This window comes from Pedobacter sp. GW822-FHT03F06 (assembly GCF_058801365.1).
In genome coordinates this window covers 1-95,380 of record NZ_JBXANE010000018.1, presented here as the reverse complement: position 1 = coordinate 95,380, position 95,380 = coordinate 1, and the positions used below count along the sequence as shown (strand labels likewise).

86 protein-coding genes are annotated in these 95,380 nt (G+C 38.5%); 47 read left to right on the top strand and 39 right to left on the bottom strand.

Features of this window, described 5'->3' with window-relative positions:
- Positions 1 to 259: 259 nt before the first annotated feature.
- On the bottom strand, positions 260 to 2,755 hold the full coding sequence (locus tag AC1RJ8_RS24030) for a YfhO family protein (RefSeq protein WP_492955959.1): 2,496 nt from the start codon (positions 2,753 to 2,755) through the stop codon (positions 260 to 262).
- Between the two features lie 129 nt (positions 2,756 to 2,884).
- Here AC1RJ8_RS24030 and AC1RJ8_RS24025 point away from each other — a divergent pair, with 129 nt between their 5' ends.
- The 3 genes from AC1RJ8_RS24025 (at position 2,885) to AC1RJ8_RS24015 (ending at position 5,212) form a co-directional block, all read left to right on the top strand.
- Entirely contained in the window at positions 2,885 to 3,970 is a 1,086-nt protein-coding gene (locus AC1RJ8_RS24025) for an alginate lyase family protein (protein ID WP_492955958.1), read from the top strand.
- A gap of 62 nt (positions 3,971 to 4,032) precedes the next feature.
- On the top strand, positions 4,033 to 4,539 hold the full coding sequence (locus AC1RJ8_RS24020) for a GbsR/MarR family transcriptional regulator (protein WP_492955957.1): 507 nt from the start codon (positions 4,033 to 4,035) through the stop codon (positions 4,537 to 4,539).
- Positions 4,540 to 4,762: 223 nt separating this feature from the next.
- Complete coding sequence (locus AC1RJ8_RS24015; RefSeq protein WP_492955956.1) at positions 4,763 to 5,212, top strand: SRPBCC family protein; 450 nt, start codon at positions 4,763 to 4,765, stop codon at positions 5,210 to 5,212.
- A gap of 6 nt (positions 5,213 to 5,218) precedes the next feature.
- Here the strand turns inward: AC1RJ8_RS24015 and AC1RJ8_RS24010 are convergent, their stop codons facing one another.
- The 7 genes from AC1RJ8_RS24010 to AC1RJ8_RS23980 all read right to left on the bottom strand — a co-directional run bounded on the left by AC1RJ8_RS24010 (position 5,219) and on the right by AC1RJ8_RS23980 (position 13,218).
- Positions 5,219 to 5,635: a nuclear transport factor 2 family protein gene (locus tag AC1RJ8_RS24010; protein ID WP_492955955.1), complete on the bottom strand. Its 417-nt coding sequence runs from the start codon at positions 5,633 to 5,635 to the stop codon at positions 5,219 to 5,221.
- A 156-nt stretch (positions 5,636 to 5,791) separates the two neighbouring features.
- On the bottom strand, positions 5,792 to 6,040 hold the full coding sequence (locus AC1RJ8_RS24005; protein WP_230151222.1) for a DUF4834 family protein: 249 nt from the start codon (positions 6,038 to 6,040) through the stop codon (positions 5,792 to 5,794).
- A gap of 127 nt (positions 6,041 to 6,167) precedes the next feature.
- Positions 6,168 to 6,365 (bottom strand): YwbE family protein, encoded by a 198-nt coding sequence (locus tag AC1RJ8_RS24000; protein WP_086548157.1) that lies wholly within the window; start codon positions 6,363 to 6,365, stop codon positions 6,168 to 6,170.
- Between the two features lie 50 nt (positions 6,366 to 6,415).
- Positions 6,416 to 7,708 carry a DUF3472 domain-containing protein gene (locus AC1RJ8_RS23995; protein ID WP_492955954.1) on the bottom strand — a complete coding sequence of 431 codons (1,293 nt, stop codon included), beginning with the start codon at positions 7,706 to 7,708 and terminating at the stop codon, positions 6,416 to 6,418.
- Positions 7,709 to 7,784: 76 nt separating this feature from the next.
- Complete coding sequence (gene uvrB / locus AC1RJ8_RS23990) at positions 7,785 to 9,827, bottom strand: excinuclease ABC subunit UvrB (protein ID WP_492955953.1); 2,043 nt, start codon at positions 9,825 to 9,827, stop codon at positions 7,785 to 7,787.
- Between the two features lie 422 nt (positions 9,828 to 10,249).
- On the bottom strand, positions 10,250 to 12,622 hold the full coding sequence (locus tag AC1RJ8_RS23985) for a M1 family metallopeptidase (RefSeq protein ID WP_492955952.1): 2,373 nt from the start codon (positions 12,620 to 12,622) through the stop codon (positions 10,250 to 10,252).
- Between the two features lie 11 nt (positions 12,623 to 12,633).
- On the bottom strand, positions 12,634 to 13,218 hold the full coding sequence (locus tag AC1RJ8_RS23980; protein ID WP_492955951.1) for a HupE/UreJ family protein: 585 nt from the start codon (positions 13,216 to 13,218) through the stop codon (positions 12,634 to 12,636).
- 255 nt (positions 13,219 to 13,473) lie between these two features.
- Here AC1RJ8_RS23980 and AC1RJ8_RS23975 point away from each other — a divergent pair, with 255 nt between their 5' ends.
- From AC1RJ8_RS23975 to AC1RJ8_RS23910, 14 genes are all read left to right on the top strand, one after another.
- Complete coding sequence (locus tag AC1RJ8_RS23975; RefSeq protein ID WP_492955950.1) at positions 13,474 to 14,139, top strand: class I SAM-dependent methyltransferase; 666 nt, start codon at positions 13,474 to 13,476, stop codon at positions 14,137 to 14,139.
- Between the two features lie 49 nt (positions 14,140 to 14,188).
- Entirely contained in the window at positions 14,189 to 14,695 is a 507-nt protein-coding gene (locus AC1RJ8_RS23970; protein WP_492955949.1) for a DUF6702 family protein, read from the top strand.
- 135 nt (positions 14,696 to 14,830) lie between these two features.
- On the top strand, positions 14,831 to 16,099 hold the full coding sequence (locus AC1RJ8_RS23965; protein ID WP_492955948.1) for a DUF7033 domain-containing protein: 1,269 nt from the start codon (positions 14,831 to 14,833) through the stop codon (positions 16,097 to 16,099).
- 90 nt (positions 16,100 to 16,189) lie between these two features.
- Positions 16,190 to 16,834, top strand: a complete 645-nt coding sequence (gene upp, locus AC1RJ8_RS23960) for a uracil phosphoribosyltransferase (protein ID WP_492955947.1) — start codon at positions 16,190 to 16,192, stop codon at positions 16,832 to 16,834.
- A gap of 32 nt (positions 16,835 to 16,866) precedes the next feature.
- The gene (locus AC1RJ8_RS23955; protein ID WP_492955946.1) at positions 16,867 to 17,184 is read left to right on the top strand and encodes a low molecular weight protein tyrosine phosphatase family protein; all 318 of its coding nucleotides are present in this window, start codon (positions 16,867 to 16,869) and stop codon (positions 17,182 to 17,184) included.
- Between the two features lie 40 nt (positions 17,185 to 17,224).
- Positions 17,225 to 17,914: a YjjG family noncanonical pyrimidine nucleotidase gene (locus tag AC1RJ8_RS23950; protein WP_492955945.1), complete on the top strand. Its 690-nt coding sequence runs from the start codon at positions 17,225 to 17,227 to the stop codon at positions 17,912 to 17,914.
- Positions 17,915 to 17,988: 74 nt separating this feature from the next.
- Positions 17,989 to 18,693: a proline and serine-rich protein 1 family protein gene (locus AC1RJ8_RS23945; protein ID WP_492955944.1), complete on the top strand. Its 705-nt coding sequence runs from the start codon at positions 17,989 to 17,991 to the stop codon at positions 18,691 to 18,693.
- A 19-nt stretch (positions 18,694 to 18,712) separates the two neighbouring features.
- Positions 18,713 to 19,225, top strand: a complete 513-nt coding sequence (locus tag AC1RJ8_RS23940; RefSeq protein WP_492955943.1) for a DUF1569 domain-containing protein — start codon at positions 18,713 to 18,715, stop codon at positions 19,223 to 19,225.
- A gap of 46 nt (positions 19,226 to 19,271) precedes the next feature.
- Complete coding sequence (locus tag AC1RJ8_RS23935; RefSeq protein ID WP_492955942.1) at positions 19,272 to 19,886, top strand: hypothetical protein; 615 nt, start codon at positions 19,272 to 19,274, stop codon at positions 19,884 to 19,886.
- A 78-nt stretch (positions 19,887 to 19,964) separates the two neighbouring features.
- Positions 19,965 to 21,284: a flippase gene (locus AC1RJ8_RS23930; RefSeq protein WP_492955941.1), complete on the top strand. Its 1,320-nt coding sequence runs from the start codon at positions 19,965 to 19,967 to the stop codon at positions 21,282 to 21,284.
- Positions 21,281 to 21,928, top strand: coding sequence for an O-methyltransferase (locus tag AC1RJ8_RS23925; protein ID WP_492955940.1), 648 nt, complete (start codon positions 21,281 to 21,283; stop codon positions 21,926 to 21,928). The genes AC1RJ8_RS23930 and AC1RJ8_RS23925 overlap by 4 nt, the downstream gene beginning before the upstream one ends.
- A gap of 13 nt (positions 21,929 to 21,941) precedes the next feature.
- Entirely contained in the window at positions 21,942 to 22,703 is a 762-nt protein-coding gene (locus AC1RJ8_RS23920; protein WP_492955939.1) for a class I SAM-dependent methyltransferase, read from the top strand.
- Between the two features lie 181 nt (positions 22,704 to 22,884).
- The gene (locus AC1RJ8_RS23915) at positions 22,885 to 23,802 is read left to right on the top strand and encodes a glycosyltransferase family protein (protein ID WP_492955938.1); all 918 of its coding nucleotides are present in this window, start codon (positions 22,885 to 22,887) and stop codon (positions 23,800 to 23,802) included.
- A 105-nt stretch (positions 23,803 to 23,907) separates the two neighbouring features.
- Complete coding sequence (locus tag AC1RJ8_RS23910) at positions 23,908 to 24,363, top strand: PA2169 family four-helix-bundle protein (protein WP_492955937.1); 456 nt, start codon at positions 23,908 to 23,910, stop codon at positions 24,361 to 24,363.
- A gap of 203 nt (positions 24,364 to 24,566) precedes the next feature.
- On the opposite strand, the gene cphA is transcribed toward AC1RJ8_RS23910, so the two are convergent.
- Positions 24,567 to 27,182, bottom strand: coding sequence for a cyanophycin synthetase (gene cphA / locus AC1RJ8_RS23905; RefSeq protein WP_492955936.1), 2,616 nt, complete (start codon positions 27,180 to 27,182; stop codon positions 24,567 to 24,569).
- Between the two features lie 294 nt (positions 27,183 to 27,476).
- On the opposite strand from cphA, the gene AC1RJ8_RS23900 reads away from it, so the two are divergent.
- The 4 genes from AC1RJ8_RS23900 (at position 27,477) to AC1RJ8_RS23885 (ending at position 32,431) form a co-directional block, all read left to right on the top strand.
- Complete coding sequence (locus tag AC1RJ8_RS23900; RefSeq protein WP_131029499.1) at positions 27,477 to 28,352, top strand: cyanophycinase; 876 nt, start codon at positions 27,477 to 27,479, stop codon at positions 28,350 to 28,352.
- An 81-nt stretch (positions 28,353 to 28,433) separates the two neighbouring features.
- A complete protein-coding gene (locus AC1RJ8_RS23895) occupies positions 28,434 to 29,276 on the top strand; it encodes an isoaspartyl peptidase/L-asparaginase (RefSeq protein WP_492955935.1) in 843 nt (280 codons plus the stop codon).
- Between the two features lie 29 nt (positions 29,277 to 29,305).
- Positions 29,306 to 29,995: a hypothetical protein gene (locus AC1RJ8_RS23890; protein WP_215165893.1), complete on the top strand. Its 690-nt coding sequence runs from the start codon at positions 29,306 to 29,308 to the stop codon at positions 29,993 to 29,995.
- A 270-nt stretch (positions 29,996 to 30,265) separates the two neighbouring features.
- Positions 30,266 to 32,431 (top strand): carboxy terminal-processing peptidase, encoded by a 2,166-nt coding sequence (locus tag AC1RJ8_RS23885; RefSeq protein ID WP_492955934.1) that lies wholly within the window; start codon positions 30,266 to 30,268, stop codon positions 32,429 to 32,431.
- Positions 32,432 to 32,779: 348 nt separating this feature from the next.
- Here the strand turns inward: AC1RJ8_RS23885 and AC1RJ8_RS23880 are convergent, their stop codons facing one another.
- Positions 32,780 to 33,721 (bottom strand): SPFH domain-containing protein, encoded by a 942-nt coding sequence (locus AC1RJ8_RS23880; RefSeq protein ID WP_057930724.1) that lies wholly within the window; start codon positions 33,719 to 33,721, stop codon positions 32,780 to 32,782.
- A gap of 174 nt (positions 33,722 to 33,895) precedes the next feature.
- Between AC1RJ8_RS23880 and AC1RJ8_RS23875 the strand changes: the two genes are divergently transcribed.
- Together AC1RJ8_RS23875 and AC1RJ8_RS23870 are read left to right on the top strand one after the other, a co-directional pair.
- Entirely contained in the window at positions 33,896 to 35,938 is a 2,043-nt protein-coding gene (locus AC1RJ8_RS23875) for a M13 family metallopeptidase (protein ID WP_492955933.1), read from the top strand.
- Between the two features lie 113 nt (positions 35,939 to 36,051).
- Positions 36,052 to 36,237, top strand: coding sequence for a hypothetical protein (locus AC1RJ8_RS23870; protein WP_029274977.1), 186 nt, complete (start codon positions 36,052 to 36,054; stop codon positions 36,235 to 36,237).
- 99 nt (positions 36,238 to 36,336) lie between these two features.
- Here the strand turns inward: AC1RJ8_RS23870 and AC1RJ8_RS23865 are convergent, their stop codons facing one another.
- The 3 genes from AC1RJ8_RS23865 to AC1RJ8_RS23855 all read right to left on the bottom strand — a co-directional run bounded on the left by AC1RJ8_RS23865 (position 36,337) and on the right by AC1RJ8_RS23855 (position 38,625).
- On the bottom strand, positions 36,337 to 36,519 hold the full coding sequence (locus tag AC1RJ8_RS23865; protein ID WP_131029493.1) for a hypothetical protein: 183 nt from the start codon (positions 36,517 to 36,519) through the stop codon (positions 36,337 to 36,339).
- Positions 36,520 to 36,806: 287 nt separating this feature from the next.
- Positions 36,807 to 37,904, bottom strand: a complete 1,098-nt coding sequence (locus AC1RJ8_RS23860; protein WP_492955932.1) for a CapA family protein — start codon at positions 37,902 to 37,904, stop codon at positions 36,807 to 36,809.
- A 163-nt stretch (positions 37,905 to 38,067) separates the two neighbouring features.
- Positions 38,068 to 38,625, bottom strand: a complete 558-nt coding sequence (locus tag AC1RJ8_RS23855; RefSeq protein WP_029274974.1) for a C40 family peptidase — start codon at positions 38,623 to 38,625, stop codon at positions 38,068 to 38,070.
- 497 nt (positions 38,626 to 39,122) lie between these two features.
- Between AC1RJ8_RS23855 and pdhA the strand changes: the two genes are divergently transcribed.
- From pdhA to AC1RJ8_RS23815, 8 genes are all read left to right on the top strand, one after another.
- Positions 39,123 to 40,118: a pyruvate dehydrogenase (acetyl-transferring) E1 component subunit alpha gene (gene pdhA, locus AC1RJ8_RS23850; protein ID WP_029274973.1), complete on the top strand. Its 996-nt coding sequence runs from the start codon at positions 39,123 to 39,125 to the stop codon at positions 40,116 to 40,118.
- A gap of 30 nt (positions 40,119 to 40,148) precedes the next feature.
- Positions 40,149 to 41,825, top strand: coding sequence for a dihydrolipoyl dehydrogenase family protein (locus tag AC1RJ8_RS23845; protein WP_492955931.1), 1,677 nt, complete (start codon positions 40,149 to 40,151; stop codon positions 41,823 to 41,825).
- 149 nt (positions 41,826 to 41,974) lie between these two features.
- Complete coding sequence (locus AC1RJ8_RS23840; RefSeq protein WP_492955930.1) at positions 41,975 to 43,753, top strand: DUF885 domain-containing protein; 1,779 nt, start codon at positions 41,975 to 41,977, stop codon at positions 43,751 to 43,753.
- A gap of 245 nt (positions 43,754 to 43,998) precedes the next feature.
- On the top strand, positions 43,999 to 44,550 hold the full coding sequence (locus tag AC1RJ8_RS23835) for a cupin domain-containing protein (protein ID WP_492955929.1): 552 nt from the start codon (positions 43,999 to 44,001) through the stop codon (positions 44,548 to 44,550).
- A gap of 68 nt (positions 44,551 to 44,618) precedes the next feature.
- The gene (locus AC1RJ8_RS23830) at positions 44,619 to 45,851 is read left to right on the top strand and encodes a serine hydrolase domain-containing protein (protein WP_131029486.1); all 1,233 of its coding nucleotides are present in this window, start codon (positions 44,619 to 44,621) and stop codon (positions 45,849 to 45,851) included.
- Positions 45,852 to 45,855: 4 nt separating this feature from the next.
- Positions 45,856 to 46,839, top strand: a complete 984-nt coding sequence (locus AC1RJ8_RS23825; protein ID WP_492955928.1) for a hypothetical protein — start codon at positions 45,856 to 45,858, stop codon at positions 46,837 to 46,839.
- A gap of 24 nt (positions 46,840 to 46,863) precedes the next feature.
- On the top strand, positions 46,864 to 47,169 hold the full coding sequence (locus AC1RJ8_RS23820; RefSeq protein ID WP_492955927.1) for a YbaB/EbfC family nucleoid-associated protein: 306 nt from the start codon (positions 46,864 to 46,866) through the stop codon (positions 47,167 to 47,169).
- A 77-nt stretch (positions 47,170 to 47,246) separates the two neighbouring features.
- Complete coding sequence (locus tag AC1RJ8_RS23815; RefSeq protein ID WP_492955926.1) at positions 47,247 to 47,924, top strand: metal-dependent hydrolase; 678 nt, start codon at positions 47,247 to 47,249, stop codon at positions 47,922 to 47,924.
- Between the two features lie 222 nt (positions 47,925 to 48,146).
- Here the strand turns inward: AC1RJ8_RS23815 and AC1RJ8_RS23810 are convergent, their stop codons facing one another.
- The 3 genes from AC1RJ8_RS23810 to AC1RJ8_RS23800 form a co-directional block, all read right to left on the bottom strand.
- On the bottom strand, positions 48,147 to 48,482 hold the full coding sequence (locus tag AC1RJ8_RS23810; protein WP_492955925.1) for a hypothetical protein: 336 nt from the start codon (positions 48,480 to 48,482) through the stop codon (positions 48,147 to 48,149).
- Positions 48,483 to 48,635: 153 nt separating this feature from the next.
- Positions 48,636 to 51,443 carry a DNA polymerase I gene (gene polA, locus AC1RJ8_RS23805; RefSeq protein ID WP_492955924.1) on the bottom strand — a complete coding sequence of 936 codons (2,808 nt, stop codon included), beginning with the start codon at positions 51,441 to 51,443 and terminating at the stop codon, positions 48,636 to 48,638.
- Between the two features lie 94 nt (positions 51,444 to 51,537).
- The gene (locus AC1RJ8_RS23800; RefSeq protein WP_492955960.1) at positions 51,538 to 52,146 is read right to left on the bottom strand and encodes a CPBP family glutamic-type intramembrane protease; all 609 of its coding nucleotides are present in this window, start codon (positions 52,144 to 52,146) and stop codon (positions 51,538 to 51,540) included.
- A gap of 147 nt (positions 52,147 to 52,293) precedes the next feature.
- On the opposite strand from AC1RJ8_RS23800, the gene AC1RJ8_RS23795 reads away from it, so the two are divergent.
- Positions 52,294 to 52,974 carry a hypothetical protein gene (locus tag AC1RJ8_RS23795; RefSeq protein ID WP_492955923.1) on the top strand — a complete coding sequence of 227 codons (681 nt, stop codon included), beginning with the start codon at positions 52,294 to 52,296 and terminating at the stop codon, positions 52,972 to 52,974.
- A gap of 36 nt (positions 52,975 to 53,010) precedes the next feature.
- Here AC1RJ8_RS23795 and AC1RJ8_RS23790 read toward each other — a convergent pair whose 3' ends face one another.
- From AC1RJ8_RS23790 to AC1RJ8_RS23775, 4 genes are all read right to left on the bottom strand, one after another.
- Positions 53,011 to 53,553, bottom strand: coding sequence for a GNAT family N-acetyltransferase (locus AC1RJ8_RS23790; protein ID WP_492955922.1), 543 nt, complete (start codon positions 53,551 to 53,553; stop codon positions 53,011 to 53,013).
- Positions 53,553 to 54,140: a DNA-3-methyladenine glycosylase I gene (locus tag AC1RJ8_RS23785; RefSeq protein WP_492955921.1), complete on the bottom strand. Its 588-nt coding sequence runs from the start codon at positions 54,138 to 54,140 to the stop codon at positions 53,553 to 53,555. Before AC1RJ8_RS23785 ends, AC1RJ8_RS23790 begins: the two co-directional genes overlap by 1 nt.
- A 1-nt stretch (position 54,141) precedes the next feature.
- Entirely contained in the window at positions 54,142 to 54,441 is a 300-nt protein-coding gene (locus AC1RJ8_RS23780) for a four helix bundle protein (protein WP_492955920.1), read from the bottom strand.
- A 128-nt stretch (positions 54,442 to 54,569) separates the two neighbouring features.
- Positions 54,570 to 54,911 (bottom strand): carboxymuconolactone decarboxylase family protein, encoded by a 342-nt coding sequence (locus AC1RJ8_RS23775; protein ID WP_492955919.1) that lies wholly within the window; start codon positions 54,909 to 54,911, stop codon positions 54,570 to 54,572.
- A 51-nt stretch (positions 54,912 to 54,962) separates the two neighbouring features.
- Between AC1RJ8_RS23775 and AC1RJ8_RS23770 the strand changes: the two genes are divergently transcribed.
- A complete protein-coding gene (locus AC1RJ8_RS23770; protein ID WP_492955918.1) occupies positions 54,963 to 55,322 on the top strand; it encodes a hypothetical protein in 360 nt (119 codons plus the stop codon).
- Here the strand turns inward: AC1RJ8_RS23770 and AC1RJ8_RS23765 are convergent.
- A complete protein-coding gene (locus AC1RJ8_RS23765; RefSeq protein ID WP_492955917.1) occupies positions 55,312 to 55,644 on the bottom strand; it encodes an MGMT family protein in 333 nt (110 codons plus the stop codon). The genes AC1RJ8_RS23770 and AC1RJ8_RS23765 overlap by 11 nt on opposite strands.
- Positions 55,644 to 56,294 carry a tRNA (guanosine(46)-N7)-methyltransferase TrmB gene (trmB, locus tag AC1RJ8_RS23760; RefSeq protein ID WP_492955916.1) on the bottom strand — a complete coding sequence of 217 codons (651 nt, stop codon included), beginning with the start codon at positions 56,292 to 56,294 and terminating at the stop codon, positions 55,644 to 55,646. Before trmB ends, AC1RJ8_RS23765 begins: the two co-directional genes overlap by 1 nt.
- 113 nt (positions 56,295 to 56,407) lie before the next feature.
- On the opposite strand from trmB, the gene fcl reads away from it, so the two are divergent.
- Both fcl and AC1RJ8_RS23750 read left to right on the top strand, forming a co-directional pair.
- Positions 56,408 to 57,334 carry a GDP-L-fucose synthase gene (gene fcl, locus AC1RJ8_RS23755; RefSeq protein ID WP_492955915.1) on the top strand — a complete coding sequence of 309 codons (927 nt, stop codon included), beginning with the start codon at positions 56,408 to 56,410 and terminating at the stop codon, positions 57,332 to 57,334.
- Between the two features lie 131 nt (positions 57,335 to 57,465).
- Positions 57,466 to 58,398: a hydrogen peroxide-inducible genes activator gene (locus AC1RJ8_RS23750; RefSeq protein WP_492955914.1), complete on the top strand. Its 933-nt coding sequence runs from the start codon at positions 57,466 to 57,468 to the stop codon at positions 58,396 to 58,398.
- A gap of 272 nt (positions 58,399 to 58,670) precedes the next feature.
- Here the strand turns inward: AC1RJ8_RS23750 and AC1RJ8_RS23745 are convergent, their stop codons facing one another.
- From AC1RJ8_RS23745 to AC1RJ8_RS23725, 5 genes are all read right to left on the bottom strand, one after another.
- Positions 58,671 to 58,910 (bottom strand): hypothetical protein, encoded by a 240-nt coding sequence (locus AC1RJ8_RS23745; RefSeq protein ID WP_492955913.1) that lies wholly within the window; start codon positions 58,908 to 58,910, stop codon positions 58,671 to 58,673.
- 39 nt (positions 58,911 to 58,949) lie between these two features.
- Positions 58,950 to 59,411 (bottom strand): hypothetical protein, encoded by a 462-nt coding sequence (locus tag AC1RJ8_RS23740; RefSeq protein ID WP_492955912.1) that lies wholly within the window; start codon positions 59,409 to 59,411, stop codon positions 58,950 to 58,952.
- Positions 59,412 to 59,508: 97 nt separating this feature from the next.
- On the bottom strand, positions 59,509 to 60,117 hold the full coding sequence (locus AC1RJ8_RS23735) for a superoxide dismutase (RefSeq protein ID WP_108201324.1): 609 nt from the start codon (positions 60,115 to 60,117) through the stop codon (positions 59,509 to 59,511).
- Between the two features lie 244 nt (positions 60,118 to 60,361).
- Positions 60,362 to 60,829 carry a nucleoside deaminase gene (locus tag AC1RJ8_RS23730; protein ID WP_492955911.1) on the bottom strand — a complete coding sequence of 156 codons (468 nt, stop codon included), beginning with the start codon at positions 60,827 to 60,829 and terminating at the stop codon, positions 60,362 to 60,364.
- Between the two features lie 362 nt (positions 60,830 to 61,191).
- Positions 61,192 to 61,527, bottom strand: a complete 336-nt coding sequence (locus tag AC1RJ8_RS23725; RefSeq protein WP_492955910.1) for a tRNA-binding protein — start codon at positions 61,525 to 61,527, stop codon at positions 61,192 to 61,194.
- A gap of 192 nt (positions 61,528 to 61,719) precedes the next feature.
- Here AC1RJ8_RS23725 and AC1RJ8_RS23720 point away from each other — a divergent pair, with 192 nt between their 5' ends.
- The 3 genes from AC1RJ8_RS23720 (at position 61,720) to AC1RJ8_RS23710 (ending at position 66,569) form a co-directional block, all read left to right on the top strand.
- Positions 61,720 to 63,204, top strand: coding sequence for a xylulokinase (locus tag AC1RJ8_RS23720; RefSeq protein WP_492955909.1), 1,485 nt, complete (start codon positions 61,720 to 61,722; stop codon positions 63,202 to 63,204).
- 72 nt (positions 63,205 to 63,276) lie between these two features.
- The gene (gene xylA, locus AC1RJ8_RS23715) at positions 63,277 to 64,608 is read left to right on the top strand and encodes a xylose isomerase (RefSeq protein ID WP_492955908.1); all 1,332 of its coding nucleotides are present in this window, start codon (positions 63,277 to 63,279) and stop codon (positions 64,606 to 64,608) included.
- A gap of 284 nt (positions 64,609 to 64,892) precedes the next feature.
- Positions 64,893 to 66,569: a sodium/sugar symporter gene (locus tag AC1RJ8_RS23710; RefSeq protein ID WP_492955907.1), complete on the top strand. Its 1,677-nt coding sequence runs from the start codon at positions 64,893 to 64,895 to the stop codon at positions 66,567 to 66,569.
- A 601-nt stretch (positions 66,570 to 67,170) separates the two neighbouring features.
- Here the strand turns inward: AC1RJ8_RS23710 and AC1RJ8_RS23705 are convergent.
- The 7 genes from AC1RJ8_RS23705 to AC1RJ8_RS23675 all read right to left on the bottom strand — a co-directional run bounded on the left by AC1RJ8_RS23705 (position 67,171) and on the right by AC1RJ8_RS23675 (position 73,282).
- Entirely contained in the window at positions 67,171 to 67,551 is a 381-nt protein-coding gene (locus AC1RJ8_RS23705) for a hypothetical protein (protein WP_492955906.1), read from the bottom strand.
- Position 67,552: 1 nt separating this feature from the next.
- Complete coding sequence (locus AC1RJ8_RS23700) at positions 67,553 to 68,788, bottom strand: ABC transporter permease (protein WP_492955905.1); 1,236 nt, start codon at positions 68,786 to 68,788, stop codon at positions 67,553 to 67,555.
- 88 nt (positions 68,789 to 68,876) lie between these two features.
- The gene (locus AC1RJ8_RS23695) at positions 68,877 to 69,515 is read right to left on the bottom strand and encodes an MBL fold metallo-hydrolase (protein ID WP_492955904.1); all 639 of its coding nucleotides are present in this window, start codon (positions 69,513 to 69,515) and stop codon (positions 68,877 to 68,879) included.
- 50 nt (positions 69,516 to 69,565) lie between these two features.
- Complete coding sequence (gene gldD, locus AC1RJ8_RS23690) at positions 69,566 to 70,153, bottom strand: gliding motility lipoprotein GldD (RefSeq protein ID WP_492955903.1); 588 nt, start codon at positions 70,151 to 70,153, stop codon at positions 69,566 to 69,568.
- A gap of 55 nt (positions 70,154 to 70,208) precedes the next feature.
- Positions 70,209 to 70,952, bottom strand: a complete 744-nt coding sequence (locus AC1RJ8_RS23685) for a shikimate dehydrogenase family protein (RefSeq protein WP_492955902.1) — start codon at positions 70,950 to 70,952, stop codon at positions 70,209 to 70,211.
- A 98-nt stretch (positions 70,953 to 71,050) separates the two neighbouring features.
- Positions 71,051 to 71,818 carry a phosphosulfolactate synthase gene (locus AC1RJ8_RS23680; RefSeq protein ID WP_029276919.1) on the bottom strand — a complete coding sequence of 256 codons (768 nt, stop codon included), beginning with the start codon at positions 71,816 to 71,818 and terminating at the stop codon, positions 71,051 to 71,053.
- Between the two features lie 60 nt (positions 71,819 to 71,878).
- On the bottom strand, positions 71,879 to 73,282 hold the full coding sequence (locus AC1RJ8_RS23675; RefSeq protein WP_057930756.1) for a tetratricopeptide repeat protein: 1,404 nt from the start codon (positions 73,280 to 73,282) through the stop codon (positions 71,879 to 71,881).
- Positions 73,283 to 73,532: 250 nt separating this feature from the next.
- On the opposite strand from AC1RJ8_RS23675, the gene AC1RJ8_RS23670 reads away from it, so the two are divergent.
- Entirely contained in the window at positions 73,533 to 73,988 is a 456-nt protein-coding gene (locus tag AC1RJ8_RS23670) for a nuclear transport factor 2 family protein (protein ID WP_492955901.1), read from the top strand.
- A gap of 472 nt (positions 73,989 to 74,460) precedes the next feature.
- Here AC1RJ8_RS23670 and AC1RJ8_RS23665 read toward each other — a convergent pair whose 3' ends face one another.
- A complete protein-coding gene (locus AC1RJ8_RS23665; protein WP_492955900.1) occupies positions 74,461 to 76,971 on the bottom strand; it encodes a M1 family aminopeptidase in 2,511 nt (836 codons plus the stop codon).
- Between the two features lie 105 nt (positions 76,972 to 77,076).
- Positions 77,077 to 77,958, bottom strand: a complete 882-nt coding sequence (locus AC1RJ8_RS23660; protein ID WP_492955899.1) for a TraB/GumN family protein — start codon at positions 77,956 to 77,958, stop codon at positions 77,077 to 77,079.
- Between the two features lie 214 nt (positions 77,959 to 78,172).
- On the opposite strand from AC1RJ8_RS23660, the gene amaB reads away from it, so the two are divergent.
- Positions 78,173 to 79,714, top strand: coding sequence for an L-piperidine-6-carboxylate dehydrogenase (gene amaB, locus AC1RJ8_RS23655; protein WP_492955898.1), 1,542 nt, complete (start codon positions 78,173 to 78,175; stop codon positions 79,712 to 79,714).
- Between the two features lie 183 nt (positions 79,715 to 79,897).
- Here the strand turns inward: amaB and AC1RJ8_RS23650 are convergent, their stop codons facing one another.
- Positions 79,898 to 80,539, bottom strand: coding sequence for a GIN domain-containing protein (locus tag AC1RJ8_RS23650; RefSeq protein ID WP_492955897.1), 642 nt, complete (start codon positions 80,537 to 80,539; stop codon positions 79,898 to 79,900).
- A 293-nt stretch (positions 80,540 to 80,832) separates the two neighbouring features.
- On the opposite strand from AC1RJ8_RS23650, the gene AC1RJ8_RS23645 reads away from it, so the two are divergent.
- The 4 genes from AC1RJ8_RS23645 (at position 80,833) to AC1RJ8_RS23630 (ending at position 85,750) form a co-directional block, all read left to right on the top strand.
- On the top strand, positions 80,833 to 83,637 hold the full coding sequence (locus AC1RJ8_RS23645; protein WP_492955896.1) for an outer membrane beta-barrel family protein: 2,805 nt from the start codon (positions 80,833 to 80,835) through the stop codon (positions 83,635 to 83,637).
- A gap of 5 nt (positions 83,638 to 83,642) precedes the next feature.
- Entirely contained in the window at positions 83,643 to 84,425 is a 783-nt protein-coding gene (locus AC1RJ8_RS23640) for a GLPGLI family protein (RefSeq protein WP_492955895.1), read from the top strand.
- A 55-nt stretch (positions 84,426 to 84,480) separates the two neighbouring features.
- Entirely contained in the window at positions 84,481 to 85,050 is a 570-nt protein-coding gene (locus AC1RJ8_RS23635; RefSeq protein ID WP_492955894.1) for a Crp/Fnr family transcriptional regulator, read from the top strand.
- A 265-nt stretch (positions 85,051 to 85,315) separates the two neighbouring features.
- Positions 85,316 to 85,750 (top strand): carboxymuconolactone decarboxylase family protein, encoded by a 435-nt coding sequence (locus AC1RJ8_RS23630; RefSeq protein WP_131029441.1) that lies wholly within the window; start codon positions 85,316 to 85,318, stop codon positions 85,748 to 85,750.
- A 112-nt stretch (positions 85,751 to 85,862) separates the two neighbouring features.
- Here AC1RJ8_RS23630 and AC1RJ8_RS23625 read toward each other — a convergent pair whose 3' ends face one another.
- Positions 85,863 to 87,047, bottom strand: coding sequence for a class I SAM-dependent rRNA methyltransferase (locus AC1RJ8_RS23625; RefSeq protein WP_492955893.1), 1,185 nt, complete (start codon positions 87,045 to 87,047; stop codon positions 85,863 to 85,865).
- Positions 87,048 to 87,194: 147 nt separating this feature from the next.
- Positions 87,195 to 88,205, bottom strand: a complete 1,011-nt coding sequence (locus AC1RJ8_RS23620) for a LacI family DNA-binding transcriptional regulator (RefSeq protein WP_492955892.1) — start codon at positions 88,203 to 88,205, stop codon at positions 87,195 to 87,197.
- Positions 88,206 to 88,469: 264 nt separating this feature from the next.
- On the opposite strand from AC1RJ8_RS23620, the gene AC1RJ8_RS23615 reads away from it, so the two are divergent.
- Genes AC1RJ8_RS23615 through AC1RJ8_RS23605 form a run of 3 tightly spaced genes read left to right on the top strand, consistent with a single transcriptional unit; the run spans position 88,470 to position 95,222 of the window.
- On the top strand, positions 88,470 to 91,700 hold the full coding sequence (locus AC1RJ8_RS23615; RefSeq protein ID WP_492955891.1) for a SusC/RagA family TonB-linked outer membrane protein: 3,231 nt from the start codon (positions 88,470 to 88,472) through the stop codon (positions 91,698 to 91,700).
- A 17-nt stretch (positions 91,701 to 91,717) separates the two neighbouring features.
- Entirely contained in the window at positions 91,718 to 93,562 is a 1,845-nt protein-coding gene (locus tag AC1RJ8_RS23610; protein ID WP_492955890.1) for a RagB/SusD family nutrient uptake outer membrane protein, read from the top strand.
- Positions 93,563 to 93,575: 13 nt separating this feature from the next.
- Positions 93,576 to 95,222 carry a hypothetical protein gene (locus AC1RJ8_RS23605; RefSeq protein ID WP_492955889.1) on the top strand — a complete coding sequence of 549 codons (1,647 nt, stop codon included), beginning with the start codon at positions 93,576 to 93,578 and terminating at the stop codon, positions 95,220 to 95,222.
- The last annotated feature ends 158 nt before the right edge of the window (positions 95,223 to 95,380 follow it).

The window sequence follows — 95,380 nt, the reverse complement described above, 5'->3', positions numbered from 1 at the left end:
GCTTACCAAGCTTTCTTCTTGTAATACTATTTGAAAGAAGAAAAATCAGTTTGATAAACCAAAGGAGATGACGATACTTCTAATCAACTCATATCTTTAAATCCTCTGTCATTGATACTTATTTATACAATAAATTATCCCTCCGGATGACAAACCGAGAAAATATTCCGTGTTTCTGTGTTTCCGTGGCAGAACTACAAGCAACAAAAAACCCCGCAAGATCAAAATCTTGCGGGGTGTAAATCTATTTGAGAAATTATTAAGTTTTAACTGCTTTCTTTTTCTTCTTTTCTTCTGAGTAAAACCCAAAACCTAATCCGGCCAATAGCAAGATCGATCCTGCTAAAGAGATTTTCTCTCCGGTGTAATATGATGTTGGGTGGAAAATAAACTCAAGTTTATGGTTACCTGCTTCTAACTGTGCTGCACGTAAAACGTAATCAGCCCTGAAGTATGGCTTTTCAACACCATCGATATACATTTTCCAGCCTTTATCATAATAGATCTCTGAAAACACTGCAATTACATCTTTAGCGGTTGAGTATTCGTAAGTCAAATGATCAGGGTTATAGTTGGTTAATTTAATAAAACCTTCCTGGCCAGTTCCCAAACGCTTGGTATCGATCGAATTTTTGAAACTTTCATCAACAATGGCTTCCTTTTTAGCATCAAAACTGCTAATTGCCTTCATTTCTTCATCAGCATTTTTAGCAAACTGGACACTTTGTACAAACCATGCATTACCCGCAGCCGTTGCATTACGCTGCATTTTATACGATCCGTTTTGAGGATCCTGAGTAATGATGTACTTCGTATTTAACATATCCAATACATCTTGGTTAATACTTTTTGTTAATTGGTTATCTACCAACTCCTGAAAACGTTTTAACCTTGCGGAGTGGAAACCACCAACGGTTTTATGGAAATAAGAAGTTTCGGCACTTTTAAACGGATCGCCCAACGATAAATCGAAAACTCTAAAGTTTGGATCTTTATCAGCCGCGATAAAATTATCTACATCTCTAGGCTGGTAGTGGTTATCTAAATCGGATTTACTTACAAAATTCTGGTTGTTTAAGTAACGGCGGTCTACCTGCCACAAATCAATTAAAACAAATAATGCCAATAAACCAAAAGCCAATTGCATGTTTAATTTTTTGGTAATGAAAGCCCAGGTAATTCCAAAACCAATAGCGACGAACAATAAAGAGCGCAAAGCGTCAGCACGTGCTAAAGCCACACGGTCGGCAACAATGCCATTTAGAATTTCCATTGCAGCACCGCGGTTATTCTGCAAGGTTTGTGTTAAAGCATCTAAAACCTGTGCCTGGTTGGCCTGCGTAAAACTGAAGAACGCCGTAGGGATGACGGCAATAATTAAAGCAAAACCGCCTGTAATACCTGCTGACCAGGTTAATCGCTGCACTAAATATTTTTGATCGTATTTTCCTTCTTGTGCTTCTTTAATGGCCAGTATAGCCAGCAAGGGTACCAATAAACCTACAACGGCCAATATCGATTCAACAGCCCTGAATTTGTTATACCCGGGAAGGTAATTAAAGAATATATCCGAGATAAACGGCAAGTTACTTCCAAAGGAAAGGAACAGCAATAAGACACTTGATCCTAAGATCCACCATTTCCAGCGGTGTTTTACAATAAACAATCCAAAAACAAATAAGAAACAGATAATGGCGCCAAAATAATACGGACCTGAAGTACCCGGTTTATTGCCCCAATACTGGTTGGTACCCAAATTTTGAGCTACATAACCAATGGCCTGTTTTGGATCAACGCCTTGAAGATTTTTTTCAACTGCTTTATAAGTATTGCTTTCAGGTTTAATAATTTCGTCAATACTGCTTGCACCACCATAAATATTCGGAATCAGAAATGAGAAACTCTCTCCAACACCCTGGCTCCATTGGTAAGCATATTCTTTATCTAAACCATTTGCAGGTTCAGCCTTATCGGTTGTTAAATTAGATTTACCACGGATGGTTTCTTTGCCATACTCGTAGGTTGTCCACAAGGTACCCGCATTTACCAGAACCGATAAGAAAATACCCGCTGCAATATAAGCAACAGCTTTACCAAATGCCGGAAGCTGTTTTGCTTTAAAGGCATGGTAAAGTTCTATACAGCCTAGAATAAATAACGCTATAAATAAATAATAAGTCATTTGGATGTGGTTCGAGCGGATCTCTAGCGCCATAAACAGCGCCAGAAAACTGCCTCCTACCAGATACCTGCCTCTTAGGATGAGAATAATGGCAGCCAAAATAGGAGCGAAGAAACCAATGGCCAGGGCCTTATTGCTATGCCCCGCAGCAATAATGATAAAATTATACGAGGTAAATGCAAAGGCAATTGCACCTGCTGCTGCAAGCCATGGATTTATTTTTAATACACAGAATAATAAATAAGCACCTAAAAGGTATAACAGCACCGTTCCAACAGGATCGGGGAATATACCTTTTATTACATCGATACCATAAGTGGTAATATTTAAAGGATACTGCACCCAAATCTGGTAGGCGGGCATACCACCAAACATCTGGTTGGTCCAAAGTGGTCCTTTACCATCTTTCGCCTTAATATCCATAATTTCTTTCTGCATGGCTTTAGCCTGCAAAACATCGCCCTGTTGTGGCGCTTTACCCTGCAAAACAGGACTGAAGTAGGCAAAAGTGATGACTACAAAAAATGCAATAATGGCCAGGTGTACGCCATTTTTATTAAACCAGTTATTCATTAAGGTTTGTTTAAGTTTAAACGAACGTCAAAAATAAAAAATTGGGCGGTATAAAAAAGGAATAAATTAAATGCATGCTGAATAAAAAATTAGATTTGTAACAAAGAATAAAAATTCAACCTATTTATTATGAGAAAGTTTGTCATTACAATCGCTCTTGCTTTATTATCTTTTTCTTCATTTTCGCAAATTGTAAGTTTAAATAACAATGAAATTAAAAAGCTGAAAAGCCAGATAAAAAATGATGGAGAAACCAAAAAACTATACCTGGGCTTTGAAAAATCGGCATTACTTTATTTAAATGAAAACCCAGATCCAATTGATACCATCAGAACTGAAGGATTATTAAAGGGAAATCCAAAAAAAGAGAAAACCAGATTGGCCCTTGCAGATATGAACAAAATGTTTGCACTGGCCTTACAATACCGGATTACCGACGATCAAAAATATTTAAACAAATGTGTACAATTTCTTGGTGCATGGGCCAAAATCAATAAACCTAATGGCGATCCCATTGATGATACCAATCTGGATAAAGCCATTGAAGCTTACGACCTGATTAAAAAAGATATCCCAGCAGCAGATAAAAAACAGATTGAACAATGGCTTACTGAAACGGCTTTAGCAGAAATTAACAGCAAGCGGATGAAAGCGGGGAGAGCTACCGCCATTAATAACTGGAACGCTCACCGGTTAAAAGAAGTCGGCGAAATTGGTTACACCTTAAATAATAAGGATTTTATTAAGTGGGCCATCGACAATTTAAAAAGCCACATCAACATCAATCTATATGCTGATGGCACCAGTTTGGACTTTAAAGAACGCGATGCCATGCATTACCACATTTACGACCTGGAACCAATGCTAAAGCTGGCCATTATGATCGACAGGGCGAAAGGCACCAATTTTTATACCTACGAGTCGCCTAAGGGATCTTCGATCAAAAAATCTGTAGAATGGCTGATCCCATACATCAATGGAGAAAAACAGCACGAAGAATATGTAAATACAACCGTTAAATTCGATCGCGACCGGGCAAAGAACAATGAGCCTGGATTTGCCCCCGGAACGATGTTTAAACCAGATTTGGCATTACCGGTATTGAAATTATCTGTCTATTTCGATAGAGCGCAGGCTGAACTATTAAAAAAAGTAAATAACAATGCTACCAGCTGGCAGATGCTACTGGATAAACTACAACGGGAAAGTAAATAGCTTCCGAAACAAATAAACTTTCAATAACTATTGAAAGTTTAAAAATAATTTTATATTTGTGTATGGAATTAGCAGCAGCAAAATTAAAATTTATAGAAGCCTGGGGCAAATTAGGCTCCGAATGGGGAATTAACCGCACCATGGCCCAAGTACATGCGCTATTGCTCATTTCTCCTGAAGCACTTACCACCGAAGAAATTATGGAGGCGTTGAGTATTTCCAGGGGAAACGCCAATATGACCCTGCGCGATTTAATTGGATGGGGCTTAATTGAAAAACAGCACAGAGCTGGCGAGCGCAAAGAATACTTTTTTGCCGATAAGGATGTTTGGAATATTTCCCGTCAGGTAGCTAAAGAACGTAAAAAAAGAGAGTTAGAGCCTGTTTTAAAAGTTTTGAATGAACTATCAACGGTAGTGGGCGATGAAAAAGATCCTGAATTTAAAACCTTTAAAAAATCGGTAAGTGATATTAACAAACTTGCAATCAACGTAGATAAAACTTTGGAAACGATGCTTAAAGCTGAAGAAAGTTGGTTCTGGGGCTCGTTATTGAAAGTGTTTAAATAGAGACGTGAGAGGGAGGTATTGAGTAGCAAGATTTGAGTAGTAAGTATCGTGTAGCAAGTATCGAGTAGCAAGACATATTCACCCTAATGCTAACCTCCAAAAAGCCTTGCCCTTAAGTTCGGCTTTACTTCTCATCCAAAATTTTCATTTTTATTAAAGAACAGTAGGGTTAATCGAACAGGTTAAAGCAGAAAGCATAGAAAAAACGCCCAAAGTTAAGTGTATGCCTACAATTATCTTAAAAACATCGATTAATGCGCCGATTGAACGCTGTTTCGATCTGGCCAGAAGTATCGACCTCCATGTACAGTCGATGCAAAGTTCTAGTGAGAAAGCCATTGCTGGGAAGAGAGCTGGATTGATCGACCTACATGAATCGGTTACCTGGCGGGCCAAACATTTTGGCATTCCGTTCGAAATGACAAATAAGATTAGTACAATGGAATATCCAACACGCTTTGTAGATGAAATGGTTAAAGGCCCCTTTAAAAAACTTCACCATCAACACCAGTTTAAAATAATAGGTTCTCACACAGAAATGACTGATGTTTTTGAGTTTCAGGCACCGTTTGGTTTATTAGGCCGGCTTGTAGAAAAAATATTTCTCAAAAATTATATGTCGAAACTAATTGAGAAACGAAACAAGGTAATCAAATTTCAAGCTGAATGTTAATATACGCTATTTGTGCCTCGCACTCTCATTAAATTGCCAAAGTACATTAATAATTTTCCAGGCGCCATTTAATTTAACAAGATGCATATAATCGATCCATTCATCTGCAATTAATTTAACTGAGGCCGTTTTCTCTGAAATATCAAGCATTTTAACTTCCTTTTTAGGAACAATGGGGAATTTATCTTTTTTGCGGTTATAGCTTTCGGCCAAAATAACCATCGATTCTGCAGAGGTTTCACGAACGTAGTCTTTGTTGGTTTCCTTATCCGTCCAAAATGTTCTTTTAACGAGCCTTGGGTGCAAAGCCTGCTCCATTTGTTTAGGGTTTGGAGTATGCTGCGATTCTATATAATCAAGAACTGCACGTTTGATTTCTAAGCTATCCTGTTTTGTTTGGCTAAAGCATTTCGCACTTATCATCCACAAGGAGATAAAAACAATAAAATATTTCATCGTTGTAGGTATATATCTGGTTTCGGGTTGAGGGTTAAAAGTATTAAACTTAGACTATATATTTTGAATTATTACTTTTTGAATTCAAACAAAAAACCCTGAAACAAGTTCAGGGTTTAGTTTTTATTTCACTTCTTCGTAGTCTACGAAGTCGCCGAGTTTATCTGTTTTACTTTGATCAGGCTTTGGAGGCATATAATCTATCGAAATAGCGCCTTCAGGTTTTGACCGTCTTTGTTGTTGCTGTCCTGTAGCCTGACTCTGCATTTTGCTGGCCAGGTTATTAAACAGCATTGGCAGAATTAACCTAATCAACATTCTGATCAGCCAAAGTACCAATATTGTGATGAAAATGAATTTTACTAATGCCATTTTTTAAATTACTGTTGTTACAAATATAGACGTCATAAAATTTATTTTGTTACTTATTGAGCCTTTAATTGCATTTTGATTACAAATATAATACGTAAATAAACCTATAAAGGTTTTAATATCCACGTTAATCTTCAATAATTTCAGCTACTCGGCCTACCTGACCATCTTCGAGCCTCACTTTTATCCCTCTGGAATGAAAGGCGGATGAAGTAAGCAGATCTTTCACCACACCATAAGTGATATTTCCCGACCGTTGATCTTTCTTTAAAATAATTCCAACCTCTAATCCTGGATAAATGTCTTTTCTGTTTTGCCCGTCCATGTGTACTGTAGTATGATTAAAGCCTCAAATTTCCATAATTATTTTGAGTGTTACGGTAATTTACTGAAATCTATTTCAGGTTTTTTACCTGCGCTGCTTCTGGTAAAGATTTTTCTTGGTGTAGTGTAATCGTTAAAAAAACCACCGTTCTTTAAATAAAAGGCGCCCTTATCTACTCCTCCCTGATAATCCATCCGATATCCTTTTGCTCCGGTGTTGTCGATAGTAAAGCGGGCAGATTTTAATTCAGTCCATGTTCCCTTATCATCGCAGATCCATTGGTTATCAAACAAAACTTTCCGCGATAAGTCGCCCTGTACAGGTGAGAAGTTTTCTAAAAAGGAGTGGAAGCGCTTTAAATAGGTTTTAGTCTGTGGTCTGGTAAAACTGGCTATTAATTGCCATTTATTGGTTTCGGGTGCAAAGAAATAAGCAGTATAGGTAGTTAGGCTATCTTTTCCAGGTACGCCATGCAGCAAGAATTTATAGGTATTCCCTGCCTTCCACATATAGTTTAAGTAGCTCTGACCTCCAGCGCCTTCATTCCCAAATTCTCCTGTATGTACGCCTTCTCCTTTTTTCAGCATTTTTATCTTGTGCGATTCCGGGATACTTTTAGGATCGTCGGTATTGAAAGGGCTCCATACCGAAAATAAGATATGTCGCTCGGTTGGGCTATTTACCTGCATACCGAAATAGCCTTCACCAAATCCATTCGCCATAAAATAAGAACCCAGAATATCTTCACCTTTTGGTACGGTTACCTCATTATAATACCACGCTGCATTTACATTTTCAGGTTGTTGATAGTTCAGATGAACTGATGGCCCACGTCGGCCCCAGTGAAAAAAGTTGCCTTCGTTGTTTTTAACGTAAGCGGTTTTGCCTTCAATGGCTGTACCACCAATGGATAAGGTTTGTATTGAAGGAAATTTGCCAGCACTTTTGCTTATTCCTTTAATGGTTAACGCTACATATCCTGTGTCTTTAATGTTCCATTCGCCAATCTTAGCATCAAAAGCTCTGGTTTCATCGAAACTTACCTTTTTAGATTGATTGTTGATGGCGAATTCCAGAACCGATTGTCCATCTACCGTAGGTTTATCACTTAACGATACCGTTATGGTACCCGGTTTAGAAACCCGGAAATAAGCTGTAAAATATTCTTTCGGATTAGACCAGTTTACAATTCCCCTGTTGGATAATGTTCTTTCAGCATCCTGATGTAAAGAACTGTAGGCATTACCTCCCAGTGGAAGAGAAATTGCTGTAGCATTTTGGGCATGACTTTTTAGCCCCATGACACCGAGTACGATCAGTGTTACTAGTTTAAAAGATTTCATTTGATGATTTTTAGATAACTTATTGAAAGCAATTCTAACTCAAATTATCTAAAAATCAATCTTTAAAACCAAATCGTTACTTGCCGAATTTTTCGTTAAACATTTTCTCTAAGGCAAACATTTCGTCACGCAGTTTTGCCGCCTGTAAAAAGTCCATATCTTTTGCTGCCTTCTGCATGTCCTTACGTGTGGTATCAATTGCTCTTTGCAGCTCTGCTTTACCCATATATTGTACAATCGGATCTGCCGCAATACTGATTTCTGCATTTTCGAAATAGGCCCTGGCTTTATTGTCGCTGGCTTTTTGAGAGAAATCGAGTACCGAAGTCTGTTCTAAAATTGCTTCTCTCGATTTACCTACCGTTTTTGGGGTAATGCCATTTTCAAGGTTGTAGGCAATCTGTATATCCCTACGTCTGTTCGTTTCTGATATAGTCTTCTCCATACTATCTGTAATGCCATCAGCATACATAATTACACGGCCCTTATCGTTACGGGCAGCACGGCCGATGGTTTGGATCAGCGATTTCTCCGACCGTAAGAAACCTTCTTTGTCCGCATCTAAAATAGCAACTAAAGTAACCTCTGGCAAATCCAAACCTTCCCGTAAAAGGTTAATTCCAACCAACACATCAAATTCTCCTAAACGTAAACCACGAAGAATCTCTACACGTTCGAGGGTTTTAATTTCAGAATGGATGTACCTGGTCTTGATATTTAAGCGATCAAGATATTTTGTCAATTCTTCAGCCATACGTTTGGTTAATGTAGTAACCAGGATACGTCCTCCGTCTTTTATGGTAATATCTATTTCATCCAAAAGATCATCAACCTGGTTAATGGCAGGTCTGATTTCAATAACAGGATCTAACAAACCAGTAGGTCTAATTACCTGCTCTACCACCACACCTTCTGATTTTTCCAATTCATATTCGGCCGGGGTTGCGCTTACATAAATGGTTTGCGGGGCAAGCGCTTCAAATTCGTTAAAATTCAATGGCCGATTATCCAATGCAGCCGGCAAACGGAAACCATATTCAACTAAAGATAATTTCCGCGATCTATCTCCACCATACATGGCCCTGATCTGTGGAACGGTAACGTGGCTTTCGTCAATTACCATTAAATAATCTTCAGGAAAATAATCTAACAGGCAGAAAGGGCGCATACCAGGTTGCCTTCCATCAAAGAAACGCGAGTAATTTTCGATACCAGAACAATAGCCCAATTCTTTCATCATTTCAATATCGAAATTGGTACGTTCTTCCAGACGTTTTGCTTCCAATAAATGCCGATCTGCAATTAACTGGTTCTTACGGATTTCCAGCTCTTCCTGTATGCCCCAGATCGAAGAATTGAATCTATCTTTAGGGGTAACGAAAAGATTGGCCGGATAAATGGCCATGTCTTCTAATTTCTCGATGGTTTTTCCCGAAACCGGATCAATTGAAGAGAGTTCCTCAATATCATCGCCGAAAAAAGAAATGCGGTAAGCATGATCAAGATAGGCTGGAAAAATATCAACGGTATCGCCTTTAACCCTAAACGTTCCACGCTTAAAGTCTGTTGTAGTTCTCGAATATAAAATCTCAACCAGGCTATGCAAAAATGCATTTCTCGAAATCCGTAAGCCCACACCAAAACGGAAAACCATCCTGGAAAAATCTTCGGGATTACCCATACCATAAATACAGGAAATGGACGATACCACGATAATATCGCGCCTACCGCTCATTAATGAGGAAGTAGTACGCAACCGCAGTTTTTCAATCTCTTCGTTTATGCTCAGATCTTTTTCGATATAGGTATTGCTCGAGGCAATAAAAGCTTCTGGCTGATAATAATCGTAATAAGAAACAAAATAATTCACCGAGTTTTCAGGGAAGAAATTTTTGAACTCACCGTAAAGCTGTGCGGCCAAAGTTTTATTGTGGCTCAAAATCAGGGTAGGTTTTTGTGTCTGCTCAATCACATTGGCTACCGTAAATGTTTTTCCTGATCCCGTAACCCCTAGTAAAGTTTGATAATGTTCGTTGGCATTTACGCCATCTACCAATTGTTTTATCGCATTTGGCTGGTCTCCGGTGGGTTGATATTCTGAGGTGATTTTAAATTTCATGGGTAAATCAAACTTAGTTAAAATTGATCTTTAAATCAATTTTAATGTTCTCTCCTCCGCTTATAAAAACATAAACGGCTGGGAGGAAATATACGGTTTAGGCTGCAAAGTCTAAAACAGGCGAAAGTCAGGAAAGTTGGCGTAATAAGAAATTTATTCCTTTCAGAATTTTATAACCTTCAATACCCAAATAGCCATTTAGACATATTAACCTAGTAAATCAAAAGTTAAACTTTCGATTTACTAGGTTAATTCTTAGTATTACACCTCAATAAAAATCCCCATTGAAAATTCAATGAGGATTTTTATGAAACAAGGTCATTCTCGCATAAGCGGGAATCTAAAGGCTTATTGCATTACGATTATCTCCGATGAGCACTTCGTGGTTCCCAATCAGGTTGGGAATGACGCAACTTATAACGCTATTTACCTGCAGCTGCCTGCATTGGGTTTTTACCAACCGATTGGCCTCTTACTGCTCCACCAGTTTTGGTTTTATATACCTTAAACTTACTTTCTTTTGCTTTACCGCCCCAGGTGTTATTTGAAGTGTCGATATCAGCAGTTTCGCGTAACGGATCTACCAAAATAGAGGCTACCTCTTTATTTTTAACATAAAACTTAGCGGTTTTCAATTCGTTATGTCTCCAGATCTGCGCTGGGATACGGTCTATTTCTTTTGTTCCATCTTTATAGGTAAACTCAACGATGATAGGCATTACTAAACCTCCTTTATTGCTAAAGCTCAGCTCGTAAAGAAATTTGTTGTCATATTGACCCTGTTCTGCTGAAGGTACTGCTTCGAGCGCGACAGTGGCTTCTGTTTTAGTAGCAACAGTGGTATCAACAGTAACCATTCCCCTATCATATTTATAATAGAAATCCTGAGCTGCAGGAGTTTTATCTACATAAAAATTAATTTTCTTATCCTCACGGTTCCTGATTTTAGAAATATCCTCAAAGGCATTAACAGCGGGTTTATCAATTTTAACCATTTTCGATTTGGCTTCCGGTAAATCTTTAGGAAAATCAGCCTTCGCAAATTTCACGCTATCTAAAGATATATCACAGGGATCAGTGCCGTAAAACCAACCTCTCCAAAACCAATCTAAATCTTCCCCGCTGGCATCTTCCATGGTACGGAAAAGATCTGCAGGTTCAGGATGTTTAAAAGCCCACCTTCTCGAATATTCTTTAAACGCGTAATCGAAAAGTTCTCTTCCCATGATGGTTTCGCGAAGGATATTTAAACCGGTAGCGGGTTTCGAATACGCATTCGGACCGAAACGGGCAATATTTTCAGAGTTGGTCATAATTGGCTCCAGCTCATCTTTTGGCAGTTTCATGTAATCAACAATGGTATACGCCGGTCCTTTTTTACTTGGAAATTTGTTGTCCCAAAGCTCTTCGGTTAAATACTCAACAAAAGAATTTAGTCCTTCATCCATCCAGGTCCACTGGCGTTCATCACTATTTACAATCATCGGAAAAAAGTTATGTCCAACCTCGTGAATAATTACACCTAACATCCCATTTTTTGTGCTTTCGCTATATGTTCCATCAGTATCTGTCCGGCCATAGTTAAAACAGATCATTGGGTATTCCATTCCATTTGCGGCTTCGATGCTCTGTGCAACCGGGTAAGGATATGGGATGGTGAAATCTGAATAGGTTTTAATGGTATGTGCTACCGCACGGGTAGAAAACTTACTGTAAAGGTTGTATGCCTCTTTCCCGTAAAAACTCATGCACATTACAGTATTATTATTGGCCTGGATTTTTTGAGGCATAGCATCCCAGATAAACTTACGGGAAGAGGTCCAGGCGAAATCGCGGACATTATTCGCATTAAAAACCCAGGTTTTTTTAGCGGTAGATTTTTTGGTTTCCGCAGCTTTAGCTTCAGCCAAAGTTTGGATTTCTACAGGTGCAGCAGCAGTTTTAGCAGCATTATACCTACTTAACTGCGTTGGGTTTAAAACAGCACTATAGTTGATACACTCTCCTGTTGAACCCACCAGGTGGTCGGCCGGAACAGTCATTTGAACTTTAAAATCGCCGAAGGTTAAGGCAAACTCACCTCTGCCTGTAAACTGATGGTTCTGCCACCCTTGGAAATCGCTATATACACATAGGCGTGGGTACCACTGCGTCATGGTAAACAGGTAGTTCCCATCGGTTGGAAAAAACTCATATCCTCCACGACCACCAACACTCATCCGGTCGGAAATTTTATAGTTCCAATCGATATTGAAGATAAATTTTTGTCCGCTTTTCAGCGCTACAGGCAAATCTACCCTCATCATGGTTTTGTTAACCGTATAGGGTAAGTTTTTACCTGTTGCATCAGTTAATTTGGTAATGTTTATGCCATAACCGTTGTTTCCTGTTGCACTTAACTGATCTAAATTTTTAGTAGTTCCTGCAGCAGGCATTTTAGTCGCATCCTGGTAATTGGCATTTCTATCCGTACTATGCTCGTTTTCATCAAGCTGCAACCAGATATAAGTTAGAGGATCAGGAGAGTTGTTGGTGTAAGTGATCGTTTCAGACCCCGTTAACAACAGATTTTTTTCATCCAACTCACATTTGATGTTATAATCGGCGCGTTGTTGCCAATATTTAACACCGGGCGCTCCGCTGGCTGTACGTTGTTCGTTAGGTGTTGGTAAAATGGTACCCAACTGTTCAAATTTATTCCCGTGGTTACTTCCTGGGTTATTCTGGGTATTTTGGCCCATAGCCAAGCCACCAGAAAAGAATAGCAGGCCGGTTAAAGTAATTAGTTTATTCATGATATGGTTTATTAAAAAGGAATTCGTTCTAAAGCCATTTTTAAAGCCAGGCTAAATACGGCTGCTGATATAAATAAAACCCAGCTCATACGTTTGATGCGGGTGTAATTAAAAATTAAAAAGGTAATTAAAAGAATGATAATCACCATAAAAACCTGTCCGGCTTCTAAGCCTACATTAAAGCCAAATAGGCCCCAGCCAATATGCTGATCTTTAGCCAGCATTATCCGGATGGAGTTTGCAAAGCCCATTCCATGAATAAGACCAAAACCAAGTGCCAAAAAATAATTGATCTTAATTGATTTTAAGGAGAAATTCTTTCTAAACAAATTGCTGATGGCGGTAATTACAATGGTGCAGGGAATTAAGAATTCCACCCATTTACTATCAAACCTGATGATATCCAATACACTTAAAAGTAAGGTGATTGAATGGCCAATGGTAAAAGCCGTAACCAATATGAGCACCTGTTTTAAATTGACATAACTGTAGATAGCAACCAGCGCCAAAATAAATAGCTGATGATCTAAAGCATCGGCACTGATGATATGTGCCCAACCCAATTTAAAATAAAAGATAAAATCTTGTAATGGCATGAATAATAAGCTAACTATTGAGAGTAAAATAGTTTACAATAGCTAAAATTATATTTTTAATTATAAAAACTCCAAATATCCTGTAAACAAAAGCCTAAATACCAAATTTGTTACTATTCTTTAAGTTATTTAGTGCTTTTTGGCAAATTTAATATAACAACTGTGTTTACAGTTGTAAACAGAAATTGTTGTTTCATATACATAGCCAATACAGTAACTTGGTACTTATAACTATTGGTCTTCTAATTAAACACTATGCTTTGGCTTAAATATCATTTACAAAAACCTGAAAAAGGTTTCGATCCGGTACCAAAAGCTTTTGCAGAAAAATATGCGGCAAATGAATACAAAAAAATTGACGGCAAAGTAATAGATTTTATAAAAACCCACTTAGGTGATTTCGAAAACAAAACCTTACTCGATCTGGGTGCCGGGCCCGGGCAATATAGTATCGAATTTGCCAGGAGAGGTGCAAAAGTTACCTGGCACGACATTAGCCAAAATTATTTAACAATAGCAAAAGCTAAAGCTGAGGACGAAAACATAACAGTAAATTTTTCATTGGGCTATTTAGAAGACGCCCATGGCAAGTTCGATATTATTTTTAACCGCATATGTTGGTATTACTGCATTAACGATTACCGGTTTGCAAAATGTATCTACAACTTGATCAAAGAAAACGGGTACGGTTTTATTGTGGTTAACAATGAGAAATTTCTTCAGCAGGAACTTGCAAAAGAATCAGGATTTAGAAAAATGGCCATTAAAATGAGTTTTTGGCTCAATGAAAATTTTAATATTAAGCTTACACATGTTCATCCGTCGCATAAAAAACTAAGTAAAATATTTGCCCGCTTAAATTTCAGGCATTTACATTTAGAACAATGCGGACATAACACCTTAATTACATTTAACAAGTAGGAGATTATCTGTTAACTTTGCCCCCTTTAAGGAAAGATTTAATATGTTGATGTGTAAATTAAAATATAGCTTTTTGCTTTTGTGTGTTGCCTTTTTTTCTGTTGGAGCAGGAATAAAACATCCTTTGCACGTAAGCACAACTGAAGTAAACTTTAATGCCAAGGATAAAACCTTAGAAGTAAGCTGTAAAATCTTTTCTGACGACTTTGAGGCAATTTTAGCCAGATTATACAAACAGAAAATCGATCTGGGCAATCCGAATATGAAGAACGCAATGGATGAACTGGTAAAAAAATATCTACTTTCTCATTTACAGTTAAAAGCCAATGGCAAAACGGCTTCAATGAACTATATCGGATTTGAGATTGATCATGAAGCCACTAATATCTATCTCGAGGTAGAGAAGATTCCATCCGTAAAATCGGTTGAGGTGAGCAACACTATTTTATATGATATGTTTGATGATCAGATGAGCATTGTACATATTGTAAAAGGCCCTAACCGTAAAAGCACCAAAATCCTTTATCCTGAAAAAAAGTTCACAGCAAACTTTTAATTGTATTTTTTGTATTAAATTACAGCTCAATGTTAAATTACTGTTAATTTTAGAAGGCAATATTATTTAGGTTAATATCTGCTGAGAAATATTTCTTGTAATCTTTTTTTAAATACCGTGTTGTTAAAATAAGTTATGCATCTAATCATCTTCTCCAATATATTAACGCCTCGGATAAAATATATCTTTAATTTTATTTTTAAAGATATTCTTAAAACAGAATTAGAATTTACAGGCAATAGCCAATATTTTCTACAGAGTGAGCATGTCAAAATCAGTTATGGCGAAGAGCCATTGGGTGAGGAACTTTTTTTTAAGCGCAGCACTTTACTCTTCTCCAATAAGTTAGAAGAATTTAAGCCAAAAACCATTTCTTTTGGCGAATATCAGGCTCCTTTTCCAGTCGCACAATCAGCCTTGCCATTTGATGTCTTTGCTGCCTCATTTTTTATATTAAGCCGGTATGAAGAATATTTTTATCCCAAAAAAAATGAAGAAGAATTTAGGCCATCGAGAAGCCATCAGCATAAATGGAAGATTTTAGATAAACCGATTATTGATGAATGGGCATTGATCATTAAAAGTTTGATCCAAAAAAAGCATCCACATTTCAAGTTCCACGAAAAGAAATTCCAGCACCAGCCAACCGTTCACTTCAGTATTTTGCCCAACCTACCCGAGGGGTTATTAAATAGGACTAAATTTATTTTCAGTGCCATCTTTAAAAAAGAAAACAATTACCTGAGCTCGAAATTTGACCGGTTAACAGGGGTAGGAATTAATAACGAACAGGTTTTGGATGAGGCAACCCAGTTTTTTTCTTCAAAAAAAAGTAATCCTCTTTATTTTGTCGATTTTCCTGATGTGCCGATAAATTACATCAGGATAAATGGTGTTTCAAAAGCACTTAGCGATCAATCAGTTGGACTATTAAGGCCTTGTGCCAGTGATAAGCAAAAAATGCTCGAGATTAAAGAAGGCCTGGTTAAGCTCAAAAAAATCAGCTCAAACCCCGCACCTGTAAGTAGTCAGCAGTTAGAAGCATTAAAATTCCCCATTTGTTATTTAAATATTCTTAATTCCGGCATTACTTCCGATTATTCTATGGGCTATAGTAACGTACCGGGCTTTAGGGCCGGAACCTGTACGCCATTTAACTGGTACGATCTTCAGCTCGAAAAAGTAACCCCTTTAATCGTTAATTCTTACTGCCTCACCGATTATATTCTTCAGTTTTTAACACCTGAGGCAGCCATTAAAACAGTACACCAATATATAGGTGCAGTGAAGGTGGTAAATGGCACCTTTTATAGCAGTTGGAGCCTAAAAAGTCTGTCTTCAAATGCAAAATACAAAAAACTAAAATCGCTGTTTAAAGAAATGCTCAATTACGCGGGAAATTGATTTTAATTTAATTTATCCGGCTTAAAATTGCTAATTTTAATAATTAAACGTCCCACTGGAATAAACCTGTAAGATACCGGAAACATTATTATGATTTTTGATGTAAGCAAGACAAAATCTATCGCCAATACCTTTATTGCCGAACTTCGGGATGAAAACATCCAGAAAGATTCGATGCGTTTCCGCAAAAACATGGAAAGACTTGGTGAGTTTTTTGCCTACGAAATCAGCAAATCATTGGAATATGTCATTCAAGAAATTGTAACCCCTTTGGGTGTATCGTCCTGTGAGGTTTTAACTCAGCAGCCCGTTTTAGCTACCATACTCCGGGCCGGCCTGCCACTTCAGCAAGGTTTGCTCAACATCTTCGACAAAGCCGAATGCTGTTTCATTTCTGCTTACCGAAAAGTAAAGAAGAGCGGCGATTTTGTAATCCAGATGGACTACATTTCTACCCCGGATTTAGAAGGAAAAGTTTTGATCATGGCCGACCCAATGCTGGCAACCGGACAGAGCATGGTGATGTGCTGTAAAGAACTTATTAACCGCTACAAAATTGCAGAACTTCATATCGTTGCCGCAATAGCCAGTACAGAAGGTGTTGCACATGTACGCGCCAATCTGCCTAAAGCAAAACTTTGGCTTGGAGCAATCGACGAAGAAATGACCAGTAAATCTTATATCGTTCCGGGACTTGGCGATGCAGGCGATCTGGCCTATGGAGAGAAAGTTTAGTTTTTAGTCCAAAGTCTTAAGTCCAGAGCCAAGTGAACATCCTCTTTATATGCAGCAGAAACAAATGGCGCAGTGCCACTGCCGAAAATATCTATAAAAACCATCCCGATCATCAGGTAAGGTCAGCGGGAACAGCGCCATCGGCCAGGATTAAAATCAATGCAAAACTTATTATCTGGGCCGATCTCATATTTGTAATGGAGAAAAAGCATAAACAAAGGATCATTGAAAGTTTTCATGAAGAAACCTGCGATAAGGAAATCATTACACTCGATATCCCGGATGAATATCAGTATATGGATGAAGAACTTATTGAAGAATTAAACGCAAAAGTTGCCGATTATTTATAAATCAAAAATCATTAGGCTACCTTTGTGAAAATAATTATTCATGAAAAAGCACATTTTCTTCGACCTCGACCATACCATTTGGGATTTTGACCGCAATGCCGAAGAAACATTAAATGAACTCTACCAAACTTACAAACTAGAGGGGCTTGGCTTAAAATCATGTGCCGACTTTATTACAACATATACCGAAAATAACCATCAGTTGTGGGCCGACTATCACTTGGGAAAAATTACCAAAGATTTTTTAAGATCAGAACGGTTTAACAAAACATTCATTCAATTAGGAATTCATCCTGATGCGGTACCTCATCAATTTGAGGAGGATTATGTAAATATCTCACCCACCAAAACCAATTTGTTCGATGGGGCAGAAAATGTTTTGAGCTACCTACAACAAAAATATACGCTACATATTATTTCTAACGGCTTTAAGGAAACAACCTTAACCAAAATGAACCGCTCTAATCTTAATCCCTATTTCGAAAATGTAATTATCTCAGAAGATGTGGGTGTAAACAAACCCAATCCCATCATTTTTGAATATGCCTTAGATAAGGCAAAGGCTTTAAAAGAAGAAAGTATCATGATCGGTGATAGTCTTGAAGCTGATATTTATGGTGCTTTAAATTTTGGTATGGAGGCTATATTTTTCAATCCTTTACAGAAAGAAAAACCTGTTGATGTGCAGAAAGAAATTGTGCATCTCGAAGAATTATTGAAACTTTTTTAGTTTTACTTCTTTTTGTTTGGTTTTGGCATTCGTTTGGCATTAGCTTAACACACACAAATGAAACCTTAATTAAAATGAAAAAAACCATCTTTTTAGGATTGGCAATGCTTTTTGCTACCCTAAGTTTCGCTCAAAACAACCGCAGTTCTGCCGAAGTATTTCTGCAAATCGTTAACCCCGGCAAGTATAATGTATATTTAGATGAAGAACTGGTGGGATCAGCCAACGGTAGGTTCCGTTTTTATAATGTATACAATTCTGCACCCATGCTATCTATTATTCAGGGCAATACTGTAATCTTGAAACAGAGAATAAGGGTTATCCCACAACAACGGCTTGTTTTGAGTTTTGAAGATAAAAGGTTAATTACCTTAAAGCAGCTAACAATCTATCGCAACAGGCAGTATGCCCTTAACGATTTTGATGGCTATACAGGAGATTACAATTCGGGCATTGTTCCTCCTCCACCAGCAGTGCCCGAGTTGAATTACAGATTGTTATCTGATGAGGCTTTTCAGGCTTTTTTAACGCAATATAGAAGGGAAAGTTTTGATGATGGCAGAACAAGAATGATTAATGTTGTGAGTAAAAACGCCTCATTGCTAAGTGCCCAGGCCAGGGTGCTTTTAAAATCTTTTGCCTTTGATGATGAACGTTTGAAGGTAGCCCGGAACCTTTACAAAACCGTTGCCGATCCTCAGAATTACTTTACCTTATCTGATATTTTTACTTTTAAATCTAATAAGGACGACTTTTTAAAATACTTGGAGAACCAGTAATTCGGCTTATCTTTATTAAATGACGGCTGCAAAAATAAAGGCATCGATACACAAAATTGTCGATGCCTATAAATCGAAATTATCTCACTATAGTGAGGATATTTTTCAAACCACGCCACCCATTGCCGGATGGAGTTACAGCGAAGTATACTCGCATATTTTTGATTCAAGCCTGCTCTCCCTAATTGCACTTGAACGCGCAGCAAGTGGCAAAGGCGAAAACAAACCCACACTTTTTATTGTAAAACTGATTTTGCTTTTAGGCACCCTGCCGCCGGCAAAAAAGTATAAAGTTCCGAAAAGACTGGCCGAACGTGTAAAAAAAATCAGCAAAACCGAAGCGCTTGATTTTATTTTAGAATTTGAAAAAGGCCTTGATGATAATTATCCCGCAATTGCCCACGCAAAAGCCAATTGTAAAACAAAACACCCACGACTAGGCTACTTGAATGCCAAACAATGGCTAAGATTTATCGAAATTCATTTAAAACACCACCTCAAGCAGTTAGAAAGAATAGAAAAGAGTTTTTAGGCGTAAATTAATTTCGCCATATTTGGATAAACATAAATTCAGCGCCATGAAACATACTTTTTATCTCTTTGCCTTAACGCTACTTTGCGCCTGTAATAGCGAAAAGAAAGAAACTGCTCAAGCTGTTATCCCAACACCTACAGGAATACAGGGACTTCAAAAAAGTAATACTGTTCAACCCGCAGCGCAAAATGCTAAAACTAACCTTATTTTCAATCCGCCCCATGGCGATGCCGGCCATACCTGTGCTTTAGCCGTTGGTGCACCATTACACCAAACAGCTGCAGTTCAACCACAAAAAAGCGCTAGTCCACAACCAGTAACTGTTCCGGCACCTCCTGTAGTAAACACTTCAGGTAAAAAACTAAACCCTAAACATGGAGAACCTGGCCACAGATGCGATATTGCTATCGGCGCGCCTCTAGACAGCAAACCAACTCAAATTGTTACCACACAGCCTGCAGTAAAACAGACTGTAGCTATAAAAACAGGAAAGGGCTTGAACCCACCCCACGGCCAGCCTAACCATAGGTGCGATATTGCCGTTGGTGCGCCTTTAAATAGCAAACCTGCCCAAGCTGTAAATACAGTTCCTCTACCGGCTCCTGAAACTAAAACTTCAGAAACAAAAACACTGGAGACCAAAAGTGAAGGAAAATAATAGTACTGATATTGTGTACTTAATATTTTGAATTTTCGGCACCTAACTTAACGCACATTTTTTTACATCTTTGCGTTAATGAAATTACCCGCCATAAAAGGTTTTGACGAAGAAGCATTTAACAAGTATTTAAAAAATACGGGGTGGGTGATATTTGGCAAGGGGCTCAGCCTTATTGTAAATGTATTAATTACAAGCTACCTCGGCCCTATTTTATTTGGAGATTTAAGTTTTGGGTTATCTTTGGTGGCAATACTTGCTGCAATAGGCGCCTTAGGACTTGATACTTTCATTATCCGTGAAATTATTCAGGAACCCGACAAGCGCGATGAAATCCTCGGCACTTCATTATGGCTCAGAATAGCTACAAACGGCTTGCTTATCCCTATTGCAATTGGTATTTATTTAATCAGCCACAATTTATCATCAAATCCCGGCACTCCCTTAACATTACTGGTTGGCCTACTTGCTTTCGCATCTTTCTTTAAATCATTTAATGTTATAGATGCGTATTTTCAGTCTCAGGTACAATCCAAATATGTTGTACAGGTTCAGAACGTTTGCCTGGTTGCAATTTCAATAATTAAGGTAGTAATTATTGTACTATCGCTTCCTTTGATTTATATTGTATTTGCATATGTTTTAGAAGGATTGATCTTGGCGGTAGGCCTGATAATTGTTTATCAGAAACGTGGCTTTAGTATTTTTAACTGGCGTTTCGACAAACAACGAGCGAAATCCTTATTAAGAAAATCATCTCCTCTTATCCTTTCAGCAGTAATGGTTTCCATTTATATGAAGATAGATGTGGTGATGCTTAAAAGCGTTGGTAGTAAGGCCATTGGGATTTACAGTTCCGCTCAAAATCTCAGCGAGGCCTGGTATTTCATTCCGGTTGCAATTGTTACCTCTGTATTCCCTGCTTTATTAAATGCCCGCAAAACAGATCTGGACCGTTATCAAAAACGGCTTAAAAACCTTTACGATCTGCTAATTTTTATAAGTTTACCTGTTGCCTTATTTATCAGCTTTTTTGCTGCAGATATTATTCACCTTATTTACAGAGGTAAATATGATGGTGCTGGTCCTATGCTATCCATCCACATCTGGTCAGGGATTTTTGTATTTCTAGGCACCGCAAGTTCCCAGTATTTAGTTGCGGAGGGCTTTACCAAAATCTCATTTTATAGAACAGCCGCAGGTGCTATAGTTAATATTCTGCTTAATCTTTGGTTAATTCCCAAATACGGTGGTGTAGGAGCATCAGTTGCTACCCTTATAGCCTGTTTTGTATCAACATTTTATCTTTTATTAATCCCTAAAACCAGGCAACAAGGTATAATGATGTTAAAATCATTATTTTTGGTCACCGCATTTCAAAAAATATTTAAACGTTGAGTACTCTTAAAGCATTAACCACATTAATTGCAAAGCCAGGCAGGCTTAAGGCATTATTATCATACGGACATAAAGGCTATCTGAACAGCATTGGCTGGTTCACGGCTTTTGATAAAAAACAGGCCGTAGACGGGCAAGGAAAAGCATTGCCATGGGTAACCTATTCGTTTATCGATTTTATTAAAGAACGCATAAACAAAACACAGCACATTTTCGAATATGGCTCTGGCAGTTCTACTATTTTTTATGCAGAAAGAGCTGGCTCGGTAACTTCTGTGGAGCACGATAAAGGCTGGTTTGATAAAGTAAAAAATACAAGTCCGGCTAATGCCGAGATGATATTCTGCCATTTAGAAAAAGATGGAGAATACGCTAAAAAAGCAACCTTGCTCGATAAAAAATTCGACATTATTATTGTTGATGGTCGCGACCGTGTAAACTGCTGCAAGTACAGCGTTGATGCATTATCAGAAAGCGGAGTATTAGTTTTGGATGATAGTGAACGTGAAGTTTATAATCCTGCCCGTGTGCTTTTAAAGGCCCAAGGTTTCAAAGAAATCAGCTTCAGCGGGATCTCACCAGGCCTTTTTTACGAAAAAGCAACCTCAGTTTTTTATAAGCAGAATAATTGTTTAGGTATTTAAATCAGTAAGCATTATGTTAAGCGAAGAAGTAAAAACGGCCTACGATAATTTTTATACCAATAGCGATGTAGCGTGGAGAATGCTTGGCGCAAAATATAAAGCGCAAAATATTGTTGAGGTTTGCAAAGGATTAAAGCCTAAAAAAGTGCTTGAGGTTGGCGCCGGGGATGGTAGTATTTTACATTTTTTAAATGAATGGCATTTTGCACCAGAATTGTATGCTTTAGAAATTGCACAGAGTGGTGTCGACATTATAAAAGACCGCAACCTTTCCAGTTTAAAAGAAGCACAAACTTTTGATGGGTATAAAATCCCTTATGAAGATGATGCATTTGATCTGATTATTCTTGCGCACGTTTTAGAGCACGTAGAACATGAAAGGATCCTGATCCGTGAATTGAAAAGGGTAGCAAAATATATTGTAGTAGAAGTACCTAAAGATTATCGCTTTGGTGTAGACCAAAGAATGAAACATTTTCTGGATTATGGACACATTAACATGTATACCCCAACTTCCCTGAGGTTTTTGCTGCAGAGCGAGGGTTTAGAAATCCTGGAAGATAAAGTTTCGATGACTGCACCAGAAACGGTAAAGTTTAATGAATTTATCAATAGAAAAGCACCTAAAACTTTTTCTAAAAACTTAAAAATAGAGCTTGAATACCGGATTAAAAAAACTTTAGGTAACTGGTTTGGGAAGAAAAAGCAAGAGCAATTTGCCAATGCCTATACCGTGTTAACAAGAAAGTCTGACAATAATCTACATATATTTTAGGAGTAGGGCGATCGTCATTTCGAGCGATTGCAACGAAGTCGAGAAATCTTATGGCTTGATTCTTAACATCATTTAAAGATTTCTCCATTCCGCGGTGCTCCAGTCGAAATGACGATGAGCGACAACAATTGGCCAATTTATTGATATGGTTAACCCTATAAAGCTTCAATCGTAAAACAAAATGCAAAACCTTGCCCCGATAGCACTTTTCGTATACAACCGCCCGCAGCATACCGAGCGTACGTTACAATTTCTGCAACAAAATGAACTGGCAGCACAAAGCCATTTGTATATCTTTTCCGATGGTGCCAAAACAGTTCAGGACAAAGAAAAAGTTGCTGCCGTAAGAAAAATCATCAAAAAAGCAGATGGTTTTAAATCGGTTAAAGTAATCGAAAGTAAGGCCAATGCAGGCTTAGCCAATTCGGTAATTGCAGGGGTAACCCAGTTAATTGCAGAATACGATCAGGTAATTGTTTTTGAAGATGATCTGGTCACTTCTCCCCATACTTTAGCTTATTTCAACAACGCTTTAAACCACTACCGCGAAGAGGAAAAAGTAATGCATATTGGAGCTTATATGTATCCCTTAAAATCAGATAACCTTTCACAATCATTTTTCTACAGGGCAGCTACAAGTTGGGGCTGGGCCACATGGGGGAGGGCATGGAAAAACTTTGAGCCAGATATTGACGTCCTGATAAAACAGTTTGATAAAAAGAAAAGAGCCGCATTTTCCATCGACAATAAAATGAATTTCTGGAAACAGATGCTAGAATTTAAGAAAGGAAAAAACAACAGCTGGGCAATTAGATGGTATGCTTCTATCTTTTTAAAAGGAGGCATCACACTTAACCCGTCGCAATCACTTGTTAACAATATTGGCCATGATGGCACCGGCGTACACTCAGGAATAAACGATATCTATAACGTAATTATCAACCCCAAACCCATTGTCGAATTTCCGACCGTAATAGCTGAAGACCCCATTGCGTACAAAGCCATCAAAAGCTTTTTGATTAAACGCAAAGGCAATATGGTAACACGTGTTAGACGCTTTGTAAAAGAAAAGCTGGCACAATACTTTTCAAAGAAATAATTATGCTGATATAGCTCACTGTTGTAGACAATTAAAAAAAATGACAAACCTTTTTTTAATTGCTCATGTTGCTTTTATACATCGAAACTATAAAAATAAAAAAACATGAAAACGACAACAGCAACAGCAGAGGTATTAAACGATCTGGTTCAGATTAATAACGATCGTATTGAAGGTTATGAAAAAGCACGTCAGGAATTGAAGGATGGAGATGCCGATCTGAAAACGCTATTTTTAAATATGATTGCCGAAAGTCAAAAATATAAAATGGCTTTGGCGACCGAAATATCTGCATTGGGTGAAGACATTGAAACCGGAACAACAAACTCAGGAAAAATTTACAGGGCATGGATGGATGTTAAGGCATTATTTACCGGCCATGATCGTAAAACTGTTTTAAATAATTGTGAATTCGGGGAAGATGCCGCACAAAATGCGTATAAAACGGCACTAGAGGAAGAAGATATCCCTTCAAACATCAGAGATTTAATTGCTGACCAAAAAGCATCGTTAAGAGTATCGCATGATGAAATTAAAAGATTACGTGATGCTCAGGCATAAGTGACCGAGACATAAAAACGGAAAAACCTCCTTCGATTCATTATCGGAGGAGGTTTTTTTATTATGTATCGTCATCTCGACTGGAGCAACGCGGAACGGAGAGATCTATCTATTTAGATTTAGCTTCGCTGAGCACTACATGGTTCTCGACTGCGCTGCACTCCGCTCGAAATGACGATTGGTGGCGAAGTAAATTAATGAAATTAAGATTCCAATTCCCGATCTAAATGTTCGGTAACGCGTTGGATTGTATTGTCGATCGTGTTACTTAGGATCGTTAAATAAGAGCCTTTTTTAGCCGTTTCAATCGCGATCTGCAAGCATTCAGTACTCTTATTGTTAATAATGATCTCTTTATCCGGATCCACTTCCTTAATGCCTTTTACCAGCAGATCAACAAGTTCCTCTTGTTGTCTGCCACGGAGATATTTCTCCTGACAAATATAAATTTTATCAAACATCTGAGCAGAAATGCGTGCGGTTTCGATAATATCCTCATCTCTTCTATCTCCTGTTGCCGAAATAATACCTACATGTTCGGTAGCCTCTACCCCTTGCAAGAAACCTTTCACGCCATTAAATCCGTCAGGGTTATGCGCAAAATCGACCAGTACCTTAAATTCTTTGAACCTGAAAATATTCATCCTTCCTGGCGTATGTGCTGCAGAAGGGATAAATGTTTCTAACGATAAACGGATATCTTCAGGTTTATAACCCCATAAATAGGTGGCGAGCGTTGCTGCAAGCACATTTTGGATCATAAAATTCACAGAACCACCGAAAGTTAAAGGAATATGCGTGGCTTTATCTACCCTTAATTTCCAGTCGCCTGTTTTAATGGTAATGTATCCGTTTTCATAAATGGCGGCAATTCCACCTTTTCTGCAATGCTCTTTAATCACCGGATTATTTTCATCCATGCTAAAATAAGCAACATTACAACGTGCATCTTTGCCAATGCGAACGCAATAACCATTGTCGGCATTCAATACTGCCCAACCTTTACGGCGTACCGCTCCGATCACAACGGCTTTTACGCGGGTTAAATCGTCGAGATTGTGGATATCAGAAATACCCAAGTGATCTTCCTGGATATTGGTCACTACGCCAATATCACATGCATTAAATCCCAGCCCTGCTCTTAAAATTCCGCCACGGGCGGTTTCCAGTACCGCAAATTCAACTGTCGGATCTTTTAAAATGAACTCGGCACTTACCGGCCCAGTGGTATCGCCTTTCATTAACATGGTGTTGTGCACATATACACCATCACTGGTGGTAAAACCTACACGTTTACCATTACTTCTGATGATGTGCGCAATTAACCGTGTGGTAGTCGTTTTTCCATTTGTTCCCGTTACAGCAATAATCGGGATCTGTGATAATTTTCCCTGTGGATACAGCATGTCGATAACCGATGCAGCCACGTTTCTAGGCAAACCTTCGCTTGGTGCAAGGTGCATCCTAAATCCTGGTGCTGCATTAACTTCCAAAACCACACCTCCGTTTTCAGTTAAGGGTTGAGTAAGGTCCTGCGCCATGATATCGATACCGCAGATATCCAATCCGATTACCCTCGAAATCCTTTCACAAATAAAAATATTCTGTGGGTGTACAATATCAGTTACATCGATAGATGTTCCACCGGTGCTTAAATTTGCGGTTGATTTTAAATAAACCACTTCTCCCTTTTCAGGAATGGTTTCTAAGGTATATTCTTTTTTGGCGAGCAGATCTAAAGTATCCCGATCAACCGCAATTTCTGTTAGCACATTCTCGTGACCATAACCACGGCGCGGATCTTCATTCTCCTTATCGATCAATTCTTGGATCGTATGAATTCCATTACCCTTAACGTGTGCAGGATCGCGTTGTGCAGCAGCAATAACCTTATGATCGATTACCAGTACCCTAAAATCGAAACCGGTAATAAATTTTTCTATGATAACCTTTCTAGAATAGGTTTTGGCGTATTCGAAAGCTGCCAAAGCATCTTCCATTGTTTTCACATTAATGGTTGCACCTTTGCCATGATTGCCATCAAGTGGTTTAAAAACGAGTGGAAATCCCACTTTTTTAACCGATGCTTCCAGGTCGTCAGGGTTAGAAATGGTGACACCCGATGCCACCGGAATTGCAGCTTCGGTAAGTAGACGTTTTGTCTCTTCCTTGTTGCTGGCAATATCTACAGCGATGCTACTGGTTCTTTCAGTCATAGTAGCCCTAAAACGTACCTGATTTTTACCGTATCCCAATTGCACCAAAGAGCTTTTATTTAATCTGATCCATGGAATACTTCTGCTTACGGCTTCCTCTACAATAGAACCTGTACTTGGTCCTAACGCCTCCAGCTCACGTATTTCCTTCATCCTGCGGATATCGTGCTCTAAATCGTACTCTTCGTTATTAATCAGGGCTTCAGCAATTTTAACCGCAGCTTCAGCAGCGTAAACACCAACTTTTTCTTCCAGATAACTGAATACCACATTATAAATACCTTCAGTTTTAGTTTGGCGAGTTCTGCCAAAGCCAGTTTCCATTCCGGCCAAAGTTTGAATTTCTAAGGCAATATGTTCAATTACATGCCCCATCCATGTTCCTTCTTTTACCCGGGTGAAAAAGCCACCTTCAACACCTTTAGAACAGCGGTGGGTAAACATGCTGGGTAACAATTTTTCTATCCGCTCACTAAAACCCTCAATTACATTGGTTGGTTTCTGCTCCAAATCTTCCAGATCTAAACGCATCTGGATCAATTTTTTTCGGCTTATTGACCATATATTTGGCCCTCTTAATACTTGTATGTTTGATATCTTCATGTAATGTTTTGTTCGTTTCTTATTTAAACAAGCTTTTGGGACAGCCTTTTTAACTCAATTTTTAGAATAAAATTGGTGACGGTAAATTATGCATTTATTTTGAAATTAGACGTTCCATTTAGCTAAATCAATTTTAAGGTGTATTTGTTTTATTTTCAAGCACAATCCTGTTAATTTTAGGTTATAATATTTTAACGTTTGTTAATAAATTGAATATTCTTGACAAAAAAAGTCGTGTTTTTTATCATAAGCCTATATATTTGGGTTTTTTGATACAATTATAATACACAAAGAATGGTTCCGAAAGGTAAACTCATCATCATTGGTGGCGCAATAAACACAGGCAGCTTCGCAGAAACGCAATTTGGACTGCCTGAGAATATGAATTTTTTTGAGCGTGGAATTTTAAAACGGATTACTACAGAATCATTAAGAGATACTCAATCTCGCTTCGAGATCATCACAACAGCATCACTAATGCCCGAAAAAGTTGGCGAAGAATATATCAAGGCTTATGCGCAATTAGATGTGCACAATGTTGGTGTCCTTAACATTACCAACCGTGAAGAAGCCAATTCTGATGAAAATTATGAACGTATCAAAGCAGCAGAGGTAATTATTTTCACCGGAGGCGATCAGCTTCGCCTTTCTTCAATTTTCGGTGGAACAAAAATCCATCAGATCCTGTTAGAAAAGTATAGAAATGAGCCTGTAGTAATTGCGGGTACTTCTGCAGGGGCGGCCGCAAGCTCTAAAAATATGATTTATCAGGGTAGTAGCAAAGATGCTTTACTTAAGGGAGAGGTTAAAATTACCGGTGGATTAGGCTTTATTGATGATGTTATTGTTGATACACATTTTGTTCAACGCGGAAGAATTGGCCGCTTGTTATACGCCGCTGCCAGCAATCCCGGTATTTTAGGCATTGGTCTGGGTGAGGACACCGGGCTTTTCATCTCTGATGGCCATACAATGGAAGCCATTGGCTCAGGCATGGTAATTTTAGTAGATGGCCGCAATATGGCCGATACCAATTTAACCGATGTAGAAATGGGTCAGCCTGTTTCCATTAAAAATATGGTGGTACACGTAATGTGCGATGGCGACGTTTATGATTTAACAGACCATAGCTTAGTGATCCATCATCCAAAGGTTGTTCCGATAGGGTAATTCAGTTAGCAGTGGGCGATTTTCAGTTAGGACTTACCCAATCTTGATACTTGCTACTTAATACGACAATACTCAAAAAAAATGAAATTAATCATACATGGCGGCTTCTTCAGCGAATCGTCTACCAACCAGGAAACGAAAAAGGCTAAACAGGATGCTTTGGCGTCGATTGTTACGCTCGGACACGAATACCTGAGAACGCATACTGCTTTAGAAACCGTGGTTTATACTGTTGCGCTGTTAGAAGATAACGAGCTGTTTAACGCTGGTATTGGTTCACAGATTCAAAGCGATGGAAAAGTGAGGTTGAGCGCAGCCCTAATGGATGGTAAAACAGAAAAATTTAGTGGTGTAATTAATGTAGAAGACGTTAAAAACCCCATACAAATTGCGGAAAGCCTATTAACATATGACGACCGGGTGCTCAGTGGTGATGGTGCCCAGCAATTTGCAAGAACAAATGGATTTGAATATTTTAACCCGGTTACTCCGCAACGCCAATCAGAATACGAAGCTAAACTAAATCAAAAAAACAATAAAGGAACGGTAGGCTGTGTAGCACTCGATGCAGATGGAAATTTGGCAGCAGCAACCTCCACAGGTGGAAAAGGATTCGAAATCCCTTGCCGGGTGAGTGACTCTGCAACTGTTGCGGGCAACTACGCCAATCAATATGCTGGTATTTCTTGTACCGGAGTAGGCGAAGATATTGTAAGCGGTGCCCTAGCCGCAAAAATTGTAACCCGTGTTACCGATGGTTTTTCTTTAAAGGAAGCATCAGATAAATCTTTCGCCGAACTTAAAGCTTTTGATGGCTTTGCGGGCGTTGTAGGCATTTCTGCAGCAGGCGAAGTGTACCATTGCGATTCGCACCCATACATGGTTTGGGCATCTTTTGATGTTAATTTACAGGTATTTAGCTGAAATTTGAATTAAAGTATTATTTTTGTTGCATGACCAAGATTGTATTGGCTTTAATCGGCCTCTTTGCATCATTACAACTACAAGCTCAAAATATAGATAAATCTGAGATCCAAGAACCTAATGGTAGTGCTATAAATATTGCCGTATCTAAATTTGATCTGGAAGACGGCAATTCTTTTTTTGAGGAGGCAGAAGATTTAGAGCGAAAAGGCGATTACAACGAAGCCCTCACCTTATTTGGCAAAGCCGCTTTCGAATATAATGCCGTAAAAAACTTTAACAGGTACGGACAGGCTGTTATCAAGATGAGCAGTATGCATTATCAACTTGGCCGTTTCACTGATGCTGAGCAGATTCTTTTAAATGTGGCTTTAAAAAATTATTCAAAAACTGGAAACAGGGCAGGAGTAATGAACACCTATAACCTTTTGGGCAAAGTTTATCTGGCCAATACCAAATATACCCAATCGATGTGGTTTTATACCCAACAGGGCATATTGGCAAAACAGCTAAAAAGCAACAATTCATACATCGAATCTATTTTAGGTATTGTTCAGGTTAAAATTAAAAAGAAAGATTTTACACTTGCACTTAGAGATCTGAAATCGGCCGAATGGCTTGCCAACTCGATCAAAACTACCCAGTACAAAACGCAAATCAAAGACGCCAGGGAAATGATCGCCAGCAAAACCACCAGTAAAAAGGTAAACCCAAGCTAGTTTAAATACTTATTTTTCTATAAATTTTCTTATATTACTGGGAATACAGCTTTTAAAGGTCTGTAATTGGTCAAATTTTGCGTGTCGATCAAAACAAAAAATAGCGCCCAACGTTCTACATAGGAAATTGTTAAATAAAAAGCTTTTAGTTAGATTTGATAAAGTTTTAACAAGAGACGGTAATAATGCTGTCTCTTTTTTGTTTTTTTGCTAAAATGGTATCATATTGGCTATATAGAATTGGAAATGGATTTTAAATCATTTAAAGAGATGTTAAAGAGAGTATTTTTTGTAATTTTTACTGCGGCAGTACTTGCTTGTCATGCCGCACCTAAAACTCAGCCAATGGTTGAGGGTGTTACCAATGTGAAACCTGATGAGCAGCAACAACTTGTTATAAAAGAGGTTGTAAATTTGATTGAGAGTTATAATTATAAAAAAATTCAGATCAACGATTCTATATCTTCTATCATTTTAGATAAGTACATCAAGTCTTTAGATCAGGGCAAAAATTATTTTCTGGCTTCGGATATTAAGGAATTTGAAAAATACAGATATACTTTGGATGATGATTTCAAAAATGGCGATTTAAGCGGCCCATTTTTCATCTATAACGTTTATGCCAAAAGGTTGAACGAATATTTTACCTATTCTTTAGCACAGATTAAAACCAAATACGATTTTAACCAAACCGACAGTTATGTATATGACAGAGAGAAGCAGCCTTGGGCAACTTCTTCTGCAGCATTAAACGATACCTGGAAAAAACGTGTTAAATACGAACTGATCAATTTAAATTTAGCTGGAACAGCTGAAGCAAAGAACGTAGAGACATTAACTAAACGTTATCAGAACCTACAGTCGCAGACTTCGAAAACCAATAATCAGGATGTATTCCAGATTCTGATGGATGCTTTTACCGAATCTATCGATCCACACACCAATTATTTTAACCCTACCAATGCAGCAGCGTTTAACGAAGATATGTCACGCTCTTTTGAAGGTATTGGTGCCCGTTTACAATTAGAAAACGAGGTAGTTAAAATCTCTGAAATTATTGCCGGCGGACCTGCATTTAAAGGGAAACAACTGAGTGCTGGCGATCGTATTATTGCTGTAGCCCAGGGCGATGGAGAATTTGTTGACGTAGTGGGTTGGAGATTGGATAACACCGTATCGAAAATTAAAGGTCCTAAAGGAACCAAAGTGCGTTTAAAAGTTATCCCTGTTGGAAAAGAAATGTCATCTAAACCGGTTATTATCGAATTGGTTCGCGATAAAATTGTTTTGGAAGAAACATCTGCCAAGAAAAAAGTTAAAACCATTAACAGTAATGGTAAAGATTATAAAATCGGGATTATCACCCTACCAGCGTTCTATGCTGATTTTAAAGCAGCAAATGCAGGTGATAAAAACTACAAAAGCACTACCCGCGATGTTAGAAAATTAATCGACTCGTTAAAAACATACGATAAGGTAAATGCAATTGTAATGGATTTACGTGGAAACGGTGGCGGTTCATTGGTTGAAGCCATTTCATTAACTGGTTTATTTATCGATAGAGGTCCTGTAGTTCAGGTGAAAGATTTACGTGGTAAAATTGAAGTGGATGAGGATGAAAATAGCGGTGTAACCTGGGATGGGCCTTTTGGTGTAATTGTAGACCGTTTAAGCGCATCTGCATCAGAAATTTTCGCCGGTGCAATACAGGATTATGGCCGTGGTATTATTATGGGTAGCCAAACTTATGGTAAAGGTACTGTTCAGTCTTCTATCGATTTAAACAAATTGGTAAACCCAAGTATGTTGCAAAGGGTAGCAGGATTAATTTCTAAAGATAAAACCGTTGGCACATCGCCAAGCGGAGCAAGCGCGGCTGATATTAACTTAGGTCAGATTAACCTAACCATGGCTAAATTTTACCGTGTAGCAGGAAGCAGCACCCAGCATAAAGGTGTAACACCTGATGTTGTTTTCCCTTCAGTTTATCCGATGGATAAAATCGGGGAAGATACTGAATCATCTGCCCTACCATGGGACGTAATTCCAAGCTCGAGCTTTAAAGCAGTTGCAAATCTGACCCCTGTTAAAGCACAGCTGGTTAAAAACAGCGAGCAGCGTATTGCAAACTCATTGGATTTTAAATACCTGAAACAAGATATTGCCGATCTTAAAAAACGTGACAATGAAGTTTCTGTAACCTTAAATGAGGCAAAACTTAAAGCTGAGCGCGATGCACAGGAAGCTAAAACACTTGCCAGACAGAATGAATTAAGGGCATTAAGAGGATTACCTGCCATTAAAAAAGGAGATAAAATTACCAAGCAAGATGCTTTCGATTTTATTGAAGATGAATCGTTAAAAGTGATGGGCGATTTTATGCAACAATCTGGCAACTATGTGATGAACTTAGGGGTGATGCCAAAGAATAACTAAGAAATATACTTTAACTCATAGTCGTCACCCTGAACCGAGCCGTAGCGAGCTCACCGAAGGTAATTTATTTCAGAGTCTATCTAGCAGGAAAGATGCTGACCACGTAGTAGCTACAAGACAACTGAAAATACTACTTCTACTTGTAAAACAAGTTCAGCATGACGATACGTATAATAAAAGGCCGCTTTAGCAAAACTGAAGCGGCCTTTTTTGTTAGAGACTTCCGAAGTCTTTATTTCGCGGTGTCGGATATTCCTATCCGACACTAAACAATATTTATCTTTGATCTATTTACTGTCAGATGGTAACATCTGACAGCACGGCAATATCTGCAGCACGACAAAAGCACTACCCCTTCTTCGCCGTTGGCTCAGTCTGTTTATTCAACTGCATGGCCATCATTTCTTTCATGGTTCTGTTCATGCCCTCGCTGCTTCCATCGAGGAAAATAACGTTTCCATCTCCATTTTCAGCAAAATGTTTAATCGATTCAGTCCACATGGTAAATAAGATTACTGAAATATCCAGGTTGGCCTGCTCCATTTCCTGGGCGGCTTTACTCATACCATGAGCCACCTCTGCACGGAATAAAGCAATACCCTGTCCGCGTAACTGTGCAGCCTCGCGCTCGGCTGTAGCGGCAATTTTAATCGCATTACCATCAGCTTCGGCAGCTTTGGTTTTGGTAATTAATAATGCCTGGCCTTCATTTTCAGCAGCAGCTTTTAAGTTGTTCGAAGCTACTACACGACTCATTGAACGCATAATTTCCTCATCAAAGGTGATATCGTTCAATTGAAGATCCTGAAGATGGTAACCCCAGCCATCTAAAACCTGATCGATCTGTTCCTTAACATGCAGTACAATTTCGTTCCGTTGTGCCAATACATTTGCCTGCTTTTGTGTGGCCACGTATGCCCTGATCGAACCTTCAATCGTTCTGATTAATGCCTGCATTAAGTTGGTTGCATCTACAAACTTAAAAGCTACATTTTTGATCGTTTCTTCATCCTGATTGACAACAGAATACAAGAGCATAGCCTTGAAATATACATTGGCCTGATCTTGTGTTACCGCTTGAAACGACAGCTCTACAGAGCGGTTTTGAATGGAAATACGAGAATAAATCTGCTCTATTAATGGAATTTTAAAATTTAAACCTGGCCTTAACTGGCGGCGGTACTTACCGAAAACGGTTACCACCGCAATGGTTCCCTGTTTAACAGTAACAAATGAGCTCAGCAGGATAATAAATCCTACGACAGCTATAATGTAAATGGTGTATTGCATAATTAGATTTTTTTATGAAGTTATAAAAAATTCATACAAACTACATCAGGCATTTTGTAGCTTTAAGCTTTCTAACTAACTTATATACAATGAAACCATCATGATTTTTCAAACCAAGCAGTGGGATGAAAAAATCTGATCGCTTCATCACTTTTAAAAACAAACGAGAAACAGATGAAAATTAAATTATTTCTTCCGGCAGCCGGCGTATTGCTTTTTGCTGCCTGCCAGAATAAAAGCCATCAAGATGCCGATGTGGCGAATGCACGCACCGATTTTTTTGATAAAGCTGGCATGGATACCACTGTAAAACCTGGTGATAATTTTTTCCTGTATGCCAATGGGAAATGGATGAAAAATACCGAAATCCCGAAAACAGAAACAGGCTGGGGTTCTTTTTATACTTTGTATAACGATAACCTGAAGAACCTGAACAGCATTCTTGAAAACGCTTCAAAAGCGAATGCAGCCAAAGGAAGTACCGAACAGAAAGTTGGCGATTTCTATACCAGTGGAATGGATACCCTTACCATTGAGAAATTGGGCATCGAACCTATAAAGCCCCTCTTAAGTAAAATAGATGGGATTAAAAACGATAAGGATTTAATCAATTTTATTGCCGAAGGCTATAAAGATAGTGAGGGAGATTTATTGGGCTTTGGTGTAGAACCAGATGATAAATTAAGCACTAAAAATGCTTTATCATTTTCGCAGGCCGGTCTTACCCTGCCTGATCGCAGTTATTATTTAGAACAGGATGATAAGGCAAAAAAAATCAGAGCCGAATACATCAAATACATCACAAAAATTTTTAACCTGTCAGGCGATTCTGCGAATGCAGCTAAATATGCCGACAATATTTTAAAACTGGAAACAGCTATTGCACAGTCGCATTCAACTCCAGTTCAACTACGCGATCCACAGAAAAATTATAACAAAATGACCGTGGCTGATTTTCAAAAACAGACCCCGAACATAGAGTGGAAATCTGTTTTAAGTAAAATCGGCGCAAACACGGATACCGTTATTGTTAGGCAGCCAAAATATTATCAAACTTTATCAGCCCTGATAAAAAGCCAGCCTATCGAAATCTGGAAAGAAAAGCTAAAGTTTGATGCTTTAAACAGATCGGCTAATGCCTTTACCAAAAAGTTCAGAGATGCTAAATTCGATTTTTTCTCTAAAACACTATATGGTCAACAGGCGCCAACAGAAAGATGGAAAGCTATTGTAAATGCTACTGATCGTAATTTGGGTGAGCTTTTAGGTCAGTTGTATGCCGAAAAGTATTTCAAGCCTGAGGCTAAAGAGCGTATGTTAACCTTGGTAAACAATTTACAGAAAGTATATGCAGAAAGAATCCAGAAGGTAGATTGGATGACACCTGAAACCAAAAAGAAAGCTTTAGAAAAACTAAATGCATTTATCAAAAAAATCGGTTATCCTGATAAATGGAAAAAGTATGATGATGTTGAGGTTTCGAAAAACACTTATTATGCAAACCTTCAATCGGCAAGTAAACATGCCTACAAAGAAATGATGGATAAACTCGGCAAAAATGTTGATAAAACAGAGTGGGGTATGACTCCACCAACCGTTAATGCCTATTACAATCCCTCTTTCAACGAAATTGTTTTCCCAGCCGGGATTTTACAGTTCCCGTTCTTTGATTTCGCAGCAGATGACGCCATTAACTATGGTGCAATTGGTGCGGTAATCGGCCACGAAATGACACATGGTTTTGACGATCAAGGTCGCCAGTACGATGCGGTAGGTAATTTAAAAGAATGGTGGACAAAAGCCGATGCCGATAAATTTAAAGCCAAGGCGGGTAAAGTAGAAACATTTTACAACAACTTCTCCCTGTTGGATAATCAGCATGTAAATGGTTCGTTAACACTGGGCGAAAACCTCGCCGATATTGGTGGCTTAAACATTGCATACGATGCATTTAAATTAACGGAACAAGGAAAAGGCGATAAAAAGGTTGATGGTTTTACGCCTGATCAACGTTTCTTTTTAAGCTTTGCCCAGGTATGGAGAATTAAAACCCGCGATGAAAGTATGCGCGTAAGATTAAAAACAGATCCGCATAGCCCAGAAATGTTCCGTGTAAATGGTCCCGTTTACAATATGGAAGCTTTTTATAAAGCATTCAACATCCCTGCAACAGCAAAAATGTACATAGCTCCAACAAACCGGTTAGGCGTGTGGTAAATACTCCTTTCATCTAATAAAAGAAGCCCATTTCAGTTAATGAGATGGGCTTTTTGTTTCGCTTAAAACAAAATTGACAATATTTTGTCTTTATCATACTAATAGATAACCTTATGAATGTAAAACGCACTTTTGGAACCATCTTAACCGTACTTGGTATAATTGGTTTAATATACGCTGGCTATGGTTTTGTAAGCCACAGCGAAAATACAAGGGGATTAATGGTTTATGGCATCATCGGACTTATATTCTTTGTTTCGGGAATTGGCCTGGTAAAGAATACGAAGGACGAGAGCTAACCAGGTTTATTCTAACTTTAACAACAAACGGTCACTATACAGATGGCAAAACCATGTTAGATCCGGCTTTAATAGCATGTTTGCATAACAGCAACCATGCTATTGTTTCTTTTTGTGTTTGATGATCTGGTACTGGCTAAAAGCAACCAAACAGCCTGCCAGGATAATAATTCCTGCAGACAATAGGTTCTCTGGATTTTGGTTGATGTAGTATGCTGCTGCCAGTACTAAAATTGCAGCTGCAATACCTATAATATAATGAAGTATTAATCCTTTTTTCATCGTTATATAATTATTAATTTATTGCTCATTGTTTTCAATGGCATTTTTCACTTGCATTTATTTTCTCAATGGTGTTCAAGAGAACGCTTCGCTTAGTTAATGAGCCCGCAAAAGCTCGGTTTGTTTTTAAAGGTGATGAAGCTATCAGATTTTTCACTAATGTAAATGTTGTAACGGTGTTCAAGAAGGCTTGAGCTATTTATTCATCCCACTATGTGGTTTGAAAAATCATGATGGTTTCATACAACAAATATTCTGAAATAAATTGAGATTGATGTCGCAGAAAATTAATCTTTTAAACTGATCCTGTTATCAGCGAATTTCAGCTGATGGCCAATAAAATCAATATCTGTCAATTCTTTAATCCGTTTAAAGGCACCATGATTTTCATCCAGGGTTAAACGGTTAACCTTATCCTGTTTAACTGATACAATATCGGCATATAGAAAATCGCCCTTCGCATTTATTTTTAGCTGAAGCAAGGGCGCAATACCGTTATTGCCTTTTAAACTGAACATACCATAGGTGCAGAAATTACCCAAACTGTAAGCGATGAATTTGTTTTTATACACCTCAACGGCTCTGGTTACATGCGGGCCATGCCCCAGCACTACATCGGCACCGGCATCAATAACCCCATGTGCAAAGGCATAAACATTACCTCTGTTCTCTTTATAAAAAATCTCGTTCTTACGGGGAACATGTTCAAACCTTGCGCCTTCGCCACCCCCATGAAAAGAAACAATAACAATATCGGCCATCAATTTTAAACGGGCAACCAAAGCCCTGGCACTGTCGATTTTATTAATCGACACCGTATTCTCGTTTGGAGCAAAGGCACAGAATGCGTACTTTATACTATCTTTTTCAAAAATTTCAAAAGGTTTGTTTACCTGCCCCGCATAATGGATCTGCAGCGAATCTAAAATCCTTGCCGTATTTTTTCTTCCCCTGGCATCAAAATCCCCAACATGGTTATTGGCGATGCTTAAAACATTAAATCCTGCATCCTTGTATATCCCGGCATAACGCTCTGGCATTCTAAAAGCGTAACAGTTATTCGGGTTAATGCCATTACATTTGTTCGAATTGCCTGAGTTGAGAAAACAGCCCTCCAAGTTTCCAAAAACAATATCTCCTTTTAATAAACGATCAACCGCCTGGAAGCTATTTATAGCATCATCAGGAGGGAGATTGGTTTTAGATGGAAAAGCAGAGCCGAGCATAATATCGCCTACAGCAGTAATGGATATGGTATCTTTTATTTTTCTGATCACTGTATCCCGCTTGGCTACAGTCGCGGCAGTCTGTGCATTATTGCTCGTGCAGCTAATTAAAATAACTATTGCAATAAAGGAAAGGATTAAGGTGTTGAAAAACTTCATTCTCGATTTTATGGTTTACAGCAATCGTCATGCTGAATTTATTTCAGCATCTATCTAATTATTAAAATGCTAAATAATAAAAAAATCCTCCAAAATTTCTTTAGGAGGATCGTATATTTTTAATTTATAACTGTCAACTGAAAATTGCCAACTGTATACTGGTTTATTCTACTGTAAATTCTTTCTTAAACGATTCTAAAACCCGACCGCCTTTGTAAAAATAACGGCTATAATAAGGCTCGTTCAGGTTGCTGATTACTACACCACGAGAACTTGATGCATGTGCAAATCTGTTATCGCCCAGGTAAATACCAACATGTGAAATACTTCTGCTTTTAATCTTGAAGAAAACTAAATCGCCCTCTTTTAAATCTTCTTTAGACAATGGATCTACCATGCTAAAAATATCGCGCGAATTTCTTCTGATGGTGGTGTTGAAAACTTTATCGTAAATCGCTTTAGTGAAAGCCGAACAATCGATCCCTCTTTTGGTGTTTCCACCATAACTATAAGGCGTTCCGATCCATTCGTAAATAAACTTGTACAGTTTTAAATTCGAAGTTGCATCTACCGCAACACCCATAACCTGCGAAAAATATTGCGATGCAAGGTTGTCGGGATCATTTAATTCTTTACCAGATTCTTTTGTTTTTGTTTGCGCAAATGCGGCTGAGAGCGTGCAAATAGCAATTAGAGTAGAAAACAAAAATTTTTTAATCATGTTATACAGTTATGTTTGGGTATTCACTTACACATTAACGTACACCACATGGGCTTATTGTTGGTTACCAAAAGTATTAATTATACAAATGTTATCCAAATGTTAGACGTTAAAAAACGAAAGTTATTAACATTTTTGTTTTTTGCTCATCATTTTTGTTCATAAACTTAACCTAAAAATCATCTTTTTTTTAAAAAAAACGATGTACTTCAGTACGCTAAACAGGAATAATACAATTTTATTTTAAATTACGGGAATAAGCATATATACAGAATTAAATTTCAGAATAAATTGATTCCATATTATGATAAAGGGTGTTGATTTAATTATAAGAAATCGCTGTTAAATCGATATCGGCAGCCAGGGTTTATATTTAATTGTAAAACAACTGTTAAATCTGATTACAACCCTAATACTATGATGTTTTTACACTAAAAAGTGCCAAAAATTACAATAAAAAAATTAGATTTGCTGTCGCAAAAAACAAATACCCTAAAATGAGTGCAGTAGAAATAAATAAAGATACCTGGTTAAAGTGGTTCGAGTCGATGTTGCTTATGCGCAAATTCGAAGAAAAAACTGGCCAGTTATACGGACAACAAAAAATACGTGGCTTTTGTCATTTATACATTGGACAAGAAGCTGTAGTTGCAGGTGCAATATCTGCAATGCAAAAAGGTGATTCAATGATTACAACATACCGTGATCATGCTCATGCCTTAGCTTTAGGAGTTAGTGCTGATAGTATTATGGCAGAAATGTACGGTAAAGCTACAGGTTGCTCTAAAGGTAAAGGTGGTTCAATGCACATGTTCAGCAAAGAGCATAACTTCTACGGTGGTCATGCAATTGTTGGCGGTCAGATTCCTTTAGGTGCTGGCGTTGCTTTTGCAGAAAAATACAAAGGAACTGACAATGTTAACATTTGTTATATGGGCGATGGTGCTGTGCGCCAGGGTGCATTAAACGAAACTTTTAACATGGCCATGCTCTGGAAATTGCCTGTTATTTTTGTTTGCGAAAACAACGGTTATGCAATGGGTACCTCAGTACAACGTACAACCAACATGACCGATATTTATAAAATAGGTTTAGGTTTTGATATGCCTTGTGCTCCCGTTGATGGCATGGATCCGGTTGCTGTTCACAATGCAATGGACGAAGCGATCCAACGTGCACGTAAAGGTGAAGGACCTACTTTCTTAGAAATGAGAACTTACCGTTACCGCGGTCACTCGATGTCAGATCCGGCAAAATACCGTACCAAAGAAGAATTAGAAGATTATAAAGCAAAAGATCCTGTTGAACATGCAAGAGAAACAATTCTTAAAGAAAAGTATGCAGATCAAGCCTGGATTGAAGAAGTAGAAGCTAAAGTAAAAGCAATTGTAGATCAGGCAGTAAAATTTGCTGAAGAATCTCCTTGGCCTGATGCATCTGAATTATACAAAGATGTATATATGCAACAGGACTACCCTTACGTAATGGACTAATATTAATAAGATTTCAATTAATTAGATATAATGGCTGATGTAATTAAAATGCCCAAAATGAGCGACACCATGACCGAAGGGGTTTTGGCAAAGTGGCATAAAAAAGTGGGCGATAAAGTGAAAAGCGGCGATGTTTTGGCAGAAGTAGAAACTGACAAAGCAACAATGGATATGGAATCTTATTGGGATGGTACGCTTTTATACGTAGGTGTAGAAGAAGGAACAGCTGTTCCTGTTGATGCCATCATGGCCGTTATTGGTAAAGAAGGCGAAGATTATAAAGCAGCATTAGAGGCTGAAAAAGGCGCCGAAGCTCCAAAAACCGAAAGTGCTGAAGCACCAAAGGCTGAAGAGAAAAAAGAAGAAGCTGCACCTGCTCAGGGCGGTGGCCTAAGCGAAGAAGAATTAGCTGCAAAAGGTGTTACGGTTATCCGCATGCCTCTGCTAAGCGATACCATGACTGAAGGCGTAATTGCCGAATGGCATAAAAAAGTTGGTGATAAAGTAAAAGATGATGATGTTCTTGCTGATGTAGAAACCGATAAGGCTACTATGGAAGTAATGGGCTACGCAACAGGAACTTTATTGCACATTGGAGTAGAGAAAGGTGCTGCTGCAAAAGTAAACGGAATTATCGCTATCGTTGGTCCTGAAGGAACTGATGTGAGCGGAATTTTAGCAGGCGGCTCAGCCCCAGCTCCAAAAGCCGAAAGTGCTGAAGCACCTAAAGAAGAAAAATCTGCAAATGTTGCTGAAATTGAAACACCAAGAACTTCATCATGTGGTACAACTGCAGACAACAGCGATAGCCGCGTTAAAGCATCTCCTTTAGCTAAGAAAATTGCTAAAGATAAAGGAATCGATTTAGCACAGGTTGCAGGTAGCGCAGAGGGTGGTCGTATCATTAAAAAAGATATCGAAAACTTCAAACCAACTGCAGCGCCAGCAAAAACAGAATCTGCATCAGCTCCGGCTGCCGAGAAAGCTGCTGCACCAGCGCCAGTTATTCCTCAATTTGTTGGTGAAGTTAAATTTACGGAAGCTCCGGTTTCGCAGATGCGTAAGGTAATTGCGAAACGTTTAGCAGAAAGTTTATTTACTGCTCCACACTTCTACTTAACCATCAGCATTGATATGGACAATGCAATGGCTGCCCGTACGGCAATCAACGCAGTTGCTCCGGTTAAGGTTTCTTTCAACGATATCGTAATTAAAGCGGTTGCCGTTGCATTGAAAAAACACCCGGCTGTTAACTCATCATGGGGCGGCGATAAAATCAGATTTAACGAACATACTAACATTGGTGTAGCAATGGCTGTTGAAGATGGTTTATTGGTACCGGTAGTGCGTTTCGCTGATGGCAAATCTTTATCACATATCTCTGCAGAAGTAAAAGATTTTGGTGGTAAAGCAAAAGCTAAAAAATTACAACCGGCAGATTGGGAAGGTTCTACTTTCACCGTATCTAACTTAGGTATGTTTGGTATTGATGAGTTTACTTCAATCATCAACTCTCCTGATGGTGCAATTTTATCAGTAGGTGCTATACAGCAAGTTCCAGTTGTTAAAAACGGCGCTGTTGTTCCTGGTAACGTAATGAAATTGACTTTAGGTTGCGATCACCGTGTGGTTGATGGTGCAACCGGAGCACAGTTCTTACAAACCTTAAAAGGTTTATTAGAAGAGCCGATCAGATTATTAGCATAATCAGTTAGCAATTCGCAGTTTTCAGTTTAATACTGATTATATATTAAAAGCCATCCTTATAAAAGGGATGGCTTTTTTTGCGTTAAGAAGGGCTACACTTAAATGGCTAATAATTTGCTATTTTTGATTAGAACCTTAACCCAAAATAAATGAAGAAGATATTTCTTTTTGCTGCCTGTATTACGGCGTTTGCTGCCTGTAAACAGAAAGGCAGTTCAGACAATGCTACCGAAAACAAAGCTTTTGCTGCCTTGTGCGAACAATACTATCAGGAGGGATTAAAACTGAACCCCATTAACGCCACTTATATTGGCGACGAGCGTTATAACGACCTTTTAGCCAATGATGGGTCGCAAGCCTATATAAAAGAATTTAAAAGCTATAACGAACGTTATTTAGATAGCCTGAGCAAATATGACAGAGAAAGCCTAAGTGCAAACGACAAATTATCTTTCGATTATTTAAAAGATCAGTTGGATATCAATATCGAAGGGCTTAAATATCATTTCGAATACCTGCCGTTTAACCAGATGTTTGCTTTGCCTTTAACCATTGGTCAGTTTGGCTCGGGAACGGGCATCCAGCCTTTTAAAACGGTAAAAAATTATGAAGATTGGTTAAAACGTATTGATGCATTTTCGGTATGGGCCGATACCGCTATTGGCAATTTTAAAAAAGGAGCTGCAGCCGGTATTGTATTGCCAAAAGCATTGGTGATTAAAATGATCCCTCAAATGCATAGTATGGTTGTGGCTAAACCCGAAGAAAGTTTATTTTATGGACCAATCAAATTAATGCCTGCAAGTTTTTCCGCGGCAGATAAACAAAAATTAACAGAAGCTTACCGCAATTCGATCACTAATGTAATTGTCCCTACCTATAAAAAATTGGGCGATTATCTTCAGAACGAATATCTGCCAAAAACCAGAACTACATCTGGTTATTCGGCCATGCCAGGTGGTTTGGCCTGGTATACTTATCTGGTTAAACAACAAACTACCACCAACAAAACGCCCGAGGAAATCTATCAAACAGGCTTGAAAGAAGTTGCCAGGATTAAAAACCAAATGGATAGCATCAAAAACTTAGTTGGCTTTAAGGGTGATTTGAAGGCTTTTTTCGAATACATGAAAACAGATAAAAAATTCATGCCTTATAAAACACCAAAAGAAGTTTTAGCTGCATTTGAGAACATCCACCAGCGCATGAAACCCAATTTGAAAAAAATGTTTGATGTTGAACCTAAAACACCTTTCGAAATCCGCCAAACTGAAGCATTCAGGGCCGCATCGGCCAGCGCTGAGTACAATCAGGGTTCAGCAGACGGATCGCGCCCCGGAATCTTTTATGTGCCAATTTTAGATGCCAAAACATTTAACACTACCTCAGGCATGGAGTCTCTTTTTCTTCATGAAGCAATTCCAGGTCACCATTATCAGATTTCTTTAACCCAAGAAAATAAATCACTCCCTAATTTCCGCCGTTTTGGAGGGCACAATGCTTATGTAGAAGGCTGGGCATTATATTGTGAATCGTTGGGTAAAGAACTAGGCCTATACCAAGATCCTTACCAACACATGGGCGCTTTGGGCGATGAAATGCACAGGGCCATCCGTTTAGTGGTTGATGTGGCTATTCATACCAAAAATATGAGCAGAGAAGAGGCCATAAAATACATGACAGACAATGAAGCCATCAGCACTGAAGGTGCAACAACAGAAATTGAACGTTATATGGGTATACCTGCACAAGCTTTAGGCTATAAAACAGGTGCAATGAAAATAAGGGAATTGAGAACCAAATATGAGAAACAATTAGGTCCGAAATTTAAATTATCCGCTTTTCATACTGCAGTTTTAAAAGATGGATCGTTCCCATTATCTGTTTTCGAAGCGAAGATGGATACCTGGGCCGAAAGCCAGAAGTAAGGTCATTAATCGCATAAATAAAATTAACTCGTCATTGCGAGGCACGAAGCAATCTTACAACGTTAGCTAAAAAGAGCGATCAAAAAGATCAAAGCCTGGTCCTCGCATTAAGATTGCTTCGTCGGCTGAAGGAGCCTTCTCGCAATGACGACCTTTTTATTTGAATATACCGAAAAAATTGAAACTAATCAATTCTTTAAACCCTTTGCCCATTACTTTGTTAACTATTAAAACACCCCAAAATCATGGACAAAGAAAAATTGATACAAGAAGCTTACTTGGTTGCACATAAAATAGAGGAGAATGGCAATTTTCCGAATAATCCCAATTTACCGTTAATGATCTACAAAGGTACATTTAGGTTGCATCCTGATGATACCGAAGAAGTAATTAAGAAAGTTTTCGCACAGAACGGGTATACCAATGCCTGGGTTGATGGTATTTTTGATTACCACCACTATCACAGCAATACACACGAGGTTATGGGCGTATTTTGTGGTAAGGCTGATGTACAGTTTGGAGGCGATCATGGTGTTTGCATCGAGCTGGATAAAGGCGATGTGATTATAATCCCCGCAGGTGTAGCACATAAAAAACTGAACTCAACCGACGACTTCACCGTTGTTGGTGCGTACCCAAATGGCTCAGATTATGACATGAAATATGGCAAAGCTGAGGAGCGCCCTGAAGCAGACGAAACCATAGCTAAAGTGAAAAATCCAGACAGCGACCCCGTTTATGGGAGTAAAGGTCACTTATTTGAATGCTGGTACAATCAAAATTGCGAAAATGTGTAAAACTCTTTCGTTTTAACCGTCTAAAATTCTTTAATTTTCGGGTTTTAAATACACTATCCTTAATATAAATGAATTTTCGATATATATGCTCAGCATTAGCCCTCTCTGTAACTTTACTAACCGCATGTTCAAGCAAAAAATCTGAAGAGAAAAAGGCCGCTGAAAAAAAAATCCGCACCAAAGACGACGACAAAGCTGATAGCCTCTTACTGGTTTATAATCCGCAAAAAGGTGATAAATGGATTGCTGATTTTGTAGATAACCTACACCGGAAATTCAATTTCAACGGGAATATGCTGGTAGCCAAAGATGGAAAAATTCTTTACGAAAAAGCTGTTGGATGGGCAGATTACCTCCATCGGGATAGTTTAACCATCAACTCAGAATTTGAGTTGGCTTCAATTACGAAAACCTTTACCGGTACAGCCATTATGCAATTGGTAGAAGCCGGAAAACTTTCGTTAAACGATAATGTAAAAAAATTCTATCCTAATTTCCCATATGAGGGTATAACTGTGAAGTTGTTGCTTTCTCACCGCAGCGGTATGATGAACTATGTTTACTTCATTGACGATATCTGGCGCAAGGAAAAACGCAACATGAAAAAAGGCGTAACCAATCAGGAAGTGATGAATGTTATTGCCGAGCGTAAACCCAACCCATATACTAAACCCGATAACCGTTTTCACTATAACAACTCAAACTTTATGGTTTTGGGTGCCATTATAGAAAAGGTAACCGGACAACGTTACTCGCAATATATGATGGAGCATGTGTTTAAACCAGCTGGCTTAAAGCACACGCATGTGTATAGCACCACTGAGTATGAAAAAATTCCGGTTGATGTGGTTGGTCACGACCGCAATAGTTTCAGATATTCTGTTGCGCAGAATTTTTTAGATGGTCCGGTTGGGGATAAAGGCATTTATAGCACGGTACACGATCTGGTATTATTTGATAAATACTTAAAAAATGGAAGATTATTGACCAAAAAGAGTCTCGATTCGGCGTATGTAGGTCGCAATAAGCCAATAAACGGTCATTTTAACTATGGCTATGGGTGGAGGATATTCGATGGCGAAAAGATGGACAAAGTAGTTTACCACACAGGTTGGTGGCATGGTTTCCGCCATATTTATGTGCGAGATTTAGACAAGAATATTGTAATCATATTTTTAGGCAATCTTACTAATGGAAGTTTGATGCATCTTGACGAGCTGTACAAGCATTTCAATATGCCTGTTATCCGTAAAGGGGCTTACCATGGCAATGGAAGTTTGCCGGGAAGCGACGAAGATTAAATTTATGGCAAAAACAAAATGGATTATTGGACCGGGTACATTAACCATCTATCCTAAAAGAAATTTAAGGATAGTTGGCGTTATTTTTTTTGTTCTGATTGGGGCCTTTATTTTCTTTTTATCGAGATCGGTACAGGGCTATTCGGCTGGCCTTACTTTTGGATATTATAGCTTCCTATTATTAATTCCCTTACTGCTGATTTTAATGGCCGAAACAAAGGTTGTTTTTGATGGGAACAGCAGGATTTTATATAAAAGAATTGCGTTTTTGCCAACGGGATCAATTCCTTTTGATGATATCGCTTCAGTAGAACCATACGAAATACTCGGAAGCGGTTTCAATTATAAACTGTTTAAAAAAAGTAACAGACATGGCAGAGGCTTACTCGTTTCTTCCGGATATAGCAAAGCCACCGATGTCAATCTGATCGCTTTTCAACAGGAGGTACTGCCAAAAATTGATGAACTTGTTTTCGCCAACGCACCTGTAATTCCCAAACAGACCATTTACGACTTTCGGTTTTTTAGAGAAGAAGGAGGCATTTACCTGTTGCGGGATAATAAGATAGGAAGTTTTATTGTCGGATTAATTTTGATCGGTGCTACCGTTGCGATATTGTTTAGTCCAGATTTTTTGGCAAACGAAGGATCTATCCAAAAAATACTCCTCACCTATTTTCCAGCGGCGATCGGCTTAGCACTTCTTTTTGCAGCAACTTCGAACATCCGTTTTGATAAAAGCCAAAGAAAAATTATCCATTCTACTTTTGCAGGCCGTTTTAAGAAAGAATATCCTTTTGATGACCTGATCCGTTTTCAGGTCATCCGCAAAACAACCAATCTTATTTATTCAGGTACTGAAGTTAGGGCAGAAATTTTACTGCCAGCCAAAAACAAAACCACCACCTTAAACCTTAAACACTTTACAGGTACTAAAAGAATTGAGCGGTTTCTTGATGAAGCCAATACGATTTTAGGCAGAATCTAGTTTATTATAAAAAATTACAACGTTATGTTCGATAAATTATTTGCGGCTCAGCAAAAGGCCGAGGAAATTAAAAAACGCCTGGATACGATTTCGGTATTTGGCGAAGTTGAAAATGGTGCAATAAAAATCACTGCTACAGCAAATAAGGCCATCACCGGAATTTCCATTGATGAGGCGTTTTTGAAAAATGCCGATAAGGAAGAATTAGAAGAACTTTTATTAACCGCTATTAATAAAGCTATGGCAAGTGCCGAACAAGTTAGTGCCGCCGAAATGCAGGCATCAGCACAGGATATGCTTGGAGGCTTAGGCGGTATGTTTGGGCAATAAAACCATTAGTTAACTTAACTGTTTATTCTAAGAAGAATCGATCTTGCTACTTGAGCTCAAATCTTGATACTATTATTATGAAATACACTTATTACGGCCAGTCTTGCTTCCTGTTAGAAGCAGCCGGGAAAAAACTACTGTTCGATCCGTTTATATCACACAATCCGTTAGCTAAAAATATAGATATTAAAGCCATTGAGGCTGATTATATACTGGTTAGCCATGGGCATGGCGATCATGTTGCCGATCTGGTAGCACTAGCAAAGCAAACCCAGGCCACCGTTATCGCCATGCCGGAGGTGGTAGATTGGGCAAGCAAACAAGGTGTAGAAAAAGTACATGGAATGAATTTTGGCAAATTTACTTTCGATTGGGGAACTGTACGTATGGTACCTGCAACACACTCATCTGGTTTACCAGATGGAAGTTATGGAGGGAACCCTGCAGGCTTCGTACTTGAAGTAGACGGCAAACAGATTTACTTTGCAGGCGATACAGGTTTAACCATCGAGATGAAAGTTTTAGCTGATATTTACAACCTGGATTATGCCATCCTGCCAATCGGTGGAAATTACACCATGGATGTGGATGATGCATTAGTTGCAACGAAATATTTCGACTGTGATAATGTAATTGGCGTACACTACAATACTTTTCCGGTAATCGAAATTGATACCCAGGCTGCGTTAGATAAATTTAAACGCGAAAACAAAACTTTATTGCTGCCAGAAATTGGTGAGACGATAAACTTATAGGCTCGTGCGGATTACAAATCCGCCCGCAATACCGTCATTTCGACTGAAGTGCAACGAAATGGAGGAATCTGTCTCGAGGTAGATCTCTCCGCTACACTGCGTTCCGGTCGAGATGACGATTTTTTTTTTGCAAAGTGCACGCTTAAGGAGTAATCCATGTAACATAGAAACAAAAAAGGCCTCCGATTTTCATTGGAGACCCTTCAAATTATAAACCTGAACCTAATTCTTTTTAGCAGCAGCAGCTTTGTTTGCTTTGTAACGCATATCTGCTGTTCCGTCTTTTTTAGTTGGACCAGCAACTTTAGTTACTGCTTTTGCTTTATTTTCTTTAAAACGCATATCTGGCGTACCATCTGCTTTTACTTTAGTAGTTGTTTTAGTTTCTACTTTTTTAGCCTCCTGTTTTACGCCTGCTTTTACTGGCGCAGTTGTAGTTTTTACTTCTTTTTTAACAACTGTTTTAGCTTTAGCTGGGGCTGTTGTTGCTGGTGTTTGAGCAAATGCTGTTGTTAAACCAAATGCTGCGATTGCGATTAAACTCAATAATTTTTTCATGTTCTTTAGATTTGTTTTTTTAATTACCATGAAGCTTCTTTGTTTCATTCAGAGGTTTCATAATCCTTAATTTTTGTTTACTCGTTATTTGTTGGTATAAAATTGATTAATTGATATGAAGTTTTAATGAAGATAACGAATATTTTTATTTTTTTAATGTGCAGCCAGCCAATTATCGCCTTCACCAATTTCTACTACAATGGGTACAGTGAGTTTAATGGCATTAGCCATTTTATCTTGAATAATTGCTTTCATCGCTTCCTTTTCGGTTCTCAACACATCAAACACCAACTCATCATGCACCTGCATGGTCATGGTTGACTGCATACCCTGCACTTTCATTTCTTTATGGATATTGATCATCGCAATTTTGATCATATCTGCAGCAGAGCCTTGAATGGGCGCGTTAATGGCATTTCGTTCTGCAAAGCCTCTTACAGTTTGGTTGGCAGAGTTAATATCTCTTAAATAACGTCTTCTGCCCATTATCGTTTCTACAAATCCGTTCTCGCGTGCGAAGTTCATGGTATCGCTCATATAACGTTTAATACCCGGATATTGCATAAAATATTGTTCAATAATTTCAGCAGCTTCCTTGCGTGGAATACCTAAATTTTGCGATAAACCAAAAGCAGACTGACCATAAATAATTCCGAAGTTAACGGCTTTAGCATTTCTGCGTTGCGTTCCGTCTACCTCTTCGATGCTTACACCATATACTTTAGCTGCTGTTGCCGTATGGATATCGATTCCTTTGTTAAAAGCATCGAGCATATTCTCTTCCTTACTTATTTCGGCAATAATGCGCAATTCTATCTGCGAATAATCGGCCGATAACAAAATGTGATTTTCATCCCTTGCAATAAAGGCTTTACGTACCTCTCTGCCACGCTCGGTACGGATCGGGATATTCTGTAAATTTGGGTTGTTGGAACTTAACCTTCCAGTTGCCGCAACGGCCTGATTGTAGGATGTATGCACTCTACCTGTTTTAGGATTAACCATCAAAGGCAATGCATCAACATAGGTTGATTTAAGTTTCTGTAACTGGCGGAAGTCTAAAATATCCTGTACAATATCACTTTTGCTGGCTAAGGCCATTAAAACGTCTTCTCCGGTTTGGTACTGACCGGTTTTCGTTTTTTTTGCTTTTGGATCTAACTGAAGTTTATCAAATAAAACCTCTCCCAATTGCTTTGGCGAGGCAAGGTTAAATTTAACTCCAGCTTTATCGTAAACATTCTGTTCAAACTTGATAATTTCAGTTTCGAGCTCTTTAGAATAAGCTTTTAAGGTTTCCATATCAATACGAACACCTTCTTTTTCTATATCTGCCAAAACATAAACCAGAGGGTTCTCAATCTCTTCGGCTAGTTTGGCTGCATTTAGTTCTTTTAATTTCGGTTCAAAGATGTGCGCCAGCTGTAATGTCACATCGGCATCTTCGGCCGCATAATCAACCACATCAATTACTGGCACATCACGCATGGTGCCTTGGTTTTTGCCTTTTGCACCGATCAATTTGGTAATAGAGATCGGTGAATAACCCAGGTAGTTTTCTGATAAAACATCCATACCATGGCGGGTATCAGGGTCGATTAAATAGTGCGCAAGCATGGTATCAAAAAGTTTGCCCTTCACCTGAACACCATACCATTTCAACACTAAAATATCGTATTTGGTATTCTGACCAATTTTTTCAATTTCTTCATTTTCCAATACGACTCTAAATTCGTCAACGATAACCTGAGCCGCTTCTCTCTCTGCCGGAACCGGAATATAATAACCGGTGCCTGGTTTTATGGAGAATGATAAACCAACTAAATCGGCCATGTTTGCATCGGTACCTGTGGTTTCTGTATCAAATGAGATGCGTTTTTCGGCCAACAATAATTTGATCAGATCTGCACGTTGCTCAGCAGTATCAACCAACTGATAATCGTGCTCTGTATTTTCGATGGTTTTAGCCGGAAGCTTTTCTGCTGGTTCTTCTTCGAGCGTATTGGTATATTGAATGGCCTCGCCTGCCTGGTTTCCGAATAAATCGGTCTGGGTACCTTCCTGAAAACGCGCTGTAGTAACCGAAAATTCATCGCCAAACACCCTACGGCCCAAAGTCCTGAATTCTAATTCGGTAAATAGAGGTTCTAATAAATCGCGGCTTGGATCGCAGAGTTCCAAACTAGCCTCATCCAGTTCAACAGGAACATCTAACAGAATTGTTGCTAGTTTTTTTGAGATTAAACCTTGTTCTGCAAAGTTTTCTACGTTTTCACGCTGTTTGCCTTTTAGTTCGTGGGAGTTTGCAATAATATTCTCCATGGAACCGTATTGTTTGATCAAAGCTTTTGCCGTTTTCTCGCCTATTCCCGGGATACCTGGTATATTATCTACCGCATCGCCCCATAATCCTAAAATATCGATTACCTGCAATACATTTTCGATCTCCCATTTTGCCAATACTTCCTTTACGCCCAATATTTCCATATCGTTACCCATACGGGAAGGTTTGTAAATAAAAATATTTTCGGAAACCAATTGCGCAAAATCCTTATCTGGGGTCATGCAATAAACCTGATAGCCTTTTTGTTCGGCTTTTTTAGCCAGTGTACCAATAATATCATCGGCCTCATAACCATCAGAGGTGATCACGGGAATATTAAACCCCGTAATTAATTTAATTACATATGGCATTGCCGCAGCCAGATCTTCGGGCATAGCCTGGCGGTGCGCTTTATACGCCTCGAAAGAAGTATGTCTTTCAGTCGGCGCCTCGGTATCAAAAACAACTGCAATGTGTGTTGGTTTTTCTTTCTTCAAAACATCTAACAAAGTATTGGTAAAGCCCATTACTGCCGATGTATTAATGCCTGTTGAGGTGAAACGAGGGTTTTTACTTAATGCAAAATGCGCCCTGTACATCAGCGCCATACCATCTAGGAGAAAGAGTTTTTTATTCATGTGATTACACCGGTTTAAGATTACACCGACAAATGGATTTATCGGATGATAAAAGTAACCAAAGTTAAAGGTTTAGAAAAGAGTAAACCCCAATTTAAGAGAAAAAGAATGTTAATAATACCAGAGTAAAATTAAAGAAGCCATGTAATAAAATTGAATATATCAAACCGTATTTAATTCTCAGATAGCCCAATGATAAACCCATAAACGCTTGCGAGATTACAAACAAGATAAAAGCTGGATCGTTTAATGTTAAACCTTTAATATTGCCTAAGTGTATTAAACCAAATATAATAGCAGAATAATAAAAGAGATAACCAAATGATCTCTGTTGAAAAATCAGCCTCTTACGTATATCCATCCGTTTAAAATATCCTTGAACAATTAATGCGACGAGAAGAAAAAAGATATAAACAGGCCACGTGAGGAAACTGCTCCTTATAAAGTAATTTGATATCAGGCCCAAGGTAAGACACACAAAGTATATTGGTATATATTTCTTTCTCAGGTGCCACCTAAATAAAAACTCTTCTAATACTGGAGCGAAAATACATACCAAAAGTAAGGTCACTGTTAACCCATATTTTTTCAGGATATCGATCTCTTGAACATATTCTTTAATAATTTTCAAATGCACTAAAATACAGTAGGTAGTTAATACTAAACCTGCAAATAATAGATCAAGTATGAGCAGCCATAACATATCTCTCCAAAGAGATTTATTATCTTTACTGAGTTTTAAAGGTTTTGGCTTTTTTAAGAATTGCCAAAATGCAGAGAGCGTTTGTATCATTCGTATATTGAATATTATTTTTGAATAACTTACTTTATATCCCGAGATTACTAACATATGAAGATTTTTAGCTTTTTTATTTTATTTTTTTCAATAATTATTACCGCTCAAGCCCAGGATTTTATTGTTAAAAACAATGATGATGTCATCCGTGGAACGATAAAGGGAACCGATTATTTTTCGGTTTTTATTAGTGCCAATGATGAAGCTGATGTGATTTTGCCGGCAAAAGATGTTAAGAACTTCTTCTGGAACGGTGATAGCTTTGTAAGCAAGGGTTTTGCAAATGGGCGCAATTTTGAATACCGTTTTGTTAAGGTAATCGAAATGGGAACGGTTAATCTTTATTCTTTTGGCGGAGGTACTTTAGTTCCTGCGGTAAAAGAGAAAAAAGTAAAATTCAGGCCGTCAATTGGTATTGGTACAGGAACCGGCGGTTATGGCGGAATGGGTATGGGTGGAGGCATTAGCATTGGCGGTGGCCGTAATACGGCACCAGAGAGACCGGCAGGTGCGCCGGTTGTTCGTTACTTTATTGAAAAACCAGGTGCCGGGCCTTTACAGGAAGTGCCGATGAAAGCAATAACTGAGGACACAAAAAAGATTGATGTTAAAAATATTTTATTGCAAAAGATAGGCGACCAACCTGCTTTAAAAGCTAAAGTTGAAGCTGGAACAGATTTTAACAGTAGGGATGTAATTGAATGGGTTAAGGAATATAACGCGACAAAGAAATAGAATCAGGATTAACTGATTTCAGGATTGCAAGATCGTTTAACTCATATCTTCGCGCTTTAGCTTTACATAAGTGGCTAAACTGATAAATTTATCGTTTTTAATTTCACAGTTCTCCATTGTTTTCTGATAATCAAAATCAAGTTTTTGCAGCACCTTTTTGCTGTTTTCATTTTGAGTTTCAACTATAGCCTCGATTTTTCTTAAGCCTAATTTCTCAAAGGCATAATTGCAAATGGGATTTGCTACTTCTTTGATGATGCCTTTTCCCCAATATTCGGGCAATAGCCAAAAACCTATTTCGGCCTTTTGATCCGTTTTACTTAAATCATTAAATCCTATGGCACCTAAGAGACCAAGGTTTTCTTTATCACAGATTGCCCACCAGATACCCGTTTCATTTTTTTGAAGGTCATTGAACCAGATCAATTGCTCATTGGTTTCCTCCAGGCTTGCATAGCGCACACCATAATAGCGAATCACATCAGGATGGGATAATCCTTCAAAAACAAATGCCAGATCGTCAGAACAAAATTGCCTCAATAAAAATCTATCCGTGTGTATTGTAGCTTCAGCAAACATTACCTTGCGCAGCAGTTTAACAAATGATCGTTAACCATGCCGGTTGCCTGCATATGTGCGTAACAGATGGTGGTGCCAAAAAATTTGAAACCACGTTTTTTCATGTCTTTACTGATCTGATCGGAAAGTTCGGTTCTTGGCGGAACATCACTCATTTTTTCGATTTGATTTTGGATTGGTTTGCCACCTGGAACAAAACCCCACATGTATTTAGAAAAGCTTCCAAATTCTTTCTGAATTTCGATGAACAGTTTGGCATTGGTAATGGCACCGTTAACTTTTAAACGATTGCGGATAATACCTTCATCGTTCATCAGCCGTTCTACATCTTTTTCAGTAAAAGCAGCTACTTTGTTAACCTCAAAATCGGCAAAGGCTTTCCGGTAGTTTTCCCGCCTTTTGAGAATAGTAATCCAGCTTAAACCAGCCTGAGCACCTTCGAGAATCAGGAATTCGAATAAAATTTTATCATCATAAACAGGCTTTCCCCATTCTTCATCGTGGTATTTGATGTAAAGTGGGTCATTTCCGGCCCAGCTGCAACGGGTTATTGAGTCCTTAGTCTTGAGTCCAGAGTCTTGAGTCATATTATGCAAATTTTGCTGGATTGTTAATCATGAAGTTTAATAATTTGCTTACTTCTTCACATTGACTATCTAGATGATTGAATTTTTCTTGAGAGATATAGTTACATGCAAGCGCTACATCTAACCAAACTTGCGTTTCACCATTTTCCATATCTGCATCTGATAGTTTACTGATAAAATGATTTGGATACCTTCTTTTTTTATAAGCTTCACCTATACTACTACATACAGACCTTGAAGATCTGCGAATTTGGTCAACCAAACTATATTGCTCAGATTTAGGAAATTCTTTTGTTAACATAAAGATATCCATCAACAGAGAAAATCCTTTTTTTATAAGCCATTAGTTCTCTAAACTTCCCCATAGTTTTTTTAAACTAATATAACAATTTGAGGACAGACTAAAGACTTTAGACTGGGGACTTAGGACTAAGCATTCAGCTCATCCCAGTACTCCACAGCTCTCCTGTAGTGCGGAATTACAATACTCCCACCTACAAGATTGGCGATCATGAAAATTTCGTTCATCTCATCATGGTTTACACCAGCATCAAAACATTTGCCCAAATGGTATTTAATGCAATCATCACAACGCAAAACCATCGAGGCTACCAGGCCTAACATCTCTTTCGTTTTAACATCTAAAGCTCCATCGGCATAGGAGGTTGTATCTAGCGCAAAAAAACGTTTAATATTTGTATTTGCGGTCTCCATAATTCTATCGTTCATTTTTTCACGATAGCCATTAAATTCTTCTACAAGCTTTCCCATATTTTAAAATCTTTTTTAACTGTTATTTGTTAGGGATATAAACATTTGATTATGAAAATGATATCTCCAAAATTTCATGCCGTTTTAGATTACCTGTTGGTAATGCTTTTACTGGCTTCACCTGATATTTTTGGTCTTTCTAAAACCGCTTCAACACTGGCTTACACATTGGGCATCATTCATTTTTTATTAACGATAACCACTAATTTCAGCGGGGGTATTTTTAAGATCATTAACCTTAAACTTCATGGCCTTATCGAATTTTTTGTTAGTATTATCCTTGTCATCTTAGCCTTTACGCTTTTTAAAGGAAATTTAACCGACGAAATTTTCTATGCCTGCTTAGGTTTATTGATTCTGATTATTTTTACCCTTACCGATTATAAACGAAGTTTACCCGTTATACTGTAATTTCTTCGAGTGGATTCCAGAATACTTTTTTAAAGTTTACCACCTTATCGTTCTTTACTTCGACGCCTTCGTTCCTCAACAGCTCCTCCATCAGTTCGGGCGGTTTGAAATGAAACTTTCCGGTTAACAGGCCACTACTGTTTACCACTCTATGGGCAGGCACACTAGGCTGGGCTGTTCCGGCATAAAGCATGGCATGCCCCACCATTCTAGATGATTTTGCTGTACCTAAACTTTTCGCGATAGCCCCATAAGAGGTAACCCTTCCTTTCGGAATTAAGCGGGCAATCTCATAAACCTGTTCGTAAAAGTTGGTATCCATTATTCAAAAGAAAATTGAATATAATTAATATTTTTATCGTGTAACAAGTATTTTTTCTCGTAATAGGTTTTGATCGACAATACTTCATCAACCAGTTCAGAAGTATACAGATGATCGGTATTTTTATGTACAGGCAATCCTAATTCTGCCACCTTTTCGCAAGTATAAGCATACAGTTGATCGTTATCCGTTTTCAGATTAACATTGCCTCCTGGTTTTAAAACAAGTTTATAACGGTTCAGGAATGCGGGGAAAGTCAAACGTTTTTTCTCACGGCTATCCTGTGGTTGCGGATCGGGGAAAGTGATCCAGATCTCATCAATTTCTCCCTCGTTGAAGTACTCCAATAAATTTTCAATTTGGATTCTTAAAAAAGCAACGTTGTTAATTCCATCTTCAATAGCTGTTTTTGCACCTCTCCATATGCGGTTACCTTTATAATCAACACCTATAAAGTTTTTTTCAGGAAATAACCTGGCTAAGTTTACCGAATATTCGCCTTTTCCACATGCCAGTTCGAGTACAATGGGATTCGCATTTTTAAAATGTGCTGAAGCCCAGTTTCCCTTTAAAGCTTTTCCTTGTTCTAATTGATATACGTTTGCAAATGTTTCGATTTCTGCAAAACGCCTAAGTTTATCTTTACCCAAAAGTTTTTTTTCTGCAAAAATACAATTAAATCAATAATCGAAGTTTCTTTTGCCAGAAAGATTAATGTCATTCTTATTTAGGAATCGTATTTTTGTAACTTATAAAAAATACCGTGGAAAAAAACGCTAAAATATATGTTGCAGGCCATCGTGGTATGGTAGGTTCGGCCATTTACCGCAAACTGCAAAAAGAGGGTTACGAGAATATTATAACCAAAACTTCAAGCGAGTTAGATTTACGAAACCAACAAGCCGTTACAGATTTTTTTGCAGCAGAAAAACCAGATTATGTATTTCTTGCCGCAGCAAAAGTGGGTGGCATTGTAGCCAACAATACATACAGGGCCGATTTTCTCTACGAAAATTTAGCCATACAAAATAACGTGATACACAATGCTTATGTAAATGGCGTTAAAAAATTAATGTTTTTAGGCTCGAGCTGTATTTACCCTAAAATGGCCCCACAACCTTTAAAGGAAGATTACCTTTTAACCGGAACATTAGAGCACACCAACGAGCCTTATGCCATTGCAAAAATTGCAGGGATCAAAATGTGCGATGCCTACCGCGATCAGTATGGCTGTAATTTCATTTCGGTTATGCCAACTAATTTATATGGCTTTAATGACAATTATCACCCTCAAAATTCGCATGTTTTACCCGCTTTGATCCGTAAGGTACACGAAGCAAAAGCGAACAACGAAAAGGAGATTGTGGTTTGGGGATCAGGATCGCCTATGCGCGAATTTTTGTTTGCAGATGATCTGGCTGATGCCTGCTATTTCCTGATGCAAAACTATAACGAACCACATCTGATTAATGTGGGTACGGGACACGATTTAACCATTAAAGATTTAGCTTTATTAATCAAAGACGTATTGGGCTTTGAAGGCGAATTGGTATTTGATGCCAGCAAACCTGATGGAACACCGCGTAAATTAATGGATGTAAGCAAACTTCATAATTTAGGCTGGAAACATCAAATCGAACTTAAAGAAGGTATTGCCCTGGCTTATCAGGATTTCGAAAGCAGATATTAAAATAATGAGAGAAGGTTTGAATGACAGAATGCCTTAATCCACTTTCATTCAATCACTCACTAATTCTCTCATTCGTTAACTTTATATAGTTAGAATTTATATATTTGTTTTGATAAATAAATTTTAACTATATGACTTTAGTTCAGCTGGAATATATTGTTGCTGTAGATACTTACAGAAGTTTTGTTACCGCTGCAGATAAATGTTTTGTAACGCAACCTACTTTAAGTATGCAGGTGCAAAAACTGGAGGAATTGATCAGCGTTAAAATTTTCGACAGGAGCAAACAACCGGTAAGCCCGACTGAAATTGGCGCCCAGATTATTGCCCAGGCCAGGATTATTTTACAGGAAAGCGGAAAAATAAAAGAACTGATCAGCAGTCAGCAGCAGGATGTTTTAGGCGAATTAAGAATAGGCGTAATTCCAACTGTTGCACCATATCTGCTCCCAGAAGTAATATCTGCCATGCTGGACAAATATCCTGAATTAAAACTTTTAATCTGGGAATATACCACCGAAGATATTATTCACCACCTCAAAACAGGTGTACTGGATTGTGGTATCTTAGCCACGCCACTTACCGATCCGAACATTACCGAAATCCCATTATATTACGAAAACTTTGTAAGCTATATCAGCAAAAACAGCAAGCTTTATAAAAAGAAGGCCGTTGATGCCGAAGATCTGAACGATGAAAACATCTGGCTATTGAATGAAGGTCATTGTATGCGCAATCAGGTATTGAACATCTGCCGCTCTACAAAAAACAACAGGCTACAGGGACTGGAATATAATACAGGCAGTGTAGAAACCCTGGTTAGGATGGTTGATTTAAACGGCGGCGCAACATTATTGCCCGAGCTGGCCATAACAGAATTAAATGCAAAGCAGACCAATAAGATCAGACATTTTAAATCGCCTGAGCCTGTGCGGGAGATCAGCCTGGTAACCCATAAAAACTTTATTAAAAAACGGATGCTTAATGCTTTGAAAGATGAGATATTAGAGATTATCCCAAAAACCATGAAGCAAAAAAAGAAAAAAGATATTATTGGGATTTAGTTCTTCTTGCGAAGTTTAAAAGGGCCAAGCGATGGAAAAACTTCGAAAGCTTTTAATATGATCGTCATTGCGAGAAGGCTTTTTCAGCCGACAAAGCAATCTTACAACGATCGCTAGTAGCATGTGTGCATTAAAGATTATTCATTTTTGCAGTTGCTTTTAAAGGCATTCATGAGCTCACTCCGTTCGGTTAGCTTCCTACCTCAGCAATGACGACTTTACTGCCGTGTTTTGATAATACTTAGTAAGTGCTAAATCAATAAAAGAGGCTTTTAAGCTTCGTGAATTAGCTCACGGCCTCTATCTACATGATCAGCCAGTTTGTAGCCTGATGCAGCAGGATTTTTATCTTCTAAAAAGATCAAAATAATTAACGAAATAATGGGGATTAAAAAGGAAATGAAAAACCAGAACCAAAAATTCCGGCCTGTTCGCTTTGCCAAAAAACCTGCAAGTAATTGCGGCGACAATAGAAGTCCGAGTACAATAGTGCCTACGATTATCTCTGGCATTTGTTATTGAATTAATCGATTACAAAGGCGCTAGCTTGCTTAAAGATTTTGTTTTTGTGCTGGAGGTGCAGATAACAATCCTTTAATATCGCTTTCCACTTCTTCCTCTTCGCCTTTTTTCTTTTTCTTGTTTTTAGCTTTTAAACCTTTACCACTTAAACGTTCCTCAATGATTTTATCATATTCGGTTTGTTGTTCCGGCCTTAAAACATTGCGGATATTTTTTGAGGTTTCGTTCTGCAGTTTATAGAATTTATCTACATCTTCTTCGCGCGAGTTGCCTGCCTGTTGTCTTTTAATTAAATCAGCCTGCTCTTTTGCCTGGTTATAGGTAAAGCTGTAGATTACGCTTTTTTGCGTGCCATTTAGTTTTAACCGTTTATCCAGATCCTCCACATTCTTCTGTGCAATTTCCCCTGGAGTAGGTACTTTATTCTGTTGTGCACGCACCAATCCATTTACACCAACAATAATTAAAAATAAAATTACAAGCCTTTTCATTTCGAACATTTTATATCTGCGAAGTTACTTAATTATCTTAAAACAAGAAAGTCCCGATTTGCATCAGGACTTTCTTGAATTTTATTGAATGTTTAGCTTACAAAGCTTTTTTGTAAAGTTCAGCAACTGCATCCCAATTAATTACATTCCAAATTGCCGCTAAGTAATCAGGGCGTTTGTTTTGGTATTTTAAGTAATATGCGTGCTCCCAAACATCGATACCTAAAATTGGTGTTCCTTTTACTTCAGCAACATCCATTAAGGGGTTATCTTGGTTTGGCGTAGAAGAAACCTGAAGTTTTTTATCAGCACCAACTGATAACCAAGCCCAGCCAGAACCAAAACGGGTAGCACCAGCTTCTTGTAATTTAGTTTTAAGATCAGCAAACGATCCAAAAGTTTCGTTAATTGCTTTAGCTAGATCGCCTGTTGGCTCACCACCTTTATTTGGGCCTAAAATATTCCAGAATAAAGAGTGGTTATAGTGGCCACCACCGTTGTTTCTAACAGCAGCTGGGAATTTTGAAATGTGTTTTACAATTTCCTCGATGCTCGAAGTCGCCTCTGGCTTACCTTCTAACGCTTTATTTAGGTTGGTAACGTAAGCTTGATGGTGTTTATCATGGTGAATTTCCATGGTAGTTTTATCAATATGCGGTTCTAATGCATCGGTTGCGTAATGTAACGCAGGTAATTCAAAAGCCATAATGTTTTATGTTTAAAGATTTAAAAATGTTTCTTGTAGCAAATATAACATTAGAACGTTAAGATTTGTTCATGTTATTATCATCAAATCGTTTTCTGTTCAGTTGTTGTAAAGTTGGGAGTTCAAAAGTTGTAAGGCTCAGGGCGATAGCTAAACAGTTTTAATGAAAAAATTTACTATTTAGTCAGTAGTTAATGGTCGATAGTAAAATAGTCCGCTTGTCAGTGAACTATGAGCCATTAACTCACCTTTTCTTCGCAAAGAAATTTCTCATAAGCGCCGCACATTCTTCTGCCATTATCCCTCCTTTTAACACCGTTTTTGGATGCAGCAAATTCGCGTTTTTGGAGATAAAGCCCCTTTTTTCCTCTCTGGCACCATACACAATGCGGCCAATCTGTGTCCAATAGCTTGCACCGGCACACATTACACAAGGCTCGATGGTTACATATAAGGTGCAATCCCTTAAATATTTTCCGCCTATCGTTTGCGCTGCGGAGGTAAACGCCTGCATTTCTGCATGCGCAGTAACATCATTAAAGCGTTCGGTTAAATTGTAGCCACGGCCAATAATTCTGTTTTTACTAACCACTATTGCGCCGATTGGAATTTCATCTTCAGCCAAAGCTTTTTTTGCTTCTTCCAGGGCCAATTTCATGTAATGGATGTCTTCTTCCTCTGGGGCGGTATTTTCGAAATTGTAAAAACTCATGTGGCAAATATAGGGTAACACTTCCGAAGTTTTACTAGCCCTTTGCTCTTGGAAACTTCGGAAGTCTAGTCGAGGTTTTGGAGCGCAATTTCAGCACTTATCGGCTGCTTCAGTCCTGCTTTCTGTTCCAAGTACGCACTCGTTCCTCGTTTGCGCGCTTTCCACTTCAATCAGGGCTACTAAAAAAAGCCTGCGTTCAATAAGAAAACCGCAATGGGTAAATGTATTGTCTATTTCCCGCAGATCGGCGCTGATTAATCTCGCAGATTAAAAAGATTTTCATGTTATTATATCTACATAAATCTACGTTTTAATCTTTTTAAATCTGCCGGAAAGAGTCTCCGTTAAACTTCAGAAGTCGGCTAAATCAACTTACTTCCGTTAGGAACTTTACTTTGTACGGCAGTCAATACAATATCACCGTTTTCATCGGCAAAACCGGTTACCAAAAATTCGGACATAAATTTGCCAATCTGTTTTTTAGGGAAGTTGATCACCCCTACAATCTGTTTTCCAGGTAATTCGTCCAAAGAATAATGTTTGGTAATCTGCGCACTGCTCATTTTAATGCCGAATTCGCCAAAGTCTACCCTTACCTTGTAAGCAGGCCGCCGGGCTTCAGGAAATTCGAAAGCCTCCAATATGGTGCCTACCCTCAATTCTACCTTTTCGAAATCATTCCAGGTTATCTCTTCCATAGTTCAATTTTAAATGTAAGGGCAAAAATATAAATTATTAAAATATTTCTACTGTAGTTTTAATAGGCATAAACATCAATTCAACCGATTGCATTAAATGGAATAGATTTTACAAAAAATTTGCGTTTTATCTTTTAAGCACTATCTTTATGCAACCGTTTGCATAACCAAATATTAAAATAACTTAAAACCATGTATTTATTAGGGATTGATTTAGGAACCTCATCTATAAAAGTTGCCGTTGTTGATGTAGCTACACAAAGGAATGTAGCAACGGCTCAGTATCCGGAAGAGGAAACGGCTATCAAATCTTTGCAATCGGGCTGGGCAGAGCAATCGCCTGATGATTGGTGGCAAAATGTTCAACAGGCCATCCTTAAATTAAATGCCACTGGCTTATTTGATCCCAAAGAGATTAAAGCCATTGGTATTGCGTACCAAATGCATGGTCTGGTTGTAGTAGATAAAGACCAAAACGTACTGCGCGATAGTATTATTTGGTGCGATAGCAGGGCCGTAGAGCTAGGCAATAGTGCTTTTGAGGCCATTGGAGAGGAGAAATCGTTAAAACACCTGTTAAATTCTCCGGGAAACTTTACAGCCTCAAAGCTAGCCTGGGTAAAAGCAAATGAGCCCGAAATCTATAACCGCATCGATAAAATAATGCTGCCAGGCGATTTCATCGCAATGAAATTAACAGGAGAAATTACAACAAGTATTTCTGCATTATCTGAAGGCATTTTCTGGGATTTTGAAAATCATGAAATTTCCAAAGATGTAATGGATTATTACGGCATCGCAAGCAACCTTATTCCGCAGGTGAAAACTTTATTTTCCGAACACGGTTATTTAAAAACCGATATTGCAGGGTCTCTGGGCCTATCAGCCGGCATCCCGGTAGCTTATAAATCCGGCGATCAGCCCAACAATGCACTTTCTTTAAATGTATTAAAGCCTGGAGAAGTTGCTGCAACAGCCGGAACATCAGGTGTGATTTACGGGGTAAGCAACAATCTTACCTACGATAAACAGTCGAGGGTGAATACCTTTGCCCATGTAACCTATTCGGAGGAGAAAAAACACACCGGCGTTTTACTTTGTATCAATGGCACCGGCAGCATGTACCGTTGGGCAAAATATAATTTCGCACCACAGTCTACCTATGCCGAACTGAATAACCTGGCATTAAAAGCACCAATAGGGAGCAACGGCTTAAAAGTACTTCCCTTTGGAAATGGTGCCGAGCGGATGTTAAACAACAAATATACAGGAGCTCAGTTATTGGGTATCGACTTAAATCTTCACAACCGATCAGATATTTTTAGGGCAGTACAAGAAGGGATTGCCTTTTCTTTCCGCTATGGACTGGATATTATGAGAGAAAACGGCATGAAACCTAAAGTAATCCGCGCTGGCAGGGCCAACCTCTTTTTAAGTGAGGTATTTGCACAAACTTTTGTTGACGTTACGGGCATTCCGGTAGAACTTTACGAAAACGACGGAAGTGTAGGCGCAGCCTTAGGCGCCGGTATAGGTGCCAGGATTTTTAAAAACGCAGAAGAAGCTTTTAACAACCACGAAGTAATTAAAACTTTAAGCCCGCAACATTCGGCAGTGTACGAACCCATTTATCAGGATTGGAAAAAAATATTAGAGAAACAATTAGCAATTGATTAATGGTTGATTGTGCATAGCGGGATCGACTATGAACTATTGACCAGCAGACCACCAACCAAAAAACAAAAAAACATGACAAAAGTAGTAACAGGAGCAAAGGAATTTTTTAAGGGCATTGAGCAGATCAAGTTTGAAGGCCTGCAAAGCGACAATCCATTAGCATTTAGATGGTACGATGCCAACAAAGTAGTAGCAGGCAAAACCATGAACGAGCATTTTAAATTTGCCTGCGCGTATTGGCATTCGTTTAACGGCAATGGTGCAGATCCGTTTGGTGGCGCAACGCATATTTTCCCTTGGGATGAGAAAAAAGATGCAGTAGAAAGGGCAAAAGATAAAATGGACGCAGCCTTTGAATTTATCACTAAAATGCAAATCCCTTATTATTGCTTCCACGATGTGGATGTGGTAGATTATAGCGACGATATTGCCGAAAACGAGCGCAGATTACAGGCCCTTGTTGAATATGCCAGGCAAAAACAAGCAGATAGTGGTGTAAAATTACTTTGGGGAACAGCGAATTTGTTCAGCCATAAGCGCTACATGAATGGCGCATCTACCAATCCCGATTTCCATGTACTGGCACACGGAGCTGCACAGGTAAAAGCAGCTTTAGATGCTACTATTGCACTTGGCGGCGAAAATTATGTGTTCTGGGGAGGAAGAGAAGGTTATATGAGTTTATTGAACACCAATATGAAACGTGAGCAGGAACACCTGGCAAAATTCTTACATACCGCTAAAGATTATGCACGCAAACAGGGCTTCAAAGGAACATTCTTCATTGAACCAAAACCATGCGAACCTTCTAAACATCAATATGATTACGATGCAGCAACAGTGAAAGGCTTTTTACAACAATACGATCTATTGGCCGATTTCAAATTAAACTTAGAAGTTAACCACGCTACCTTGGCCGGCCATACTTTCCAGCACGAATTACAGGTTGCAGTAGATAATGGTTTATTAGGTTCTATCGACGCAAACCGTGGCGATTATCAAAATGGCTGGGATACCGATCAGTTCCCGAACGATATTAACGAGCTAACAGAAACCATGTTAATCATTTTAGAAGGTGGTGGCTTACAAGGTGGAGGTGTGAACTTCGATGCGAAAATCCGCCGTAACTCTACTGATCCCAAAGACCTGTTCTATGCACACATCGGCGGTATGGACATCTTCGCAAGGGCATTGATCACAGCGGATGCCATTCTTCAAAAATCTGATTACAAAAAAATAAGAGCCGACCGCTACGCTTCATTTGATAGCGGAAAGGGTGCCGAATTTGAACAGGGCAAACTAAGTTTAGAAGATCTGAGAAATTACGCTGCAGAAAACGGCGAACCAGAAGTACGCAGCGGAAAGCAAGAATACCTGGAAAACTTAATTAACAGGTATATTTAAGTTAATTTATAATAATGTAATCTCCGTGGTCTGTGTGCTCACAGACCACGGAGATTTGATTTAATTAGAATAGTCTGTGGCAATACCGACCATGGATGAGAACCAGGGCAACCTCCATTAATTTAACCATCTCTGTAGCCTGTGGAAAGTAGAAAAGCTGTTAATTTTTAACAGCGCAAATTAATAAACGTTACTTTAACACTTTTTAATTCAAAAAAAAGCTGAGATTAATTTATGATTTTACTACATTTAGATTTCTAAACCAAATAACCACTATTATATTAATGAAAAACAATTTATTGGACACGAAGGATTACATTGTATTTGCGGTGTACTTCGTTATTGTGGCTGCTTACGGTCTGTACATCTACAATAAGAAAAAATCCGCATCCACAGGCTCAAAAGATTATTTCTTAGCTGAAGGTTCACTTACCTGGTGGGCAATCGGTGCATCCTTAATTGCATCGAATATTTCTGCAGAACAGTTTATCGGCATGAGCGGATCGGGCTTTAAGATGGGGTTGGCAATTGCAACTTACGAGTGGATGGCTGCCCTTACCCTGGTTATTGTTGCTGTTTTCTTTATTCCGGTTTACCTGAAAAACAAGATCGCCACAATGCCGCAGTTTTTACACCAACGCTACAACGGCACCGTTGCCATGATTATGGCTGTGTTCTGGTTATTGTTGTACGTAGTGGTAAACTTAACATCAATTCTTTATTTAGGTGCTTTAGCGGTTAGCAGTATCTCTGGATTCGATTTATCTTTCTGTATGTATGCCATTGCAGCTTTTGCCATCGTAATTACACTGGGCGGAATGAAAGTAATTGGCTATACCGATGTTATTCAGGTATTTTTCTTAATTCTGGGTGGTTTGGCCACAACATACCTGGCATTAAACCTGGTTTCTACCCATTACGGAACTTCAGGCATTTTTGAAGGTTATAGCCTGATGACCTCAAAAGCATCAGAACACTTCCACATGATCTTAAAACCCGATAATGAGAATTACATTGATTTACCGGGATTAAGCGTATTAGTAGGCGGTATGTGGATTGTAAACCTTAACTATTGGGGCTGTAATCAATACATCACGCAACGTGCTTTAGGTGCAGATTTAAAAACTGCCCGTGGGGGTATTTTGTTTGCTGCATTCTTAAAGTTATTAATGCCGATTATTGTAGTATTGCCAGGTATTGCAGCTTATGTACTATATAAAGACGGGGCTTTTCAATCGGAAATGCTGCAGGATGGAGCTGTTAATCCAGACCGTGCCTACCCGGTACTGTTAAACTTATTACCTGCAGGATTAAAAGGTTTATCGTTTGCAGCATTAACTGCAGCGGTTGTAGCCTCACTAGCTGGTAAAGCAAACAGTATTGCAACCATTTTCACGCTGGATATTTACAAGAAAGTGTTAAAAACCGATGCTTCTGAAAAGAACCTCGTTTTTACAGGTAAAATTGCGGTAGTTGTAGCCATGGTATTGGGCGTTATTATTGCACCATATTTAGGTATCGACAAAAAAGGTGGATTCCAATATATCCAGGAGTATACGGGCTTTGTTTCTCCAGGTATATTTGCCATGTTCATTCTGGGTTTCTTCTGGAAAAGAGCAACCTCAAATGCAGCACTTTTTGCAACAATTGGTGGTTTCGGACTATCGTTATTGTTAAAGGTTCTTCCTACCTGGACCGATCTTTCCTGGTTATCGGGAGTAGGCTTCTCGGTTAAAAATGCAACTGGTATTTACGAAATCCCTTTCTTAGATAGAATGGGTATCGTATTTGTATTCTGTATTATCGGTATGGTAATCATCAGCTTGTTCGAAAACAAAAACGGTGTTAATCCAAAAGGACTGGAAATTGATTCGAAAATGTTCAAAACCACCACAGGTTTCGCTGTTGGTTCATTGATTATTATCGGTTTATTGGTAGCCCTTTACAGTATATACTGGTAGAAGATATCTTTTTATTATATTTCTAAAGCTTTTCTGGAAACAGGAAAGCTTTTTTGTTTTTATACGAATTAATCATTTACAACAGGGAATTAAATTTTTCCAAAAAAGCTTATCTAAGCAAATTATAAAGGCGCTATTTTTTGGAAAGCAGATACAGCAGCATTAGGTTATGACAGTCCTGCTCTCCGTTCTTTCTGATGCTAATTTTAGTGCCGATTTATCGGAAAAGGATCAGAACCACTCCGATCAGGTTTAGGTGGCTAAGAAGGTGCAATTATTTGTGGCTGCAGGGCGTAGCGAATTATGCAATGAAACCCAAACCATTAATAGCTGTAGAAAAACGCCCTAATTAGCCCTGATTGAAGTGTAAAGCCCGCATCCCGAATTTTCATCGGGAGAGGACTTGTAATGGAAAGCAGGACTACAGCAACCGATAAGCACTACTATTGCGCTCCAAGAAAAAAATATTTAAATCGCAAGGCTAACCATCGTTACACGATATTTTCCTTTTACAATTGGTTTGGTTCGTGGAGACACGAACCAAGGCCTTTGATCCCGAATCTTCGGGACAGCATGACGACTCCTGTAGGTTTTGAATGAATTACTGCGAACAAGGCCCCTCAGGGATTTCTTTACTGATTTTAAGCACTTTCATCACCACCAAGGTAGAATCGAAATCTGGCGAAACTGTAGCGGTATCAGACTTCGCGAAATAACCTTCTAATTCTACATATACTGGCTCGTATGGCTTTTCAAATCCCAGGTTACTATAAGAGAGCTCTAAGTTTTTTACACTGTCTTTAACCCAATACTCACGTCCATCTTCACATAAGGTAAAAGACTTCATTTCAGGCCCAAAACTATACAAACCTTTAACCGTTTTCAGATTACTTTTTTCTCCCTCGGCTTTATCGTTTCTACAAGCTGTAGCGGCTACGCCAAGGAGCACAACAAATACAATTGCTTGTTTAAATAACTTCATTTTATATAGTTTGATTAATTTGATCTATCTTTTTAACACTTAAATTGGATGACAAAGCAGATGCCAAAAATGAGAAGATGCCTACTGTAACAAAAACTAAAACAAAATCCTTCCATTTTAATCCGATTGGATAAGAACTTACCAGCGTTTTATTTACTTCATCACCCATTTTGATAAAACCATAAGTGTGCTGAAAATAATAAAATATGAGGCCAATAATTAAGCCCAGCACACAGCCAGACATGGTGATCATCATTCCCTCAAATAAAAATATACGTTTGATTAATTTCTTACCCGCACCTAAACTGCTCAGAATGGCTACATCCTTCACTTTATCGATTACTAACATGGTTAACGACCCTATGATATTAAATATAGCAATAATCAGGATAAAAGTAAGAATTATATATACCGCCCATTTTTCGGTATTTAAAATGTGGTAGAGTGATTTATTTTGCTCGGCCTGATTTCTGACTTCATAATCTTTACCCGCTTTTTCGATTACCTCTTTTTGAAAATCGTCTACATCAACACCCCGTTGCAGATTGATCTCTATTGCAGACACATTTTTCTCTTCGCCTAAAAGTTCGCGGGCGAAATTCAATGGCACAATAATACCATTGTCGAAATCTTGTTGTACTTCAAAAACACCACTTACCCGAATGTTCTTTACCACAAAATCGTCGGCAGGGTTTAAGCTATTTGCCGCGATATCTTTCTTTGGCGAATAGATTTCCAATTCTGTAAAGGGATCGACAGTATTTACGGCCAGATAACTCTGCAGGGCAGAACCAATCACCGCATTATCGCCGCTTCTGTTGTGCAGTATAAAATGGCCTTCTTTTATGGTACTATCTAATTTGGTGTTTTTTAAATAGTCTAAACTTACGCCTTTAACCATTCCAACAGCTTGTTTGTTGTTGTACTTTAATAAAGCATTTTCTTGTAGTACCTCGGTAAAAGCGGCAACATTTTTATTTTTTCTGAGCTGATTAAAATAACCTGTATTCGGATCAAAAGTTTTCCCCTTAGCCGGTGTAATGGCAATTTGTGGGGTAATGGTATCGAACATATCCAATACCACTGTTTCTAAACCGTTAAATACCGAGAGGATAATAATCAATGCGGCACTGCCAACCATCACACCTACCATCGATATGCCCGATATCAGGTTAATGGCATTGGTAGATTTTTTGGCAAAAAGATACCTTTTGGCAATATAAAACGATGTATTCACAGCGGCAAAGATAAATAAAAGGTTGAGGGTTTTAAGGTAAAAGGCTTCAGGTTGTAAAGCCTTTAACAATTATGAACCTTTAATCCTGCTAAAAAAATGGGTTATGTTGTTTTTCAAAACCAATGCTTGTGGCTGGTCCATGGCCAGGATAAACTTTGGTTTCATCAGGTAAGACAAAAAGTTTATCGGAAATGTTTTGGATTAATTGCTGATGATTACCTCCAGGCAGATCGGTACGGCCAATACTTCCATAAAAAAGCACATCACCACCTATTAAAATATGATCGGCTGCACTGTAAAAACACAGGTGTGCCGGCGAATGCCCCGGAGCAAAAATTAAGGTCAGTGTAATGTTACCAAAAGAAATTGTTCCTGTTTCGGGCAAAAAGGTATCGGGCAGAGGAGATACATCATAACGGGTAAAACCCATTGATGGTGCATAACCGGGAACTGCATTTAAAATTGGCAGTTCGCCCGCATGAAACTGTGGTTTTAAGCCATAGGTTTCGAACACAAATTTATTGCCGAAAACATGATCGAGATGACAATGTGTATTGAGCAATAAGACTGGCTTTAACCCTTCATTTTTAATGAAAGCCGCCAATTCATTTTGCTCAAAACCTTCGTACATGCCCGGATCGATAATGACACATTCTTTGGTTTCATCATAAAGCACGTAGGTATTTTCGCTATAGGCATTAAACGTGAAGGTTTTTATTGTAATCATAAAATTTTAGAAAAAATCCTGTTTTCAAAAGCAGGATGACAAATAATAAATTAATTTTTCCACCTAAAGGTAGAAATCAAGGTATCGATATCCTTTTTAATAAATTTAACAACGGGTTCAATAGAGTCGTATTGTGGGCGTTCATTAAAATATAAAGCCCCTCTAAAATAATGTTTAGCACTATCGGTTAAAAAAAACTGGACTGATGATGCAGTATTCCCTTCAATGGCGTAATAAATGCCGTAAACTTTATGATCGGGATAATTGATGAGTTTTTGATCAATTGCACTGGCTTTTATCGTATGTTTAAAAGCAAGCTTTCGGGCATCTTCTACCATTTCATCATATTCGCCTTTACCCGAAACATCGTAATAGGTTAAATGCAAAAAGCCATTAAACTGCTTAAAGTGCAAATTGTACCAGTTCTTTTGGGCATCGCGGCTTTGATCTTGTTCTACCGCCGCATAAGTTGGATATTTGAAAGTAAAGGGGACAGGCTTGGTAAATGCAGTATAATCTTTTTTAGGAAATACTATCCTGTAATAAGCTTTTGGCTTTGGGCTATAATCGTGGTTCTGACAAGCTGTTATAAAGAAAAGTAGTACAAAGGGAATACAGATCAGTTGTTTTAGTTTCATAACATTTTACCAAAGATTGCACCGTCGTTCCTACTTGCTTTGACGATAGGTTAAATTATTTATTCCAGATTGCCCAAGCTTTTTCTGCTTGTTTGTACAGCATTTCCAAACCGTTTTTAATTGCTGCACCGCGCTCAGCAGCTTTAGCCAAAAATGCTGTCTCCAGCGGATTGTACACTAAATCGTAAGCTAAATACCCTGGCCCAACTAAACTGTAATCAATTTCGGGAAAGGTATCTATATTTGGCGACATTCCGAGCGGGGTGGTATTGATCAATAACTGGTGTGAGGCTAAAATCTCTGGCGTAATTTCTGAATAGAGAATAGCACCCTGAACAGCTGTCCGTACCACAACCTGATATTGGATATTTAATTTTTCTAAAACGTACTTTACCGCTTTCGCTGCCCCACCATCACCAAAAACAAGTGCTTTTGTGTGTTGCGGTCCTAATAATGGTTTCAGCGATTCTTCAAAGCCATATGCATCGGTATTGTAGCCTTTTAAATAGTTTTCGCCTTCAAATTTCTTAATCGAAATACAATTTACGGCCCCAATTTTTTCGGCAGCTTCATCTACTTCGTTTAAATAACAAAGCACGTTAACTTTATGCGGAATTGTAACATTAAGCCCACAAAGTGATGGATTTTCACTTAGCAGATCGGGCAGTAATTTAATATCGGCAATAGGGAAAAGCTCGTACTGATGATCGGCTATGCCCTCATTTTGAAATTTTTCCGTGAAATATTTTTTCGAGAATGAATGAGAAAGTGGGTATCCGATTAAGCCGTATGTTTTCATAACTGTATTTACGTCATTGCGAGGCACGAAGCAATCTTAATGCGATAGAAATAAACTACCTACAGATTGCTCCGTGCCTCGCAATGACGAATTTTGTATTATTTTACTTGATTCAGGAAATAATCGAAAGTATCTCCCCGTAAACCTAAACGGATGGTTTCTAAAGGAATTACTTCTGCGGGAGCAATATTACCAAGGTTTACATTGCTACCGATTAATTTAATAAACCAAACTTGCTGTTCTTTTTGAGGTGCTTCCCAAATAATGGTTTCTTCAGGAATCTGAGTTAAAATTTCATCAACCAATCCTTCACGCACTTCACCGCTTCCACGGTAAATACCTACATTACCACCTTCGCGGGCTTCGGCAATTACTTTCCACGATCCCGCCTCGATTTCGGCCTGCATTAACTTAATCCACTTATATGGGGCAAATATTTTAGCGGCATCTTTACTTCCAACCTCCGAAATAACGGTTACCTGTTTAGAAAGTTCGCGGATAAACTCACATTTTTTATCGTGCTCAATTTCAATAGAACCATCAGAAACTTCTGCATATTCCATTCCGTACTGGTCTAAAACACGTTGGTAATCTGAAAATTGGTTACGAATGATAAAGGCTTCAAACAACGTTCCTCCGAAATAGGTAGGAATGCCTGCACTTTTATATAAAGCTAATTTTTCTTTAAGGTTTGGTGTTACGTGTGATGTTGCCCAACCTAATTTTACGATATCTGTATGTACGCCGGCAACTTCAATAAAATCTTCAACCTGGCGTAGGCTCAATCCCTTATCCATAACCATTGTTAAGCCTTTTTGGCGTGGTTTAGCTGGACGTTCGGGAACGTTTAATAATGGATAATTCATATGCGTACAAAAGTGAAAAAAATTTTGAGATTTATTTGTTAAATTTTTCTCACAAGGTCGTTACCTAATATATCTGTTTATAACGTTCAAAATGGCACTATTATCCTGCAATTGTGGCAAATATTCAAATAAAATATAGTGTTTATCGGGGTCGGTTGTTAAAGCCGTTTCCAAATATCCCAGTGCATCGCTATAATTCCCCTGGGCAAAAAGATAGGCTACCATTCGGTAATACAGTTCTGCTGCTTCCGGATTATTCTTGATCGCCTCTGCCATTGTTTCCGATGCTTCCAGCAATTTTCCCTGCTCGTAAAGCACAGTACTAAAATCTAACCATGCTTCAATATCCAAAGGATTAAACTCCAATACCTTTTCGTAAGCTTCGATCGATTCATCAATCTGGCCTAATTTATAATAAGCATCTGCCATAGCAAACCAGAAATCTGGGTTCTCGGCCTCTAAATCGATTGCTTTTTTGTAAAAGTGAAGCGATTCGAAATAACGTTCTTCAAAATTCAGCGTAACACCGATCCCAAACCAGGCATCTGCCATTTTGGGATCCATTTTCACCGATTTTTTGTAGTAAGAACGGGCTTCGTCCATTTTCTCCAGTTTCTCGTAACATTCGCCAATGGCGCAATAAGTATCGGCATTAGGCTGTTCATATTCGAAAGTTTGCTTATAAACATCTATCGCCTCATCATATTTATCGAGCTGAACCAGCGCATTACCTTTATTAAAATACGCAGAACTAAAATCTTCCTTGATCAGGATCGCATAATCATAAGCGTCGATCGCTTTTTCGAAAAGGTTCAACTTATGGAAACTATTGCCCAAATTGTACCAAGCCGCATAAGAATAGGGATCGGTATCAATGTATTGCTGATAAAACTTAATACTTTCTTCCTGTTTATCTAACACATCGTAACAGAAAGCCAGCTCATATAAGCCATCCTGGTTCTCCATATTCTGCTCTAAACTGAGCTTAATGTAGGTAATGGCGCTTTCATAGTCGCTCATGCTCTGGTAAACATAAGCCATCTGCAATAAAATCTCATCGGTACTTTCGGCCAGTCCTAAAGCTTTTTCATAATTTTCCAAAGCCTCATCAAAACGTTCGGTATTTTGAAAAATATTTCCGCGAAGCAAATAAATATCTGGTTCTGACGGCTCTAAAAGCTCGGCCTTTTGCAAAGCAATAAAAGCCTTTTCGTGGTTGTTGGTTAAAATGTAAAGATGAGCTTGTTTGATTAAAAATACTGTTGCATAAGGGTGCTGACTGATTGCAAAATCAACAACCTGCAAAGCTTTGACCGGATCATTTTTTTCAATGTAGAAATCTACAATGTATTCGAATGCGCCTGCATCGAAGAAATACTGATCCTGGTTGCGGAGCATTTCTTCGTAACGTTCTACCGAGCGTTGTGCATCTTCGTTGGATTCAAAAAAGAATTCTTCTTCCATATATTATACTATTAAAGAACCGTGCCAATTAGCAGAAAAACACATTATAAGTTTACAAGTTTTAATTATCCGTTTCTAAAATAATTATTAACATCAATCGGCTAAAACAGCGTAAATAGCTGACTATAAAGCGTATTGACTGTGATTAAGATGTGTGGATAATCGATAGATTTTTTGCAACATCGCGGTTCCTTTTCCCTTCTTTGACAAAAATACTATAAATTTATGGTATATACGTAATTAAGAAGTCATGAAAGGATTAGTCATTTTTGCCCTGTTTTTAATAAGTTTTGCTACAAATACATTTGCGCAAAGCGATGAAGAAAGTGCTATCAAAAAAACCATAAACAATCTTTTTGCCGGTATGAAAGGTGGAGACAGCACTTTAACCAGCACTGCATTTGCACCAGCAGCGATTATGCAAACCATCGTTAACAAAGAAGGTAAGGTGAATGTACGCACAGAATCCGTTAACAACTTTATCAAATTTATCGGCACTCCACACCAGGAAAAGTATGATGAGCGCATTGTGTTTACAAAAATATTAATCGATGGCCCTTTGGCTTCTGTTTGGACAGACTATAAATTTTATCTGGGCGAAAAATTTAGTCATTGCGGGGTTAATTCTTTTCAGTTGGTGAAAGGAGATAAAGGCTGGCAGATTGTTTATATAATCGACACCAGGAGAAAGGATAAATGCAATTAGTGATTTTTACGGATAAGTATTATTGTTTTTTGGAAAGCAGAACTTGTAGCTAGATTATTGTTAGTCGGGCTTTTCGTTGTAGTCCCGATTTTGAAGGAAAATCGGGAGCTGCCACTGCATCCGATAGCTATCGGATCCCGTTTAGGCACGCGGGTTCGTGCTGCTAGTTGGGGTTGCATTGCCCATAGTTGCACCGCCCTTAGTTTATAAACCTGATAGAACGGAAAGCCCGGAGCGAAGCATGAGTGAGGACTTGGAGGGATAGCAGGACTACCGCCTCCCAAGGCATAGAACTGTTCATTTCCAAAATCTCTAAATCATGCCACTCTATGTAAATCGGTTTTCAATTCTATATTTCATGTTTATTTTTTTGGAAAGCAAAACCTGCAGTTGATTAATGTTAGGCAGGATTGGGAAAAGAAAGAGCCGGCGATGTCTCCAGGCCAGCTCTTTTCTATATGAGATTTACTATTTATTCTTTTCCCAGATCAGCTGCGCCTTTTTTAAATAATTCGGCCTGTTTGCTCAGCTTTGTTTTAGCCTCTCCGCTTACTGCGGCAGCTTGTTGCATTTTAGCCTGGGCAGCTGCAGCATAAGCACCCGCAAGTTGCTTGTTTAAATAGGTCTGTAATTTTAATCTTTCAATGGCGCCAGCAATGTTCATCATACCTTTTTCGGTAACTACAGGATTATTGTTTGCTCTCAGGTACTGAAAATACTGGCCAACTACTGCAAAGACATTATTCCTGTCACCTGTAAGCATAATGTTATCATAAAATGCCTGATACTCATCTTTTGGTTCACTGATGTATAACGTTGCAATAGAAGGTGCTATATGTGCTTTCGTATCTTCATCTAACGATGCTAAAGCTGCGATACTTTCTTGTGGAGCCAGTTTGGCCAAACCATCAACACCGGCTGCAATTACCCTATACGACCTATCTTTTAAACTTTCTAACATTAAATTTTTATACGCCTGATCGCCAGTTTCAGCTAATTTCACTATTGCAGCCGATCTTGCTTCGGTATTTTTATCTGTTTTGGCAATCTGAAGTAAAACCGGTAAAGCTGCTGCTTTAATCTGAGTATCATCCAGGTTAATGCCATCAATGCTTAAAGCCCGTAAATCTGCAGATTTATCCTTTAAACCATCCAGCAACACCAGCTGACCACTTTTGGCTTTGCTCTGCATAATAAATTGCAGGGCTTCAATTCTATTGGCATAACTAGGCGCATTTTTGTATTGGAAATAATAGTTTTCAGCAGTTTTATTATCATTGGTTTCGCCAACTAAAATTTTATCTACATCAAAATCGATTAAATCGGGTTTAGCACTCACCTCGAAACTAAAATTCTGCTCACGGCTATTGATCAGGATTTCTTTTCTGATTTTTTTACCTCCTGCATAAATATCGATTTTGATCGGCAGCGTAAAAGTCTGCACGCTCGAATCCTGTGTTTGTTTAACTTTAATTGTTGCCTTGCCGTTTTCGTAACCATAATCGATACTTAAAACCGGATGGCCACCATTGTAATACCACTGATTAAAATAAGGGCTCCAGTCTTTTCCGGTAACCTCTTCCATAGCCAAACGCAATTGATGTGTTTCGCCATTTTTAAAGGCATTGGTAGTGAGGTAGCGGTTAAGTGATTTGTAGAAAGCGGCATCACCCATTTGATTCTTGAGGGCATATAAAATAATCGATCCTTTAGCATAGCTGATGTTATCGAACATATCTTCCTTATCGCCATAATAAAAACGTGCCAAAACAGGGCTTTCACCTTTTTTGGTCGATCCTAAATAGGACTGCAGTTTACTGTAACGCGATTTATCTTCCGCATCCTGCCCTTCATCATGCCCATGCCAGATAACCTCGCCAAAGGTGGCAAAAGATTCGTTCATGGTTAAGTTAGACCACGACTCTGCAGTTACATAATCGCCAAACCATTGATGAAAAAGCTCGTGTGCAATGGTTCCTTCTTCATTTTCATCCAATAACTCACGGTCTGTTTTTTGTACCTGCTCGCCATGTAAAGTAGCGGTAGTATTTTCCATTGCGCCCGAAACGTAATCTCTGGCTACCACCTGCGCATATTTGTTCCAGGGATAATCTACCCCTAACAGATTGCTGTAAAACTGGATCATATCAGGGGTTTTACCAAAAATCTGCCTGGCGTAAGGCGCAAATTTTGGTTCGAGATAGTAACTTACTTCCTTACCTTTATAGGTATCTTTTGTGATTTTAAACTCACCCACAGCCATCATAAATAAATATGGCGAATGTGGCAAATCCATCTTCCAGGTATCGGTCCTTGTTCCATCTGCATTGGCTTTCTGGCTCACCAATTTTCCGTTAGAAAGTGTAGTATATTTCGATTTTACCGTCATCGAAATCTCTTCGGTAGTTTTCTGATCAGGTTTATCTATAGTTGGAAACCATGCCGAAGATGATTCCGTTTCGCCCTGGGTCCAGATCTGTGTTGGTTTATTTTTATCCGTACCATCTGGGTTGATAAAATATAAACCTTTAGCATCGGTTATGGCCGCACTCCCCTTAACTTTTAATTCATCGGGTTTAGCGGTGTAAGCAATATAAACTGTGTACTTTTCGCTATTGGTGTACTTTTTGTTTAAGGTGATATACAGCTTATTGTCCTTATAAATATACTTAAGCGGGGTATTTCCTTTTGCGCCAACCAATGCAAGGGTTTTAATGTCCATTCCCTGCGCGTCGAGGGTTAAAGAGTCTGTAGCGTAAAAATGAGGTTTTAAAGTAAGCCATTCTTTACCGTATAGGTATCGTTTTGCATAATCAAAAGATACATCGAGTTTGGTATGTACCAGATCGTTAACTTTAGTTGGAGTTACACGGTAAATATTTAAGTTGTTCGATTTTTCTACGGGCTGTTCCTGTGCAAAAAGCGGATTAGCCATAAAGGCCGAAGCCAGCAGCACGCCACAGGCAATAATTCTTTTATTCATTTTTATGTTTTTACAAATTAGCTTTAATTAAACACGGCTGTTTGTGCCAAGTAAAAACGCAAATGTAGTCGCCTTTAGTTTGTTTTTACAAATTCATTGAAATATTTAATTGGTTGCTACAGGTTTCAGCACGTAACCTTTAAGCTCCAACCCTTTTATCAAACCTTCGGCACCCACCAAATGACCTGCCCCAACTGCAATAAATAACGATTGGTTTTCCATCAGGGCAGGCAACTGAGCTAACCATCGGTTATTTCGGTTTTTTAAGAGCTCGGTTATAAATTCTTTATTTTCTTCATCCTGAATTTTAAAGAGTTCAGTTAATTTATCTATATCCTGAGTGATGTAATAGGTTTTTAACTCCTGCATTTTTTGTTTGCTTTTAGCTATTTCCTTCACCGATTTCAAAAGTGCTTTTTTTTGCTTCTGTAAATCACTATCAAATAAAAGCGCCCCCTGGTATTCGGCCGTTTCTAACCCATATAAAGACTTAGCATTTTTTTTGGCATATGCCTGGAAACTATTGTCTATTCCTTCGCCTACATCTTTTAACATATCCGAATTATCAAAAAACATCATCATTAGCGATACCATTGCAGGTTTAAAGTTATTCATCTGCTTTAATTCAAAATCCGGTTGTTTGGTTTTAAAATAATCTTCAACCTCTTTAAATTCCGCTTTGGTTAATAAACTATCAAGCGTGTTATCTTTCATCATTAAAAACGGCGCCATTTTCTTTTGTATGGTACTATCCATTACTATTTCACCCACTACCGCATCGGCCGATTTCAATTTCTCTTGCAAAACCTTCATGGTATCGGCAAATTTTGCAGGTATTAGATGGTGTGTTCCAAATAAATAAGATGGTTTTTTTAATCCGTTGCCTGAAATTTCCCACAAAAGTGAGTTCGAACCTTTAGTGGTTTGCGCACAGAGCACAGTACTGAACCCGAGAAAAAAGATGAGTAATACTTTTATATTTTTCATTCTATTTTTTATTAGGTAGTTGTTTTATTTTATCGGCATTATTTTGGAAAACTACATTAATTTACACCGCAAAGCAAAAAACACTAATTTGAGATCCCCTTTTATTTACCTTGTTATCTTTAAAGCAAGGTATTAAAGATTGTCGCAATTTAAGACCCTAATTGTAACCCGCTTTCTCTTATTTTTTCGTTTTTTTGTATAAATCGTTAGCTATATGACAACAGATATTCAATCCATTTTAAACAAATTAGGCATTAGTGCCAGTAATGCCGCCTATAGTACTGGCAGCCATTGGGGAGGCCAATCGAATGCAGATACACTAGAAAGTTTTTCTCCTGTTGATGGTAAACTGATTGCCTCAGCCAAAGTTGCAGGCAAGGCAGACTATGATGCAGTTGTTATAAAGGCGCAGGAGGCTTTTGCTCAGTGGCGTACCGTTCCTGCCCCGAAAAGAGGCGAAATTATCCGCCAGTTTGGCGATGCGCTACGTGAGAATAAAGATGCCTTAGGCACCTTGGTTTCTTACGAAATGGGAAAAAGTTTACAGGAAGGTTTTGGTGAAGTGCAGGAAATGATCGACATCTGCGATTTTGCTGTGGGTTTATCCAGGCAGCTTTACGGTTTAACCATGCACAGCGAACGCCCAAGCCACCGCATGTATGAACAATGGCATCCGTTAGGGATTGTAGGTATTATTTCTGCCTTTAATTTTCCTGTAGCGGTTTGGAGCTGGAATACCGCTTTGGCATTGGTTTGTGGTAATGTTTGCATCTGGAAACCATCAGAAAAAACACCGCTAACCGCAATTGCTTGTCAACATATTATTGCAAAAGTTTTTAAAGATAACGATATAGCCGAAGGGGTTTGCAACCTGGTTTTAGGCGATAGGGAAGTTGGCGAACTCATGACAAATGATGGACGCATTCCTTTAATTTCTGCGACCGGATCTACGCGCATGGGTAAAGCAGTTGGGGCTGCAGTTGGCGCGAGGTTAGGAAAAAGCTTGCTCGAACTTGGCGGTAATAACGCCATTATTATTTCAGAACATGCTGATTTGGATATGAGTTTAATCGGTGCGGTATTCGGTGCTGTTGGTACCGCTGGCCAGCGTTGCACTTCTACCAGGAGGCTAATTATCCACGAAAGTGTATATGATGCTTTTACCGCTAAACTGGTGAAAGCTTACGGACAATTGCGTATTGGCGATCCCTTAGATCAAAATAACCATGTAGGCCCACTGATTGATACCGACGCAGTTGCTGCATACTTAGATTCCATTGCAAAATGTAAGGAGGAGGGTGGCAATTTTGTGGTAGAGGGCGGCATTTTATCGGGCGATGCCTATACAAGCGGGTGTTACGTAAAACCATGCATCGCCGAAGTTCAGAATGATTTTAAGATTGTTCAGCACGAAACATTTGCACCCATTTTATATCTGATAAAATACAAAACATTAGATGAAGCCATCGCTTTGCAAAACGCTGTTCCTCAAGGATTATCATCAGCCATTATGACGTTGAATTTAAGAGAGGCAGAGCAGTTCTTATCTGCTAAAGGCTCTGACTGCGGCATAGCCAATGTAAATATCGGTACTTCAGGCGCAGAAATTGGCGGTGCTTTTGGCGGCGAAAAAGAAACAGGTGGTGGCAGGGAAAGCGGATCTGATGCCTGGAGAGCTTATATGCGCAGACAAACCAATACCATCAATTATTCGAATACGCTGCCTTTAGCACAGGGGATAAAATTTGATTTGTAAAATCGTCCTCGGTTGTAACGAGGATGCAGGAGAAAAGCGATTTTATCGCAATCAGATTTCTTACCTGCATTACAAATGCAGACCTCGTGGATCCTCGTTACAAACGAGGACCATCTTTTAAAATAAAAAAGGCGCTGAACTTAAATTCAGCGCCTTTGTGGTAAAATAAAATATATTATGGAGTTAGAATAATTTTTCTAATAAAGATACCTGTATGTCGTCGTAACGAGATTTGTTGTTGTTTGCGAAAAGTGATTTTCTTGTTAGTCTGATACTACTTTCCTGAGCGGTAAAACCGGCCATATTTATTTTAGATGCTACACCCATTACGGCTTGATGGAAGTCGGTAGTACCTTCTAATTTTAAGGATGCATCATCTTTTACATTTGTTGATAAATTAACGGTATTGGATTTAATATCTGCCGATGCATCATCATTTAAAACAATACTTAGGTTTAACAGGTTGAAATTTCCGGCAGTGCTTACACTTGCAGTATTTGAAGCCTCGATAGCGGTTAAATTATTTACATGGGCAATTACAGTTAAGGTATTTTTATCGAAAGAACTAATTCTAAGTTCTTCTCCTTGTTGCTGCACCAGGGCATTTTTGGCATAATATTGATCATAAACTTCAACACTTTCTTTGGCATCCTGAACAAGGATCAATTTAACGTTTCCGGCTACTACAATTTTACCGATATTTTTAACCTGGGTTATCGCAGTATAATTTGCGTTGTTTTCTGTAGCGTTTGCTACTACTGTTGCGCTACTTAAAGTAACCATTACTAATGCAGCTGCGAATAAATTTTTAATAGAAGTTCTCATGACCTTAATATTTTTATGTTGTGATAAATATTTTGTTTAAATACCTAATTATTAGGCAGTTTTGTAATTAAGACTGCGGTTTATCATAAACGTTTCAGCGAGTTTCCGGCTATTATACCATGCGCTTGTATTTATAGACAAACGGCTAATTAACCTATACGAAAAACGATTTGTTGTAAAACCCGAAAGATTAAAATGAATTGAGTATTAGGCAATAATGTTAAAAAAGGTTAAAGCATTATACACAACTAATATATTAGTTTTATATTCGGCAAACAAAACCAAATCTATCTATGAAACGCATATTACTCTCGCTGTGCCTTTTTGTTTTTATCTCCACTTATTTGAAAGCACAAAGCCTCCATACCATTAAAGGCCGAACGATTGATACTGCATCGACAACGCTTTTATCCGGAACCTCTATCGCAGTTTTAAATGCAAAAGATTCTACATTGGTAAAATTTACCCGGGCAGCAGAAAATGGCTCATTTGAGCTTAGCGGAATTAAAAACGGAAAATTTATCTTATTGGTTTCCTATCCTAAGTATGCAGATTTTGTTGATCATTTTACGCTCGATTCTACCACTCAGGTTAAAGATTATGGAAAGATTAACCTTACTGGGATGGCCAAAATTCTTGCCGATGTAATTATTAAAGGAAACAGAAACGCCATAAAAATTAAAGGTGATACCACAGAGTTTGACCCCAAAGCATACAATATCGAACCAAACTCAAAGGTTGAGGACCTGATTAAACAATTCCCGGGCTTTCAGGTAGATAAAGATGGAAAAATTACGGCTCAGGGCAAAACAGTACCGAAGGTGTTGGTAGATGGCGAAGAATTTTTTGGCGACGACCCAACACTGGTAACTAAAAACCTGAGGGCAGATATGGTAGAATCTGTTCAGCTTTATGATAAAGCCAGCGATCAGGCTAGTTTTACAGGCATTGATGATGGCGAAAAAACCAAAACACTTAACATTAAACTTAAAGAAGATAAAAAGAACGGTTATTTCGGTAAAGTACAGGGTGGTTATGGAACAAAAGATTTTTATCAGGGCCAGGGAATGTTTAATAAATTCTGGGGCAAAAAGAAGTTTTCGGCCTACGGCATTTTGGGCAATAACGGAACAGTAGGTTTAGGCTGGGATGACCGGGATAAATATGGAGCCTCTGGCGGCCTGACGATGAGCGATGATGGTGGAATGTATTTTAGTAGTGGAGGCGATGATTTTGATAGTTATGATGGGCGATATAATGGCCAAGGTTTACCCATAGCCAGAACCGGAGGCTTGCATTTTGATAACAAATGGAATAAAGATAAGGAATCGTTAAATACGAATTATAAAATTGGATCGATCAGGGTTCAGGGTAATAGAAATTCGATAAGCCAGAACAATTTGGAATCGGGAGTACAGAACAACAAATCAGATGAATCATTTGACAATGACATGTTCAGACAAAAACTGGATGCCATGTATGAGCTAAAAATCGATACTACCTTAACCATGAAGGTTAATGTTGATGGGGCATTGAAAAAAAGTAATACCTCAAATTATTTTGTAACCTCAACTTATGGTGAGAATGATAAATTCCTAAATTCATCAGACAGAACGCTAAGTAATGAGGTAGATGATCAAAGCTTTAACATGAACGTTTTATTTACTAAAAAACTGAAGAAAAAAGGGCGAACATTATCATTAAACTTAAATCAATCGATCAACAAAAGTAATAGTGAAGGGTACTTAAACTCCTTTAATAAAAGAGCGGATACGGTTGGGACAGGAACGATAGATAGTCTTACCAATCAATTAAAGACTAACGATGTAACAAATAGTGCCTTTAAGTTAAATGCAGCTTACACTGAACCCCTTTCAAAAACCTTAACTGTAATTATAAACTATGGTTTAAGCTTAATGAACGGAAAATCAGACCGCTTATCTTTTAATCAATCTGGTAGCGGTAGATATGATATTTTAGATACCCTTTACAGCAATAACTTCGAACTGAACCAGACTATCAATCAGGCTGGCGCAATTTTCAACTACAAAAAGGGTAAAACCATTATCAATTTTGGATCGAAATTTAGTGGGGTAAACTTTAAACAGGAAGATATTTACCACAACAGAACTTATGTAAGAAACTTTATTAATTATATGCCTCAGGCATCTTATCAATATCGTTTTTCTCAGCAAAAATCGTTTAGAATTAGCTATAACGGTAATACCAATCAGCCCTCGCTTGATCAACTTCAGCCGGTTAGGGTAAATAATGACCCGTTTAATGTTGTGGAGGGAAATCAAGACTTAAGGCCATCATTCAGAAGCAATATTAATGCGAATTATAACGCTTACAAAGTTTTAACCGATCAATCGGTTTGGTTAAGTGGCTCCTATAGCTTTACTGCAAATCCAATTATTAGTGATGTAACCACGAATGGTGTTGGTAAAAGCACCTACCGCTACATTAATTACAATGATAAAATGCAGACAAATTTTTATTTATATGGCCAGATAAGCAGGAAGATAAACGCGCTTGGCGAAATAAACGTAGGTTTAAATGTAGACGCAAATGGAAATTCTTCTTATAACTTTATTACCACCGATTTAGGCAGAACCTTAAATAATACTAAAAACTATACCTACAATGGGGGCATCAATCTTTCGAAATACAAAGATAAGAGTTATAGTTTTTATACCCGCTTTGGCCCATCGTATAATATGGCAAGAGCAAGTATTGGTAGGAATAGTGATGGCTGGGGATGGACTGGCTATGCTTCAGGCAATAAACAATTACCCGGGAAATTTGAAATATCTACAGATGCAGAATACCAGTACAACGGAAAAACACAAGTGTTAACTGAAAGTTTTGAGCGTCTGATCTGGAATGCATCATTAAGCAAAAAATTCTTCAAAGCAGAAAATTTAAGATTCTCCGCAACTGTAAATGATATTCTTAATCAGAATATCGGCTTTAATCGTTCTGCCAACAATACAACCATTAGCCAAAGCAGTTATACCACTATAAGACGGTATTTAATGTTCTCTGTATCATGGGATTTTAGCAAAATGGGTGGCGGTATTAAAACACAAAAATAATTATCATGAAAACTACACTGAAATATATCATCTTATTTGCTGTTATTTTCATCAGCAAGAGCCTAATGGCTCAAAATATACACTTCGTACAAAATGGTGTAATCGAGTTTGAAAAAAGATCGAATATGTATGCCTTGATCAAAAAGAAGATTGATAAGGACAATGAAAGTTATATGAAAGAGGCTTTTGATCAATACAAAAAAAACAATCCTCAGTTTAAGATCGCTAAAAGTACCCTAAGCTTTAATAAGGATAAAAGCTTATATAAATGGCCAACGGTAGAAGAAACAATGAATAACAATTGGTTATCCTCTGATGTTCTGGCCGATTTAAAAAACACAGTTGCCACAAATTTTGATTCGCAAACCAGCACTACACAAAAAAATGTTTACGAGGATACTTATCTGATTAAGGATAGTGTGCGCAAAATTAACTGGAAAATTACCGACGAAACAAGAGAAATTGCTGGTTACGAATGCCGCAGGGCCAATGCCATCATTATGGATTCGGTTTATGTAGTAGCTTATTATTCAAATCAGATTGCAGTTTCAGGTGGTCCAGAATCGTTTACAGGATTACCTGGTATGATTTTAGGTTTAGCGCTACCCCACGAAAATGTAACCTGGTTTGCAACTAAAATAACAGAAGTTGCTGTGCCAGAGAAAGATTTAGCAGCGCCTACAAAAGGAAAGCCGACTGATAACAAAGGTTTAAAAGCCATATTACTTGGCGCGATGAAAAACTGGGGCGAATATGCGCATCCTATATATAAGGCTTTTTCACTTTAAGCTATTAATTCTGTTTTTATAATAATACCTATTTTAGCTAATTATTAGTATAGCTATGTATAGTGCACTTTATAACCACATCAAAAGATTTATAGATTTGAATAGCGATGAACAAGAAACCCTTGAGTTGCTACTCAAATCTTTTTCCGTTAAAAAGAAAGCTTTTTTATTAGAAGAAGGACAAACCTGCAGGGCGAATTATTTTGTAGTAAAAGGCTGCTTGAGGCTTTATTTCATTGATATAAAGGGCGCTGAGCAGACCACTCAGTTTGCCATCGAAAACTGGTGGATTACCGATCTAACCAGCTTTCTATTTCATGAGCAATCTGAATTTTATATCCAGGCTGCAGAAACCACCGAGGTGATTGCCATCGAACATCATCATTATGATGAAATGTTCCATAAACTCCCTAAGCTGGAAAGGTACTTCAGACTGATCTTGCAAAAAAACCATCAAGCTTCACAGCGGAGAATAAAATTCCTGTACAGCCAAACAGCAGAGGAAAGATACCGTCATTTTAATAGCTTATTTCCTGAATTTGTACAGCGTGTACCACAGTATATGCTGGCTTCTTATCTCGGTTTTACGCCAGAATTTCTGAGTAAAATCAGGGCGAAGAAATAGTAGTTTGTTAACCGTAAAACGCACAGCGTTAGTCTCATTTAATGTGGGCCACGGAGACACAGAAAGGACGGATAAATATATACTGGTATCGAAAAAGAAAACAAATGACCAGTGAGGGTACAGACAATGGAAACACTCCGTGTTAATCTGTGCCTCCGTGGCAAAAAAATGTGCCCTTTATGTTAGCTAATCATTTCTTAAACTACATTAAGTTTTTTGCTCGTTAAGTTGCAGACCTTTACATCGTAATCAAAAAACAAATAAAATGGAAAGTAGAATTGATATCCCAAAAGTAGAACCTGCAGCTTACCAGGCTATGTACGGTTTAGAGAAATATTTATCAACCAGCAAGCTAGATCCAATTCTTTTAGAACTGATTAAAATGCGTGCATCGCAAATTAACGGCTGTGCATTTTGCTTAAATATGCACTCAACCGATGCCCGAAAAATAGGAGAAACCGAACAACGTTTATATTTATTAAACGCCTGGAGAGAAACAACCTTATTTACGGCACAAGAAGAAGCTGTTTTAGCTTTAACAGAAGAAGTAACCTTAATCAGCCACCATGTTTCTGATGCAACTTATCAAAAAGCGGCAAGCTTTTTTAACGAGCAGGAATTAGCACAGATTATTATGGCTATAGTTACCATTAATGCCTGGAACAGACTGGCCATTACCGCTAAAGTGATGGTTGGCTAATTAGATTCCGCTTTCAGCTGAGCTCAAAGACACAATAACACTTGGTTAATGTTCAAAATACCCCAGTGCTTTTGTGTCTTTGTGCTTTAAAGTAGATTGGTAAGGGATAAATTTATAGCACCCTTAATAACAATCCCTTTAAGTATTCTCCTTCCGGAAAAGAAATCCGAACCGGATGATCTTCTGGTTGGCAGAATTGTTTAATAATCTGAACTTCTTTGCCAGCATCAAGTGCTGCCCAAGCGATAATCTGTTTAAAGGTTTCGATATCAACCGCTCCTGAGCAAGAAAAAGTAGCCAATAAGCCCCCTTTTTCTAACAATAACATGCCTAAGCGGTTTAAATCTTTATAGGCTCTTGCCGCGCGGTCTAATGCCGAACGCGATGGTGCATATTTAGGTGGGTCGAGCACAATCACATCAAATAATGCTCCTGATTCTTTGAATGCCCTGAGCTGTTTATTTACATCTGATTGTATAGCGGTTACTTTATCCGGATCGAATTGGTTTAAGGCTACATTTTGTTTTAACGTTTCAACTGCGAGGCCAGAACTATCAACACTGGTAATACTTGCTGCACCATTGGCCAAACTATTTAAGCTAAATCCACCGCTGTAACTAAAACAGTCTAAAACTTTTTTACCTTTTGTATAACTGGCTAAAATGTGTCTATTATCGCGCTGATCGCAATAAAACCCTGATTTTTGTCCTTCTGCGATATTGATGTTATAAATAATTTCATTTTCTTTTACCTCCAAAAATTCTGGCGGGTTTTCGCCCCAGAGCAACCCGTTTTCGATGGGTAAACCTTCGTGGGTACGAGCAGTGGCGTCACTTTTATCAAAGATCCCCCTTGGATTTAATTCGGTTTTTAAAATTTCTACGATTTCTGCTTTCACTTTTTCGATTCCTGAACTTAAAATCTGTAACGATAGAAAATCCGCATATTGATCAACAATTAAGCCTGGCAGAAAATCAGCTTCGCTAAAAACCAGTCGGCAGGTGTTGGTCTGTTCGCTTAAAATAAACTGACGTGAGGCGATTGCCTGTTTTAAACGGTTCTGATACCAGCGGTTATCAATAGTTTGCGCTTCGTCCCATTCTAAAAGACGAACAGCAACACGCGAATTGCTGTTAAAATAACCATAGGCCAGAAATTCATTATCGAAAGCAAAAACCTTTACTACATCACCATCTTCAGGTTTTCCTTTAACTTTTTCTAATGCTCCAGAAAATACCCATGGATGTCTTTGTAATGCTGCTTTTTCCTTACCCTTTTTTAATGTGATTTCTACCATGCTGCAAAGGTAATAATTTGTAGGGAGTTTGGCGTTGAGCGTTTGGCGCTAAGCGAAGGATGATAAGTTTAGAGTTGGAAGTTTAGCGTGCCGTGCATCAGCCGCATACTGCTAAACGCCTTGCACAAATCGCCAACCGCTTGGCGCTCACCGCTTCTTCACCAGCTCAGTATCCAAAACCTTGGTTTCAAACTCAGTTACTGGTCTTTTGGCTTCGATCATCGAGATTAACAGTTCTGTGGCCACCTGTCCCATTTCGAATGCTGGTTGTTTAACCGAGGTTAGGGAAGGCGAAAATAATTCGACTAAGTTTGAATTTGTAAAACCTGCAATCGCAATTTTATGTGCCACTTCTGGATTGGTTTTCTTCAACGCCATAATGCAGCCTGTGGTTAAGCGGTCGCTCGAAATAAAAATTCCATCTGGTTGTAGGGGTAAAAGTTCTTTAACTGCCTGTTCCAGTTCTGCGCTGTGCATACCACCATGCTGGCAATATTTAACGAGTTCAGGCCTAAATTCGATATGATATTTAACCAAAGCAGCTTTATAACCTTCTAACCTTTCTTTTGTTATCGAAAGGTTTTCTGAATTGGTTAAATGGGCAATGGTTCTTTTTCCTGATAAAATAAGATGTTCTGTGGCATCAAAAGAGCCTTTAAAATTATTCGCGATTACTTTATGGGTTTCAAAATCCTTGGGCACACGATCAAAAAAAACAATTGGTAAGCCCTTAGCGTACAGATCTCTTAAATAATCAATATCCTGCGTTTCCGAAGAAAGTGCAATTAATAAACCATCAATAGAACGTGATGCAAGGTGCTCAACATTCAGTTTCTCCTGTTTGTAAGATTCGTGACTTTGAGAGATGATGACGTGATAATCTTTATCATAAGCAATTGATTCAATGCCATTTATCACCTGAGAAAAAAAGTTGTTGGCAATTTCGCTCACAATAATGCCGATAGAATAGCTACGGCGCTCCTTTAAACTTCTGGCGATTGGATTAGCGCGGTAATTAACCTTTTCGGCATAAGCTAAAACCAGTTTTTTGGTTTCCTCACTAATTTCGTAACGGTCTCTTAAAGCCCTTGAGACTGTTGAAGTTGACAGTCCTAATGCTTTAGCAATATCCTTTATGGTAGATGTTTCAAATCTCATTTTCGTAATGCGTACAAGTTACAAAAAATATCTCTTTAAGGGGATTAGATGAACAACATTAATAAACGTCGTATCTACGTTTTTGGGAACGTTTGCACAGTTTTTTAGTTAAATCTGGTTTCAATTGCTTTTTAGTTTGTAAAATTGTTACATCAACGTAACCAAATATAAACTAACTATAACATCCCGAAATAGAATTATATTCTATCTGCAAGCGATTGCAGCATCGTAAAAAACCAAATTACTTTAAATAAATAAATAACTATGAGCAGAGTTTTACTCTTTTTAGCACTTCTCTCTTTCTTTGGATTATCTGTTGCTCGAGCACAAAACAGACAATTAACAGGAACTGTAAAGGATAAATCTGATGGGCAGCCACTAATAGGCGTGAGTGTATCGATAAAGGATTCGAAAATTGGAGCGAGTACTGATGCGAATGGAGTTTACAAAATTACCATTCCGGCCAAAGGTGCTACCCTAATTTTTACCTATGTAGGTTATAAAACAAAAAATGTTGCTGTAGGAGAGCAAAATAAAATAGATGTAACACTTGAAGAAGATGCCAACACTTTACAAGAGGTTACCGTAAACATCGGTTATGGGTCGGTGCGTAAAGAAGCCTTAACCGGCTCGGTGTCTTCCATTACCGGAAAAGATATTGATCAGTTCCCGGTTAGTACCGCAGCGCAGGCTTTGGCGGGTAAACTGGCAGGTGTATCGGTTACCACTACAGAAGGAAGCCCAGGCGCCGAAGTGGTAATTAAAGTACGGGGCGGTAGTTCCCTTACCGGTGATAATTCTCCCCTTTATATTGTAGATGGGATCCAGGTAGAAAATGCATTGTCTATTTTATCGCCAAACGAGATTCAATCTATTGATGTTTTAAAAGACGTGGCATCAACATCGATTTATGGTAGTAGAGGTGCTAATGGAGTGGTTATCATTACCACAAAAAGCGGTAAAAAAGGAAGACCGATTGTTTCGTTTGACGCTTATGCGGGTGCGCGGCAGATTGTAAACGAGCTGGATGTAATGAATCCTTATGAGTTTATCAAATATCAATATGAACTGTATAACAACAACACCAATCAGGATGTAAAAGATACTTTTACCAAAAAATATGGCACTTTTGAAGATCTGGACATTTACAAAAATATTCCAAATATCGATTGGCAGGACAAAGTTTTCGGCCGTCAGGCATGGAGCAATACCGAAGTTTTAAATCTATCAGGCGGTACTTCTAAAACCACTTACAATGTTTCGGTAAATAATACAAAAGAAGATGGCATTATGCTTAATTCTGGTTATAGGAGAACTTTTGCTTCGATGCGTTTAGACCATAAATTTTCAGACAAACTCAGGGTTGGCCTAAATGCCCGTTACAGCGGTCAGCGTATTGATGGGGTGGGAACAAGCGCTACAGGTTCGCAAGGTACCAACCGTTTAAGAAATTCGGTGCGTTATCAGCCCTATTCTGGCGGAAGCGATTCTGGCGATTTATTCGATGCGGATTATTTAACTACCGGATTAACCAATCCAATTACTTTGGCCAACCAGGAATTGAAATATGATTACCGCAACGATTTAATTTCGAGCGGTTATGTACAATATTCGATTCTTAAAAACTTAACGATAAAGAGTACCGTTGGTTACAACCGAACTAACAGGCACGTTAATACTTTTAATGGCCCGGTAAGTAACGTAGCCAGGAACAATGCGGGTTTACCTGCTATCCAACTGGACACAGTAGCACAAAAATCTTTTATCAATACCAACACCATTAACTATAAACCAAATTTGGGTAAAGACCATAGTTTAGATTTATTGGTCGGCCAGGAAATCAATATGGTCGATATCGATTCGAGAACAACGGTACTTAAATTTTTACCCATCAACATCTCTCCTGATGATGCTTTTGTGAGCAGCGCTCCGGCGAATACCATTCAGGACAGGCCAACCTCACTAATTTCTGGTACCAGACAATTTTCGGTATTTAGCAGGGCCTCTTACGGTTTTAAAAACAAATACCTGGCCACTGTAAACTTCAGAACAGATGCTTCTTCATTATTTGCAGCAGGTAAACAATGGGGTTATTTTCCATCGGCACAGGTTGCCTGGAGGGTAACGGAAGAGAAATTTGTAAAAGATATGAACCTCGATTGGTTAGATAACTTTAAAGTTAGGTTTAGCTATGGTGCAGCTGGGAACAACCGCATCGGTCAGGATTTATTTAGAACATTATTTTACCTAAGTTCTACCACCGGTGGTTATGCCGATACAGATGGTTCAGTATCAACAGGATTAATTTCGGGTACCGCCACAGGAAATATTTTATCTAACCCAAACATTACCTGGGAAACCAATATCTCTAAAAACCTTGGTATTGATATTGATTTATTTAAAAATAAGCTATCGCTTAATTTAGATTATTACGACAACAGAACAAAAAACCTACTATTAAATGCAAATGTGCCACAAACTACGGGTTATGCTACACAACAGCAAAATGTGGGTAAAACCCAAAATACTGGTTTCGAACTGCAATTGAATTATCAGGCCGTTAAATCCAAAAACTTTAGCTACAATACCAGTTTCAATATTTCATTCAACAAGAACAAAATTGTCGAACTGCAAAACGGTGTAAGTTCTTACATCACCCAATCAGGCTGGGTAAACAGTTTGGGCGATTTTAAAGTCGAAGTAGGCCAGCCGGTTGGTCAGTTTTATGGTTTTGTTTCTGATGGGCGCTATACTGTTGATGATTTCACTTACGTCCAAAACACAACTACTGGTGCTTATACCTATACACTTAAGCCAACTGTTGCAAATAGCAGGGTATTATTGGGTAACCGTGATCCTCAGCCAGGCGACATGAAGGTTCAAAAATTATCCTCTTCATCAAGTATGATGATCGGGGATGACGACAGGACGGTTTTAGGCACATCGCAGCCGAAATTCACTGGCGGTTTTAACAACCAGTTTGCCTATAAAAACTTCGATTTAACCGTATTTGTAAACTTTAGCTACGGAAGCAAGGTGTACAACGCCAACAAAATAGAGTTTACTTCACAGTACAATGTTAAAGACAACAATTTACTTGCCGTGATGAACGATCGTTGGCAGAACTTTGATGCCAATGGTGTAAAGGTAACAGATCCGGCATTATTGACTTCCATGAACGCCAATACTTCCCTATGGACACCAACAGGAGGAAACTATGCTTTAACTTCTTATGCGATTGAAAATGGCTCGTTTTTAAGAATCAGCAACGTAACACTGGGCTATAGCTTACCACAAAGTTTAATTAAAAAAACTGGTTTTATTTCCAAATTAAGGGTTTATGGAACAGTTAATAATCTTTACACCATCACGGGCTATACCGGTTACGATCCTGAAGCAAACACCCGCAGATCAAACCCACTTACTCCGGGTATAGATTATGCAGCTTATCCGCGCAGCAGATATATCCTTGCTGGTATTAATATGGTATTTTAACCTCAACATTAAAGAAAATGAACAATAAATTTATAAAATCGGCTTTAATGGTAATTGCTGTTGGAGCATTGAGCATAACTACTTCTTGTAAAAAATATTTAGATGTACAATCACCATCAACTTCCAGTCCGGATGTTGTTTTTGAAAGTACAGCCAATACCAATGCGGCAATTATTGCAGTTTACAACCGTCTTTGTGGCGATAATGGTTATGGAAGCCGCATATCTACACTATTTGGGTTAACCGCCGATGATTTTAAAACCTCGGGGAGTTATAGTTCTTCTGACCGTAGGGGAATCAGCATGTATGGTGCAAGTTCAGACAATACCGATCTGATCAACCCATTTTTACAATTATATGCAGGCGTAGAGCGTGCAAACATCTGTATCAAATTTATTCCGGCCTCTAGTCTTTATACCAACGGTTCTGAGGCTGACAAAACGATTATGAAACGCTATTACGGTGAAGCTTTAACATTAAGAGCACAATTTCTTTATGAATTGATCCGTAACTGGGGTGATGTTCCTGCGTCTTTCGTGCCTTCAGCAGATGCCGAAACATTGTATGGCCCAAATGTAGACCGCAATAAAACCTATGATCGGATCATCGCGGATTTAAAAATGGCTGAGGACCTGGTGCCATGGAGAAGCGGAATCACAGAATACGGCAGTTTCCGTTATACCAAAGGTGCAATTAAAGGCTTAAGGGCCCGTATTGCTTTAGCCAGAGGCGGTTATTCGTTAAGATCTGCCAACCATACCATGGAACGCAGCGCTGATTATTTAACTTATTATAAAATTGCTTTTGATGAGTGTTTGGATATTATGAACCACCGTTCGGAACATAGCCTGAATCCGGTTTATGAAAATGTATTTAAGACATTGCATACCACAACCCGCTATGATGACGCACACGAACTGATGTTTGAAGTGGCTGCTTTTGGTGGCAATGCTTCTACTGATAGTAAATTAGGTTATTATAATGGTATCCGTTTTAACTCTGCTTCTACTTTTGGTTCAGGTGGCGGTGGGATGAATGCTATACCTACTTACTTTTATGAATTTGATGTCACCAAAGACTGCCGCAGGGATGTAACCATCGGCGTTTTCGAAATTACCGCAACATCAAAGAAAATTATCAATACCCTGTTTAACATGACGGATGGAAAATTCCGTAAATCATGGACAACTTTTAACAACTCTTCTGCTGCTCAAACTTTTGGGGTAAACTGGCCAATGTTACGTTTTGCCGATATACTGTTAATGTATGCAGAAGCTGATAATGAAATTAACGGAGCACCATCGGCCACTGCAGTTAATGCCTTGCAAGAAGTACAAAAACGTGCCTATGCTGGTTTTGAAAGTCAGATCCCGGTAACACCAATGGATAAAAACGGCTTTTTTACTGCTATTGTGAAAGAAAGGTTGTTGGAATTTGGAGGAGAGGGCATCCGTAAATATGATTTAATCCGCTGGAATTTATTGGGCAGTAAATTTGAAGAAACACGCACTAAAATACGTGCTTTAATTGCAGGAACCGGCGATTATATTAGTGTACCGAATTATGTTTATGCCAAAGAGGGAAATTACCTGTTGGGAACGAGCGTAAACGAAGTAGCCACACTCGATCTCTATGGTGGTGTACCAAATAATGTGTTTGCCTCGCCAGGATTAAACACTTCAACAGCCCCGAGCGGTTATACTACTAAAAACTGGAGAAAGGCTGTTACAGAAGAAAACTCCATAACCAGCACTTCAACAGGAATTGCTTTTTACTTCGAAGCAAATAAAAAGGAACTTTTCCCATATCCTAAAACAACATTGATCGAAAATCCAAATATGGCTCAAAACTTTGGTTATTAACTAGATATTAATTATGAAAACATTTATAAATCAATTGGGGTTTAAATTCGTCGTTTTATTATTGATGGTTGTAATAATTTCTTCTTGTAAAAAGGAAGAAGATGTTCCAACAGAACCTGCGCGGATATTTAAGCCAAGCGATGTAAAAATTACCGCTGGCGAAACTTCTGCGAAATTAACCTGGACAGTTCCATTAATGTCGACAGGTAAAACCTTTAAATACAGTATCGATTTCTCTACAGATTCGCTGTTTGCTTCTGTAAATTACACCACTACAGCCGATACGGCCGGTGTAACTGTAACTGAAGAGAATTTAGCGGTAAGAACCAAATATTATGCAAGGGTTAAAGCCAACGCAACCGAAAGCCAGCCTGAATCGAAATACATACGAAGCGGTGCTTTTCAGTTAACCGGAATTCAACTTTTTGCGGCCATCAGAGATAACGAAATTAAAGAGAATAATATTACACTGCGTTATATCCCAACCGTTGGTTTAACATCCATGGTTTTAACCCCTGAAAGCGGAACGGCAACCACGGTAACCTTGAGTACGACTGACGCCTCGGCTGGATTAAAAGCCATAGCAGGATTAACAGCTGGAACAAAATATACCGCTGAACTATTTGCAGGAACGAAAAGCAAAGGAATTGCCACTTTTACTACCCTTGCACCAACTACCTATACGGTAAAATTAAATCCTGGCGATGACCTGGCAGCTGCAATAGCGAGCGTAACAAATGGCGCAATTATCGGTTTAAACCCAGGCACCTATACCTTGTCGGCAACCACTTTCATCACCCAAAAAACCATTACCATAAAATCAACATCAGGCAACCCAACCGATACAAAGGTAAATTATAGGGAAATTGATTTAGAGGGCACAGGAGCAGGTGTAACCCTTTCAGGCATCGAGTTTGATGGAACAGCCAGTGCATCACTTTATTTCATTAATTTTATTGGCACACAGGCATCCAATGGTGCAGCAGCAACTTTTACCAATGTGGTGGTAGATAACTGTATTGCGCACGGCTCTGTAACGTCGTTTTTAAGAGGTGATAGAGGCACAGCCGCCCGCGATTTTAAAATCACAGGTATTACGGTTAATAATTCGATTGTTTACGACATGGGCTTAAATGGCTCATCTGCTTATTATACTTTCCACGTAAATAAAATGCAGTTTAATACCCTTACCATATCTAAGTCTACTTTTTACAATGCTGGTCCGGGTCTGGTTACTGCAAGCACCACTTATGCAGGAGATGTGATCCCAACAGTTGCCATCACGAATTCGACATTTAATGGTTTTGGCGGCAATGCTAAATACGCGCTGTTAGATGCAAATGCAAACCCGATCAACTTTACCATTTTGAACAGCATTTTTGCCAATACGCCAAAATCTGGTACGGTTAACGCTGCTGCCATTAGGGGCACAGGTGCAGGAAGTACATTGAAGATTTCTAACAGTAATTACTTCAACCTGTTCAGCGCCCTAACAGGCGGAACAGCACTAACCTTTGGAACAGCAACTTTAGCCAGTAATCAATCAATCAATACAGGCTGGACAGCCACTACAGCTGATTTTACTTTAGCTGTAGGTTCGCCTTTAAGAAGTGCAGGAAGCACCGGAGGCCCAATCGGCGATCCAAGGTGGACATACTAACAAAAATTATAGGGCAGGTTTTAATCTGCCCTTTTTTAATGAACTTTATTCAGGGTTGGTATTTAATAGGTTCCAAATAAGAATCGTCATCTCCTTTGGTTTATCAAACTGATTTTTCTTCTTTCAAATAGTATTACAAGAAGAAAGCTTGGTAAGCG

Excerpts from the sequence above, each read along its gene's own strand:
- AC1RJ8_RS24030 (WP_492955959.1), bottom strand. The coding sequence starts at position 2,755 with ATGAATAACTGGTTTAATAAAAATGGCGTACACCTGGCCATTATTGCA.
- AC1RJ8_RS24025 (WP_492955958.1), top strand. The coding sequence starts at position 2,885 with ATGAGAAAGTTTGTCATTACAATCGCTCTTGCTTTATTATCTTTTTCT.
- AC1RJ8_RS24020 (WP_492955957.1), top strand. The coding sequence starts at position 4,033 with ATGGAATTAGCAGCAGCAAAATTAAAATTTATAGAAGCCTGGGGCAAA.
- AC1RJ8_RS24015 (WP_492955956.1), top strand. The coding sequence starts at position 4,763 with ATGCCTACAATTATCTTAAAAACATCGATTAATGCGCCGATTGAACGC.
- AC1RJ8_RS24010 (WP_492955955.1), bottom strand. The coding sequence starts at position 5,635 with ATGATAAGTGCGAAATGCTTTAGCCAAACAAAACAGGATAGCTTAGAA.
- AC1RJ8_RS24005 (WP_230151222.1), bottom strand. The coding sequence starts at position 6,040 with ATGGCATTAGTAAAATTCATTTTCATCACAATATTGGTACTTTGGCTG.
- AC1RJ8_RS24000 (WP_086548157.1), bottom strand. The coding sequence starts at position 6,365 with ATGGACGGGCAAAACAGAAAAGACATTTATCCAGGATTAGAGGTTGGA.
- AC1RJ8_RS23995 (WP_492955954.1), bottom strand. The coding sequence starts at position 7,708 with ATGAAATCTTTTAAACTAGTAACACTGATCGTACTCGGTGTCATGGGG.
- uvrB (WP_492955953.1), bottom strand. The coding sequence starts at position 9,827 with ATGAAATTTAAAATCACCTCAGAATATCAACCCACCGGAGACCAGCCA.
- AC1RJ8_RS23985 (WP_492955952.1), bottom strand. The coding sequence starts at position 12,622 with ATGAATAAACTAATTACTTTAACCGGCCTGCTATTCTTTTCTGGTGGC.
- AC1RJ8_RS23980 (WP_492955951.1), bottom strand. The coding sequence starts at position 13,218 with ATGCCATTACAAGATTTTATCTTTTATTTTAAATTGGGTTGGGCACAT.
- AC1RJ8_RS23975 (WP_492955950.1), top strand. The coding sequence starts at position 13,474 with ATGCTTTGGCTTAAATATCATTTACAAAAACCTGAAAAAGGTTTCGAT.
- AC1RJ8_RS23970 (WP_492955949.1), top strand. The coding sequence starts at position 14,189 with ATGTGTAAATTAAAATATAGCTTTTTGCTTTTGTGTGTTGCCTTTTTT.
- AC1RJ8_RS23965 (WP_492955948.1), top strand. The coding sequence starts at position 14,831 with ATGCATCTAATCATCTTCTCCAATATATTAACGCCTCGGATAAAATAT.
- upp (WP_492955947.1), top strand. The coding sequence starts at position 16,190 with ATGATTTTTGATGTAAGCAAGACAAAATCTATCGCCAATACCTTTATT.
- AC1RJ8_RS23950 (WP_492955945.1), top strand. The coding sequence starts at position 17,225 with ATGAAAAAGCACATTTTCTTCGACCTCGACCATACCATTTGGGATTTT.
- AC1RJ8_RS23945 (WP_492955944.1), top strand. The coding sequence starts at position 17,989 with ATGAAAAAAACCATCTTTTTAGGATTGGCAATGCTTTTTGCTACCCTA.
- AC1RJ8_RS23940 (WP_492955943.1), top strand. The coding sequence starts at position 18,713 with ATGACGGCTGCAAAAATAAAGGCATCGATACACAAAATTGTCGATGCC.
- AC1RJ8_RS23935 (WP_492955942.1), top strand. The coding sequence starts at position 19,272 with ATGAAACATACTTTTTATCTCTTTGCCTTAACGCTACTTTGCGCCTGT.
- AC1RJ8_RS23930 (WP_492955941.1), top strand. The coding sequence starts at position 19,965 with ATGAAATTACCCGCCATAAAAGGTTTTGACGAAGAAGCATTTAACAAG.
- AC1RJ8_RS23920 (WP_492955939.1), top strand. The coding sequence starts at position 21,942 with ATGTTAAGCGAAGAAGTAAAAACGGCCTACGATAATTTTTATACCAAT.
- AC1RJ8_RS23915 (WP_492955938.1), top strand. The coding sequence starts at position 22,885 with ATGCAAAACCTTGCCCCGATAGCACTTTTCGTATACAACCGCCCGCAG.
- AC1RJ8_RS23910 (WP_492955937.1), top strand. The coding sequence starts at position 23,908 with ATGAAAACGACAACAGCAACAGCAGAGGTATTAAACGATCTGGTTCAG.
- cphA (WP_492955936.1), bottom strand. The coding sequence starts at position 27,182 with ATGAAGATATCAAACATACAAGTATTAAGAGGGCCAAATATATGGTCA.
- AC1RJ8_RS23900 (WP_131029499.1), top strand. The coding sequence starts at position 27,477 with ATGGTTCCGAAAGGTAAACTCATCATCATTGGTGGCGCAATAAACACA.
- AC1RJ8_RS23895 (WP_492955935.1), top strand. The coding sequence starts at position 28,434 with ATGAAATTAATCATACATGGCGGCTTCTTCAGCGAATCGTCTACCAAC.
- AC1RJ8_RS23890 (WP_215165893.1), top strand. The coding sequence starts at position 29,306 with ATGACCAAGATTGTATTGGCTTTAATCGGCCTCTTTGCATCATTACAA.
- AC1RJ8_RS23885 (WP_492955934.1), top strand. The coding sequence starts at position 30,266 with ATGTTAAAGAGAGTATTTTTTGTAATTTTTACTGCGGCAGTACTTGCT.
- AC1RJ8_RS23880 (WP_057930724.1), bottom strand. The coding sequence starts at position 33,721 with ATGCAATACACCATTTACATTATAGCTGTCGTAGGATTTATTATCCTG.
- AC1RJ8_RS23875 (WP_492955933.1), top strand. The coding sequence starts at position 33,896 with ATGAAAATTAAATTATTTCTTCCGGCAGCCGGCGTATTGCTTTTTGCT.
- AC1RJ8_RS23870 (WP_029274977.1), top strand. The coding sequence starts at position 36,052 with ATGAATGTAAAACGCACTTTTGGAACCATCTTAACCGTACTTGGTATA.
- AC1RJ8_RS23865 (WP_131029493.1), bottom strand. The coding sequence starts at position 36,519 with ATGAAAAAAGGATTAATACTTCATTATATTATAGGTATTGCAGCTGCA.
- AC1RJ8_RS23860 (WP_492955932.1), bottom strand. The coding sequence starts at position 37,904 with ATGAAGTTTTTCAACACCTTAATCCTTTCCTTTATTGCAATAGTTATT.
- AC1RJ8_RS23855 (WP_029274974.1), bottom strand. The coding sequence starts at position 38,625 with ATGATTAAAAAATTTTTGTTTTCTACTCTAATTGCTATTTGCACGCTC.
- pdhA (WP_029274973.1), top strand. The coding sequence starts at position 39,123 with ATGAGTGCAGTAGAAATAAATAAAGATACCTGGTTAAAGTGGTTCGAG.
- AC1RJ8_RS23845 (WP_492955931.1), top strand. The coding sequence starts at position 40,149 with ATGGCTGATGTAATTAAAATGCCCAAAATGAGCGACACCATGACCGAA.
- AC1RJ8_RS23840 (WP_492955930.1), top strand. The coding sequence starts at position 41,975 with ATGAAGAAGATATTTCTTTTTGCTGCCTGTATTACGGCGTTTGCTGCC.
- AC1RJ8_RS23835 (WP_492955929.1), top strand. The coding sequence starts at position 43,999 with ATGGACAAAGAAAAATTGATACAAGAAGCTTACTTGGTTGCACATAAA.
- AC1RJ8_RS23830 (WP_131029486.1), top strand. The coding sequence starts at position 44,619 with ATGAATTTTCGATATATATGCTCAGCATTAGCCCTCTCTGTAACTTTA.
- AC1RJ8_RS23825 (WP_492955928.1), top strand. The coding sequence starts at position 45,856 with ATGGCAAAAACAAAATGGATTATTGGACCGGGTACATTAACCATCTAT.
- AC1RJ8_RS23820 (WP_492955927.1), top strand. The coding sequence starts at position 46,864 with ATGTTCGATAAATTATTTGCGGCTCAGCAAAAGGCCGAGGAAATTAAA.
- AC1RJ8_RS23815 (WP_492955926.1), top strand. The coding sequence starts at position 47,247 with ATGAAATACACTTATTACGGCCAGTCTTGCTTCCTGTTAGAAGCAGCC.
- AC1RJ8_RS23810 (WP_492955925.1), bottom strand. The coding sequence starts at position 48,482 with ATGAAAAAATTATTGAGTTTAATCGCAATCGCAGCATTTGGTTTAACA.
- polA (WP_492955924.1), bottom strand. The coding sequence starts at position 51,443 with ATGAATAAAAAACTCTTTCTCCTAGATGGTATGGCGCTGATGTACAGG.
- AC1RJ8_RS23800 (WP_492955960.1), bottom strand. The coding sequence starts at position 52,146 with ATGTTATGGCTGCTCATACTTGATCTATTATTTGCAGGTTTAGTATTA.
- AC1RJ8_RS23795 (WP_492955923.1), top strand. The coding sequence starts at position 52,294 with ATGAAGATTTTTAGCTTTTTTATTTTATTTTTTTCAATAATTATTACC.
- AC1RJ8_RS23790 (WP_492955922.1), bottom strand. The coding sequence starts at position 53,553 with ATGTTTGCTGAAGCTACAATACACACGGATAGATTTTTATTGAGGCAA.
- AC1RJ8_RS23785 (WP_492955921.1), bottom strand. The coding sequence starts at position 54,140 with ATGACTCAAGACTCTGGACTCAAGACTAAGGACTCAATAACCCGTTGC.
- AC1RJ8_RS23780 (WP_492955920.1), bottom strand. The coding sequence starts at position 54,441 with ATGTTAACAAAAGAATTTCCTAAATCTGAGCAATATAGTTTGGTTGAC.
- AC1RJ8_RS23775 (WP_492955919.1), bottom strand. The coding sequence starts at position 54,911 with ATGGGAAAGCTTGTAGAAGAATTTAATGGCTATCGTGAAAAAATGAAC.
- AC1RJ8_RS23770 (WP_492955918.1), top strand. The coding sequence starts at position 54,963 with ATGAAAATGATATCTCCAAAATTTCATGCCGTTTTAGATTACCTGTTG.
- AC1RJ8_RS23765 (WP_492955917.1), bottom strand. The coding sequence starts at position 55,644 with ATGGATACCAACTTTTACGAACAGGTTTATGAGATTGCCCGCTTAATT.
- AC1RJ8_RS23750 (WP_492955914.1), top strand. The coding sequence starts at position 57,466 with ATGACTTTAGTTCAGCTGGAATATATTGTTGCTGTAGATACTTACAGA.
- AC1RJ8_RS23745 (WP_492955913.1), bottom strand. The coding sequence starts at position 58,910 with ATGCCAGAGATAATCGTAGGCACTATTGTACTCGGACTTCTATTGTCG.
- AC1RJ8_RS23740 (WP_492955912.1), bottom strand. The coding sequence starts at position 59,411 with ATGAAAAGGCTTGTAATTTTATTTTTAATTATTGTTGGTGTAAATGGA.
- AC1RJ8_RS23735 (WP_108201324.1), bottom strand. The coding sequence starts at position 60,117 with ATGGCTTTTGAATTACCTGCGTTACATTACGCAACCGATGCATTAGAA.
- AC1RJ8_RS23730 (WP_492955911.1), bottom strand. The coding sequence starts at position 60,829 with ATGAGTTTTTACAATTTCGAAAATACCGCCCCAGAGGAAGAAGACATC.
- AC1RJ8_RS23725 (WP_492955910.1), bottom strand. The coding sequence starts at position 61,527 with ATGGAAGAGATAACCTGGAATGATTTCGAAAAGGTAGAATTGAGGGTA.
- AC1RJ8_RS23720 (WP_492955909.1), top strand. The coding sequence starts at position 61,720 with ATGTATTTATTAGGGATTGATTTAGGAACCTCATCTATAAAAGTTGCC.
- xylA (WP_492955908.1), top strand. The coding sequence starts at position 63,277 with ATGACAAAAGTAGTAACAGGAGCAAAGGAATTTTTTAAGGGCATTGAG.
- AC1RJ8_RS23710 (WP_492955907.1), top strand. The coding sequence starts at position 64,893 with ATGAAAAACAATTTATTGGACACGAAGGATTACATTGTATTTGCGGTG.
- AC1RJ8_RS23705 (WP_492955906.1), bottom strand. The coding sequence starts at position 67,551 with ATGAAGTTATTTAAACAAGCAATTGTATTTGTTGTGCTCCTTGGCGTA.
- AC1RJ8_RS23695 (WP_492955904.1), bottom strand. The coding sequence starts at position 69,515 with ATGATTACAATAAAAACCTTCACGTTTAATGCCTATAGCGAAAATACC.
- gldD (WP_492955903.1), bottom strand. The coding sequence starts at position 70,153 with ATGAAACTAAAACAACTGATCTGTATTCCCTTTGTACTACTTTTCTTT.
- AC1RJ8_RS23685 (WP_492955902.1), bottom strand. The coding sequence starts at position 70,952 with ATGAAAACATACGGCTTAATCGGATACCCACTTTCTCATTCATTCTCG.
- AC1RJ8_RS23680 (WP_029276919.1), bottom strand. The coding sequence starts at position 71,818 with ATGAATTATCCATTATTAAACGTTCCCGAACGTCCAGCTAAACCACGC.
- AC1RJ8_RS23675 (WP_057930756.1), bottom strand. The coding sequence starts at position 73,282 with ATGGAAGAAGAATTCTTTTTTGAATCCAACGAAGATGCACAACGCTCG.
- AC1RJ8_RS23670 (WP_492955901.1), top strand. The coding sequence starts at position 73,533 with ATGAAAGGATTAGTCATTTTTGCCCTGTTTTTAATAAGTTTTGCTACA.
- AC1RJ8_RS23665 (WP_492955900.1), bottom strand. The coding sequence starts at position 76,971 with ATGAATAAAAGAATTATTGCCTGTGGCGTGCTGCTGGCTTCGGCCTTT.
- AC1RJ8_RS23660 (WP_492955899.1), bottom strand. The coding sequence starts at position 77,958 with ATGAAAAATATAAAAGTATTACTCATCTTTTTTCTCGGGTTCAGTACT.
- amaB (WP_492955898.1), top strand. The coding sequence starts at position 78,173 with ATGACAACAGATATTCAATCCATTTTAAACAAATTAGGCATTAGTGCC.
- AC1RJ8_RS23650 (WP_492955897.1), bottom strand. The coding sequence starts at position 80,539 with ATGAGAACTTCTATTAAAAATTTATTCGCAGCTGCATTAGTAATGGTT.
- AC1RJ8_RS23645 (WP_492955896.1), top strand. The coding sequence starts at position 80,833 with ATGAAACGCATATTACTCTCGCTGTGCCTTTTTGTTTTTATCTCCACT.
- AC1RJ8_RS23640 (WP_492955895.1), top strand. The coding sequence starts at position 83,643 with ATGAAAACTACACTGAAATATATCATCTTATTTGCTGTTATTTTCATC.
- AC1RJ8_RS23635 (WP_492955894.1), top strand. The coding sequence starts at position 84,481 with ATGTATAGTGCACTTTATAACCACATCAAAAGATTTATAGATTTGAAT.
- AC1RJ8_RS23630 (WP_131029441.1), top strand. The coding sequence starts at position 85,316 with ATGGAAAGTAGAATTGATATCCCAAAAGTAGAACCTGCAGCTTACCAG.
- AC1RJ8_RS23625 (WP_492955893.1), bottom strand. The coding sequence starts at position 87,047 with ATGGTAGAAATCACATTAAAAAAGGGTAAGGAAAAAGCAGCATTACAA.
- AC1RJ8_RS23620 (WP_492955892.1), bottom strand. The coding sequence starts at position 88,205 with ATGAGATTTGAAACATCTACCATAAAGGATATTGCTAAAGCATTAGGA.
- AC1RJ8_RS23615 (WP_492955891.1), top strand. The coding sequence starts at position 88,470 with ATGAGCAGAGTTTTACTCTTTTTAGCACTTCTCTCTTTCTTTGGATTA.
- AC1RJ8_RS23610 (WP_492955890.1), top strand. The coding sequence starts at position 91,718 with ATGAACAATAAATTTATAAAATCGGCTTTAATGGTAATTGCTGTTGGA.
- AC1RJ8_RS23605 (WP_492955889.1), top strand. The coding sequence starts at position 93,576 with ATGAAAACATTTATAAATCAATTGGGGTTTAAATTCGTCGTTTTATTA.